The organism is Pedobacter sp. UYP30 (assembly GCF_040547165.1).
Classification (GTDB): Bacteria; Bacteroidota; Bacteroidia; order Sphingobacteriales; family Sphingobacteriaceae; genus Pedobacter.
On sequence record NZ_JBEPPD010000006.1, the window covers coordinates 1 to 115,343 of the forward strand.

At 37.6% G+C, this 115,343-nt stretch carries 100 protein-coding genes and 2 pseudogenes (1 of these 102 running past the window's edge); 52 read left to right on the top strand and 50 right to left on the bottom strand.

Annotated features, from left to right (window positions below):
- The 6 genes from ABIB40_RS08585 to ABIB40_RS08610 form a co-directional block, all read left to right on the top strand.
- On the top strand, positions 1–517 hold a 517-nt coding region (locus ABIB40_RS08585), incomplete at its 5' end, for an IS630 family transposase (protein ID WP_354358024.1).
- A 42-nt stretch (positions 518–559) separates the two neighbouring features.
- Positions 560–1,003: a hypothetical protein gene (locus tag ABIB40_RS08590; RefSeq protein WP_354358026.1), complete on the top strand. Its 444-nt coding sequence runs from the start codon at positions 560–562 to the stop codon at positions 1,001–1,003.
- 242 nt (positions 1,004–1,245) lie between these two features.
- On the top strand, positions 1,246–1,521 hold the full coding sequence (locus ABIB40_RS08595) for a hypothetical protein (RefSeq protein ID WP_354358028.1): 276 nt from the start codon (positions 1,246–1,248) through the stop codon (positions 1,519–1,521).
- Between the two features lie 83 nt (positions 1,522–1,604).
- Positions 1,605–2,132 (top strand): hemerythrin domain-containing protein, encoded by a 528-nt coding sequence (locus ABIB40_RS08600; RefSeq protein WP_354358030.1) that lies wholly within the window; start codon positions 1,605–1,607, stop codon positions 2,130–2,132.
- A 298-nt stretch (positions 2,133–2,430) separates the two neighbouring features.
- Positions 2,431–3,318, top strand: a complete 888-nt coding sequence (locus ABIB40_RS08605; RefSeq protein WP_354358032.1) for a hypothetical protein — start codon at positions 2,431–2,433, stop codon at positions 3,316–3,318.
- Positions 3,319–3,601: 283 nt separating this feature from the next.
- Positions 3,602–5,413, top strand: a complete 1,812-nt coding sequence (locus ABIB40_RS08610; protein WP_354358034.1) for a peptide MFS transporter — start codon at positions 3,602–3,604, stop codon at positions 5,411–5,413.
- A gap of 989 nt (positions 5,414–6,402) precedes the next feature.
- Here the strand turns inward: ABIB40_RS08610 and ABIB40_RS08615 are convergent.
- The 4 genes from ABIB40_RS08615 to ABIB40_RS08630 form a co-directional block, all read right to left on the bottom strand.
- Positions 6,403–7,755, bottom strand: a complete 1,353-nt coding sequence (locus ABIB40_RS08615; protein ID WP_354358036.1) for a sensor histidine kinase — start codon at positions 7,753–7,755, stop codon at positions 6,403–6,405.
- A gap of 166 nt (positions 7,756–7,921) precedes the next feature.
- Positions 7,922–9,277 (bottom strand): sigma-54-dependent transcriptional regulator, encoded by a 1,356-nt coding sequence (locus ABIB40_RS08620; protein WP_354358038.1) that lies wholly within the window; start codon positions 9,275–9,277, stop codon positions 7,922–7,924.
- Between the two features lie 180 nt (positions 9,278–9,457).
- Positions 9,458–9,622: a hypothetical protein gene (locus ABIB40_RS08625; protein WP_354358040.1), complete on the bottom strand. Its 165-nt coding sequence runs from the start codon at positions 9,620–9,622 to the stop codon at positions 9,458–9,460.
- On the bottom strand, positions 9,606–10,073 hold the full coding sequence (locus tag ABIB40_RS08630) for a PIN domain-containing protein (RefSeq protein WP_354358042.1): 468 nt from the start codon (positions 10,071–10,073) through the stop codon (positions 9,606–9,608). The genes ABIB40_RS08625 and ABIB40_RS08630 overlap by 17 nt, the downstream gene beginning before the upstream one ends.
- A gap of 364 nt (positions 10,074–10,437) precedes the next feature.
- Here ABIB40_RS08630 and ABIB40_RS08635 point away from each other — a divergent pair, with 364 nt between their 5' ends.
- Complete coding sequence (locus tag ABIB40_RS08635) at positions 10,438–11,691, top strand: efflux RND transporter periplasmic adaptor subunit (RefSeq protein ID WP_354358044.1); 1,254 nt, start codon at positions 10,438–10,440, stop codon at positions 11,689–11,691.
- A gap of 59 nt (positions 11,692–11,750) precedes the next feature.
- Here the strand turns inward: ABIB40_RS08635 and ABIB40_RS08640 are convergent, their stop codons facing one another.
- Positions 11,751–12,107 (bottom strand): four helix bundle protein, encoded by a 357-nt coding sequence (locus ABIB40_RS08640; RefSeq protein WP_354358046.1) that lies wholly within the window; start codon positions 12,105–12,107, stop codon positions 11,751–11,753.
- Positions 12,108–12,235: 128 nt separating this feature from the next.
- Here ABIB40_RS08640 and ABIB40_RS08645 point away from each other — a divergent pair, with 128 nt between their 5' ends.
- The 4 genes from ABIB40_RS08645 to ABIB40_RS08660 all read left to right on the top strand — a co-directional run bounded on the left by ABIB40_RS08645 (position 12,236) and on the right by ABIB40_RS08660 (position 20,854).
- A complete protein-coding gene (locus ABIB40_RS08645) occupies positions 12,236–12,913 on the top strand; it encodes an ABC transporter ATP-binding protein (protein ID WP_354358048.1) in 678 nt (225 codons plus the stop codon).
- A 99-nt stretch (positions 12,914–13,012) separates the two neighbouring features.
- Positions 13,013–15,430, top strand: a complete 2,418-nt coding sequence (locus tag ABIB40_RS08650; RefSeq protein ID WP_354358050.1) for an ABC transporter permease — start codon at positions 13,013–13,015, stop codon at positions 15,428–15,430.
- Between the two features lie 282 nt (positions 15,431–15,712).
- Positions 15,713–18,175: an ABC transporter permease gene (locus tag ABIB40_RS08655; RefSeq protein WP_354358052.1), complete on the top strand. Its 2,463-nt coding sequence runs from the start codon at positions 15,713–15,715 to the stop codon at positions 18,173–18,175.
- Positions 18,176–18,481: 306 nt separating this feature from the next.
- A complete protein-coding gene (locus ABIB40_RS08660; RefSeq protein WP_354358054.1) occupies positions 18,482–20,854 on the top strand; it encodes an ABC transporter permease in 2,373 nt (790 codons plus the stop codon).
- 278 nt (positions 20,855–21,132) lie between these two features.
- Here the strand turns inward: ABIB40_RS08660 and ABIB40_RS08665 are convergent, their stop codons facing one another.
- Positions 21,133–21,537, bottom strand: coding sequence for a PIN domain-containing protein (locus ABIB40_RS08665; protein WP_354358056.1), 405 nt, complete (start codon positions 21,535–21,537; stop codon positions 21,133–21,135).
- A complete protein-coding gene (locus tag ABIB40_RS08670; RefSeq protein WP_354358058.1) occupies positions 21,527–21,739 on the bottom strand; it encodes a hypothetical protein in 213 nt (70 codons plus the stop codon). The genes ABIB40_RS08665 and ABIB40_RS08670 overlap by 11 nt, the downstream gene beginning before the upstream one ends.
- Positions 21,740–21,880: 141 nt before the next feature.
- Here ABIB40_RS08670 and ABIB40_RS08675 point away from each other — a divergent pair, with 141 nt between their 5' ends.
- The 5 genes from ABIB40_RS08675 (at position 21,881) to ABIB40_RS08695 (ending at position 34,777) form a co-directional block, all read left to right on the top strand.
- Positions 21,881–24,298 carry an ABC transporter permease gene (locus tag ABIB40_RS08675; RefSeq protein WP_354358060.1) on the top strand — a complete coding sequence of 806 codons (2,418 nt, stop codon included), beginning with the start codon at positions 21,881–21,883 and terminating at the stop codon, positions 24,296–24,298.
- A gap of 184 nt (positions 24,299–24,482) precedes the next feature.
- Positions 24,483–26,849 (top strand): ABC transporter permease, encoded by a 2,367-nt coding sequence (locus ABIB40_RS08680; RefSeq protein ID WP_354358062.1) that lies wholly within the window; start codon positions 24,483–24,485, stop codon positions 26,847–26,849.
- Between the two features lie 135 nt (positions 26,850–26,984).
- Positions 26,985–29,411, top strand: a complete 2,427-nt coding sequence (locus tag ABIB40_RS08685) for an ABC transporter permease (RefSeq protein WP_354358064.1) — start codon at positions 26,985–26,987, stop codon at positions 29,409–29,411.
- A 263-nt stretch (positions 29,412–29,674) separates the two neighbouring features.
- A complete protein-coding gene (locus tag ABIB40_RS08690) occupies positions 29,675–32,125 on the top strand; it encodes an ABC transporter permease (protein WP_354358066.1) in 2,451 nt (816 codons plus the stop codon).
- A 270-nt stretch (positions 32,126–32,395) separates the two neighbouring features.
- Positions 32,396–34,777 (top strand): ABC transporter permease, encoded by a 2,382-nt coding sequence (locus ABIB40_RS08695; protein ID WP_354358068.1) that lies wholly within the window; start codon positions 32,396–32,398, stop codon positions 34,775–34,777.
- Positions 34,778–34,903: 126 nt separating this feature from the next.
- On the opposite strand, the gene ABIB40_RS08700 is transcribed toward ABIB40_RS08695, so the two are convergent.
- Together ABIB40_RS08700 and ABIB40_RS08705 are read right to left on the bottom strand one after the other, a co-directional pair.
- Complete coding sequence (locus tag ABIB40_RS08700; RefSeq protein WP_354358070.1) at positions 34,904–35,326, bottom strand: putative toxin-antitoxin system toxin component, PIN family; 423 nt, start codon at positions 35,324–35,326, stop codon at positions 34,904–34,906.
- Complete coding sequence (locus tag ABIB40_RS08705; RefSeq protein WP_354358072.1) at positions 35,313–35,543, bottom strand: hypothetical protein; 231 nt, start codon at positions 35,541–35,543, stop codon at positions 35,313–35,315. Before ABIB40_RS08705 ends, ABIB40_RS08700 begins: the two co-directional genes overlap by 14 nt.
- A 110-nt stretch (positions 35,544–35,653) precedes the next feature.
- On the opposite strand from ABIB40_RS08705, the gene ABIB40_RS08710 reads away from it, so the two are divergent.
- The 3 genes from ABIB40_RS08710 to ABIB40_RS08720 all read left to right on the top strand — a co-directional run bounded on the left by ABIB40_RS08710 (position 35,654) and on the right by ABIB40_RS08720 (position 38,725).
- Complete coding sequence (locus ABIB40_RS08710; protein WP_354358074.1) at positions 35,654–36,319, top strand: ABC transporter ATP-binding protein; 666 nt, start codon at positions 35,654–35,656, stop codon at positions 36,317–36,319.
- A gap of 104 nt (positions 36,320–36,423) precedes the next feature.
- On the top strand, positions 36,424–37,179 hold the full coding sequence (locus ABIB40_RS08715) for a polyprenol monophosphomannose synthase (RefSeq protein WP_354358076.1): 756 nt from the start codon (positions 36,424–36,426) through the stop codon (positions 37,177–37,179).
- A 157-nt stretch (positions 37,180–37,336) separates the two neighbouring features.
- A complete protein-coding gene (locus ABIB40_RS08720; RefSeq protein WP_354358078.1) occupies positions 37,337–38,725 on the top strand; it encodes an arginine decarboxylase in 1,389 nt (462 codons plus the stop codon).
- A gap of 74 nt (positions 38,726–38,799) precedes the next feature.
- Here the strand turns inward: ABIB40_RS08720 and ABIB40_RS08725 are convergent, their stop codons facing one another.
- A complete protein-coding gene (locus ABIB40_RS08725) occupies positions 38,800–39,573 on the bottom strand; it encodes a hypothetical protein (protein ID WP_354358080.1) in 774 nt (257 codons plus the stop codon).
- A gap of 252 nt (positions 39,574–39,825) precedes the next feature.
- Here ABIB40_RS08725 and ABIB40_RS08730 point away from each other — a divergent pair, with 252 nt between their 5' ends.
- The 7 genes and pseudogenes from ABIB40_RS08730 (at position 39,826) to ABIB40_RS08760 (ending at position 46,124) form a co-directional block, all read left to right on the top strand.
- Positions 39,826–40,056 carry a DUF433 domain-containing protein gene (locus ABIB40_RS08730; protein ID WP_354358082.1) on the top strand — a complete coding sequence of 77 codons (231 nt, stop codon included), beginning with the start codon at positions 39,826–39,828 and terminating at the stop codon, positions 40,054–40,056.
- A 97-nt stretch (positions 40,057–40,153) separates the two neighbouring features.
- Complete coding sequence (locus ABIB40_RS08735; protein ID WP_354358084.1) at positions 40,154–40,402, top strand: DUF5615 family PIN-like protein; 249 nt, start codon at positions 40,154–40,156, stop codon at positions 40,400–40,402.
- A gap of 7 nt (positions 40,403–40,409) precedes the next feature.
- Entirely contained in the window at positions 40,410–41,288 is an 879-nt protein-coding gene (locus ABIB40_RS08740; RefSeq protein WP_354358086.1) for a DUF72 domain-containing protein, read from the top strand.
- A gap of 56 nt (positions 41,289–41,344) precedes the next feature.
- Positions 41,345–42,058: a 3'-5' exonuclease gene (locus tag ABIB40_RS08745; protein ID WP_354358088.1), complete on the top strand. Its 714-nt coding sequence runs from the start codon at positions 41,345–41,347 to the stop codon at positions 42,056–42,058.
- A pseudogene (locus tag ABIB40_RS08750) lies at positions 42,058–42,834 on the top strand (ATP-binding cassette domain-containing protein). Before ABIB40_RS08745 ends, ABIB40_RS08750 begins: the two are co-directional and overlap by 1 nt.
- A gap of 157 nt (positions 42,835–42,991) precedes the next feature.
- A complete protein-coding gene (gene rnr, locus ABIB40_RS08755; protein ID WP_354358090.1) occupies positions 42,992–45,124 on the top strand; it encodes a ribonuclease R in 2,133 nt (710 codons plus the stop codon).
- A gap of 25 nt (positions 45,125–45,149) precedes the next feature.
- Entirely contained in the window at positions 45,150–46,124 is a 975-nt protein-coding gene (locus ABIB40_RS08760; protein ID WP_354358092.1) for a polyprenyl synthetase family protein, read from the top strand.
- Between the two features lie 190 nt (positions 46,125–46,314).
- Here the strand turns inward: ABIB40_RS08760 and rpmA are convergent, their stop codons facing one another.
- From rpmA to ABIB40_RS08780, 4 genes are all read right to left on the bottom strand, one after another.
- Positions 46,315–46,962 carry a 50S ribosomal protein L27 gene (gene rpmA, locus ABIB40_RS08765; protein ID WP_354358094.1) on the bottom strand — a complete coding sequence of 216 codons (648 nt, stop codon included), beginning with the start codon at positions 46,960–46,962 and terminating at the stop codon, positions 46,315–46,317.
- Positions 46,963–47,013: 51 nt separating this feature from the next.
- Positions 47,014–47,325, bottom strand: a complete 312-nt coding sequence (gene rplU / locus ABIB40_RS08770) for a 50S ribosomal protein L21 (protein ID WP_354358096.1) — start codon at positions 47,323–47,325, stop codon at positions 47,014–47,016.
- Between the two features lie 652 nt (positions 47,326–47,977).
- On the bottom strand, positions 47,978–48,478 hold the full coding sequence (locus ABIB40_RS08775; protein ID WP_354358098.1) for a hypothetical protein: 501 nt from the start codon (positions 48,476–48,478) through the stop codon (positions 47,978–47,980).
- On the bottom strand, positions 48,468–50,057 hold the full coding sequence (locus tag ABIB40_RS08780) for a dicarboxylate/amino acid:cation symporter (RefSeq protein WP_354358100.1): 1,590 nt from the start codon (positions 50,055–50,057) through the stop codon (positions 48,468–48,470). Before ABIB40_RS08780 ends, ABIB40_RS08775 begins: the two co-directional genes overlap by 11 nt.
- 121 nt (positions 50,058–50,178) lie before the next feature.
- On the opposite strand from ABIB40_RS08780, the gene ABIB40_RS08785 reads away from it, so the two are divergent.
- The 4 genes from ABIB40_RS08785 to ABIB40_RS08800 all read left to right on the top strand — a co-directional run bounded on the left by ABIB40_RS08785 (position 50,179) and on the right by ABIB40_RS08800 (position 53,354).
- The gene (locus ABIB40_RS08785) at positions 50,179–50,676 is read left to right on the top strand and encodes an RNA polymerase sigma factor (RefSeq protein WP_354358102.1); all 498 of its coding nucleotides are present in this window, start codon (positions 50,179–50,181) and stop codon (positions 50,674–50,676) included.
- Positions 50,663–51,259, top strand: coding sequence for a hypothetical protein (locus tag ABIB40_RS08790; RefSeq protein ID WP_354358104.1), 597 nt, complete (start codon positions 50,663–50,665; stop codon positions 51,257–51,259). Before ABIB40_RS08785 ends, ABIB40_RS08790 begins: the two co-directional genes overlap by 14 nt.
- 29 nt (positions 51,260–51,288) lie before the next feature.
- Positions 51,289–51,837: a DUF922 domain-containing protein gene (locus tag ABIB40_RS08795; RefSeq protein WP_354358106.1), complete on the top strand. Its 549-nt coding sequence runs from the start codon at positions 51,289–51,291 to the stop codon at positions 51,835–51,837.
- A gap of 503 nt (positions 51,838–52,340) precedes the next feature.
- A complete protein-coding gene (locus ABIB40_RS08800; protein WP_354358108.1) occupies positions 52,341–53,354 on the top strand; it encodes a hypothetical protein in 1,014 nt (337 codons plus the stop codon).
- Between the two features lie 140 nt (positions 53,355–53,494).
- Here the strand turns inward: ABIB40_RS08800 and ABIB40_RS08805 are convergent, their stop codons facing one another.
- The 10 genes and pseudogenes from ABIB40_RS08805 to ABIB40_RS08850 all read right to left on the bottom strand — a co-directional run bounded on the left by ABIB40_RS08805 (position 53,495) and on the right by ABIB40_RS08850 (position 65,641).
- Positions 53,495–53,863, bottom strand: a complete 369-nt coding sequence (locus ABIB40_RS08805) for a diacylglycerol kinase (protein WP_354358110.1) — start codon at positions 53,861–53,863, stop codon at positions 53,495–53,497.
- Positions 53,864–53,892: 29 nt separating this feature from the next.
- Positions 53,893–55,791 carry a beta-N-acetylhexosaminidase gene (locus ABIB40_RS08810; RefSeq protein WP_354358112.1) on the bottom strand — a complete coding sequence of 633 codons (1,899 nt, stop codon included), beginning with the start codon at positions 55,789–55,791 and terminating at the stop codon, positions 53,893–53,895.
- Positions 55,792–55,932: 141 nt separating this feature from the next.
- Positions 55,933–56,889, bottom strand: a complete 957-nt coding sequence (trxB, locus tag ABIB40_RS08815; protein WP_354358114.1) for a thioredoxin-disulfide reductase — start codon at positions 56,887–56,889, stop codon at positions 55,933–55,935.
- A gap of 127 nt (positions 56,890–57,016) precedes the next feature.
- Positions 57,017–57,688: pseudogene (locus tag ABIB40_RS08820) on the bottom strand (putative polyvalent protein kinase domain-containing protein).
- Positions 57,689–58,003: 315 nt separating this feature from the next.
- Positions 58,004–59,632 carry an acyl-CoA carboxylase subunit beta gene (locus tag ABIB40_RS08825; protein WP_354358116.1) on the bottom strand — a complete coding sequence of 543 codons (1,629 nt, stop codon included), beginning with the start codon at positions 59,630–59,632 and terminating at the stop codon, positions 58,004–58,006.
- Positions 59,633–59,698: 66 nt separating this feature from the next.
- Complete coding sequence (locus ABIB40_RS08830) at positions 59,699–60,163, bottom strand: MaoC family dehydratase (RefSeq protein ID WP_354358118.1); 465 nt, start codon at positions 60,161–60,163, stop codon at positions 59,699–59,701.
- A gap of 55 nt (positions 60,164–60,218) precedes the next feature.
- Complete coding sequence (locus tag ABIB40_RS08835; RefSeq protein WP_354358120.1) at positions 60,219–60,812, bottom strand: LOG family protein; 594 nt, start codon at positions 60,810–60,812, stop codon at positions 60,219–60,221.
- A gap of 134 nt (positions 60,813–60,946) precedes the next feature.
- Positions 60,947–62,416 carry an IMP dehydrogenase gene (gene guaB / locus ABIB40_RS08840; RefSeq protein ID WP_354358122.1) on the bottom strand — a complete coding sequence of 490 codons (1,470 nt, stop codon included), beginning with the start codon at positions 62,414–62,416 and terminating at the stop codon, positions 60,947–60,949.
- A 681-nt stretch (positions 62,417–63,097) separates the two neighbouring features.
- Positions 63,098–64,369: a M16 family metallopeptidase gene (locus ABIB40_RS08845; protein WP_354358125.1), complete on the bottom strand. Its 1,272-nt coding sequence runs from the start codon at positions 64,367–64,369 to the stop codon at positions 63,098–63,100.
- A gap of 12 nt (positions 64,370–64,381) precedes the next feature.
- Positions 64,382–65,641: a M16 family metallopeptidase gene (locus tag ABIB40_RS08850; protein WP_354358127.1), complete on the bottom strand. Its 1,260-nt coding sequence runs from the start codon at positions 65,639–65,641 to the stop codon at positions 64,382–64,384.
- 461 nt (positions 65,642–66,102) lie between these two features.
- On the opposite strand from ABIB40_RS08850, the gene mqnC reads away from it, so the two are divergent.
- Positions 66,103–67,227: a cyclic dehypoxanthinyl futalosine synthase gene (gene mqnC, locus ABIB40_RS08855; protein ID WP_354358129.1), complete on the top strand. Its 1,125-nt coding sequence runs from the start codon at positions 66,103–66,105 to the stop codon at positions 67,225–67,227.
- Positions 67,228–67,658: 431 nt separating this feature from the next.
- Here mqnC and ABIB40_RS08860 read toward each other — a convergent pair whose 3' ends face one another.
- A complete protein-coding gene (locus ABIB40_RS08860; RefSeq protein WP_354358131.1) occupies positions 67,659–68,513 on the bottom strand; it encodes a ferritin-like domain-containing protein in 855 nt (284 codons plus the stop codon).
- 19 nt (positions 68,514–68,532) lie between these two features.
- Entirely contained in the window at positions 68,533–69,255 is a 723-nt protein-coding gene (locus ABIB40_RS08865; RefSeq protein ID WP_354358133.1) for a ferritin-like domain-containing protein, read from the bottom strand.
- A gap of 129 nt (positions 69,256–69,384) precedes the next feature.
- Here ABIB40_RS08865 and ABIB40_RS08870 point away from each other — a divergent pair, with 129 nt between their 5' ends.
- The 5 genes from ABIB40_RS08870 (at position 69,385) to ABIB40_RS08890 (ending at position 75,462) form a co-directional block, all read left to right on the top strand.
- Positions 69,385–70,158 (top strand): LytR/AlgR family response regulator transcription factor, encoded by a 774-nt coding sequence (locus ABIB40_RS08870; protein WP_354358135.1) that lies wholly within the window; start codon positions 69,385–69,387, stop codon positions 70,156–70,158.
- A gap of 25 nt (positions 70,159–70,183) precedes the next feature.
- A complete protein-coding gene (locus tag ABIB40_RS08875; protein WP_354358137.1) occupies positions 70,184–73,150 on the top strand; it encodes a sensor histidine kinase in 2,967 nt (988 codons plus the stop codon).
- Between the two features lie 255 nt (positions 73,151–73,405).
- On the top strand, positions 73,406–73,972 hold the full coding sequence (gene scpB / locus ABIB40_RS08880; RefSeq protein ID WP_354358139.1) for an SMC-Scp complex subunit ScpB: 567 nt from the start codon (positions 73,406–73,408) through the stop codon (positions 73,970–73,972).
- An 83-nt stretch (positions 73,973–74,055) separates the two neighbouring features.
- A complete protein-coding gene (locus ABIB40_RS08885; protein ID WP_354358141.1) occupies positions 74,056–74,271 on the top strand; it encodes a hypothetical protein in 216 nt (71 codons plus the stop codon).
- Between the two features lie 72 nt (positions 74,272–74,343).
- Positions 74,344–75,462 carry a GNAT family N-acetyltransferase gene (locus ABIB40_RS08890; RefSeq protein WP_354358143.1) on the top strand — a complete coding sequence of 373 codons (1,119 nt, stop codon included), beginning with the start codon at positions 74,344–74,346 and terminating at the stop codon, positions 75,460–75,462.
- A gap of 611 nt (positions 75,463–76,073) precedes the next feature.
- Here the strand turns inward: ABIB40_RS08890 and ABIB40_RS08895 are convergent.
- From ABIB40_RS08895 to ABIB40_RS08910, 4 genes are all read right to left on the bottom strand, one after another.
- On the bottom strand, positions 76,074–76,418 hold the full coding sequence (locus tag ABIB40_RS08895) for a hypothetical protein (protein ID WP_354358145.1): 345 nt from the start codon (positions 76,416–76,418) through the stop codon (positions 76,074–76,076).
- A gap of 29 nt (positions 76,419–76,447) precedes the next feature.
- A complete protein-coding gene (locus ABIB40_RS08900; RefSeq protein ID WP_354358147.1) occupies positions 76,448–76,615 on the bottom strand; it encodes a type II toxin-antitoxin system HicA family toxin in 168 nt (55 codons plus the stop codon).
- A gap of 142 nt (positions 76,616–76,757) precedes the next feature.
- Positions 76,758–79,127 (bottom strand): endonuclease MutS2, encoded by a 2,370-nt coding sequence (locus ABIB40_RS08905; protein ID WP_354358149.1) that lies wholly within the window; start codon positions 79,125–79,127, stop codon positions 76,758–76,760.
- Between the two features lie 6 nt (positions 79,128–79,133).
- Positions 79,134–79,667, bottom strand: a complete 534-nt coding sequence (locus ABIB40_RS08910) for a DUF4296 domain-containing protein (RefSeq protein ID WP_354358151.1) — start codon at positions 79,665–79,667, stop codon at positions 79,134–79,136.
- A gap of 69 nt (positions 79,668–79,736) precedes the next feature.
- Here ABIB40_RS08910 and ABIB40_RS08915 point away from each other — a divergent pair, with 69 nt between their 5' ends.
- The 4 genes from ABIB40_RS08915 to ABIB40_RS08930 are packed head-to-tail and all read left to right on the top strand — an operon-like array spanning position 79,737 to position 83,364.
- Entirely contained in the window at positions 79,737–80,414 is a 678-nt protein-coding gene (locus ABIB40_RS08915; RefSeq protein WP_354358153.1) for a YggS family pyridoxal phosphate-dependent enzyme, read from the top strand.
- Between the two features lie 16 nt (positions 80,415–80,430).
- Entirely contained in the window at positions 80,431–80,898 is a 468-nt protein-coding gene (locus ABIB40_RS08920; protein ID WP_354358155.1) for a GNAT family N-acetyltransferase, read from the top strand.
- 2 nt (positions 80,899–80,900) lie between these two features.
- Positions 80,901–82,172, top strand: coding sequence for an aspartate kinase (locus tag ABIB40_RS08925; protein WP_354358157.1), 1,272 nt, complete (start codon positions 80,901–80,903; stop codon positions 82,170–82,172).
- A 7-nt stretch (positions 82,173–82,179) separates the two neighbouring features.
- A complete protein-coding gene (locus ABIB40_RS08930) occupies positions 82,180–83,364 on the top strand; it encodes a THUMP-like domain-containing protein (protein ID WP_354358159.1) in 1,185 nt (394 codons plus the stop codon).
- A gap of 119 nt (positions 83,365–83,483) precedes the next feature.
- Here the strand turns inward: ABIB40_RS08930 and ABIB40_RS08935 are convergent, their stop codons facing one another.
- From ABIB40_RS08935 to ABIB40_RS08945, 3 genes are all read right to left on the bottom strand, one after another.
- Positions 83,484–84,119 (bottom strand): peroxiredoxin, encoded by a 636-nt coding sequence (locus ABIB40_RS08935; protein ID WP_354358161.1) that lies wholly within the window; start codon positions 84,117–84,119, stop codon positions 83,484–83,486.
- Between the two features lie 206 nt (positions 84,120–84,325).
- On the bottom strand, positions 84,326–85,423 hold the full coding sequence (locus ABIB40_RS08940; RefSeq protein WP_354358163.1) for a S1C family serine protease: 1,098 nt from the start codon (positions 85,421–85,423) through the stop codon (positions 84,326–84,328).
- Positions 85,424–85,996 carry an RNA polymerase sigma factor gene (locus ABIB40_RS08945; RefSeq protein WP_354358165.1) on the bottom strand — a complete coding sequence of 191 codons (573 nt, stop codon included), beginning with the start codon at positions 85,994–85,996 and terminating at the stop codon, positions 85,424–85,426.
- A gap of 288 nt (positions 85,997–86,284) precedes the next feature.
- On the opposite strand from ABIB40_RS08945, the gene ABIB40_RS08950 reads away from it, so the two are divergent.
- The 5 genes from ABIB40_RS08950 to ABIB40_RS08970 all read left to right on the top strand — a co-directional run bounded on the left by ABIB40_RS08950 (position 86,285) and on the right by ABIB40_RS08970 (position 89,226).
- Positions 86,285–86,485 carry a hypothetical protein gene (locus tag ABIB40_RS08950; protein ID WP_354358167.1) on the top strand — a complete coding sequence of 67 codons (201 nt, stop codon included), beginning with the start codon at positions 86,285–86,287 and terminating at the stop codon, positions 86,483–86,485.
- 96 nt (positions 86,486–86,581) lie between these two features.
- Positions 86,582–86,800, top strand: a complete 219-nt coding sequence (locus tag ABIB40_RS08955; protein ID WP_354358169.1) for a hypothetical protein — start codon at positions 86,582–86,584, stop codon at positions 86,798–86,800.
- A 135-nt stretch (positions 86,801–86,935) separates the two neighbouring features.
- Positions 86,936–87,118, top strand: coding sequence for a hypothetical protein (locus ABIB40_RS08960; RefSeq protein WP_354358171.1), 183 nt, complete (start codon positions 86,936–86,938; stop codon positions 87,116–87,118).
- A gap of 136 nt (positions 87,119–87,254) precedes the next feature.
- Positions 87,255–88,601, top strand: coding sequence for an adenylosuccinate lyase (purB, locus tag ABIB40_RS08965; RefSeq protein WP_354358173.1), 1,347 nt, complete (start codon positions 87,255–87,257; stop codon positions 88,599–88,601).
- A 73-nt stretch (positions 88,602–88,674) separates the two neighbouring features.
- Entirely contained in the window at positions 88,675–89,226 is a 552-nt protein-coding gene (locus tag ABIB40_RS08970) for a NifU family protein (RefSeq protein ID WP_354358437.1), read from the top strand.
- A 143-nt stretch (positions 89,227–89,369) separates the two neighbouring features.
- Here ABIB40_RS08970 and ABIB40_RS08975 read toward each other — a convergent pair whose 3' ends face one another.
- The 7 genes from ABIB40_RS08975 to ABIB40_RS09005 all read right to left on the bottom strand — a co-directional run bounded on the left by ABIB40_RS08975 (position 89,370) and on the right by ABIB40_RS09005 (position 94,747).
- A complete protein-coding gene (locus ABIB40_RS08975; RefSeq protein WP_354358175.1) occupies positions 89,370–90,092 on the bottom strand; it encodes a LytR/AlgR family response regulator transcription factor in 723 nt (240 codons plus the stop codon).
- A 65-nt stretch (positions 90,093–90,157) separates the two neighbouring features.
- Positions 90,158–90,658 carry a hypothetical protein gene (locus ABIB40_RS08980; protein WP_354358177.1) on the bottom strand — a complete coding sequence of 167 codons (501 nt, stop codon included), beginning with the start codon at positions 90,656–90,658 and terminating at the stop codon, positions 90,158–90,160.
- Positions 90,659–90,776: 118 nt separating this feature from the next.
- Positions 90,777–91,442 carry a hypothetical protein gene (locus ABIB40_RS08985; RefSeq protein WP_354358179.1) on the bottom strand — a complete coding sequence of 222 codons (666 nt, stop codon included), beginning with the start codon at positions 91,440–91,442 and terminating at the stop codon, positions 90,777–90,779.
- 152 nt (positions 91,443–91,594) lie between these two features.
- On the bottom strand, positions 91,595–92,647 hold the full coding sequence (locus ABIB40_RS08990) for a cellulase family glycosylhydrolase (protein WP_354358181.1): 1,053 nt from the start codon (positions 92,645–92,647) through the stop codon (positions 91,595–91,597).
- 22 nt (positions 92,648–92,669) lie between these two features.
- Positions 92,670–93,419, bottom strand: coding sequence for a hypothetical protein (locus ABIB40_RS08995; RefSeq protein ID WP_354358183.1), 750 nt, complete (start codon positions 93,417–93,419; stop codon positions 92,670–92,672).
- Positions 93,420–93,444: 25 nt separating this feature from the next.
- A complete protein-coding gene (locus ABIB40_RS09000; RefSeq protein WP_354358185.1) occupies positions 93,445–93,924 on the bottom strand; it encodes a hypothetical protein in 480 nt (159 codons plus the stop codon).
- Between the two features lie 49 nt (positions 93,925–93,973).
- Entirely contained in the window at positions 93,974–94,747 is a 774-nt protein-coding gene (locus tag ABIB40_RS09005; RefSeq protein ID WP_354358187.1) for a hypothetical protein, read from the bottom strand.
- A gap of 567 nt (positions 94,748–95,314) precedes the next feature.
- Between ABIB40_RS09005 and ABIB40_RS09010 the strand changes: the two genes are divergently transcribed.
- Both ABIB40_RS09010 and ABIB40_RS09015 read left to right on the top strand, forming a co-directional pair.
- Positions 95,315–95,617, top strand: a complete 303-nt coding sequence (locus ABIB40_RS09010; RefSeq protein ID WP_354358189.1) for a hypothetical protein — start codon at positions 95,315–95,317, stop codon at positions 95,615–95,617.
- Between the two features lie 2 nt (positions 95,618–95,619).
- Complete coding sequence (locus tag ABIB40_RS09015; RefSeq protein ID WP_354358191.1) at positions 95,620–97,419, top strand: tetratricopeptide repeat-containing sensor histidine kinase; 1,800 nt, start codon at positions 95,620–95,622, stop codon at positions 97,417–97,419.
- A 212-nt stretch (positions 97,420–97,631) separates the two neighbouring features.
- On the opposite strand, the gene ABIB40_RS09020 is transcribed toward ABIB40_RS09015, so the two are convergent.
- Positions 97,632–98,420 (bottom strand): inositol monophosphatase family protein, encoded by a 789-nt coding sequence (locus ABIB40_RS09020; protein ID WP_354358193.1) that lies wholly within the window; start codon positions 98,418–98,420, stop codon positions 97,632–97,634.
- A gap of 55 nt (positions 98,421–98,475) precedes the next feature.
- Complete coding sequence (locus ABIB40_RS09025) at positions 98,476–99,624, bottom strand: prolipoprotein diacylglyceryl transferase (protein WP_354358195.1); 1,149 nt, start codon at positions 99,622–99,624, stop codon at positions 98,476–98,478.
- A gap of 523 nt (positions 99,625–100,147) precedes the next feature.
- Here ABIB40_RS09025 and ABIB40_RS09030 point away from each other — a divergent pair.
- Positions 100,148–102,385, top strand: a complete 2,238-nt coding sequence (locus ABIB40_RS09030) for a S41 family peptidase (RefSeq protein ID WP_354358197.1) — start codon at positions 100,148–100,150, stop codon at positions 102,383–102,385.
- Positions 102,386–102,751: 366 nt separating this feature from the next.
- Here the strand turns inward: ABIB40_RS09030 and mtaB are convergent, their stop codons facing one another.
- From mtaB to ABIB40_RS09045, 3 genes are all read right to left on the bottom strand, one after another.
- Complete coding sequence (gene mtaB / locus ABIB40_RS09035) at positions 102,752–104,071, bottom strand: tRNA (N(6)-L-threonylcarbamoyladenosine(37)-C(2))-methylthiotransferase MtaB (protein WP_354358199.1); 1,320 nt, start codon at positions 104,069–104,071, stop codon at positions 102,752–102,754.
- Between the two features lie 73 nt (positions 104,072–104,144).
- On the bottom strand, positions 104,145–104,708 hold the full coding sequence (locus ABIB40_RS09040; protein ID WP_354358201.1) for a UbiX family flavin prenyltransferase: 564 nt from the start codon (positions 104,706–104,708) through the stop codon (positions 104,145–104,147).
- Between the two features lie 357 nt (positions 104,709–105,065).
- Positions 105,066–105,932, bottom strand: coding sequence for an OmpA/MotB family protein (locus ABIB40_RS09045; protein WP_354358202.1), 867 nt, complete (start codon positions 105,930–105,932; stop codon positions 105,066–105,068).
- A 165-nt stretch (positions 105,933–106,097) separates the two neighbouring features.
- Between ABIB40_RS09045 and ABIB40_RS09050 the strand changes: the two genes are divergently transcribed.
- A complete protein-coding gene (locus tag ABIB40_RS09050) occupies positions 106,098–106,970 on the top strand; it encodes a ChaN family lipoprotein (protein ID WP_354358203.1) in 873 nt (290 codons plus the stop codon).
- Between the two features lie 96 nt (positions 106,971–107,066).
- On the opposite strand, the gene mscL is transcribed toward ABIB40_RS09050, so the two are convergent.
- A complete protein-coding gene (gene mscL / locus ABIB40_RS09055) occupies positions 107,067–107,504 on the bottom strand; it encodes a large conductance mechanosensitive channel protein MscL (protein WP_354358205.1) in 438 nt (145 codons plus the stop codon).
- Between the two features lie 210 nt (positions 107,505–107,714).
- Between mscL and rpoN the strand changes: the two genes are divergently transcribed.
- A complete protein-coding gene (rpoN, locus tag ABIB40_RS09060; protein ID WP_354358207.1) occupies positions 107,715–109,184 on the top strand; it encodes an RNA polymerase factor sigma-54 in 1,470 nt (489 codons plus the stop codon).
- Between the two features lie 175 nt (positions 109,185–109,359).
- Here rpoN and ABIB40_RS09065 read toward each other — a convergent pair whose 3' ends face one another.
- The 4 genes from ABIB40_RS09065 to ABIB40_RS09080 all read right to left on the bottom strand — a co-directional run bounded on the left by ABIB40_RS09065 (position 109,360) and on the right by ABIB40_RS09080 (position 114,392).
- The gene (locus tag ABIB40_RS09065; RefSeq protein WP_354358209.1) at positions 109,360–110,370 is read right to left on the bottom strand and encodes a PorP/SprF family type IX secretion system membrane protein; all 1,011 of its coding nucleotides are present in this window, start codon (positions 110,368–110,370) and stop codon (positions 109,360–109,362) included.
- A 4-nt stretch (positions 110,371–110,374) separates the two neighbouring features.
- Positions 110,375–113,881, bottom strand: coding sequence for a PKD domain-containing protein (locus ABIB40_RS09070; RefSeq protein WP_354358211.1), 3,507 nt, complete (start codon positions 113,879–113,881; stop codon positions 110,375–110,377).
- A gap of 142 nt (positions 113,882–114,023) precedes the next feature.
- Positions 114,024–114,212 (bottom strand): hypothetical protein, encoded by a 189-nt coding sequence (locus tag ABIB40_RS09075; RefSeq protein ID WP_354358213.1) that lies wholly within the window; start codon positions 114,210–114,212, stop codon positions 114,024–114,026.
- Between the two features lie 45 nt (positions 114,213–114,257).
- Positions 114,258–114,392, bottom strand: a complete 135-nt coding sequence (locus ABIB40_RS09080; RefSeq protein WP_354358216.1) for a Sec-independent protein translocase subunit TatA/TatB — start codon at positions 114,390–114,392, stop codon at positions 114,258–114,260.
- A 173-nt stretch (positions 114,393–114,565) separates the two neighbouring features.
- On the opposite strand from ABIB40_RS09080, the gene ABIB40_RS09085 reads away from it, so the two are divergent.
- Positions 114,566–115,219, top strand: a complete 654-nt coding sequence (locus ABIB40_RS09085) for a TetR family transcriptional regulator C-terminal domain-containing protein (protein WP_354358218.1) — start codon at positions 114,566–114,568, stop codon at positions 115,217–115,219.
- A gap of 5 nt (positions 115,220–115,224) precedes the next feature.
- Positions 115,225–115,343, top strand: partial view of an ABC1 kinase family protein gene (locus tag ABIB40_RS09090; protein ID WP_354358220.1) — the beginning only. Its footprint extends 1,183 nt past the window's final position; only the first 119 of its 1,302 coding nucleotides appear in the window; the start codon lies at positions 115,225–115,227; its stop codon lies off the right edge, out of view.

The following is a 115,343-nucleotide window of genomic DNA, read 5'->3' on the forward strand; positions in this document are numbered from 1 at the left end:
GAAGGATCTGGAAAACAACGGATATATCGACCTGTATTTTGGAGATCAAAGCCATTTCGGGCTCACGCCAAACGTGCCTTATGCATGGCAGACAAAAGAAAGCCCCATATTATTGCCTGCCTCTAAAGGCAGGTATCTGAATGTGGTCGGAATGATGACCCGTAAGAACAAGTTTTATTTTGAGGTACTTGAGACGACCTTCGATGCTGACAGGGCCATCTGTTTTATGGATCGTTTTGTAGAACAGACCGTTAAAAGAACAGTTGTGGTCCTTGATAACTCCCCGATACATAGATCAAAGAAATTCATGGCCAAAATCGAACAATGGAGGGAGAAAGATGTACTGATCTATTTTTTGCCTACGTACTCTCCCGAACTAAACCTCATAGAAATACTATGGAGAAGGATAAAATATCAATGGCTGGATTTCGATGCCTATAAGTCATTCCACGACCTAAAGGAAAGCTTGAACCGTATACTCAATAGTTTTGGAACAAAATACGACATTAAATTTTAGACACTACTTAAATAAAGGACTAAACAAAATAAAAATAAATAAATGAAAATATTTTTATCCGCCATTACATCAACGTTCTGCTTTTTTATAGGACTGATGGCTATTGCTTGGGCAACTTCAATGGTATTTCAACTGCTCCCAAATTGGGCAGCAATCGTCTTATTTATTGTTTTTACATTAAGTAGTATTGTTGGGGTAACAAAGTTATGTCTGTTTAACATTCCTTTTTTATGGTTTAAAACTAGAGTATGGCTCCCATCTTTAGTTTCTGGAGCATCTGTGATATTATTTTCGATATTTAATCTTTGGAATTACAACGAATTAAATACTTTTTACTTCCCAAACTGGGCATTTATCGTTCTATATTCTGCAATAGCAATTAGCACAATATCTTCATTATTGAATACGCCTAAAGCCATTTTGTTAATGAGAAAAGTAGACTACGAAACAATCAGAAATAAAATATTAAGAAACGAAAATCCGTAATAAACAGCCCATGGATAAAGAAAAGTGTCTATACATCAATATTTTAGCACATCATTCATTATTTTGGTAATCAGCAAACAATTTTTGTTTTTCGGGATAAAATAGAGAAGGTCATATTCGTTTCTCCGTAAAAAAATGGCAAGACTTAATCAATCATTCGGGATTGATATTCTTGACTCAAACGCAAATGACACAGAAGTTGAAAATTATTATCCGGAAAACCATATCCCTTCAAACGAAGAATGACAATCAACTTAAAATCATCCAAACTTACAAAATTTACAAGTTTTGATGATCTAGATCATATCTTTACCTCTCCGACTGGCGATATTGAATATTATCAAGTAGCGGGGCAAATGACAAGTGAAAGTACGGTAGAAACTGAATTTGGTGCATTAGAAAAAACCAAGGACAACTATCCGAAATATTTACTCACAACAGATTCGTTTACCCGAAACCGAAGCGGGGTAAAACACCTGAACGTTTTTAATTGGTTACTAGATGCAAATGAAAAATAATGATACAGACTTGAACCCACCGAAGATGTGAAAAATGTTTACAACAAAATAATCACACTTCCACGCTAAAAAATAAGTGCAGAATGAACAAACCTTTACATCAATTTTTTACAGAAGACCACCAGCGCATTGATCAGTTGTTGGATAAGGCTACCGCGAACCCAGATCAAATCGAACTGGACTACTATCACCGATTTAGAACCCAGTTATTGCGTCATATTAAAATGGAAGAGAAAATCCTTTTTTCGGCAGCAAGAAAAGCGGATTTAGCGGTAGCGCAAAACCTAATACCGCGGTACCGACTGGAACATGGCGCAATAACGGCGCTAATGGTTTCGCCACCTACGCCATTATTGTTAGGAGTAATTAGACACCTTTTAGAAATACACGATACCGCAGAGGAAGAACCGGGAGGATTATATGATGTTTGCGAGGCACTAACCCAGGGCCAGACAGAAGAACTTTTGGCGCAATTAAGAGCTACAGAAGAAGTCCCGGTGCACCCACAAAATCCAGCACCGATTGCAATAGAATCTGCCATAAGAGCCTTGTCCAGAGCTGGTTATGATTTTTATGAGATTATTAATAGTATTAATTTACAAAATAGCTGATGTCCTTAGTTCAATATCAATTTCTTAAAAAAACCACCCCTCCTTGCAGGTGCAATAAAAAACATGATGGGAAATTCCCCTCTTTCAGAGGGATGATCGCACACCAGGGTGTTCGATCAAGAAACAAATAAAACCATTGTAGAGTCAATGCTATTAATGGTTGGCAACCTAACGGAAAAATGATTTTGGCCGCTGATAAACAAAAATTCGAGAAAGAATAAACCAATGAATTGATTAATTATCTTTGTTTTTAAAGACACCTTTGCACACCGTCTTCATCAAGGCTGAATTAATCCCCATGAAACACCAATTTTTTAATACATTAGTTTTAGTTTTTCTAATGGGATTTTCTGCAAAAGCCCAACAAACTCCCACCAATCTACTTTCGCTGCAAGACAGTTTAAATAAAATATCTGGCCGGGTTTTATCCGCGCAAAGCGATGAGCAAAAATTTGCCCAAAACGGGCTATTTGTAAAAACCTTGGTAGATGCGCTAAAAGCCCCAAACTCATATACATTTGGATTCGATTCTTTAAGAACAGTTTCCATTGTAAAATCTTCAGACAGGGTTTTTAAGCTATTAACCTGGTATGTACAGCTAATAGACGGCACTTATCGATTTTTTGGGGCTATACAAATGAACACATCCAATGGCGCTTTAAAGTTAATTCCGCTGATAGACCAAACTGAAAACTTAATAGACCCAAACATCATCACCAACAATAAAAATTGGTTTGGTGCAAAATATTACGAAATAATTCCTGTCACCTCATCTGCAAGATTGCCTTACTATATTTTATTGGGATGGAAGGGAAATAATGAAAGATCTACCAAGCGGGTTATAGAAATAGTTAGCTTCGATAAAGGCGAAGTAGCTTTTGGCGCACCGGTTTTTGATGGCAAAGATTTACAAGGCAAAAACCGCTTGGTCTTCGAATACAACAAGCAAAATGCAATGACTTTAAAATCTGATTTGAAAGCAGGGATGATTGTATTTGATCATTTATCGCCATTTAATACAGATATGGAAGGAAAATTCGAATATTATGGTTCGGATGGCCACATAAATGGGCTGAAAATTATTGGCGGACGCTTAAAATTACAGGAAAACGTAAACTTGGTAAACGATGCCAACGGCAACGACGAATTTTACATCGACCCAAAAAAGAAAAAAGTAGAAAATTAGCTTTATAAGGGGCTAAAAACTATCTTTTTTACCTCCCAACGCAATTATTTTTTATGCAAAAGCAAGCCTTGAAAAACTTCCACCTTTTGGTCGAACAATCTGAAAACTTAATCGACATCTTTTAAAACAGTCTGGTAATTTTTATGCTACTTTTAGAACGATAAGGTTTGCTGAGCCGTAAAAATTTGTGAGTTTAAGTTAAGCTAACTATATTGCAATTGCTAGAATAGACAAAACACAAAAACTAATTTCGAAACCGAACTTTATAACCAACTAAAATTTTATGCAGGCAACACTTAATAGCCAAGACGACTTTTTTAAAGACAAAGTGTTAGGGCATCCAGCAGGGCTATTTGTACTTTTTTTTACCGAAATGTGGGAACGATTTTCTTACTATGGCATGCGTGCCTTATTGGTAATATTTTTAACATCTGCACTTATTGGCCAAAATCCTGGTTGGGGATGGCCACGCGAATACGCACTCGCAATTTATGGCTCTTACACCTCTTTGGCATACCTTACTCCTATTTTGGGAGGTTATATTGCCGATAAATTAATTGGCTATAGATGGGCGGTGATTATTGGCGCTTTTATTATGACGCTCGGTCACCTTTCTATGGCCTTTGAAGCGAATCACGCTTTTTTATACATCGGGCTATGTTTATTGGTAATTGGTAACGGCTTTTTTAAACCAAACATGACCTCCATCTTATCGCACATGTACAAAAAACATGAAAAAAAGAAAGATGGCGCGTACACCATTTTTTATATGGGCGTAAACGCAGGGGCATTTTTAGGAATGCTGCTTTGCGGTTATTTGGGAGAAAATAAAGATTGGGGATGGAGCTACGGTTTTGGCCTTGCTGGCATTTTTATGTTTGTGGGCATGCTGCAATTCTATTTTACAAAAAATATTTTCGGTTCTATTGGTTTAAAACCTACCAAAGAAAATCATGAAGACGAGGAAGAATCACAAGAAGTAGCGGGCATACAAATGGTAGAAGCAGGAAAAGAAACGCAACAATCTGCAAAGAAAAACCCTTTTTCTACCTTCGATTTAATCATTATTGCCATTATAGCTATTGTTGGTTTAGTTTGGGTAGTAAACGATCCTGTCTCCAAAATTACTGGCACTGGCATATTCAACTTTACCGTAGGCAGTTTAACGGGAAGCAATTTCGCCATTTTGGTAGCGTTGGCGCTTTTCATTTTTATCCTTATAAAACGGATTACCCAATATGGCTTTCTACTTCGCGATCGGATGACGGTGGTTGTTATTTTAGCTATTATACAAATTTTCTTTTGGGCTTCGTTTGAACAAGCTGGCGGTTCTATGTCTATTTTTGCGAAAGATTATACCGCCAGAATATTGCAGGGCGATGCAAAAATTATCTTCAATGTGGCCAATACCCTAATAACTGTTGTGCCATTAATATTAATTACTTATGTGTTGCTCAGCTTATTTAGAAGAACATTTAAAAATTATGCAATCGGCAATATCATTTTAGGATTAGGGTTTTTGCTTATTTGGGTATTGGTAATTTATATGTTAAAAAACCAATATACCGAAGTAAAGGCAGAGGTGCCTGCAACATGGTTTGGCGTGTTAAACTCTTTGTTTATCATTACATTTGCCCCATTAGTCTCCAAGCTTTGGGAGAGTAAATACAATCCAAGCGCAACCATGAAAAATGCTTTCGGAATGATTTTGCTCGGTATCGGCTTTGCCGCCTTGGCTTACGGCTCTAGTTCAATCCCATCGGGCGCTAAAGTAGCTTCCGTAAGTATGATGTGGCTGGTTCTCGCTTATTTTTTCCATACCATGGGCGAATTGTTTATCTCTCCGGTAGGCTTGTCTTACGTTTCTAAATTGGTACCAGGCCGCATGATTGGGATTATGTTCGGGATTTGGTATTTGGCCATCGCCATTGGAAACAAGATTGCCGGTAGCATGGGTGGGCAGATTGACAAAATTACCGCCGAGTACTCCATGTCTACTTTCTTTTTAATTTTCACCCTGATCCCTATTGGCATAGGTCTACTGATCATGTTGCTAAACCCATTGGTAAAAAGATTGATGCATGGCGTTCATTAATCTATTGAACTAAAAATCGCCAACTATGGATTTAACAGAATCTACCGCCATCTTTGGAAAATCAGAAATATCAGATGTTTGAGATTGCACTGCGGGCAATCTCAAACATCTGCTTAACTAAATGCAATCCGGATAAAACGGCTTATATGTTTTATCTTCGCAGATTCGGAAATCAGCTTCCTTTAAACTTCGAGTTGGAAAAAGGTAACGTCTCGAGGAACATGTTACGGAGAAACAAAAAAGACCCGAAAGAATACAATCGAATTTTCCGTGAAACTTTTTGTTGGTGCTGAAATAACATTAAATACTAATTAATTAGTAAAAATTTGGAACTCAAGGTGATTTTTGAAAACGTTACTAAACGTTTTAGTTCAGAAGAATTGTTTTTTGGTTTAACAGCTATTACTGCTGTTCTTATTGATTATAATTCCATTGTTCCAGCAATTTGTACACTTCTACTGCTTGCTTTTTATTATCTTTTCTTTGGTTAGTTTTTATTTCGGGATGAAAGAAAGATGAATTTTTTATTCTCAGTAATCTCGGGCATTACCTATTCGATTTGCTTGGTATGTATTGTTATCATTATAATTGGCGATTTTTATAGTATGTTTTTTTACACCATGCAATTTGTTATATTGAGTATTTATCCCTTGTATCTAAAAAATATTAAAAACTTAGACATGTATAAGACAAATCACTACATTCGAATAGCAATTATATTGTTCTTAAATATTTTTATATCCATCTTTAAATGAGGCTTCGCTGTTCAACATCTTCCGCAGGGCGATGTCGAACGTCTGATAAAACTAGATTTGCAATCCCGATAGGCTATTTTTTTACCTTTCTTTGCAGATTCAAAAATCCGCCTTATTTATATTTAGAGATGCGCAAAGAAAACCTTTCGAAGAGCTACATTGAAACTACCCCTTACTCCACTCCCTGAAAAAAATGAGGGGAGTTTGAACACCCAATCTTTGTTCTTTGCTCCTTTATCTCTGCTCCAAACTCCTCCCAAAAACCAACATAAAAGCTGTGCCCACTCCTATTTCGCTTTTTACCTGGATGCTACCTTTGTGCAGGAGCATAATCTGTTTGCTTAGGCTTAAACCAATACCGCTCCCAGTTTTTCGTGTGCTAAAAAATGGGATAAAAATCTGCTCCAATATTTCTGATGGAATACCCGCGCCATTGTCACTTACCTTAACCACGGTTTTATTCCCTTCGTGATAGGCAGAAAAAGCAATTTTAGGGCTTGCGACTTCTTTAACAGCTTCTACTGCGTTTACTAAAAGATTAATCAGCACCTGCTCAATTAAATGGCTATCGGCATCAATCACGATTTGCGGATCTTTTAAAATAATATCCAGTTCGATGGCTTTTTGCTGAAAAGTTGGCTCCATCAATTCCTGTAAGTTCTCGAAAAGATCTAGCACCCGAATTCTTTTTGTATTCGGCTCGGTTATCTTGTTCAGATTTCTGTAAGTTTCGGCGAATTTGAGCAGACCATTGCTTCTTCGCTCAATGGTTTCAATCCCAACTTCTAAGTCTTCCAATTTTCCATCAATGCCCCGCTTATTAATCGAAGCTTCTTGAATGGTATGCTTTAAAGTAGAGGCTAGTGACGAAATCGGCGCGATGGAGTTCATGATCTCATGCGTCATCACACTCAGCAGCTTTTGCCAGGCATTCGCTTCTGTTTCCTCCAACGCTTCATTTACATTCTGAAACGCGATTAATTTAAAAACCTCCCCATCTGTTTGAAAAGCAGTTGCTGCAATAACCACTTTAACGGTCGAAGATTCTTTATTTATGCTAATAATTTGATGTTCGCCAGTTTTTATGGCGATGCATGCATCAAAAATAGCTGGTGCTCTTTTCTGCAAGGAAGAAATGGTTTTGAGGTAAGGAACGCCCAATAGATTTTTTAAGGTTTCATTCAACCAAACCACTTCGCCAGTACTTATCTTATATGATAAAATTCCTGTATCTACCAATTCTAATATTTTCTGCAGATACACAAATTGTGTTTCTCGTTCTCTACTTATTACTTTAAACGTACTGTTTATCTCATTAAAACCTTTTCTAAGCGGTTGCAGTTCAGACGGTGCTTGTTTCACGTTAAAATACCTAGAAAAATCTCTGTAATGTACACTTTCTACAAATTGCTCTACCTCTCGCTGTGCGTTCAAATGAAATTTAAAAATATCTATCAATTGAAATATAAGCACAGGAAAAACCAAGATTATGTAAATGTATCGGCCTGTTACCAATAAAAAAGAAAGTACGCAAAGCGTAAGCAATTGTAAAATTACCCGTATTAATATGCGCCATTGGTAGTTCATTAGGTAAGAGGTGTTAGGTTATGGGTTAAAGGTTACGGGTTAAAGGTTAAAGGTTAGGGGTTAAAAGTTAGGAGTTAAAGGTTGCGTGGCTTGTGCGATACTGGTAACTCACAACTCGTAACTGATAACTGATTTCTGACTTCCGACTACATTTTCGTACGAGTTTCTACAAATCATATTTACTGAGCCTTCTATACAGGGCGGTTCGGGTTAGGCCCAGTTCTTTTGCGGCTTGGGTAATGTTTCCTTGATGTTTTTCTATGGCGTTGATGATGGTAATTTTCTCGACATTACTTAGCTTCATCATGCCAGAAGCAGCAATTTCTTCTTTCTTTTCAATAGGCGAGAAAATCAAATCATCGGCCGCCAACCTACTATCGTCTGCCATAATTACGGCCCTTTCTATAATATATTGCAGCTCGCGCACATTGCCCGGAAAACCATGTGCCATTAACTTGTCTTCTGCACTTTTGCCAAAACTTAGTTTAGATTTTAAATATTTTTTTCCATAAACGGCTGCATAATAATTGCTTAACAACATAATATCTTGCTTACGATTTCGCAACGGAGGCACCATAAGTTCTACAGTATTTATCCTATAAATCAAATCTTTACGAAACTTAGACTCGTCAGCCAACTCTTGCAAAGGCATGTTTGTTGCACAAATAAGCCGAATATCTATCGGAACCTGTTCATTGCTCCCCAATTTCATTACTTGCCTGTTTTGCAAAACCGAAAGAAGCTTAGCCTGCTGTTGGAGTGAAATGTTCCCAATTTCGTCTAAAAAGATCGTTCCCCCGTTTGCGGCCTCGAAACGCCCCACGCGATCTGCCCGAGCGTCTGTAAATGCCCCCTTTTTATGTCCGAACAACTCGCTCTCAAATAACGATTCTGTTAGCGCACCGGCATCTACTTTTACAAAAGGCTTGTCTTTTCTAAGCGATTTATGATGAATGGCTTGTGCTATTAAATCCTTTCCGGTACCATTTTCGCCCAAAATTAACACATTGGCATCTGTTGGCGCAATTTTTTCAATCTTCAAAAAAACATCTTTCATGGCGTCGCTGTCTCCCAGCAACTGTTGTCCACCTTGATTTTTTACTTGCCCAGTATTTTTATTTTCGGCCGACATTTTCTTACCAGAAAGTGCTTCGCTTATCACTTCTAGCAACTTCTGGTTATTCCATGGTTTAATCATAAAATCAGCAGCTTCTTCTTTCAATGATCGCACCGCAAGGTCTATATCGCCATAAGCGGTAATCATCACTACCGCAGTGGTTGGTTTGGTCGACTTAATTTTTTTCAGCCAAAAAAGGCCTTCGTTCCCTGTGTTAATGCTGCTGTTAAAATTCATATCTAACAGTACCAAATCAAAATGAGTTCTGCTAAGCAACTGCAACATATTTTCTGGATTCTTCTCCGTAACAACTTCCTTTACCTCAGTTTTTAACAATAACCTAACTGCCGTTAAAACATCGGTATCATCGTCTACTACTAGAATTTTGGCGTTTTTTAAGGTCATGTGATGGGGTAATAGGTTTTAGGCGTTAGGTGAAAGGCATGTAAAATGCTGTACAAGTTTAAGTAGTTGCTGAATTTATCACATAGTTTTTGTCAAACTAAAAACCAGATTGATTCGCATCACAAACACACATTGCATTTTGCCCGGTAAAATTTAAGTTTTACCGGGAATTGTAGGGAATTATTTCGGTATTTGCTTTTCTCCTTTTGATAGGATTTTGTCTAAATAGGCTCGTTCTTCCTCATACGTCATATTCATGATCTCAAGACTCAACTTATCTCTTATTTCACGCATAGTCTTTATGGCATCAAATTTCATTTCAACTTTTTTAATCGTCGTTTCCATATCTAGTTATTTCTTTCGGGGTTCTTATTTCAATCATCCTATATCCGTTTTGATAGTTGATTCCATTGTAGCCTCTTATTCTGTCGAGATTTACAATGTGCTTAAAGTTCCAACTTACCAAAACATCTGCATTTGATAGGGTCGCTATTGCTATGTGCTGACAATCGGCTCTGCTCGTTTTACCAACAACTTTAGCTTCAATGTATTTGTCGGCAAGTGCTGAGGCTTCTGGCGACAGTCTGGCAAATTCTTTAAATTCTTCTGGAATATCTGCAAGAAGTTCTCTTGTAAATTCAGGAGCTCTAAAAAGCTCTGCTTGAAGAATGTCAGAAACTATTATTATCAATTCCCCGTTTTTTGCGCGTTCAAAAAATGGAACTGTTTCTTGTGAAAATTCCTTATCAAAATAGCCGCCGACAACAGAAGTGTCAATGTAAACCCTTTGTTTCATTTCTTCTCTAAGTTCGGATTAATTTACGAATAAAATTTAAAGATTTTAAAGTCCTTAAATTTAATAGAAGCTTTTTGCTGTCGTGTAATGAGTTCTCAAATCGTTTAATAGAGAATAGACACTAGATAGGGGTAATAAGCTAGGTCTCAAATCCCACGTCTCACATCTCAAATCTATTAAATTCTGTATCATTACCGAACGCAAGTTGTATCATAACCGAACACCTCGGCGAAAGCCTACTCAGTTAAAAAACTATTAAACAATTAGTTACACCAATGGCACAATATTGACATATCCCTACAAGATTTTACAAGCAAACAGAAAACTCCTAAAAAACGAGGATTGTGCCTCAGATTTAGATTATATGGATAGACAGTTAGAAAAGAAAAAATGGAGTCGCAAAAGAATTTTAACTATTGGCGGAATTACTGCGCTGGTATTATTGGTGTCTGGAAGCATCTACTTTACCTCGGGCAAATCGAAACTTAACGTAGATACAGAGCGCCTTACCATAAGCGAGATCAAAAAAGGAAGTTTTCAAGAATTTATTCCCGTTAACGGGATTGTAATGCCTCAAACCACCATTTACTTAGACGCCATGGAAGGCGGTAGAGTTGAACAAAAATTTGTAGAAGACGGTGCTATGATGACAAAGGGACAGCCAATTTTAAGACTCTCAAATACCGATCTCGAGCTTCAATTGGCAAACCAAGAAACGCAGGTTTTTAATGTGCTTACACAAATGCAAATTAGCAAAAACAATTCCGAACAAAACTCCATCAGCCGTCAAAATCAAAATGCCGACGTTGATGTGGCGCTTAAAGAAGCAACAAGGGTATATAACATGAACAAAAAATTATATGCCCAAAAAGTAATTAGCACCCAAGAATTTAACAGCAGCAAAAACCAATACGATTACCAGGTAAAGCGTAAGCAACTTACCAAAGATGTTATGAAAACGGATGCCACATCGATGGCGCTACAGGCAACACAGATGGGCGAGTCTTATAGTCAGATGAAAAAAACCTTGGCCTTAATGCGTAAAAAAGTGGGCGATTTAGTGGTGAGGGCGCCTGTAGACGGTCAGCTTACTTCTTTAGATGCAGAGATTGGCGAGAGCAAAAATAAAGGTCAGCGGTTGGGGCAATTAGACGTAATTAGCGGCTTTAAAGTTCGCGTAGATGTTGATGAACACTACATCAGCAGAATTTTTAATGGCCTTAAGGGCGATGCAGACGTTGCTGGAAAAAATTATCCGTTAGTGATAAAAAAGGTTTATACCCAGGTTACAAATGGTCGCTTTCAGGTAGATATGGAGTTTGTAGGGAAAACACCAGCAAACATTCGCCGCGGACAAACATTGCAAATTCATCTTACTTTAAGCGATGAAACACAAGCCATTTTGTTGCCAAAAGGTGGATTTTATCAGCAAACCGGCGGTAATTGGATATTTAAAGTTGGCGAAAACGGTTCTGTAGCCTACAAGGTAGACATTCAGTTAGGTCGACAAAACCCTGATTATTATGAAGTATTACAAGGTTTAAAGCCCGGAGATAAAGTAATTACGAATAGTTATGAAAATTATGGAGAGATGCAGGAGTTGGTGTTGAAAAAGTAGTCGTTGGGAGATAGGCGTTAGGGTATAGGTGTTAGGGAATAGGTGATAGATGTTGGGTGTTAGGTTTTGGGCATGGCTTTTATGAAAGCGGAAATCATCTTTCGGATTTCTATCGTAAGAAAGGAAAGTTCTTTGTAGAGAAGTTCATCTACATAGCCTAAATCTTTTGATAAAACCAATTGATATTCCAACTCGGAAGCCGAACCTGACGCTATGATTAGAAACCGTCGCATCTCTGGATTGCTATCTCGGCCACAACCCTCGGCTATGTTTGTTGGTACGGAAGAGGAAGAGCGCCGCATTTGAGAAACCATTCCATAAGCTTCCTCTTTGGGAAAAAGCTTAGTGGCAGCATAAATTTTTAGCGTAAGTTGATGGCTTTTTTGCCAAATGCCTAAATCGTAAAAATTGCGCATAATGAAATATTAGAGTGAAAATAATAAATATAATGAAAACAACAAATAAAACCTGAATTAGAAATTGACTATAAATTTTAATACACCACGCACCTATACCCTAGCACCTATTACCTAATCCCTCCCCTATGATTAAAATTACCAACCTAGAAAAAAACTACCGCACCGAAGAAGTGGAAACGGTAGCCTTAAATAAACTCTCGTTTTCCGTGCGTGAAGGCGAATTTGTAGCCGTAATGGGTCCATCCGGTTGCGGAAAATCTACCCTATTAAATATCGTCGGGCTTTTGGACGATCCCGATGGTGGCAGTTTTCTTTTTAACGGCGAAGAAGTGGCCGGTTACAACGAGCGACAGCGAGCAAATTTGCGTAAACACAACATCGGCTTCGTGTTTCAGAGCTTTAACCTGATTGATGAATTGACCGTTTTCGAAAACGTAGAGTTACCATTGATCTACACCAAAGTTCCAGCAGCAGAACGTAAAAAACGTGTGGAAGAGGTGCTCGATAAGATGCAGATTATGCACCGTAGAAATCACTTTCCGCAGCAGCTAAGCGGTGGGCAGCAACAGCGTGTTGCCGTTGCAAGAGCTGTCGTAAATCATCCAAAATTAATCCTCGCCGATGAGCCAACGGGAAACTTGGACAGCAGCAACGGAAACGAAGTGATGCAAATGCTAACCGACCTAAACGAACAAGGTACCACCGTAATTATGGTAACGCACAGCGAGCACGATGCAAAATACAGCCATCGAATTATTAGAATGCTTGATGGGCAGAGTGTAACGGAGAATATTTTGGTTTAGAGTCGAGCCGTCAGTTATCAGCAATCAGAAGTCAGCTATTAGTAAATCTCTAACACCTATACCCTATTGCCTCACACCTAGCACCTAGCACGTACCAGAATGTTAAAAAACTATATAAAAATCGCTTGGCGGAACTTAATAAAGCACAAAACCTTTTCTGTCATTAACATTTCAGGATTGGCTATCGGCATGTCTGTCTGTTTTATAATTTTGTTATATGTGCAAAACGAGTTAAGCTATGATCGCTTTAACAAAAATGCAGACAGCATTGTTAGAGTTGCATTTCAGGCCGAAATTAATGGGGGCAAAATTTTCGAAACTAATGTAATGCCACCTGTTGCCAGCGCCTTAAAAAACGATTACGCTGAAGTTCAGGATGCCACCAGACTTCAGATTGCAGGTATTAGAAAGGTCACGTACAAAGAAAAAAGTTTTAAAGACGATCAACTAGCTTTTGTTGATGCAAATTTCTTCAATATATTTACGCTCCCCTTTATTGCTGGAGACGGGAAAACCGCGCTGCTAGAACCAAACACCGTTGTCGTTACAAAAGCGCTTGCACAAAAGTATTTTGGCAATGAAAACCCTATAGGCAAAACACTTACGCTACCGAATGACAATGCGCAATTTAAAGTAACAGGCATCATAGACAAAGTTCCCGTTAATGCTCATTTTCACTTCGATATGTTTGCATCCATGGGTAGCTTGCCAAGCGCCAAATCTGACTCTTGGATGGCCTCTAATTTTTTTACGTATTTACTGTTAAAACCTGGTTATGATTATAAAAAATTAGAGTCAAAGCTACCAAGCATGGTAAGAAAATATATGGGGCCACAGATCCAGCAGAGTATGGGCATTAGTTTGGAGCAATTTATAACTAAAGGTAATAAAATGGGCTTTGTTTTACAGCCCCTAACTTCTATCCATTTACATTCTCATGCTAATTACGAACTAGATGTACCTGGAAATGCCATGTACGTGTATGTGTTTGGCGTTATTGCTGTTTTTATTTTATTAATCGCCTGCATAAATTTCATTAATCTTTCTACAGCAAGCGCAACAAAAAGAGCAAAAGAAGTTGGCGTAAGAAAGGTAATTGGCTCTGGAAGAACTCAACTCATCAAACAATTTTTAGTGGAATCGGCATTGCTTGTCTTTATCGCACTAATCATCTCATTTATTCTAATTCAGCTTACATTACCCGTATTTAATAGCATTTCTGATAAGAATTTAAATTTCGGTTTCAACATAAAAATAATTGCAAGTTTTATTGGCTTGGGGATATTGGTTAGCGTCGCTGCTGGCATTTATCCAGCATTTTTCTTAGCGTCGTTTAAGCCAATTACGGTATTAAAAGGTCAACTTAAATCTTCAAATAAAGCATTTGGAGTGCGAAGTGGTTTGGTGGTATTTCAGTTTTTTATCTCCGTGGGATTAATCATTGGTACTGTTGTGGTTCAGCAACAAATGCAATACATCCAAAATAAAAATTTAGGGTACGATAAAGAACAAATACTTTCTATTCCCAACTCTTACGCCTTGAGGGAAAATGAGCAGGTATTTAAAACGGATATGCTGCGCGATCCACGTATTATAAGTGCAACGGTATCCTCATACAAACCCGCCGGACCAAGCAGCGGAAGTAATGCGCTTTCCTTTTTAGAAGGACATGAAAATCAAATTATGAAAACCCAAGAGTATCATGTGGATGAAGAATACATCCCAACTTTTGGAATGAAGATGGCGTCTGGTAGAAATTTCTCTACAGCATTTACAACAGACTCAACCGCAATGATAATAAATGAAACCGCAGCAAAAGCGTATGGATGGAACAACCTAACTGCAGTGGGCAAAACAATCATTCGGCAAAATAGCGATAGAGGAGATAACGTTCCCTATCACGTAATTGGAGTGGTAAAAGATTTTAATTTCCAGTCGTTGCACGAACCCATCACATCTCTTCTAATGACACTTCACCCTGACCAAGGGTTGATATTTAAAGTTAAAACAGCAGACATTCAAGGCTTACTTTCAACCATGAAAAAGCAGTGGAGCGAGTTTAATACAGACGAACCGTTTACCTACACTTTTATGGATGACCTTTATAATAAAACCTACGCTGCAGAACAAAAAACAGGGGCTGTTCTTAACATATTCGCTGTATTCACTATTCTAGTTGCCTGCCTTGGGTTATTTGGGTTGATAACTTACACCGCAGAACAGCGCACCAAAGAAATTGGGATTCGCAAAGTGTTAGGTGCTAGTGCAACTCAGGTTGTTCAAATGCTTTCAAAAGATTTCGTAAAACTCGTGCTTGTTGCTTGTGTTTTTGCCTTCCCTAGTTCATATTGGATCATGGGCAAATGGCTGCAAAGTTTTGCATTTAGAATTAACATCAGCTGGTGGATGTTTGTTGGTGCTGGGTTATCGGCTTTGCTTATTGCGCTCATAACCGTGAGTTTTCAGGCCTTTAAAGCAGCGTTGGCGAATCCAGTTAAAAGTTTAAGAACGGAATGAAGGTTAGAGGTTAGAGGTTAGAGGTTAGAGGTTAGCTGGTAAGTCGGCTAGATGTTAGTTGGTTAAACACTAAAGTCTTAGCTCAGCTTTAAATAGAAATTAAATAAAGATAAAATGAAAAAGAAGTCGGAAGTCAGCAGTCAGTTTTCAGCAATCGTAAATCCAACTCCCCTCCTTGTTTTAAGGAGTGGCTGGGGGTGGTTGAGCAAGCACCATATCTTTAATCTTTGTTCCTTGTTCCCTTATCCTAACACCTATACCCTATCACCTAACCCCTAAAAAATGTTAAAAAACTACATCAAAATCGCTTGGCGAAACCTGTTAAGAGGCAAAGTTTTCAATCTCATCAACATTGTTGGCTTAAGTGTCGCCACGGCTTGTTCGGTGCTTCTTCTTTTAACGGTAAGTTTCGAATTCTCTTTCGATGATTTTAACCCGAACCTAAAAAACATCTATCGGGTTTATTTTACCCGGAATTTAGCGAATGGAACCACAAAAGATACGCCAATGCCAGAGCCGCTTACACCTGCACTTAGGGCAGAGTATCCGTCGATTAAACGCATTTCTAGGATTGGCAATGGCGGCGGTTTAATACAATATAAAGAGAAGAAAATTGAACGTTCCATAAAGTTTGTGGATCAGGACTTTCCGAAGATATTTGCCTTAAAACCTTTGCAGGGCAACTTACAAACGATGCTGCACGACCAGCACGATGTTGTGCTGAATCTACCTACGGCAAAAGCTATTTTTGGTGATGAAAATCCAATCGGCAAAACCATCCAAATGGATTTTAAAGGCCAAGGCTTCGAAAATTTTACGGTAAGTGCCGTTACCGAAGAAATGCCCGATAATTCTAGTTTGCAGCTTGACGTATTCATCCGTTTTGAAAATTATCGAGGCTATGAGTCGAATCTTGATAAATGGGACCGCGGGAATCATTCTGTCTATATACAGTTGAATGAAGGTACAAATACGCTAGCTTTGGAGAAAAACTTCATCCCGTTTGCCAATAATCATTTCAAAAAAGAAATTGAAGATTTAAAGCGTGACGGCGCGCGCGCGGATAAAAGCGGACAAGTTTTTACTATAAATTTACTTCCTTTGCAGGCCATACACTTCGACACAGAAATTGGCGGATTGGACTTTCCAGCAGTTAGTAAATCCTATATCCTCATCTTGCTGGCAATTAGTGTTTTCATCTTGTTGATTGCAAGCATCAATTTTATAAATCTAAATATTGCTAAGGCCTTTAGCCGCGCTCGAGAAATTGGCGTGCGCAAAACCCTTGGTGCAGGCAACGTTCAGTTAATAATGCAGTTTTGTTTAGAAACGGCATTAATTTGTTTAATTGCCCTGCTGTTTGGATTGATTTTTTCTTCCTTCCTATTGCCGATTTTTAAGCAAACTTTTAGTAGTCACATCGAACTGAAAACTTTGTTACAACCAAGCAAATTTTTTATTGCAGCTGCTATCTTTATCGGCATCACATTTATTTCTGGGTTTTACCCAGCTTGGCTAATGTTGCGCTACAAAACAGTACAGGTTTTAAAAGGAAAGGTAAACGCCACAAAACCGGGCGAGGTAAGGAATATTTTATTGGTAATTCAGTTTTCACTATCAACCCTACTGATTGTCTGCACACTGATTACTTGGCAACAAATGCGGTATTTGCAAAACACACCCTTGGGTTTTAATCGCACAGAAGTAATAAGTATACCGATACCTGCAGAAGCGATGGTGGCTGGAGCTAACGAAAAAAACGGTATGGTTGCCGGTCATCGAGCCTTGCAATTGTTGCGAGATAAGTTGGGCAGCCAATCGGGTATTGTGGGTATTACGGGCGCACACAACAATTTTGGCTTAGGCAACGATGGAAGTACTTCATCTCACTTTATGACTTTTGATTATAAGGGGCACAGCATCGGCACAAACGTGGAACAGGTGGATTACGACTTTTTAAAAACACTAGATATCAAGTTGCTTCAAGGCCGCGATTTTGGACGATCTTTTTCAACCGATACCAATGCAATAATCATCAACGAGCAAATGGCCAAACAGTTGGGTAACGGGAATGTGCTGGGCGAGTTTTTGCCATTCGATGAAAATGAGACGCCAATGCAGGTAGTAGGAATTATAAAAAACTACAATTATAGATCGCTAAAAGAAAATATTGAACCACTAAGTTTGGTACTGGGTACACACAAACCGATTGAATATATTTTTGTGAGAGTAAAATCTAACAACCTGAGTCGAAGTTTTGAGCAGGTAAAAACCGCATGGAAACAGCTCTACCCAAATGCAGAGTTTATGGGTTCTTGGATAAGCGAAAATACCGAGCGTCAATATGTTAGTGAGCAACGTTTATCCAATATGTTTATTGGCGGAGCTATCATTGCAATTTTAATTTCTTGCATTGGTTTACTGGCCATCGCGATAATCGTGATGGTGCAACGCACCAAAGAAATCGGCGTGCGTAAAGTATTGGGTGCCAGTATTTTTGGAATTGTTTTTTTGGTTTCCAAAGATTTCATCAAACTCGTGTTACTTGCCAGCGTATTGGCTTTTCCAGTTGCTTGGTGGATAATGCATAATTGGCTGCAGGGTTTTGCTTACCGAATTGAAATAAATTGGTGGATCTTTGCACTTTCTATGCTCATTGCCATTACCATCGCTCTGGCAACGGTTAGTTTTCAGGCAATTAAAGCAGCGTTCGCAAATCCGGTTAAGAGCTTGAGGACGGAATGAAGGTTAGAGGTTAGAGGTTAGAGTTTAGAGTTTAGCTGGTAAGTCGTTCAGTCGGCTAGATGTTTAGTTAGTTAGACACTAAAGTCTTAAATCAGATTAAAATAGAAATTAAATAAAGAAGAAAATGGAAAAGAAGACGGAAGTCAGCGGTCAGTTTGCAGCAATCGTAAATCCAAGTCCCCTCCTTATTTCAAGGAGGGGCCAGGGGTGGTTAAGAAAGTACAATCTTTACTCCTTGTTCTTTACTCCTAGTACCTATACCCTATTACCTCGTACCTAATCCCTAATCCCTAATCGCTAAAAAAAATGTTAAAAAACTACTTCAAAACCGCATGGCGAAACATTGTAAGAACATTTGGCTACAGTGCTTTGAATATCTTGGGACTGGCTACAGGCATGGCCGTTGCATTATTAATTGGGCTTTGGGTACACTATCAATATAGTTATGATAAATTCCTTCCTAACCATGAATCTGTTTATCGCGTACAGCGCAATTTTAACAGCAATGGCGATACCCTTACTTTTCAAACAACATCCTTAAAGCTTGCCAATGTTCTAAGAAATCAAATTCCAGAAATAGAATATGTAGCCCAATCTGACTGGATGGCTGAACACTGTTTAATGGTGGGAGAAAAGAAATTTTACAAAAGTGGCGTAATAGCTGGAACCGATTTTTTCAAAATATTTCAACATCCATTTATCAAAGGAAACCCAAACTCCGCTTTTAAAGACGCCTATTCCATTGTGCTTACACAAGCTATGGCAAAGGCACTTTTTGGAGATGAAGAACCGATAAACAAAATGGTTCGTTTTGATAACACGAACAATTTAAAAGTAACCGGAGTAATAAAAGATATTCCCGAGAACTCGACTCTCAATTTTAATTTTGTGGTCCCTGCTACTTATGGCGAACAGGTTAATCCGCAAGCAAAAATAAACGGAGAGCAAACCTTTGGTATCAACAATCTCCAGATTTTCGTAAAACTAAAACCTGGGATTTCCAATGCCCAACTGGCTTCTAAAATCAGAGATATCGAGCATACCGAGACAGATAATATTAACGCAATGAGTTCTTATGTTACACTACAACCTATGGAGCGCTGGCATTTATATTCCAATTATATAAATGGAAAAGACACCGCTGGCTTTTTAACCTACGTAAATATGTTCTCGATTATCGGGATATTTGTTTTGATAATTGCCTGTATCAATTTCATCAACCTTACCACAGCTAGATCAGAAAAACGAGCGAAAGAAGTTGGTGTTAGAAAAGCGATTGGTTCTCAGCGCGTAGATTTAATCATTCAATTCCTCGCCGAAGCATTACTGCTTACCTTAATTGCCTTTGGCTTTTCACTAATTCTTGTTCAACTGGCATTGCCATGGTTCAATACCCTTACAGAAACACACTTAACCATTCCCTATTCAAGCGGTATCTTTTGGTTATCGATGCTTGGCTGTGTTTTAGTTACAGCGCTGCTTGCTGGAAGCAAACCTGCCTTTTATCTTTCTTCTTTCAATGCGGTAAAAGTTTTAAAAGGAGTTAGGCAAACTGGAAAGTCGTCTTCGCTTTCTAGGCAGATTCTAGTAGTTATCCAATTTAGTTGCTCCATTGCATTAATTATAAGCACTGTAATCATTTATCAGCAAATAAATTATGCAAAAGATAGGCCACTAGGTTATAATTTAAATCGGTTACTGTCAACAAATATGAATGAAGGTCTTTCTAAAAACTATTCCGCACTTAAAAACGAGTTGTTAGAAAAGGGGATTATTACATCGGCAACCACAGCATCTACACCAGCAACAGATGTAAATGGGCATACAGATATTGATTATTGGCCTGGAAAAAAAGCTGGAGAAACGGTAGAGATGGGAGGAGTTTATGTGTCTGAAGATTATTTTAAAACCATTGGAATGATTATGAAGGAAGGCAGAGATTTTTCTGGTAGTTATGATTCTACAAGTGTAGTCTTTAACGAGGCTGCAATTAGCAGGTTGCGGATAAAAAACCCAATAAATCAGAAAATAAAATTTCGAGGTAGAGACTTTACCATTACTGGCGTGGTAAAAGATGCTTTAATGATTTCTCCATTTAAATCTCCCGATCCCACTATGTTTTATTCCAGTTCTGAACCACAAGAAGTTATGCTATATAAGCTTGCGTTAAGTATTAAGACACAAGATGCCATAAGCCAGCTCACTTCGATTTTTAATAAATACGACGCTGCTTTTCCATACGATTATTCATTTGCTGATGAAAATTACGCCGCAAAATTTAAACTGGAAACACTCATTGGAAAACTTTCCGGATTATTTGCTGGGCTCGCCATATTTATTTCTTGCTTGGGTCTTTTTGGATTAGCAGCCTACGTGGCAGAGCAACGCAAAAAGGAAATTGGCATTCGGAAAGTATTAGGTGCCTCGGTTTCGCAAGTTTGGTTCTTATTATCAAAAGATTTTATCGTGCTTGTTTTTTTAAGCTGCCTTCTTGCATCTCCTATTGCCTATTATTTTTTACATGGTTGGTTAATGAATTACAACTATCGCATAAAAATTGGTGTGGATGTCTTTGTATTATCGGCACTACTTGCAATTTTTATAACAGTAATAACAGTAAGTTTCCAAGCCATAAAAGCCGCCTTGGCTAATCCAGTTAAAAGTTTGAGGAGTGAGTAGAGGTTAGAGTTTAGCTGGTAAGTCGTTTAGTCGTTCGTTTAAATAGCTAAAGTCTTAACTCAGATTAAAAAAGAAACTAAATAAAGAAGAAAATGGAAAAGAAGTCGAAAATGGAAGTAAGAGGTCGGAAGTCAGTTATCAGCGGTCAGTTTGCAGCAATCGTAAATCCAAGTCCCCTCCTTATTTCAAGGAGGGGCCAGGGGTGGTTGAGCAAGCACTATATCTTTAATCTTTGTTCCTCAAACCCAACAGCTAATACCTAAAAAATTGCAAATCAGTTATGTAAGAAAAGGATTGACAATAGTAAGGCTTTCGTTGATAACCTGATTATGTTGAAGATCTTCAGAGTAAAGTTTTCTGCATCTATTTTGGATTGCAGATGAAATAATTAAACTATCCCAATAAGAAAACTGATATCGAATGGAAATATCAAAAGCTAAATTAATTGTACCCGCATCTATTAAAACTAACGAGCAAATGCTCATTAAATGTGCACCGTGCTCAAAGGAAATTTCTTTGCTAAATTTAAATTTTTTAAGGCAAATGTTAACGCTTTCTAAAACTACCTGGGTACTTATAATGGGTCTGGTTTCAAGCAAGGCCAATGCTACCTTATTTTTTAAACTGCCATGGTCGAAAGCATATAAAGCAACGTTAGAATCGAGAAAAATACTATCGCTCATTGGCTTCAGAACGATTAAATTTAAAATTGCTCATATCAATACTATTCGCTTTCCAAAAATCGAGCGCATTATTTCTATTTATTACCTCTCTAATTTTCTCCTCTACAGGAAAAGCTATTATTTCAATTTGCCTCCCCACAAATTCTTCTGGAAATTGTATAGTCTGTTTTGTGGCACTAGGTATGATGATTTCGTGATACATAATTCAAATATAGTCAATGTTTTACTTATTAAAAACCAGTTCTAAGATGGAAAAGAAATTGGAGGTCAGAAATCGGATGAGTACGAGACATTAACCATTGACACTTAATCATTAATAATTAATCCTCAACAGTTAAACACGATGTTAAAAAACTACATAAAAATTGCCTGGCGAAATTTGTGGAAACAGAAGTCTCTTACACTCATTAATGTAATCGGCCTTTCTGTTGCTTTTGGCATAGCACTTTTGCTGTGCATGACCGCACTTTTTGACCTTTCTTTAGATAAATTCCACGGTAACAGCGCTAATATTTATCAATTATACACCACAAAACAAACAAAAAAAGCGGGGCCTGAGGCATCTAATAGCTTTCCAGTTCCTTTTGCGCCGGCGCTTAAAACAGAACTACCAGCTGTAAAAAACATTACTCGATTTTTTCAATCGGGCATCTTGGCTTTGTACAAAAACAAAGAGTTAAACCTAGATATGGTAAGTGTAGACCCAGACTTTTTTTCCATCTTTTCATTTCCTGTTACTGAGGGAAATCATAACATGTTGCTTAAAGGAAAAAATGATGTTATACTAAGTGCCAAAGCAGCAAAAAAACTTTTCGGAAAAGAGAATGCAATCGGCAAGACTGTAAAGTTGAACCTAAATAAACAAGAGCAACCTTTTATAGTTACGGCGGTATTAGATGCTTTCAACCCAGAAAGCAGCATCAATTTTGACATCGCTATAAGGTTTGACAATAAGCCAGACTATGCCGAAAATCTGGACAAATGGAACAATAAAAACCATGCAGTTTATGTACAGTTAAATCCCGAAACGACGGTCGAAAAATTTGAGCGAAGTTCTAGGGCTTTTCTTAACCTACACTATCTGCAAGATATAAAAGATGGAAAGGACATGGGCATAAAGCCTGATGAAAATGGCCAGCTTCAGCAACTACATTTAATCAGTTTTGCAGATGCACACTTTGCTAAATATGAAAACGGCAAAGCAGTTATCATTAAATTTTATCCGTATTTAATTCTAGGGGTCGCATTTCTTATTCTGTTTATTGCGTGCATTAATTTCATTAATATGAGCATAGGCACTAGTGTAAATCGGTTAAAAGAGATAGGAATGAGAAAAACACTAGGCGCAAATAGAACACAGCTTTTCTTTCAATTTTGGGGAGAAAGCTTAATGGTTTTTACCATCGCAATGGCAATAGGTTTTTTACTTAGCAACACCCTTTTAAACCAATTTAAAACACTGTTTAATACCCAAGCTTCTTTCGCCGCAATCTTGTCTCTCAAAGTGGACATCTTCTTTTTAGTAGGCTTTTTAACAATTACACTTATTGCCGGTGGCTATCCTGCTTTAGTATTAAGCCGGTTAGGAACTTTGCAAACTTTAAAAGGTAAGGTGGCCATTAGTGGAAGAAACAATTTGAGGAGTGTGCTAATCGTGATTCAATTTTGTTTCGCCATTTTATTGATCAGCGGAACGATGATTCTCTGGAGCCAGCTAAACTTTATGAGGAACAAAAATCTTGGTTTCAATAAAACCGAAGTTTTTTCATTCCCGCTAAACGGCAGAGAAAATAATCGCCTAGATGTTCAGCGGTTGAGAAATGAGTTGCGAGGAAATGCAAGTATAGAAAGCATTAGCGCAGCCGATAATAATTTGGGCAGAGGAAAAGATGGCAGCATGAGTACTAGCGTATTAGGTGTTGATTATAAAGGATTTAATCTTAAAACAAATATGTTAATTGTAGATTACGATTACCTACAAACACTCGATGTAAAGCTTATAAAAGGGAGAACATTTAGCCGGAATTTTGGCAGCGACAGCCTAAGCGTTGTGGTAAACGAAACCATGGCCAAACAATTGGAGGAGAAAAATCCCTTAGATGCAAGTTTTATGATGGACGACTCTGTAAAATATTCGGTTATCGGCGTTATAAAAGACTACAATTTTCAAGGTTTGGATAACCAAATTGCACCCATCACCCTGTTTATGAAAAGCGATTGGGATTTGGAATATGTTTATATAAAAGCCAAACCTCAACAATTGGCAAATGCTTTTGAGGCTGTGCAAAATACATGGAAAAAGATTGAGCCCGGCGCAGAATTTCAAGGTTCTTTTTTAGATGAAAATATAGATAGAACATTTAAAAGAGAACGGGTAATGACCACCATTATAAGCAGCGGTGCAGTAATTGCCATTGTGCTTAGTTGCATTGGGCTATTTGCTTTATCCTTATTAATTGTACGGCAGCGAACCAAAGAAATTGGCGTTAGAAAAGTAGTTGGAGCAAGCGTAGCGTCTATTGTATTTTTGTTGAGCAAAGATTTTATAAAGCTGGTGCTAATTTCCCTACTTATCGCCACCCCTGTAGCATGGTGGATGATGAACAATTGGTTAAACGATTACGCCTATCACATTCACTTAAACGCATGGTTTTTCGTCGCGGCTGGAATAGTTACGATTGCGATTGCGCTCGCTACAGTAAGTTTCCAAGCCATAAAAGCTGCGCTGGCAAATCCAGTTAAGAGTTTGAGAAGTGAGTAGAGGTTAGGGTTTAGACGGTTAGACGTTAAGTCGGGCAGTTGTTTAGTCGGTTAGTCGTTCATTCGTTGAGATAGATAAAGCCTTAACTAAGAAATTAATAAAGAATAAAATGGAAAAGAGGTCGGAAATCAGTTATCAGAAGTCAGAGAAGAGTAATGCACAAACACACTAAATCCGAAAAAAAATGCTAAAAAACTACATAAAAATCGCATGGCGAAACTTAGTGAAAAATAAGTTTTATTCGTCCATTAACATCGCAGGATTAACCTTGGGTTTAACTGTTGGAATTATAATTTTCTTATGGATACAAGATGAACATAGCTACGACAGCTTCAATAAGAATGCCCCGAACATTATTAAGATAGAGAATATGGTTGCCACTGGTGCAAATAGGCAGTTGTGGACTCATACAGCTGCACCTATCGGCGTTATGGCGAAACAACAAATACCAGGCATCAAAGATGTTGTGCGTATAACGGGAAATCAATTCTATGCGCTATATAAGTACAACGACAAGTCTTTTAGTGATGAGAGAAATTTCTTTACCGATGCCTCATTTTTTTCAGTATTTGATTTTCCTATCATTAAAGGAAATGCATCAAAGCCTTTTTTTGACAGTCATTCTGTTATAATTACAGAAACTACTGCACACAAATTTTTCGGCAATGATGATGCAATTGGCAAAATTATTATTGCAGATAATAGCACAAATTTTAAAGTTACCGGTATTGTTAAAGACTTTCCGAAGAATTCTAGCATACAAGGCGACATGATTTTCCCCATGAGCTTACTCGCCGAGAAAAGATATGAAGGCAATACAGATGGTCAAAATCTTTCGAATGATTTTAAGCAGTTTGATTTCGACACCTATTTGCAACTACAGCCGGGTTTTTCGTTTAAAGGGTTTGCAAAAAAATTACGCGACATCCATTTAAGCGTTAAGCCCGACGATACCGATGTCGGCTATGTTTGGCTTCCGCTCAGCAAAGTTCATCTTTACCGCAGCGATGGAAGTGAAGGTGGAGCAAGTACGGTAAATATGTTTATGATTATTTCCATTCTCATCTTAATTATTGCGTGCATTAATTATGTAAACCTCTCAACAGCGCGCTCAATGATGCGAGCAAAAGAAGTAAGCCTACGAAAGATTATTGGAGCAGAAAGATGGCAATTATTTTTACAATTTATAATTGAGACAACGCTGCTCTTCGTTCTTGCAGTAATTATTTCGTTGGTATTGGTTTATCTTTTATTGCCTTTGTTCAACCAGATTTCAGGTAAAGATATCGTCATCAATTTTGAAAATGTTCAAGTTTGGTTTATGCTCGTTTCATGCATCGTAGGCACATTAATTATTTCTAGCATTTATCCTGCCATTTTACTTTCGTCTTTCGAACCAATAAAAGCATTAAAAGGAAAGATATCTGCAAACGTAAATACGGCATTATTTAGAAAAGCTTTAGTAATTATTCAATTTACCTGTTCAATTGTTTTGATAACAGGTGCAATTGTTATTGGCAATCAACTCAAATACATTCAATCTAAACAATTGGGTTATGATAAACAGAATGTATTAACAATGCCAATGAGAAATATGGCGCCACATCTCCAAGCAATTCGCACCGATTTATTAAAGCAGCCAGGTGTTACAAATATTAGTTGGGCGAGTGGTGACATCATTAACCTTGGGCAACAAACCGGAGACAATGCTTGGGACGGCAAACAAAATGGAGAAACGGTGATGTTGAACACCATAAATGTTGATGAAAACTTTATTCCTTTTTTCAAAATGAAACTGTCGGACGGCGAAAATTTTAAAGGTGGTATATCAGATTCGACTCATTTTATTTTAAACGAAACAGCAGTTGCAGCAATGCGATTAAAGAACCCTATTGGAAAGCGCATAAGGCTTTGGCAAACAACAGGAACAATTACAGGCGTGGTAAAAGATTTCACTTTTGAATCGATGCGCAGTAAAATAAAGCCAGTTATTTTTTATAATCATCAAAAAAAATATGGACAGATTTACATTAAAACAGTAGGAAAAGATTTGCCTAAAGTAATTGCAGCAGCAAAAGGAAATTGGAATAACTATAATGCAGATTTTTCCTTTCAGTATAACTTTTTGGATGATAAATTCGACAGCTTGTATAAAAGCGAACAACGCACTGGATTACTGTTCAACATATTTGCCGGCATTACCATCTTTATTTCTTGTTTAGGGTTATTTGGCCTATCAACATATACTGCACAAGTACGAACAAAAGAAATTGGTGTTAGAAAAGCATTGGGAATAAGTGTAGAAGGGGTTGTAAAGCTCCTAGCGAAAGACTTCGTAAAACTTATTCTGCTGGCCATCTTAATTGCTACACCAGTTGCTTGGTATATTATGAATGCTTGGCTGGAAAACTTCGCATACAAAGTAACATTAACATGGAGTGTATTTGCAATAGCTGGTTCCTTTGCAATACTTATCTCGTTAATTACCATAAGTTTCCAGGCGATTAAAGCGGCGTTGGCAAATCCAGTTAAGAGTTTGAGAAGTGAGTAGAGATTAGAATTTAGAACAATATGGAAAAGAAGTTGGAGGTCAGAAATCGGTTATCAGTTATCAGAAATTAATAAGGAGCTTACAAACTAAACCCTAAACTTCTAACCCCTAACCATAACCTAAAACCTAGCAAAAATGTTAAAAAACTACATAAAAATCGCGTTTAGAAACCTTTGGAAAAATAAGGGTTACGCTGCTATCAACATCTTCGGATTGGCAATTGGTTTAGCAACTTGCCTCATGATTACTTTGTTTGTTTTGGATGAGTTGAGTTACGATAAATTTAATACGAAAGCTGATCGAATTTATCGGATCAACACAGACATTCGTTTGAATGGGAGCGAATTCAAACATCATGTAACGCCAGCGCCTATGGCAAACGTTTTAATGAACGATTATCCAGCGATTGAAAAAGCAGTTCGTATCAGGGGCGGCGGCGATATGCTGGTGCAAAAAGACAATCAAACACTGGTTGAGCATAATGCTTTCTTCGCGGATCTAAATATCTTCAGCGTTTTTACTTTACCAATGATTTCTGGAAATCCAAAAACCGCTCTGAACCAGCCGAATACCATGGTAATTTCAGAATCCATTGCAAAAAAATACTTTAACAGTACCGATGTTGTTGGCAAAACGCTTAAGGTTAACAATACCACGCCTTACCTCATTACTGGCGTAATTAAAAACACGCCTGCCCAATCTCATTTGCATTTTAATTTTATCAGATCTTTTGTTGGTGATGAGGACGGTCGTTCAGACTTTTGGCTAAACAATAATTACTCAACTTATGTGCTTGTTAGTTCTGGAACAAATCAGCGAACGCTTGATGGTTATTTAAAAGAGGTAGCAAAAAAATATGCAGAACCGGAACTTCAAAACACTTTTCACAGCAATTTTAACGACCTCGAAAAAAAAGGAGATTTTTTCAAATACAGTTCTATTCCCCTAGCTAGAATTCATTTACACTCTACTTTAACGAACGAAATAGAACCATCTGGAAGCAGTCAGTACGTCTATATTTTTGTTGTTATCGCTATTTTTATCCTGTTGATTGCCTGTGTAAATTTCATGAATCTTTCTACTGCCCGCTCTGCAGGCCGTTCTAAGGAAGTTGGGATTAGAAAAGTTTTAGGCTCAGGCCGTTACAGCTTGGTGATGCAGTTCTTAACAGAATCTGTTTTAACCAGTTTTATAGCGTTGATTGTGTCCTTGTTAATTACCGAACTGTTTTTACCCTACTTTAATCAGTTGGCAGGAAAAGAAATTGTGCTAGGTTTATTTTCTAAAAAATTCCTATTGCCTTCCCTTCTGCTCATCACGACTGTTGTGGGCATTTTGGCCGGACTCTATCCTGCTTTTTTCCTTTCTTCTTTTGAACCAATAAAGGTGCTAAAAGGAAAACTATCTACGGGGTTTAAAGGCAGTTGGCTAAGAAATAGTTTAGTGGTTTTTCAATTTACAACTGCAATTATATTAATTGTAAGTACCCTCGTAATCTACAATCAATTAAATTTCATTCGAAATAAAAACCTCGGCTATAATAGAGAACAGGTTTTGGTTTTAAAAAACGTGTATTCGATGGGCAATCATGCACAAACATTTAAAAATGAAGTGCTACAAATTCCTGGAGTTATAGCCGGAACTCGAACCAATACTTTACCAACATCAGCTGCAGTTGAAAACTCAGATGCTTTTTCTAAAGATGCCTCCATGAATGCAAGTCAAACCGTAACGATAGCAGAATGGAATGTGGATGCAGACTATATTTCGACTTTAGGAATGACGATGGCGCAAGGAAGAAATTTTTCGACCCAGTTGCCTACCGATTCCGGAGCGATCTTGATTAATGAAGCTGCAGCCAAAATGTTGGGTTTTAATCATCCTCTGAAAGAAAAACTGTACGATTCTGATCAGGGTAAAAACATAAAAGCCCTACCAATTATAGGTGTAATAAAAGATTTTAATGCAGGGTCGATGCAACATAAAACTGCTCCTATTGTGTTCCGTCTGTCCAAATACGGAGATCGGTTTGCTTTTCGTATCAAGAGTAATAATATATCAAATGTGGTTAGCCAAATAGAAAGCAAATACCATGCGGTAGAACTTATGGCGGGTCAGCCTTTCATCTATTCTTTTATGGATGAAGATTTTAACCATCTTTATCAATCAGAACAACAAACGGGTAAGATTTTTATCACCTTCGCTTTTTTTGCGATTTTAATAGCCTGTTTAGGTTTGTTTGGATTGATTACTTATGCTGCCGAACAACGCACCAAAGAAATCGGCATCCGCAAAGTTTTGGGCGCAACCGTAACAAATGTTACCGCACTACTCTCCGCAGATTTCGTCAAACTGGTATTGCTCTCTATTGTAATCGCCACACCAATTGCATGGTTTGCCATGCAAAAATGGCTGCAAGGTTTTGCCTATCGTACTAATTTAAGTTGGTGGATTTTTGCCTTAGCCGGAATAATCGCTTTACTCATAGCATTGGCAACCGTAAGTTTCCAAGCCATAAAAGCCGCATTGGCAAATCCGGTTGAAAGTTTGAGAAGTGAGTAGAAGTTAGGGTTTAGGCGGTTAGGCGATAAGTTGTTCAGACGTTGAGGCGGTTAGACATTAAATCGTCTAGTTGCTCATTCATTTAGATAGAAATTAAATAAAGATAAAATGAAAAAGAGATCGGAGGTCAGAAATCAGTTGTCAGTTATGAGTGATAAGCAGTCAGTTGTTAGGCATGCAGTCATTGGTCTTTGCTCCTTATTCCTTGCTCCTAATACCTATAATCCTAATTCCTATTACCTAACACCTAACACCTAACAAAAATGTTCAAAAACTATATAAAAATCGCTTGGCGAAACATTTGGAAAAACAGATTATTCTCTCTCATCAGCATCATTAGTCTTTCTATCGGGGTTAGTGCTACGATGATCATTGGTATGATGATTTATTTCGAAAGCACCTTTGATACTTTTCATAAAGACGGAGACCTTATTTATCGCATTACCACTAATTATACAACCAAGGGGCAAGTAGATTATAATCGAGGAGTAGCGTTGCCGCTTACAAAACCGGTTGAAGACGGCATGACCGGAGTGGAAACGGCCAGCACATTTTTTCTAGCTGAGCCCAATAAAGTGGAGAACAAAATCGCTGAAACCACTTTCAAAAATCCTGAATTTGTAATCTATGCCGATGGCAATTATTTTAAATTAATTCATTATCAATGGCTAGCGGGAAACCCAACTTCTTCTTTAGAAAATCCGAATGAAGTGGTTTTAACCGCCAGCAGGGCCGAAAAATACTTTCCAAAACTAAATCCCACCCAAATAATTGGCAAAACATTAATTTACAATGACTCTGTGACCACCAAAGTGGTAGGAATTGTTGCAGACCTTACGCAAAGGACCGATTTTAATTGTAAAGAATTTATCTCTTTAAAAACTGGCTTGCAGACCGAATTTAAACAAGATTTTACGAGCGACAACTGGAATAGCACTAACTCCTCAACACAACTGTTCATAAAATTAAATAACAAAAATAGCAAGGCAAGTGTACAGAAGCAATTTCAGGCTTTAGCAAAAAAACATCAATCTGCGGACGCAAAAAAATATGGCTCAACAAGAAATTTCCATTTGCAGCCCTTAAGCGATATGCATTTTGACGCTAACTACGGCACATTTGATTTTAACCAATCACAAGCCAGCAAAAAAGTATTAACGAGCCTAATTCTTGCAGCAGCTTTTCTGTTGCTCTTAGGTTGCATCAATTTTATCAACCTTAACACAGCTCAAGCAACGCAAAGGGCAAAAGAAATTGGTGTTCGCAAAACGTTAGGAAGTTCTAAAAAACAGCTAATGTTCCAATTTATGGGAGAAACGTTTTTTCTGACTCTCTTAGCAGCATTATTTTCTTTGTTACTGGTGGCGTTTCTACTCAAAGTATTTGCAGATTTCCTTCCTGAAGGATTAACTTTTGGCCTACTGTTAAATCCGGTAGTTGCGTTGTATGTAATGCTATTGGTTCTTGTAGTCTCTATCCCGGGATTATATCCATCGGTTGTCCTCACTCGATTTAAGCCAATCTCCGTATTAAAAGGTCAAGCAATTCCAGGGGAGGGAAAATCCAGAGTTAGGCAATCTTTAACAGTTTTTCAATTTGTAATTGCTCAGGTCTTCATCATGGCAACGCTTTTGGTAGGAAAGCAAATTCATTACTTATTGCACAAAGACATGGGATTTAAAACCGACGCGATTGCGTATGTGAGAACTCCTTGGGCAGACAAAGACCTCAACAAAAGAGAACTTTTACTACAAAAAATAAAAGCCATTCCGCAAGTTTCCATAGCAAGTTTAGGAGGAAATGCGCCCGCATCTGGAAATATTCATTCCACCGATATCGACTTTGCAGATGGTAAAAAAGAAATCCATACAGAATTACAGTTTCTCTACGGAGATACAAGCTATCTTAACCTTTATCAACTTAAGCTTTTGGCAGGCAGAAATCTAATTTCTGATACGACCAAAGAGTTTGTGATTAACGAGGCTGCGATGCGCACTTTAGGTTTTAAAAATCCACAAGATGCTATCGGAAAAACGATTTTTGATGGAAATAGCAATCAGCATAATCCCATAGTCGGCGTTGTTGCAGATTTTAACCAACGCTCATTACGTTCGGGTATAGAACCAATGGCCTTGATTGGTGACTGGAGTAGACAACGGTTTAGCCAATTTCAGTTCATCCACTTTGCGCTGCAAAAAGACCATCCCGAAAATTGGGCCGAGACCATTGCAAAAGTAAATGCGGCTTGGAAAGAAGTTTATCCAACTGAAGATTTTGAGCCCACTTTTTTAGATAACGCCGTTAAAAAGTTCTATAAAAGCGAAACGAGTATGGCGATGCTCTTAAATTGGGCAACCGGATTATCCATCGTTATAAGTTGTTTGGGATTATTGGGATTGGTAATTTACACTACAGAAAAAAGAACCAAAGAAATTGGAATAAGAAAAGTTTTGGGAGCATCGGTAATCCAACTGGCTAAACTGCTTTGTATAGATTTTTTGGCCTTGGTAGGATTGGCTTTCATCATTGCTTTACCCATAGCTTGGTGGGGCGTTAACCAATGGATTTCTGACTTTACTTACCGAACGGAGCTTAGCTGGTGGCTATTTTTAATAAGTGGTGTTGGGATGATTTTGATTGCCTTGCTTACCATGAGTTTTAAAACTATAAAAACAGCAAATGAAAATCCGGTAAAAAGTCTGCGAAGTGAGTAAAATTTAGAGGTTAAGTCGATTAGTTGCTAAGTCGTTCATTCGTTTAAATAGCTAAAACCTTAACGCAGATAAAAACAGAAGTTAATAAAGAAAAAATGGAAAAGAAGTCGGAAGTGAGTTATCAGAAGTGAGTTATCAGAAGTCAGTTGTCAGCAGTCAGTTATCAGTTATCAGAAATTCATCTTCTTTGCTCTTTGTTCCTTAGTCCTTGTTCCTATTACCTCAAACCTAACCCCTACAACCTAACACCTATTACCTAATTCCCAACCAATGAACAAATTAGATTTTAAAATAGCAATACGCAGTTTTCTAAAGGGTAAATGGTACAACCTTTTGAATATTCTCGGCCTCGCGTTAGGTTTGGCCGCGTTTATTTTTGTTGCCCTGTATGTAAATCATGAAAAGAATTATGATCAATCGAACAAAAATATTAATCGAATCTTTTTGGTTGAAAGAGAGATGCCCAATGGAACATCTCCCTACACGCCCGCCCTGTTGGCCGCAGCCATAAAAAGCCAATGTGCAGAAGTGGAGGAAGTGGGCAGAATGAATACTGCACTATTTCAGATTCCTTTTTACACGCCGTCTGGAAAGTTTTTAATCAAGAAATGGACTGGCGCAGATTACTCGATCGCTAAAATTTTAAACATTCAGCCAAAAGGATTCAAGTTGAACCCAAACAGCTCTACTCCTACTGTTTTGCTATCAAAAAAAACCGCCAAAGCACTTTTCCCAAAAGACAGCATTATTGTTAATAAAACGGCAAACATGATGGCAAGATCTGGAATGCCAATTACTGTGGCCGGAGTGGTAAGAGACAAATCAGGCAATACAAACTTGAAGTTCGATTGCATCGGTTTCTCCGCCGACCTCGCTTCTGGAAAAGACCAAAGCTATGCCACTCAAATTTATCAAACCTTTTTATTGGTAAAACCTAATGCGGATATACCGCTCCTTTCAAAGAAGATTGACATGATATATCGTGAAGCGGCAGAAGCAGACACTAGTAATGTCGCAAAACAATTACTTAAACAAACCACAACTTCTACAATTTTTTTAGACCCCTTAAACAATCTTCATCTTAAACCGCATTATGGCTCTTCTGTAAATAATCAAATTGTGCAGAGCTTAAGCTTGCTGGCAATTATTATTTTGGTCATCACTGGCATCAATTTCACGAATCTTTATATTTCTCAGGCCAATAAACGAGCAAAAGAAGTTGGTGTTAAAAAAGTAAACGGCGTCGGCAAAAAACAAATCATCTCACAATTTATGTTAGAGATTTTTGCGCAGTGCTTTGTGGCCTTAATTCTCGCCGGTATTTTAGTAGTTGCGGCACTCCCTTTTCTCAATCAATTATTACAAGTTAATTTGTTAATTTCTGGCATCAACACTCAAATCATTTTTCAGGTATTGCTAACGCTGATATTATTGACCGCCTTAGCGGGCATCTATCCATCGCTTGTTATGGCAGGTTTTAAACCTGCTGAAGTATTGAGAGGAGACCAGTTTTCTATAGGCGGAAAGCTTTCTTTGCTCAAAAAATCGATAACGGTACTACAGTTTACCTGCGCGATTGTTTTTGCAATCACATTGATGGTGATTAATCAACAGGTAACATATATGAAAACAGAAAACCCTGGCTTTTCAGCCAAACAGGTTATTTACATAGATAATCTTGCGCTATACAACAACCCGAAAACTTTTGTGTCTCTTCGAAATAGGATTGAAGCGATGCCAGGTGTGAAAGTCGTTACTGTTGCCTCGAACGTACCAGGTGGAATTTTTCCTGCTTCGCATGAATATAATTTTCGAGAAAGAGCATTTTCAATGAACACAATTACCGTTGACTACGGATATTTTAAAACATTAGACATTGGTTTAAAGGAAGGTCATGTATTTAATTCAACATTACCCGGAGATTCTACCAATGCGATCATAAACGAAGCAGCGGCAAAGGCGATAAATTTAACCCAGCCCATCGGAAACACCATAAATGGATGTGGAGGAGCGTATAAAATTATCGGCGTAATAAAAGATGTAAAAGCCAATGGGTTTGAAGAAAACGTTAAGCCTACTATTTATCTGATGAATGATCATTGCGGACTTGCGAAAACACAAATTATGATTAGTGCAGAAAATAACGCCATCCCCACGATTTTAAAAACTTTAAACCGCGAGTGGAGAGACATCAACAAGCTAGATGGCGAAAATTTCAACTATCATTTCCTCGATGAATTATACGGGCAACTCTTTGTAAAACAGGAGCAATTGAAAGCAGTAGTCGGTTTTTTTACCGGACTTGCAATTTTTATTTCCGCATTAGGCTTCTTTTCTCTAGCAGCTCAGTCCATAAAATTAAGGATGAAAGAAATTGCGATTAGAAAAGTGTTTGGTGCAGATAAAGGCCAGTTAATGATAATTTTAAGCAAACCTTTTTTCTACATTGTTTTAATTGCGAATATTATTGCTTGGCCTGTTGCCCTTGTTCTTGTAAATAAATGGCTCCAAACCTTCGCTTATCGAGTCGACTTATCTGTTGTGCCGTTTGTAATGGCGCTATTGCTTTCGTTTATTATAGTTGCACTTACAGTCTGTTTGCAAATATTTAGAGCAATTGGATTTAAGCCTGCGGAGAAATTGAAGGAGTAGAAATGGGGAATCAGTTGTCAGCAGTCAGTTATCAGTTATCAGACATTAATAAGGAGCTTACAAACTGAACCCTAAACTTCTAACCCCTAACCATTACCTAACACCTATAAACTAATAACCCATCACCTAAACCCTAAACTTATCAATGAAATCTGCAGCGTTTAAAATAGCAATATCCCGAAAAGGATTTAAAACTAAGAGGTCTTGGTCGCCTGTAATGAGGCAGGATGCGTTAGAGGCAACAGCTAGTTCTAAAAATTTATTGTCTTTTGGATCGCGACAATCGGTAATAGAAATAGTTGGCACAAAAACTTTAGAATTAAGTTCAATCCTAGACACCGCTTTCCATCTCTCTTCGTCATCGACAAAATATTTATCAAACTTTTTTCGAAATAAAACTTCTGCCAACTCTGTTAAAGTTGAAATTGAAACAGCAATTTTTCCACTATTAATTGCTAAGACGATCGCTTCATTGCTAATTGTGTTCTCTATAAGTGCGGCACTGATAATAGTATTTGTATCGAAAACAAAGAAATCATTCTGCATCATTAAGAATATCATTAAGAATCTCTTCCGTAAGTCCCCTTTTTTTCATCTTACCGGCAAGGTCACTCAAAAAAAGTTTAAATTCCTCTTTAGAATCTGCCATCAGCTCTTTAGCTATCCTAACATTTATTTCTTGAGAAACTTTATCTTTCATTTGGCGCGACGACAAGTTCCATCTTTTAGCAACTTCATCTTCAACTTCAATAACAATACGTTCCATTTTACAAAACTTAATTCAAATCAAATATACAAATTAGCAATCGGAATTCAGCAGTCAGTTATCAGCAATCAGCCAATTCGTAATTCGTAAATCAAAAATCGTAAATCAATATGTTACTAGAACTAAGCAACATCTTTAAATGGGTAAACTCTGGCGGAAATAGGATTTTCCTCTTAAAAGACATCAACCTTAAAATAGAAGAAGGAGAATTTATCTCTATTATGGGGCCGTCTGGTTCGGGAAAATCCACCCTGCTGCACGTGATTGGTATGCTCGATAATTTTAATGAGGGAGAATATCATTTCCTCCATGAAAACGTCAATCGACTAAAAGAAAAGCAGCGCACCCGGCTATACAAACAATATATAGGTTTCGTTTTTCAAGCGTACCATCTTATAGACGAACTTACCGTTTATGAAAACATAGAAACGCCATTGCTTTACCAAGATGTAAAAAGTAGCGAGCGCAAAGCAATGGTTGCTGATATGTTAGATCGCTTTAACATTGTGGGCAAAAAAGACCTCTTCCCTGCACAATTAAGCGGCGGGCAGCAACAGATTGTTGGCATTGCCAGGGCGTTGATCAGTAAACCTAAACTTATTTTGGCCGATGAGCCGACGGGCAATTTGAACAGCAAGCAGGGAGAAGAGATTATGCAGTTGTTTAAACAACTTAATGAAGAAGGCGTTACCGTAATCCAGGTTACGCATTCTGAGAAAAATGCAGAATACGGTTCCAGAATTATCAACCTAATGGATGGGAAAATAGAATTTTAGCGATGCATGGGCAAAGGTTTTATGATGGACGACAAAATCCCATGGACTGGCAAATTAAAATTTCTTATTAAATTTTCATATTTTCGTGGCAAAATTTCCCTAACGTGTCAGATAGCTTAGTCATTATTCCAACCTACAACGAGAAAGAAAACATAGAGAAGATTATTAGGAAAGTATTTTCCTTAGCGCAGTCTTTTCATGTGCTCATTATCGATGACGGCTCGCCAGATGGTACGGCCAATATTGTAAAGCAGCTGCAAAATGAATATGATGGACATCTATTTTTAGAAGAACGTACCGGGAAACAGGGTTTGGGTACAGCTTACATCCATGGTTTTAAATGGGCTTTAAAGCGAGCTTACGCTTATATTTTCGAAATGGATGCCGATTTCTCTCACAACCCAGATGACCTTTTGCGCTTGCGCGAAGCTTGTTTACCTAAAACCGAAAACGGAGAACCGGGTGCAGATTTGGCCATTGGATCTAGGTATGTAAAAGGCGTAAATGTGGTTAACTGGCCAATGGGCAGGGTGCTGATGTCTTATTTCGCATCGATGTATGTACGCACTATTACTAGAATTAACATTCAAGATGCCACGGCGGGTTTTAAATGCTATCGTAGAATTGTGTTGGAAACCATTCCGTTAAACAAAATAAAATTTGTGGGCTATGCTTTTCAAATTGAAATGAAATATACCGTCATAAAATATGGTTTTAAGGTGATAGAAGTGCCCATTATCTTTACCGATAGAACAGAGGGAACGTCAAAAATGAGCACGGGTATTTTTAGAGAAGCGTTTATGGGAGTAATCCAAATGAAAGTGAACAGCTGGTTTAGAAACTACGATCGAAAAAAATAAATACCTCCATAATTTTTAGGTACGTCATTTAATTTTCTTTGAAAAAACAATTAAGTTTTAAATCGTTACCTGCTAGCAATTTTACCGTAAATTTAACCGAAAATTAAACCATATCTCAATTTTAAATTACACTTTTGCAAAAAATTTATAACAATACATGCAGAGTTACTCAGAATTTCTCGATCTAAGCGTTGGTTTTCCACAAGAAGGCTTCGACGTTATCGATGATGAACTTTATTTTCAGGATTTAAACCTGATGGAAATGATAGAAACCTACGGTACTCCCCTACGTTTTACCTATCTGCCCATGATTACCAAGAAAATTCAGCAAGCTAAAATTCTTTTCCAAACCGCAATTTTAAAAAACAATTATCGCGGCGATTATAAATATTGCTATTGCACCAAAAGCTCGCATTTTAAGCACATTGTAGAAGAAGCCTTAAAAAACGACATCCATCTGGAAACTTCTTCGGCTTTTGATATGCCGATGATTGACGCGCTAGAGAAAAAAGGTAAGTTGACAAAGGATACCACCATCATTTGTAACGGTTTTAAAACCTACCAATACAAAACGTATATTATTGATATGTTGCATGATGGGTTTAAAAACATAATCCCCGTTTTGGATAACAAAGAGGAATTTAACCTTTTTGATGATGAAGTGGAAATGGACACACCATGCAACCTAGGTATTCGCATTGCAGCAGAAGAACAACCAGATTCTCAGTTCTATACTTCTCGCTTGGGTGTTAGGATGGAAGACATTATAGATTTTTACAACAATAAAATTCTTCCCAATCCAAATTTCAAGGTTAAATTATTACACTTTTTTATCAACTCTGGTATTTCTGATACTCCTTATTATTGGAACGAGTTAGAGAAATACGTTACGCTTTATTGCAAGTTCAAAAAAATAAATCCAGATTTAGATACGCTAGATATTGGCGGCGGCATGCCTTTTAAAGATTCTTTGGTCTTCGATTTCGATTACGAATACATGGTACACGAAATTGTAAAACGTATTAAAGAAATTTGTGCCATCCACGAAGTGATAGAACCAAACATCATTACAGAGTTTGGAAAGTACACGGTTGCCGAAGCATCTGGTATTTTGTACAAAGTATTAGGTAGAAAGCAACAAAACGACCGCGAAAAATGGTTGATGTTGGATGGATCTTTCATTACCAATCTGCCAGATGTTTGGGCATTAAATCAAAAATACATTTTGCTGCCCATAAACAATTGGGACTCAGAATATGAGCGCGTTAACCTTGGTGGCATTACCTGCGACGGACAGGATTACTACAATCAAGAAGCGCACATGAACAGTGTATTTATGCCAAAAACACGCAAAGTGCAATACCTTGGCTTTTTTAACACCGGTGCTTACCAAGAAGTTTTAAGCGGTTATGGCGGCATCCACCATTGCTTGTTGCCTAGTCCAAAGCACGTCATTATCCGTAGAAATAGAGACGAAAGTTTTAACTTCGAAGTGTTTGGAGAAGAGCAGAATAGCAAACAAGTGTTGAAGATATTGGGTTATTAATTCCCCAAAATTCAGTCATAAAAAAAAGCGAAATCGTAATGATTTCGCTTTTTTCGTTTAATAATTCTCGTTGCTTATGGTGCGAAAGAACCATTAGCAACATGCAATTTATAAAAAGTTATAGTTTGATAAAAACCGTCGGTAACCCTATACTTTTTTCCTGATTCATCGTAAAGATTCAGTTCAAATTTCGCTTGCACAAGCAAATATTTATCATTTATTTTTTCTGACTTGATAACTTCAAATTTAGAATCCTTTTGTATGTAAGCTGTGCCCAGATTAACTTTACGTAAAATGGAACCACCAGGCACATAAGAAGTCAATCCAACCGGATAGTTTCTAGTCCAAAAATCCATCACTATGCCATCAGTATTTTGTTCTATCGTATAATCCGTTGCGAATCTCTTCATGCCTGTAGAAAATAAGCTTGCATTGTCAGGGTAAGCCCAGACCGGATTACTATATAATGTTAATTCATTTTGATTGAATTTTTTTGCAAAAGTGATCTTTACCGAACCAGGGCTAAGATTTAGCTCCTTGTAAACGGAGTACATTAAAGAATCCGGCTCGCCATATAGGTGTGAATTCCCTATAGATCCCCAAGAGCGCCTACCAACTAATTCTTTATCATAAGGCTTTACGTCTACTCCACTATTACCAATCCCATTTCCACCAAGTTCCGTACTTACAAAACTAACACCGTCTAATTTAAAAGATATGCTGTCTTTTAAATAGGGAGTTACTTTTTCGATTGTGGGTTTTTCTACTACTGGAGCTGTAGGTTTTTCCTTCTTACAGGAGAAGACAAGTGGGATTAAGCCCACGAGAACATAATTTAAATTTTTCATAAACTTTGATTTCAAAATGTGTGTGTCCACGAAGATAAAAAAATTAATTTCCTAATTTTTATTAACCTTTACATTTCCCAAGCGTATCTATATTTTCTCACTAAACTTCAATAGAACATAGTATCCTATTCATTTCTTTAGAAAAGGAATGATAATGATAGGTATTTAAAGCCTTGTATTATTAATTTGTTTCTTTATAGTGTACAGAATATTTCAACTTTTTAAGCCGGGGTATTTTTTTTATATTTGATTATGGAACGATACGAAATATTCGACAGAATTATGGTTACCGATGGGCTGATGCGTGGAAGGCCCACCATACGTGGGTTGCGATTTCTAGTGTCTGATGTACTCGAACTGTTGGCAAGTGGAATGAGCGAAGCACAAATCTTGGAGGAGCATCCAATCCTTGAAAGGGAAGATATTAAGGCAGCGTTACTGTACAGCGCACAAAAAGTTGACGATGATTTAGTCGATGATTGAATGGGAAATTTGGATTGACGCAAACATTTCTCCCATTATTGCAAAATGGATTTCCGAATATACGGGCGTAAAAACATAGTCATGCTTCAGTTTAAATTTGCATTTTGTAGAAGACAAAATGATTTATGAATTGGCTCAGGTTTATGGACATGTAATTATAATATCAAAAGATTCAGATTTCATCGAGCTAATAGATTGGTATGGTTCTCCTCCAAAACTTATTTTGATAAAATTTGGAAACTGTTCAAATAAAGTATTTTGGAAAAAGTTGAAACCAAGAATTAATTCAGCTTTAGAACTTCTTCTGAATGAAAAAAACGAAGTTAGTATGATTAGTATAACATAAAAAAAATATGAATTTCGGCAAAGTAGAAGACCCATCTCTAATAGATTTTACACTTCCGGCAGATGCCGAGGAAACATCAGCCATTTTAAAAGCAAATAAAAAAAATCAATCTTTCGAGGCTTATGTAGGTTGTGCAAAATGGAATAAGGCCGATTTGAAAGGCTTTTATCCCAAGGGAACAAAAGATGAGTTGACTTATTATGCTACACAATTTAATTCTATTGAGCTAAATGCCACGTTTTATGGCATGCCTAGCATAGACCAAGTAAAGACATGGCGAGAAAAAACACCAGCAAATTTTAAGTTTTTTCCAAAATTAACCAACAGCATTAGTCATTTTAAAAGATTGATTGATGTGAAAGAGCCAATTCAAGTATATTGCGACTCGATAGCCAACTTTGAGGATAAGCTGGGCATGGCATTTTTGCAACTGCACGATAATTTTAAACCGAAAGATTTTGATCGGTTGGAAAAAGCAATAGAGGGTTTTCCGAAAGTAATTCCGCTAGCGGTAGAACTTAGAAACGAAGAATGGTTCTCAAACCCAGATATTTTAAATAAAACCACCAACCTTTTCGAGGAAAACAACATCGCCAACATTATTGTAGATACCGCGGGCAGACGAGATATGCTGCACATGCACCTAACTTCGCCTACCGCTTTTATTCGTTTTGTTGGGGCAAATGACGATGAAATTGATAAAAAGCGTTTAGATGATTGGATAGAAAGAATATCGACTTGGAAAAAAGAAGGTTTACAGAATTTGTACTTCTTTGTCCATCAAAACATAGAACTTTCCTCGCCTTTACTATCTGCATACTTCATCAAAAAATTAAACAAAGAACTAGGTTTAGAACTTAAAATTCCAGAAATGTCGCCTAATTAATCGTTGCAAACTACATTCATGTTGTAAAAAGAAAACTAATTTCTTACCTTAGGTTTATGCTAGATGAGCTCAACCTGCGCAAAATAATGGTAATAGACATTGAAACTGTTCCGCAATATAGCGCTTACAGCGAAGTGCCAGAAAATTTACAATCGCTTTGGGAAGCTAAAACAAAGTTTCAACGGAAACCAGAGCAAACGCCTGATGAATTTTATGAGCGTGCAGGTATTTTGGCAGAATTTGGAAAAATCATCTGCATCAGTATGGGGATTTTCCAGAAAGAGGATGAAGTTTTTAAGTTACGCATCAAATCTTTATATGGCGATAATGAAACTGATTTGCTGACTTCATTTATAGCGCTACTAAAAAAATACAACACCGATCTAACATTTTGCGCCCACAACGGCAAAGAATTCGACTATCCGTATCTGTGCAGGCGCATGGTGGTTAATGGGTTAAATATTCCACGGCAATTAAGCATTGCGGGAAAGAAACCCTGGGAAAACCCCCATTTAGATACCATGGAGCTTTGGAAGTTTGGCGATTACAAACACTACACCTCTTTAAATCTTTTAGCCACGATATTAAACATCGACACTCCAAAAGACGACATCAGCGGAAGCGATGTAAGAAAAGTGTATTATGAAGACAACGACTTGGCAAGAATTGTAACTTATTGCCAAAAAGATGTGATCACAACTGCCCAAATCTTATTAAAGTTTAAGGGTATGAAGACCATCGACAAAGAAAACATTACCATTGTAAGCTAATGCTCAGCGTAAATAATTTAAGCATAAGCTTTTATAACAATGATGAAAAAACGTGGAGTTCTGCCATAAACGATGTTAGTTTCCAGGTACAGGCAGGTTCTGTTTTGGGCATTGTAGGCGAATCTGGCTGTGGCAAAACTACTTTAGGACGTAGTATTTTAAGACTTATTGAGCCCACTTCTGGCAAAATTTTGTTCGATAAACAAGATATTTTAGAGTTAGGAAAATCCAAATTACGTAAGCTCAGAAAAGACATTCAAATCATCTTTCAAGATCCTTATGCGGCGCTAAATCCTAAGCTTACCGTTGGCCAGTCTATTCTAGAACCGATGCAAGTGCAAAGTGTGTTTGCTAACAATTTAGAATGAAAGGCCGAGGTAATAAAGCTACTATTGCAAGTAGGTTTGCAAGAAAATCACTTTAACCGTTATCCACACCAGTTTAGTGGAGGCCAAAGACAGCGCGTTGTAATTGCCCGAGCATTGGCTTTGAAGCCCAAATTTATCATTTGTGATGAAGCTGTCTCGGCATTAGATGTTTCTGTACAAGCGCAAATCTTAAATCTACTAAAAGATTTACAAAAAGAATTTGGCCCTACTTATGTCTTTATTTCGCATGATCTGGCCGTGGTTAAACATATTTCGGATCGTATTTTAGTAATGAACAAAGGTAAGGTTGAGGAGGAAGGATTTTCTGAGGAACTTTTCTATCACCCAAAATCACTATACACTAAAAAATTGATAGATGCCATTCCCGGAAAATTTCTCCATTCGTAACCAATTACTTTTAAATTGTCTTTTTAAATTAACCTACTACCAAAACCAAAAAGGTGGTTTTCTGTTAATATAGCAATAAACTTATAACCTAAATCTTACAACACGTAAACCATCCCTTTTTAACTTTTTACGTATCTTCGGTAAATAATGTTCCTTTATGGCAAAAAACAAAGCGTCTAATATAAAAGCTGTGCTAAACCAATTGGTTAGCGATATTTTCGAGAAAAATGGCAACCAGCTACTTAATTATAAGCAAGTATCTGCTAAACTGAACCTAAACGACGAGGAATCTAAAAAAACCATTTTAGAAATTTTAAAAGAAGGTAAAACTTCTGGTGCATTTTTAGAACCAAGTCCGGGGAAGTTTAAAATTAAAGACTTAAAAAACTTTCTTATTGGTCGTGTAGACATGACGGCAGATGGCTCGGCCTACATTGTTCCCGATGATGAATTTGAGAAAGATGTATTCGTTGCGCCAAGAAAACTTCGAAATGCTTTGCATGGAGATACTGTTAAAGTTTACGTATTTGCTAAAAAGAACGGCCGTAAAAACGAAGGTGAGGTTGTAGAAATCATCAAAAGGGCAAAATCAGACTTTACAGGCGTAATTAAACTGTCGGATAAATTTGCGTTCGTAATGGCCGATGATAAGAAGATGATGCACGATATATTTGTGCCGTTATCAGAAATAGGTGAGGCTAAAAATGGACAAAAGGTTTTGGTAACCTTAACCGATTGGCCAGAAGGCGCTAAAAACCCGATAGGTACCATAAAACACGTATTAGGCGACCAGGGAGACAATGAAACTGAAATGAATGCCATATTGGCTCAGTACGGTTTTCCGTTATCTTTCCCAAAAGAGGTTGAAGCAGAAGCCAACGCCATTTCTGCTAAAATTACAGATACAGAAATCGAAAAACGTAAAGATTTTCGGGAAGCGTTAACCTTTACCATAGATCCGGCAGATGCTAAAGATTTTGACGATGCCATCTCCTACCAACAACTTCCTAACGGAAATCATCAAATTGGAGTGCACATTGCAGATGTTTCTCATTATGTAATAGAAGGCACAGAATTGGATAAAGAAGCTTATGCAAGAGCCACTTCTGTGTATTTGGTAGATCGTGTAATACCTATGTTGCCAGAAAGCTTAAGTAACAATTTGTGTTCACTTAGGCCAAAAGAAGATAAATTATGTTTCTCTGCGGTGTTCGAGTTAGATAACGAAGCTAACGTTAAAGAAGAATGGTTTGGCAGAACTGTAATCCATTCTGACAGAAGATTTGCTTATGAAGAGGCCCAAGAAGTGTTAGAAAACAAGGCTGGCGATTGTGTTGAAGCATTGCTTAAATTAAACGAATTAGCCTATATTTTACGCGACAGGAAATTTAAAAACGGCGCCATCAGTTTCGAAAGTACCGAAGTAAAGTTTCAACTAGACGATAACGGAAAACCTATTGGCGTTTTTGTAAAAGAAAGAAAAGATGCGCATAAGCTAATTGAGGATTATATGCTTTTGGCCAATAGAAAAGTTGCCGAATTCATCGCAAAAAAAGGAAAGGGAAATAAAAAGTTAACCTTTGTTTACAGAGTGCACGATTCTCCAAAGTTAGAAAGCTTAGAGGCTTTTGCCACGTTTGCATCTAGATTTGGCTATAAAATCAATACAAAAACAGATAAGGAAATTGCCAAGTCTTTAAATTATTTGATGGCCGATGTTGAAGGTAAAAAGGAACAAAACATCCTCACCTCACTAGCTATTAGATCTATGGCCAAAGCCATTTACACTACTAAGAAAACAAGCCATTATGGTTTGGCTTTCGATTATTACACCCATTTTACCTCGCCCATACGCCGTTATCCAGATGTAATGGCGCACCGCTTGTTGCAGAGTTATCTTGATGACAAAAAATCGGCAGACGCAGAACTTTATGAAGCCGCTTGTGCACACTCATCTTCTATGGAAAAAAGAGCCGCGGAGGCAGAGCGTGCTTCGATAAAATACAAGCAAGCAGAATATTTAGAAAACAACATTGGCACCGCTTACAAAGGCATTATTTCTGGAGTTACAGAATGGGGTATGTATGTAGAGATTGAAGAGAACAAATGCGAAGGCATGATTCGTTTACGAGACATAGCTGATGATTTTTACGTGCTCGACGAGAAAAATTACTGTATTATTGGCCAACGAAAGCATAAAAAATACCAACTGGGCGACGAAGTGATGATTAGGGTTAAAAAAGTAGACCTATCCAAACGCCAAATAGACTTTACGTTAATTCCCGATTAATCATTTAAATTACCATTCCGTGTCGATGCCGCCAATAGAAGAACTTCAGCAATTATTAGAAAAATCAATAAAAAACTTAGCATTTCCAGCTGCTCCTAACCGTTTATATGACCCTATAAAATACATTTTAAGTTTAGGCGGTAAACGGATTAGACCACTTTTGGTTCTTATGTCGACCGAGCTTTTTGGCAAAGATGCCGCAGAAAGTATTCATGCAGCTATGGCCGTAGAAATCTTCCATAACTTTACTTTAGTTCACGATGACATTATGGACAATGCGCCTTTGCGTAGAGGAAAGGAAACTATACATAAGAAATGGGACGTAAACACGGCCATTTTAAGTGGTGATGTAATGATGGTAGAAGCCAATAAACACATAGCAAAAGTTAACACCAGCTATCTTAAAGAAGCATTAGACACCTTTAATAATACCGCCCAGGGTGTTTGTGAAGGACAGCAGTTGGATATGGACTTTGAGGCCCGCAACGATGTAAGTATTGATGAATACCTGAACATGATTAGGCTAAAAACCGCTGTATTATTAGGTGGCGCACTAAAATTGGGGGCAGTCCTAGCGGGCGCATCCAAACAAGATGCAAACCTTATTTATCAATTTGGTGAAAATATCGGCATCGCTTTTCAACTGCACGACGATATTCTGGATGTATACGCCGACCCCAAAAAATTTGGCAAACAGGTTGGTGGCGATATCATTGCAAATAAAAAAACTTATCTGTTGTTAAAGGCAATTGAGTTGGCAAAGGGAGAGCAAAAAGAAACGCTAGATAAATGGATGGCTACAAAATATGTAGACATCAAAGAAAAGCTTGCTCAAGTAAAACGAATTTACGATGAGTTGGAAATTGACAAAATTGCTAAAGAACAAATGGATTTTTATCTTCAGAAAGCCCTTCACATTTTCGACGAAATAAACGTAAGTGACGACCGGAAGGCTGGTTTATTGATTCTTACCAACCAGCTTATTACTAGAGATTATTGAGGAATTGAAAGGAAGTCGAAGGTTGGTGGTCGGAGGTCGGAGGTCGGACCAACGCTAGCGTACGCGTGTCGCGTGTGAAACATAAAGAACTTGACCTCTCGAGCGATTTACATCGCAACTCTTAAACTAAATGCATAAAAAAAGCCCTTTCGAAAAAATCGAAAGGGCTTTTAAATATATTTTTGAAAGATTAATCTACTTTCTTTCCACCGTCTAACTCGTCCTTAAGTTTCTGCAACTCATCAAATTTACCGTCGGCAGCCAACTTTGCCTGTTGAGGCCAAGTAGCAGGTACAGCGGTATTGTAGTTGCTACCAGCTTCTGCAAGTAACTCTTCTATCTTCGCAACCTTAGCTTTTGCTAAGTCAGCAAATGTAACAATGCCATGGCTTACTAAAATTTCCGCAATTTTAGGTTCAACTCCTTCTACCAAAGTCAAATCATCAGCCTTTGCTTCAGCTTTCTCTTTTTTTGCAGGTGCTTTTTTGGCTGGTGCTTCAACAGCAATTTTAACTTCTTTAGCTACAACTTCTTTTTTGGCAGCTGGTGCTTTTTTTACTGGCTCGGCAACCACTTCACCCTCTACAAACGGAAGAATAGAAACATAAGACTTGTTGTCAGCTTTCTTTCTAAAAATTACCGTACCATCAATCAATGCAAATAAAGTATGATCTTTACCCAAGCCAACATTCTTATCAGGATTGTGTTTTGTACCACGCTGACGAACTAAAATATTTCCAGCTATCGCTACCTGTCCGCCAAAAATCTTGATACCCAAACGCTTGCTATGCGATTCGCGACCGTTTCTGGAACTACCGGCTCCTTTTTTGTGTGCCATGTTTTATATTTTTTTTTACCCGCTAAAAGCGAATAGGAGTTAAAAATTTAATTATAGAGTAATGTCTCCAATTTGTATTTTGGTGAACTGTTGGCGGTGGCCATTTTTCTTTTTGTATCCTTTTCTACGTTTTTTGTGGAAAATGATCACTTTATCACCTTTTAAATGAGACACGATCTTAGCCGAAATCTTAGCGCCCTTTACTGCAGGTGTACCCACAGTAATTGCTCCACCGTTATCAACCAACAATACATTGTCAAATTCAATACTAGCGCCTTCATCTCCTTGCAACCTGTGTACAAAAAGATGCTGGTCTTTGGCAACCTTAAATTGCTGTCCTGCTATATTTACTATTGCGTACATTGTTTTAAAAATTAATTTTCTGTTTTTATTTAATGAGGTGCAAATATAGCACAAATACATCTTAAACACAAACGGTTATCAAAGATATTTTTTAGAGCAATTAAGGCAGGGAACGTGAGACTTGAGTTGTGTGAAACGACTGTTTTTCTTTTATTTCGCTTTAATCTTTTGGCTTTCAGCTTTGGTCTTTCAGCTTCAATCTTTTGGCTTTGATCTTTGGTCTTTCAGCTTTAAGGTTGATCTTTCAACTTTGCTCCTTGTTATTTCTCTGGGCGTGCTCCAAGCTGCGCAAGGGTCAGGCTATTCACTCCAAATCCTCGCTCGTTCCTCGCTGTGGGTTTTCCGCTGCTATCCTTCACGCAAAAAGAAATCAGCTGTCAAGAAATCAGCAATTAAATAAGCGCCCAACTGTTTACAAAGGGATGTTTTGCGTTAGGTAGAAGGGGCTTGGTGCCAATATCTTTTTTATTGGCACGGTAGCGAAGCGAACACCCGGATAGCCCGACCCGAGAGATGGGCAAAAGCGAAGCCGAGGGTAACGCCCACCGAGTTAGGATTTCAGATTTACGAGTTACGATTTTAAAGTTACGATTGCAGGGCGGAAAACACACCTTCAACCTCAGTCTCACCCTCAACCTTATCATTCTCAACCTTATTTCCCGCTTCGTCTTTCGGCCATGTTAATGGTTTCTTCTATCGCTTTGCGCACACCTACGGCCGCACCAACCAATTTTGGGTTACCATCAAAGTTGGCATAAATTACCACGCGTTTACTCTTTTCCTTATAGTTAAACACAATTACATAGCGCGGAATTTGTTTCGATGTTGGGCTTTTCTCGCCAAGCGTATCTGGAAAGTTCCACAAACCCAGCTCTCTCGCCTTGCTATGCAAATAAATGATGTTATCGTGGTTTAACAAAACTTTTTTCCTAACCATCGAATCACGGCTATTGATGTACTGATACTCGCCGGTAACAGAATTATAATGATTTTCCAAAGAATCATTTACGCCCCAGCTGTATTGTACCGAAACAAAATCGTTTAACCGAAAAGGGGCATTCCTAAAAATAGGAATGTAATATGCCACACAATAGATGATAAATGGCACGATAACCGTTAAGGCCAAAAAAATCTTTTTTGCTTTATTGCTCATAATTTATTTTTGCTACTTCTATTCTGTTTGGATCAAACTCTCCCTCCCACTTGGCAATTACTACCGATGCCAAACAATTGCCTATTACATTTACCGATGTTCTTGCCATATCCATGAGTTCATCTATTCCTAGAATAATAAAAATAGGCCAAGTGGGCAAACCAAACGACGCTGCTGTTCCCAGTAAAATAACCAAAGATGCCCTCGGAACGCCCGCAACGCCTTTGCTTGTAAGCATTAACGTAAACACAATGACCAACTCATGCCCAAATGTTAACGGTATGTTGGCCGCTTGCGCCACAAAAACTGCGGCAAGCGACAAATATAAGGTTGTTCCATCTAAATTGAAACTATAACCAGTTGGCATAACAAAAGCCACAATTTTGCGCGGCACGCCAATGCCAACCATGGCCTTCATAGCGCGTGGCAATGCTGCTTCAGAACTTGTGGTGGCAAATGCAATAGATACTGGTTCTGCAATGGCTTTTATAAATGTTTTTATGGGCAATTTAATAATAAGCGCTATGGGCAACAACACTAACAACATAAACGCTACCAGCGCTGCATAAAGTGTAATGAGCAAATGAAATAAGTTTACCAAAACGCCCAAGCCCATGTGGCCAACCGTATAGGCCATAGCTGCGCCCACCCCTATCGGGGCAAACAGCATAACCACGTTGGTAAACTTAAACATGGTTTCTGAAAGACTCTCTGTGAATTTTATCATGGGCTCTCGCTGAGCCATTGGCACCATGATTAAGGCTATGCCAAAAAGTACGCTAAAAATTACAATCTGTAACACATCTCCCTCTGCCATAGATTTTACTATGCTATCTGGAAAAACGTGTAAAACAACTTCTTTGGCTGTTTGCGGAACTACCTTAGGTATTTCATGCGTTATGGCATCTGCCTGCCTAATGCCTACACCAGCTTTACTTATATTTATAGCTGCAAGGCCAATAAAAAGGGCAAAAGTAGTAACTACTTCAAAATACAGTAGCGACTTCCAACCCATTCTTCCCACCTGCTTTATGTCTGAGTGGCCAGCTATGCCATATACCAAGGTGGCAAAAATAAGTGGTGCGATAATTACTTTTATAAGTTTAAGGAAGATCTGACTAAGGATCTGGAGACTTTGCCCGAAAAAAGGAAAATCATGCCCGATGGATATGCCCACAAAAAGGGAAACCATAATCCAAAAAGTAAGCGTTTTTTTTATAAAGCCGTAAAAGAAGATGAAACCAAGTACCAACCAGCGCAAAACGAAAAAGACCACATGGGTTTGCTCGCTCAACACAATGTTCCATCCAAGTCCATCGGTTAAAAATATAAACGCGCTATAGCTTAAAAAGGCTACAACACCAGTAATAAAAAGCCAAAAAGATGTTTTTTTAGGTAAAAAATAAAACAACAGACCTGCTGCCGTTAACGCATATAGCGGCAAATAGTCTCTGTAAGTAATTAAGTCGGTGCTTTTCTCTCCAGCTGATATAACCTCTATGTATCCTAAAACTTGTACAACAATAGCCAATAAAAAAACGCAAATTGTTGCTATTAAAACAGATTTATTTCTCTTCATAGTTTTGGCTTACCAACAAAAGTAATTATTTGCAAGTACTAAGCAAACAATTATTAATTTTGCCCAGAAGGGTGTAACTTTAAGAACCGGTTCTTATCTAAAACTAAATCGCATTTTTTTAATGGAGCAAAAAGACAAGTTATTTAAAGAAATATTCGCGGCAAATTCCAAGAAGATATTCCACTTGTGCTATGGCTATACAGGCGATGCCGATTCGGCAAATGACTTGCTACAAGAAACTTTTTTAAAAGTATGGCAGAATTTAGATAAGTTTCGAAACAAATCGCTCATCTCTACCTGGATCTATAGAATTGCAGTAAACACCTGCTTAACCTACCTTAGGTCAGAAAAAAGACAAGCAAAAGACGAGCTGACAGAGAACATCATCGAGACGCAAACAGAAGAATTCTCGGAGAAAAACGAACAGGTGGCGCTCCTTTACACCTGCATTTCTAAATTAGAGGAAAATGATCGTTTACTTATTACCATGGTGTTAGATGAATTGCCCTACCCAGAAATAGCAGAAGTAGTTGGAATTAGCGAGGGCAATTTAAGGGTAAAAATACACCGCATTAAACAGAAATTAACCGACTTATATAAGCAATATGCAAGCGTTTGATGAACTACAAGAATTGTGGCAAAAACACGATGTGGAAATTAAGTTTTCTGCAGAAGAAATGTTGCTACAAGCAAAAAAAGAAGTAAATGCCATCCGCAGCAAATCTTTGCTAAATATCTTGGGAATGGCATTTTCATTCTTCGCCTTCGCTTTTGCGTGGGTGTATTATAGCTATGAAAGATGGACCACCCATGTAGGGTTTGCCTTTATTTTAATAGCCATTTTCGTATCTACCATAATGCTGATAAGAGATTACCGACTCCTTGCAAAAAAGGATTTCACCATTAATCCTACCCTATTTTTAGGAAAACTGCAACGCTACCAAAAGAGTAGATTTAAGCTCTACAACCAAATGTATTGGCTTTATACCGTGGTATTTACATTAGGTTTTGTACTTGCTTTTCTAGAGACTTTGGAGCAGTTAACAGACTTCGAAAAAATTATTACTTTAGGTTTTAGCTTTCTTTGGATTGTTTTTTGCGCTACGGTTTTAAGAAAAATTGTATTAAGAGCAGAAAAGGAACGGATTGCCTTGTTGATTGAAAAATTTGAGCGAATTGGCAATCAGTTGAAAGGAAGTTAATTGCCTTTTGGCTCTTCTTTTAAAAAAGTATGAAGCCACTAGTATTCTTTATTTCCTTATTTATTTGGAGCCATATAGCATTTGCTCAGTTTCCTTCTTCGCCCATTATAATAAATTTTGAGCGTGATTTTAAAGGTAAACCCGACAAAAATTCCCCTTTTGTAGCTTTAACCGTGCTTACGTGGGAATATTCCTATCAAACTGAAATCCGTCGAGATCATTTGACAATCACCTTTCAACACGAATATAAAATAGAAAAAGGCTTATCTTGGGTTAAATTAGAAAGGCTTAAAGATCCAGCACTAAAAGCGAGGGTTTTGCACCACGAACAGGGGCATGTAAACATTAGTTTTATCATGGTTAAAGAAGCTGATCGAGTACTGTCTAGCCGTACCTATTCTAAAAAGGATTATAGATCAGAGATTGGGATGCTCGCATCTAGCATAAGTGAGTTTTTCGACACCATGCAGAAAAATTATGATGACGAGACCGAGCATGGAAGCAATTATAAAATGCAGCAGCGCTGGGATAAAATCATCCAAGAAAAAATGGAAGAGGTAACGGGAGAAAAAGTTTGAGATTGAGGTTGAGGGCTAGCTAAAACTCTTGAAAATTTAGACGGAAATAAAATTCTTTAAGTTCCCCCTTGGAAAGCAACTCGTTTTTATTTGTTGCATGATGAAACTGCTATCGCCTATTTTAATTCATCCATTTTTATCGAACCATTTGCGATTTCGGATTTTCTTAGAGAATATTCTGAAGATTTAAATCAATGGATAATTTGCTTATCAAGATTGTTTTTTGAGCTACCATTTTGCTGAATTCAAGGACTATCACAACACATATTTTCAATCTGAATAAATTGCAGATTAGATTTTAGGGAATTTTCAAAATCTAGATATAAAAGTAACACAAATTGGAAAACTAGGTTTAAAGATACTTTTACGATAACGAAGTTTTGTTAAAAGACTGGCGATTATATTTTCTTATTTTTAGCAGAAATTGTTAAACTCACCTTCTTTTTCGTCAAAAAGAAAGTAACTTTATCGAGCCTATTTTTTGTCTCAACTGCTATAGTTATATGAATTCTTTAAAAGCGCTTACTAAGACCAGATGGAAGATTGAACCAAATAAGGTTACAATTTACCCATTTGGAATGATTTTGGTTATCGGAGTAGCGTTGGCAGCAGTTTTTTCATTAATTCTTTTGTCCTTTATTTTTTTAATGCCGAGCCTTGCTGGCAATTTATCCATCTATTTGTTTATCATCCTAATGTTTCTACCTTGTCTTATTTTCGGCACCACAAATATTCAGTTCGATAATGAAACCGGGGTTATGCGTAAGAAACTTTCTGGTATTTTACCGATTTCTATCATAAGGTTTAATAAATTGTTTGGGATTAACGTAGTTAATAATTTAAGTGGAGGATACATATACCGCATTTATCGCAACGATAACAGATATGGAAAAGGCATTGCGGTTTCTTGCAACTATGGAAAAAAAGAAGACTTGAATGCCATATTGTTTGTCCGCGAAGTAATCCCGTTGATACACGCCTTCTTAGATAAGCACGCACCGTTAGAAAAATCAACCGAACGCATTAAAAATTTTAAATATTTTGTACAACAACAAGGAAATTATATTGTTAAAAATAACAAAGTTCTACCGTTTATCTTCTCCCCAATTCTTTTTTTTATCGGCGCACACGAAATTAGCCCCTTTGCGTGGGTCGGCTTTGAAAGCGACTTCACAAAATTATTAGTATCATTTGCGCTCATGGTCATAGGAATAGCTGTTTTTTTGGCAACTTTTACAAAGATATCTATAGATTCGACTTCTGGTATTGTAGGTAGAAAAGGGATATTCAACAGAGTAAACAAGGTTTACAATTTAAAGGACTTTGAGGGCGTTAGAACGGTTAGAAAAAGCGTAAATTTTGTTTATTCGGGGACGGATATATACATAAGTTTCAGGAATGAAAACCAGAATAAACAAGAAAGTCTTTTAATGAGAACGCTTAATAAAAGCAAAAACATAACCAGGTTTATTGCAGAGCTAAATCAGATAGTTGCGGAAAACAATACAGCTTCGTGATATTGACTATAAGATTTTCAGCCTTTTATATTAGCGAGAGAAATCTTAGATTGTCTCTTTAAAGCGAATTTTTCACTGTACGTTGTATGGCGCATTTGCCATAATCTCATATCAACAAGAAAACAACTAACTGAACGACCTTAAAACATTTTTGGAAAGAAAATAACTCCAAAAACTATTACGGCAAAAATAGCTGCCACCAACACAGCGGCGGCGGCCATATCTTTAATGCGGGCTATATTTTTATTTTGTTCTTGCGATACCACATCTGCCAGTTTTTCAATCGAAGAATTAACAAGCTCGGCAACAAAAACCATTGCAATTGCACCCAAAACCGCTAGCCACTCTACGCTAGATATCTTTAACACCCTAGAAAGAACCAAAACCAATAAAGCTGCCACCGCGTGGATACGCGCATTATGCTCGAAAACAAATAGCAACTTGAGCCCGTTCCAAGCATACTTAAAACTTCTTATCCTTGCTTTAAAAGAAAACTTTTCCTCTTTCAATGTTAATCGATATTATTATTTCCTACTTGTTATTTGTCGTCGGGAGCACCATTGTTTAACACCGTAAGCTTTGTTACGCTCCTTCTTCCGCTTGGCGCGATGACAATGGTGGTTAAATATCGTTTTTCGCCCTGCGGCACTGTAATCTCAAACGGCTTGGTGTATAAAAAAGAAATTTCTGATGGCCTAGATTGATCAATGGTGTAATATATTCTTCCACCACTAATTGGCACTTTAAAATCAATGTTAAACTGCTCTCCTTTTAACGTATCTGCGTCTTGCCCAATCGGTGTTGGCACCCAAAAATCTATTTTTTCTCTGTCTAGCTTAGCCAATTGTTTTGGCAAGCGCTCATTTGTAAAGTTATCTAAGTTTTTTCTATTTAGGGGAGTCCAAGCAATTTCGGCCAAAGCCAACAAGCGGGGAAAAGCATGGTATTCTATTTTACCAGTAGTTCTAATATATTCTGTCCAAAGATTTGCCTGCACCCCAATTACATGTTTCTTTTGCGCTGGTGTAAGCACTTCTGGAACCGGATCGTAAGCATAAATTTTGCTGTAAGGAGAAAACCCACCAATGGTAACTGGCTCATCTGGCGAATTAGATTGGCTATGGTCGATGTATAAACCCATAGAACCAGGAGTCATAATCACATCATGATTTTGCTGTGCCGCTGCAATACCACCATCTTCACCTCTCCAGCTCATAACCGTTGCATTTGGAGCTAAACCTCCCTCTAAAATTTCGTCCCATCCTATAATTTTTCGTCCTTTGCCATTTAGATATTCTTCAATTCTTTGAATGAAGTAACTTTGCAATCCGTGCTCATCTTTCAGACCTTTTTCTTTGATCAGGTTTTGGCAAAATGCAGATTCTTTCCAATAAGTTTTAGGCGCTTCATCTCCACCAATGTGGATGTATTTTGACGGAAAAATAGTCATTACCTCATCCAACACATTTTCTAAAAATTTAAAGGTATTGTCTGATGGAACAAAAACATCATCAAAAACGCCAAACGTTTGTTGCACCAGCTTGCCTTTTCTAGTGCCAGCCCAAGGTGTTTTAGTGTCTATAAAGGTATCCCTATCGGGGAAACAACTCAACTCTGGATAGGCCGCTATCGCCGCGCTGGCATGTCCTGGCATTTCTATTTCTGGAATAACAGTTATAAACCTATCGGCTGCATATTTAACAATTTCTCTAGCCTCGTTTTGAGTGTAAAAACCGCCAGTAGGAATCAAATCGTTTCCTTTGCCTGGATAGTGCCCAATAATCGTTCCGGCTCTAAACCCGCCAACAGTTGTAAGTTTTGGATATTTGTTGATCTGTAAACGCCATCCTTGATCGTCTGTTAAATGCCAATGGAAAGTATTTATCTTATATTCTGCCAATAAGTCGATGTACTTTTTAATAAAGGATATAGGTACAAAATTCCGGCATACATCTAACATCGTACCTCGATATGAAAACCTAGGAAAATCATTTATCGTAACTGCGGGCAACATAATTTTGCCGTTTACCTTCTCTGGCATCATTTGCATAAACGACTGCACCGCATAAAATAAACCCGCTCCCTTTCCTGTTAACGTAATTTTATTAGGCGTTATTTTAATGGTGTAACCTTCCTTCGGTAGCTTATCTGCCCCAAAACTGGTTAACACTATCATTTTAGGATTTCCGGTTTGCTTTTTCAATTGCCTTAACGCAAAGCCACCTCTCTGTACAATAAATGCATTAAGCAGGTCTTCGATTCTCGCCGATTCGGGATTATCTTCATGAAAAATGGCCGTAGTTTTATCTAAGACAAAATTACCAGCATTTTTTTGTACAGACACAGGTGCCGGTACAATGCCATAGTTCGGGTCAGATTGCGCAAAACCTGCGGTTGCAGCTAGCATACAAATAAAAAGAATTGGTAGGTTTCTCATAAAGTAGTTTGCTTTTGTAAACTCCACCAATATAGGAGTTTTATAGCGAACTAGGCTAACGCAGCTACCTAATCGTTAAAATAAAAATGGCCACGTTTAGATGCGTGGCCAAGAGTTGATGTGTAAAAATTTAGAAGAACTTTAAACCTCTACAGGATGCTCTTTGGCAGCAAGGTAACGCTCTGCATCTAATGCCGCCATACATCCAGATCCCGCAGCCGTTACCGCTTGGCGGTAATACATATCTTGCACATCGCCGCAGGCAAAAACGCCCTCTATATTAGTTAAGGTATAACCAGGCTTGGTTTGTAAATAGCCGGTAGCGTCCATATCTAATTGATCTCTAAAAATATCGGTGTTTGGCTTGTGCCCAATGGCAACAAAAAACCCTTCTACAGCAATTTCCTGCTCTTCTTGGGTAAGGTTATTAACCACTTTTACGCCTGTTACGTTCTTTCCGTTACCAATAATTTCTTGGGTTTCCGTGTTATACAGCACCTCTATATTTGCTGTGGCATTAACTCTAGCAATCATGGTTTTTGATGCCCTAAACTCATCCTTTCGCACAAGCATGTACACTTTCTTACATAGTTTAGCCAAATAGGTAGCTTCTTCTGCAGCTGTATCTCCGGCGCCTACAATGGCTACATCTTGGCCTTTAAAAAAGAAACCATCGCACACGGCACAGGCAGAAACACCAAAGCCATTGTATTTTTGCTCGCTCGGCAAACCCAACCATTTTGCTGTTGCCCCGGTTGCGATAATTACCGTATCGGCGGTAATGGTCTTTATCTCATCTACCACGACTTTGTGCGGAAGCGAAGAAAAATCTACGGAGCTTACGTAACCAAATCTAATGTCAGTACCAAAACGCTCTGCTTGTTTACGAAAATCTTCCATCATTTCTGGCCCCATTATCCCTCGCGGATAGCCAGGGAAATTTTCAACATCGGTGGTGTTGGTTAATTGGCCTCCGGCTTGTAAACCGGTGTACATTACTGGCTTTAAATCTGCTCGTGCAGCATAAATTGCGGCCGTGTACCCTGCAGGGCCAGAACCTATAATTAAACATTGTATGTGTTCGTTTTCTTCTTGCATTTGTTTTAAAGCTTTGTTAACGATTTTACAAAAATAGGTTTTTTAGCAAATCTCGCCAAGTGTCCATTGTCAACATAATCTACTTATTAACACGACCGAGGTAGAATGCGCACGAAGATAAGAGGAATTAATAAAAAAATTTTGTTAGGTAAAAGATAGTGTCTACAAAATAAATTATCCCCTTGTTTGTGAGCACGTTTTCATCGTGTAAATCTTAGAAAATAATTCCTAGCTTGTGGTTAATGTAGTCGTTATTTCTATTGTTCTCAAAATTATTAAACAACAAAAACCTTTTTACCGCACTTAGGTTAGTTGGCTCGTTTGCCTTAATAAACTTCTGCTTCACTACTGCAAAAAGATGGTGATTTACAAGTGTTAATCCTAAAAAAGTATAGGCAGTAGAATGGAAAAAATAGTTATGTATTAAAAGACTATTAAAATAATCTAACCAACATTCGTAAAAAATAGCGTCGTTTAATTTGAAGACATGAAAGTCATCATACCGATAAACTCTCTGTTCGGCCCCTGCGCTAATGAAGTCTTGCTCTGATATCTCCCCTTGATAAAAAAGATTTTCTTTTTCAGCGAAAGCAATTAAACTGACTTCCTCTTTACTTTTGAAATGCTCTTTCTTTTCAGCTCTGCCGCTTGCTGTCTCATTTCTTCTAAGGAAGTTTTGTGTTTTTTTGAGTTGGCCTGCATTGCCATTTGATCCATCTCCGACAATGATATTTCGTAATTCATCCTTAATATTTTTCAAAAAATTTATGTTTAAAGATAGTAAATTTATTTCTCTCAAGAAAATGCGACCAAACCTAGACGATAATTAAGATAGCGTTTGATACACTAAAATCTTATTTCTAAAAACCCTCTAAGGAGTTGTTTCGTTCCTACTCTCACAAAATTCCGTAAGCTATTGATTATTAAACTAGATGTTTTGTTTTCCACACCCTCTTCCTTGCGCTGTGCTATCCGGACGGGAAACCTACTTTTTTTTTGATGAAAAAGTACCCTTTCTTGTCATTTCACTTCCAAGATTTTTTCCAACTTTTAAAACTCAAAATGACCACCCACCGCTTTAAGCTCTCAGCTTTAGTCTTCCAACTTTGTTCCTTTAAGTTTGAATAACCCCCACGTTAAACTTCTTGGTTATTGGCGCTTGGTTGGCGGCTTCTATTCCCATAGAAATTATCTTTCTGGTTTCTAATGGATCTATAATTCCATCTACCCATAGCCGGGCCGCAGCATAATAGGCTGAAGTTTGTGTATCATACCTTTCGGTAATTTCTTTTAACAAGGCGTTTTCTTTTTCTGAAGAAATTTCTTCGCCTGTTTTTTTTAATGAACCTTTCTGTATCTGCAATAAAGTCTTAGCCGCTTGAGAACCGCCCATTACAGCCATTTTTGCACTTGGCCAAGCAAAAATAAACCTCGGATCATAAGCTTTTCCGCACATGGCATAATTGCCCGCGCCGTAAGAATTTCCCAGAACAAATGTAAATTTTGGAACCACGCTGTTTGCTACCGAGTTTACCATTTTTGCTCCGTCTTTAATTATCCCACCCTGTTCTGATCTACTTCCAACCATAAAACCTGTAACATCTTGTAGAAACACCAATGGAATTTTCTTTTGATTGCAGTTCATGATAAATCTTGTGGCTTTATCGGCACTGTCTGAGTAGATTACTCCTCCAAATTGCATCTCGCCTTTTTTTGATTTCACTACCGTTCGCTGATTTGCAACAATACCAACAGCCCAGCCTTCTACCCTAGCCAAGCCACAAATAATACTCTGACCGTAACCTTTTTTATATTCCTCAAAATCAGATTGGTCAACCAAGCGCTCAATAATCTCCATCATATTGTATGGCTTTTCTCTGCCTTTTGGAAACAAGCCATAGATTTCTTCTTCGTTCTTTTTTGGTGGAGCAGCCGTTATCCTATCAAATCCGGCATTCTGCGGCGCGCCCAACATGCTCATAATATTCTTAATACTGTCTAGGCAGGCTTGGTCATTCGGTTGTTTATAATCGGTTACGCCACTAATTTCGCAGTGCGTAGTGGCGCCGCCTAGGGTTTCATTGTCCACGTCTTCGCCAATGGCCGATTTTACAAGGTAAGAGCCAGCCAAAAAAACGGAACCAGTTCCTTCTACAATCATCGCCTCATCACTCATTATTGGAAGGTATGCTCCACCCGCAACGCAAGAGCCCATAATGGCAGAAATCTGTACAATTCCCTCTGCCGACATGATGGCGTTATTTCTAAAAATCCGACCAAAATGTTCCTTATCTGGAAAAATATCTTCTTGCATCGGCAAATAAACACCAGCACTATCTACCAAATAAATGATCGGCAAACGGTTTTCCATTGCTATTTCTTGCGCCCGAAGATTTTTTTTTGCGGTCATTGGAAACCAAGCGCCTGCCTTTACCGTGGCGTCGTTGGCTACAATCATACACTGTCTGCCGCTTACATAACCAATACCGCAAACCACTCCGGCAGACGGACATCCGCCTTCTGCCTCGTACATTCCATCTGCAGCGAGAGCGCCTATTTCTAAAAAATAACTGTCGTCATCAATTAAATACTCAACTCTCTCTCGAGCCAACAGTTTCCCTTTTGCTTTTTGCTTGGCAGCATTTTTCTCGCCTCCACCTTTGTAAACTTCGGCTAATTTTGTTTGCAGTAGATAAACCAACTGTTTATTAACATCTTCGTTTTTGTTGAATGAGATATCCATAGAAAGCAAGTTAAATTTAATTTTCAAAAAACTGGCTTATTTCCCGGCGCTTCAACAAAAATTCAATTAAGCGGGCAAGAAATGATATAAAAAGACAACGTCTCCAGTAAAAGCTGGCTTCTTTTGGTCTTGTATTTCCATTTCAGCAGACATGGTTACTTTAGTAATTCCACGTAAGTTTAAAATAGAGGCCAAACTAACTTTTAACCTAACCTTACTATTTACCACCACAGCTTGTGCGAAACGCAAATTTTCTATTCCGTAGTTGATCTCCATCTTCAAGTTTTTTACCTCTACAATTTGTTTCCAGAGATATGGGATCATAGAGAGTGTAAGATAACCATGTGCAATGGTGGCATTGAATGGCCCTTCTGCCTTGGCTTTCTCTTCATCAACATGTATCCATTGATGATCTAAGGTTGCATCGGCAAATTTTTGGATTTGTTGCTGATCAATGTTATGCCAGTCAGAAACACCCAACTCCTTTCCAAGCTGCTTTTCAAAATCGTTGTGTGAAGTAATTGTTTGCATATATTTGTTTTTTCTTTATTCAAAAAGCAAAATTTGGGTAACAACAAAGCTAATTTTAACTTAAATTTCTATCCTTAAACCAAACTTCATCTGGCAGAGCAGAAAAACGATCCATTTTTTGGATTAATATACCCGGATCAGATTCGTTAAAAACCAAATCTCTGTTTGCCGATTTTAAAAACTTATGTTGCACCATAATTTCCATTTGTGCAAAAAGTGGGTCATAAAAGCCGTTTACATTTAATACGCCAATGGGTTTGTTGTGCAACCCGAGTTGCAACCAGGTAAGTACCTCAAAAAATTCTTCTAGCGTACCAAAACCTCCTGGCAAAATCATAAAACCATCGCTCAGATCTGCCATTTTTTGCTTACGCTGATGCATGTTCTCGGTAACAATCATTTCGGTTAAACCGGTATGCCCAACTTCCTTGTCCATCAAAAATTGAGGAATAACACCCGTTACCGTTCCGTTAAGCGCCAATACATCACTAGCTAAAACACCCATAATACCAACGCTACCGCCACCATAAATCAAGTTAATCTGCTCTTTAACAAGTATCTCTGCCAATTTTTTAATGGCAATTCTCACGGTTGAGTCGCCGTTAAAATTAGAGCCGCAGTACACGCAGAGCGATTTTAATTTGTTCATTTGATTGATGGTGAGATGTTTAGTCGTTTATTCGTTAAGGTATTTGGGCGTTAAATAGTTGGGCGTTTAAGCGTTTAGCATTGGGCGTTAAATCTTGAAGGTGTAAATCATCAATCTAAAGTCGTAACTCAATTTTATCTGGTATAGTTTGGTGCTTCTTTGGTAATGGTAATGTCGTGTGGGTGGCTTTCGCGAATACCCGAGGCGGTAATTTGAACAAACTGTGCATTCTGCAAAGTTGCTATGTCTGGAGAACCGGTATAACCCATGCTTGCTCTTAAGCCACCTACGTATTGATACATCACCTCGGCCAAAGTACCCTTAAATGGCACACGACCAACAATGCCTTCTGGAACAAGTTTTTTAATATCGTCCTCTACATCTTGGAAGTAGCGGTCTTTAGAACCTTGCTCCATTGCTTCTATAGACCCCATACCGCGGTAAGATTTAAACTTTCTGCCTTCGTAAATAATGGTTTCGCCAGGCGATTCTTCAACCCCAGCAAATAAAGATCCGGCCATTACCGCATTTGCTCCTGCTGCCAAAGCCTTTGCAATGTCTCCGGTATGTTTTATACCGCCATCTGCAATAACTGGAATTCCAGTACCTTCTAGGGCTTTTGCACATTCATAAACAGCATAGAGTTGAGGAACCCCAACACCGGCAATAATCCGGGTGGTACAAATAGAACCGGGACCTATACCCACTTTTACAGCATCTGCACCAGCATCTGCCAAATATTTTGCTCCAGCGCCTGTGGCAACATTGCCCACAATAACCTGCAAATCTGGGTATTTTGCCTTAACCTCTTTTAATTTTTCTACCACAAATATAGAATGGCCGTGCGCTGTATCTATTGTTATCACATCTACCCCGGCATGTACTAATGCGTCTACGCGAGCTAGTGTATCACGCGTTACGCCAACGGCGGCACCGACCCGTAATCTTCCATGTTCGTCTTTACAGGCAGCAGGATAGTTTTTAACTTTTTGAATGTCTTTAAACGTAATCAAACCACTTAAAAAACCTTCCTTATTTACTACAGGTAGTTTTTCGATCTTGTAGTTTTGAAGAATTTCTTCTGCTTGAACAAGCGTGGTGCCTTCTGGAGCGGTTATTAAATTTTCTTTGGTCATCACATCGGCAATAGGTCTTGCCATGTCTTTTTGAAAGCGAAGATCTCTATTGGTGATGATTCCAACCAATTTATTGTCTTTATCCACCACCGGAATTCCTCCAATTCTGTGTTCTCGCATAATGGTAAATGCGTCTGCTACCTTTGCATCTACAAACAAGGTAACTGGATCTTGAATCATTCCGCTTTCTGATCGTTTAACTTTACGAACTTCTTCTGCCTGGCGCTCAATGCTCATGTTTTTGTGCAACATGCCCAAACCTCCGTTTTGCGCAATTGCGATGGCAAGCGCAGATTCTGTAACCGTGTCCATGGCTGCAGAAATTAACGGTACGTTAAGTCTAATTGTTTTTGTTAACTGAGAAGCGGTACTTACGTTACGTGGCAACACAGCAGAATATGCAGGCAACAATAAAACGTCGTCGTAAGTTAAACCAGTGGCTATAAATTTGTGGGAATCGGGTTGCATGGCAAATAAATTAGTGGTTATTATTTGCAGGGCAAAGGTACGTAAGATTTTGGATTTTTAAAACAAATTATTTAAAATAGGTACAATAAAGTGTTTTTCTTTTATGCTGACGAATAAACCGAGCATTTGTGCGAGTTAATGAATGCGAAAAGCAAATATACACTAACGAATAACCGAGCATTTAGCGAACTCATGAATGGAAATGAAACAATAAACACTAATGAATAAATCAAGGCTGGCACCCCTTTGGGTAAAAATTCGCCAAGCTGTTTAATATCGATGATTCGAGGCCTTTTCCCAACCATCCCCAACCCCTCCTAAAAGAAGGAGGGGAGCTTGATTTACGATGACTTTGTCTGATTTCCGACCTCCGACTTCTGATTTCCCTCTGCGTTTTTTCCTCCAAACTGCTACTAGGCCGGATCTAGCGCGATGGCTAAGCAACGCAGCTATAACGAGAAAAATTTTGATTTGGATGATAAATAACTGATTTCTGACAGCTGAATTCTGATTTTCCTCTGAGCGTTTTTCCCTTCAAATTACCACTAGGCCAAGCCCATTTGGTTGCTATAGCGAGCGCCGAACACAGTGTAACTTAGCGATTTGCCCAAAACCCGATGCCTAGCGCCTAATACCTTTATTTTCATTTCCACACACCCAACATCAGAAAAAACCAAATTTCTATCTTTTCCCAACTACCACCTCGGTAAACTGATCTAGCATTAAATACTTTTGCGCAAGTTGTTGCACCTCATCGGCAGTAATTGTTTTTACAGTAGAAATATATTTATCATAATAACTGTAATCTAAACCAGAAAAATGGATGTTTTTAAATTTATCAGCATGCGAGAAAATATTTTCTAAACTACCGAGCGTAGATCCCAACATAAAATTCTTGACCAACTCTAATTCACCCTCGCCCACGCGTTCATCGCGAAGCAAATTAATTTCTTTGTAAACCTCCTTTAAAGCATCTGCACAAACATCTACACCAACTTCTGTGGCAATAGAAATATAGCCCGCATGTTGCAAAGAAGATAAACTAGAACCAATGCCGTAAGTATATCCTTTATCTTCCCTAATGTTATTCATCAAGCGAGAGCCAAAATAGCCACCCAAAATACAATTTACTACTTGTAGCCCTGCAAAATCTGCATGTGTTCTGTTAACGGCCAGCAAACCAATCCGCACCGCCGACTGTAAACTATCTGGTTTTTCTATAAAGATATCCTTCTTTTCAGCATCGCCAAAAACAAAACTATTTTTTCTTGCATCGTTCTTTTCCCAAGCGCGGCCAAATTGCTCATTCAGCAGGCCGAAGGCTTCATCATCAAATTTACCAGCAACAATTACCGTACAATTGTTTGGTGTATATGCTACTTTGTGGTAGGCAACCAAATCAGGTTGATTCAAATCTTTATAATGCTCCAGTCTAATGTCTACCCCGTAAGCTGTCTCGCCAAACGTAGCGTGTGCAAATTCCTTTCTTGCCAAGAAACTGTTTTTCTCTAGGCTAACCAGCAATCTTTGTTTCTGGTTTCTTACATAAGTATCTAGTTCGCTTTGCGGAAATTGGGCGTTCACCAAAACATCTTGCACAATTGGCAGCACCAAGGGCAAATATTTACTCAACGTGTAAAGCGTAACAGTAGCATGATCTTGCGTGTAGGCAGTCTGCAAAAATGCCCCATAAAAGTCTATACGTTCTGCAATTTGCTTGGCAGAAAACTGGTGTGTTCCGCCCGTTAATAAAGCATTTGCAGCAATGGCCTGCAATGGCTTAGAGACATCCCAATTTACATTATCAAAAATAAATTCTATCCTAACAAGATCTTGTTCTCCAGAAAAGACCGAATAAACGGGCAATCCATTATCTAAAGTTCTTAAGGCTGGGTGAATAAAATTTATATCAGAAACCTGTTTAAACTCAGGCGCTATAGTTCTATTAAGCATTCTTTATGAGGATTAGGCTGTTTGAGCAGCTTGTTTTTCTTCTTTAAAATAATTGAGCGTTGACGATTTTTTTCTGTCGAAAATATTGTTCGCAACCCGTTTAATATCAGCAGCTGTAATTTTCTGTATCTCTTCTCCTTCTTGGTTTAACAAATCTGCATCGCCCAGTAATTCATAATAGGCCAAATTTGTTGCTTTATCCAATAAACTCATTTCAGAAAAAACCAACAAAGATTCAGCGCGATTTTTGACCTTATTAAGTTCAATATCTGGCACTTCTTCGTCTTTCATCTTTTCTAATTCTGTCCAAATTGCTTTTTCTGCGGTCTCCATAGCTATTCCATCGGTAAGTTTTCCTTCCACAATAAACAAACCCGGATCAATGTTACCGGTATGATAAGCATTGATTTCGCTAAACAATTCTTGTTCCTTTAATAAACTTAAATAAAGCCTTGAAGATTTTCCGCTAGATAAAATATCTGACAAAAGATCGTAGGCATGATAATCTTTGTCCATTCTGCCCGGAACTTTAAAAGCTATATAAATAGCATTTAAAGGAACATCGGCAGTAACAGTTAACTGTCTGGGCTCTTCTTGCGATTCTTCTTGCACCAAATTTCGGTTATATTTTTCGCCAGCGGGAATCTGTCCAAACCATTTCTCTGCCAATTTCTTTACTTCATCGGTTTTTACGTTTCCACCTACTACCAATATCGCGTTCTGTGGATTGTAATGCTTATGAAAAAATGCTTTCACATCATCCATTTTAGCATCGGCTATGTGGGCAAGTTCTTTGCCAATGGTTGCCCAACTGTAGGCATGTGTTTTGTAAGCAAGCGGCCTTAGCTTTAGCCATACATCGCCATAAGGCTGATTAAGGTAGTTTTGCTTAAACTCCTCGCTTACCACGCTAATCTGTGTTTCGAGACTTTTCTCAGAAAATGCCAAACTGAGCATCCTATCGCTTTCTAGCCAAAACCCAGTTTCTATGTTTATGGCCGGAAGCGTGAGGTAATAATTGGTTACATCGTTGGTGGTGTATGCGTTATTCTCTCCGCCAACTCGCTGCAAAGGCTCATCGTAACTAGGGATGTTAACAGACCCGCCGAACATTAAGTGCTCAAATAAATGTGCAAAACCAGTTTTGTTCAGGTCCTCGTCTCTCGCACCAACATCATAAATAACATTTAAAACGGCCATTGGCGTTGTAGCATCTTCGTGCACAAGCACCCTTAAGCCATTGTTTAATGTAAAACGATTAAAGTCTACCATAGTTGGCAAAGATAATTGAATTGTTGAATTGCTAAATCGCTAATTGTTGGAAGATTGTAAAGATGATTAGCTGGATATTAGGAATCGTGAACAGCACATAGCACTATTTACATAATTAATCTATCCATAAAAAGACAGCAACAATCATAAGGGCAAATGTTATACTTCATTGCTGTTTAATTGCAGAATTGACTCAATTAGAAACGAACCCGATGGATGGGCTCACTAGCCTGTTTTTTAAAAATTTATCACAACATACACAAACCTCGTCTTGAATACATATCATGTAATGGCAATTTGGGCATTACATTTCTTGGCGTTAGCTTACTTAAATAAAAAGTCTACAACACAGCGCGGATATTAATAGCCCAGATGATAAAAAGTTTAAAGAATTAGTAAACTTATTACCGCAATTTACAGATGTAAGACTTTTAACTTTATACTTTTATTTACATTTGTACATGCACACAGCAGAACTATTAAAAAGAGCAGCTAATTTCGAATTTTTAAGTAAGGAGGAAGGGGTTTACCTTTACCACAATGCGCCTACAGCCGCGCTGATGGCGGTAGCAAACGAATTGAGAAAAATCCAAGTGCCAAGTGGAAAAGTAACTTGGCAGATAGATAGGAATGTAAACACCACAAATGTGTGCATTGCCAACTGTAAATTCTGCAACTTTTTTAGGCGGCCTGGGCACGAAGACAGTTATATTACCAATATTGAAACTTATAAAGTTAAAATAGAAGAAACCTTTAGGTTGGGCGGAGATCAGCTGCTTTTACAAGGCGGCCATCACCCAGATTTGGGATTGGAATTTTATACAACGTTGTTTAGGCAGTTAAAAGAACTTTATCCAAATTTAAAACTACACGCACTGGGCCCGCCAGAAATAGCGCACGTAGCCAAGTTAGAAGGATTAAGCCACACAGAAGTATTAAGCGCATTAAAAGAGGCCGGCATGGATTCTTTACCAGGTGCCGGTGCAGAGATTTTAAATGATAGGGTTAGAAGGTTAATCTCTAAAGGAAAATGTGGTGGAAAAGAATGGTTGGATGTAATGCGGGCAGCGCATCAGTTAGACATTACTACCTCTGCCACCATGATGTTTGGTCACGTAGAAACAATAGAAGAACGTTTTGAACACTTGGTGTGGATTAGGGAAGTGCAAAGCGAAAAACCCGCAGATGCAAACGGATTCTTAGCCTTTATTCCATGGCCTTTCCAAGACGATGGTACGCTTTTGAAAAGATTACGAGGCATTAGCAACACCATTACCGCCGATGAATATGTTAGAATGATTGCATTAAGCCGCATTATGTTGCCAAATATTAAAAACATACAAGCGAGTTGGCTAACCGTTGGAAAAGCTACCGCGCAGCTTTGTTTACATGCCGGAGCAAATGATTTCGGCTCGATTATGATTGAAGAAAATGTAGTTTCTGCAGCTGGAGCGCCGCACCGTTTTACCGCAAATGGTATCCAAGATTCTATTAGAAATGCAGGTTTCGAGCCGCAGCTTCGCGGACAGCAATATAATTACAGAGAGATGCCAGAGCATTTGGAAGAACAGGTGATAGATTATTAATGGTCAATTGTTAATGATTAATGGTTAGAGTTGTTAGAGAAATTCTTTTAGAAAGTTCCGTAGGAACGGCCGAGTTAATAGCGGTGGGTTTCAACCCACGGCATATTTTGAATTGTAAAGTGGGCTTTATGTCTTCTGCGCAATACGTGATGCCCAACTTTTTTTCGGCATCTTTTTATTCACTATAATTTTTCTACGTAATTACAGACCTTGAAACAAACTCAGGATGACTCGTCTGTATCGAGTTTATACTGAACGCTAGTTAACTTGCCGTGCCGAACTCGTTTCGGCATCTTTATTTTTGACCAGTATACCGGCAGATCCTGAAACAAGTTTAGGATGAAGGGCATAAAAAAAGGGAGACAGAACCTCCGTTCTATCTCCCTACCTTAAACTAAACATTACCTAAAAAATGTTTTACCTTAATATTTTTATGATAATTTCTTACCTGGCTTAATAAACCCATTGGCAATTTCTATAACTTGTGCTTTAGTTAAAGCCTCATCGAAACACTCGACCGCTTTCGCTTTAGTAATTCCGTTTATGCCCGAAATACCTGTTATTTTTATTCCCAATTGTGTCTCATTGTCTTCTCCTGCATAAGTCATATTCGCTGCTGCAACACCAGTATCATTGCTCTCTCCGTTTGGACCTAAAGAAATCCATGGAGCCAATGGTGCACCTTTAGCTGCTAACATTCCGCGAATGTGTGCCGCATGACGAGCTTCTACAGCATGTATTTGTAAAGCGTACGTTAAATTGGGATCTTTTAATAAGTTTGGTGCTTGTCCCTTATATGCCCTTACTCCTGTATCTTCAAAAGCCAAAGCAACCTTTAAAAAAGTCAAATAATTTGAATCAACATCTGAGAAAGTACCCCCAGCGGTAAAATCAAAATCAGCATACACATATTGGTCAGGTCCGGTAATTTTTAGAGCTCCTTTTAGAAAATCAACGTGCATACGTTCGTGATCTCGGATAACTTTAATTGCTGCCATGCCATCACTTTCTATCAAACCTGGTAATTTTTCAACGGCATGGTTATAATAATTCCATTCCAAATATTCTAACGCGAGAGCGAAACCCAACACATCTTTTACCTGGGCTGGAGTTGTTTGACCATAAGCCTTGGTAAACATAGAGCCTAAAGCCAACGGAACTGCTGCCATAGCTACTTTTTTACCCACGCCATAAAAGTCTTTCATGGCTTTACGTCTCGGGTTCAGTCTTTCATAGATTTCTCCGTCAACTTTTTCTACTTCTTCTAATATATTTAAGATATTCATGTTTTCTGAGTTTTAGGGATTATAAATTGATTACGGTAATTTTGGTCTTGATAAACTTGCCAGCCATTGCCAACACTTTATCCGGAGTTAAAGCGCCATCCAAAGCATTTGCAGAATCTGCGCCTAATGCAGTTAATGTACTTAGGTTAGCAAAACTACCCGGGCTAACCAAATCACGTATATAAGATGCATGACGTGCTTCAACCGAAACTATTTTTCCAGCAACAGTTAAATATTTAGGATCATTAATGCGTACACCGGCACCATTATATGCAGATACACCTAAATCTTCAAATCCTTGTGCAGCAGCTAATACACTTGTTCTATCATTAAATTTAATTGTCGAAAAGTCGACTTCTAAATCTGGTATCCTGGCAGTATCCAAAGCTTTTTTAAAAAATTCTCTGTGCGCCAATTCATGAAATTGAATGTCTTGAAAATAAGCTTTTTCAGCTGCCGAAAATCCAGATGGCGGATTCGCAGCTACCTGAACATAGAATGCTGCTTCCAACTGCTCTAATGCATACGCATAATTCAATACGCCAAAATCATCCTTAAAATCTAAGGTTGCACCAGTAGAAATCGGCGGGAAATTACGGTCTTTTCTACAACCTGCTGCAACTAAGGCAAGGCCTGCTGCACTTGCTCCGGCAAATTGAAGAAATGATCTTCTGCCAAGAGCCGATTTCATTAAGCTACTATCTAGCAACTCATTTTCTTTTTCTAGTTCTTTAACTTTCATAATACTTTAAGTTTATACTAAGGTTTTTGATTCGTTTGCTGTTATATACGTCAACAGTGGCCCAATAGTTTTTAGTTTTTCGGTTTTTTTTTATAAATCCTTTTTAATACATTCACAAACACATAAATTATGAAACCTTTAAAAACCATTATTGTCGACGACGAAGAGTTTGCGCGATCATCTTTATTTTTCCTTCTACAACAGAACTGCCCGCAGATAGAAATTATCGGCATAGCCAAATCTGTTGCAGAAGCAAAAGAACTATTGGAGCGCAACCATGTAGACGTTATTTTTTTAGATATAGCTATGCCGGGCACCAATGGGTTTGAGCTTATCCCAGCGGCAACAAAACAGCAGGCTGCTGTTATATTTACAACTGCTTATGATCAGTATGCAATAAGGGCAATTAAAGCAAACGCGTTAGACTACCTGCTTAAACCAATTGATATTGATGAGTTGAAAGAAGCAGTGGATAAAGTAGAAGGCTATTTAGAGCGTATGGCCAAGCAGGGCGAACAAGATGACCGAATGATTAATTTGGGCAATGCACTTGCAAAAGATGCCGAGATCAGTAAAATTACGCTACCATTTGGCCAGGGATTTAAAATGATAAGCGTAAATGATATCCTTTACATAGAAGCAGATAGCAATTACTCCGTAGTCCATTTAAATAGCGAAGAGAAAATTACCGTATCTAAGGTATTGAGAGAATTCGAAGAACTATTGCCATCAGCACAATTTTTAAGGGTACATAAATCTACGTTGGTTAACTTAGATTATCTTGTAGAATACAACAACAAAAACGGATTGCAGATTTTATTAAAAAACGGCGTCTCTTTAAATGTATCGCGACGTAGAGCAACCGAATTTTTCGAAAAGATAAAATCCCTCACAAAACCATAACCTACTATTAAAAGCTTTCTACACCATGAAAACTAGCATACAATCTCCACTTGCCAAGTTTATGTTCCATGTAGTTATGGTTATGGTCGTCCTGTCTATTTATTTGCCATCGGCAATTGGCCAAACTACTTATTTACCCCATTATAGCACAAAGAGTGGATTGGCGAGCAACACTTGTTATTTTATTCATCAAGATAAAAAAGGCTTTTTATGGATTGCCACCAGCAATGGCGTAAGTAGGTTCGATGGCACCAATTTTCAGAATTTTGGAATAGAAGATGGATTACCCGACACGCAGATACTACAAATTGCCGAAGACAGACAAGAACGCTTGTGGTTTTTTGCGCTAAATGGGCAAGTTAGTTTTTTAAAAGATGGGAAATTTTACAACGCCAGCAACAATAAAGTACTTGCAAAAATACATCCGGGCGCGGTAGTGGTTTCTTTTTTACAAGATAAAGCTGGTAGAATTTGGCTCGGCACCAACTCAAACCTTATTTTATGCATAGATGGAACTGCGGTAAAAACATACAGCTCTGCCAACAAAAAATATAATTTTTTCAACGCTTTTTTGCATCAGGATAAAAAAGGAAATATTTATGCGCTAAGTGACGGCTGTGTACACCGTTTTGATGGAAACAACTTTGAATTGATTAATGTGGATTTAAGTCCGCTTTCTTTTATGAATGCCACCAATACCGGAAACAATGCGCTTGTATTTTTAAATAGCCAAGGGCTAACAAGCTATAAGAATGGCCAGCTGAGCAACATAATATCCATACCGAATAACCTGTTAAAAAACAGCTCTGGTTATTTTTATTACGATCAGCCAAAACAAAGAGCTTGGTTGGCTACGCTTAGTGGCGCAATTGCTATAGACAGCGCTATGAAAACGGTTAAATATTTACAAGACATTGCGATAAACCAAGTGGTTAAAGACAAAGCCGCTAACATTTGGTTTGCAACCAATTCTGGTTTGTATATGCTGCCCAAAGAAAGTTCTAGGCTTTCTATTATAGATGCGGAAGACGGATTGAGTAGCAACATTATAAAAAGCATTGCCAAAGACAACAAAAACAGACTTTGGTTGGGCACAGACGATGCCGTGATAGATATCCTAAATACAAGCACCTTTAAAACCGATGAAGTTGGGCTTGATGATTTTAAGAAATTTAGAACCATTAAACAATTGGTGTTCGACTCTACAACCAATTCGATCTACTTTTCTTCAGAATTTGGACTTGGCGTTTTTAAACAGGTAGACAAAAACACCTCGAATGTAAAATACCTTAGCGAAACAAATAATTCTTTGTTTGTTATTAAAAACTTCGGGCTTAACAAAACGAACAATAAACTTGCCTTGGCGTTATCATCTGGCGTTATAAACTTAGAAGATTGCCAAAACAACCTTAATTTTAATGCAACAAATTTAATAGGCGATAAAAACTTTATAAAAGGAAGAGCTTACCATGTGTATTACGATAAAAAAGGTAGCCTATGGTTCTCTAATGTAAATGGACTTGGAGAATTTAAGAACGGCAAAATTATAAAGCATTATAGAAATAATATACTACTTACCAAACGCATCAACGACATTTACGAGTTAAATGACGGAACACTTTTACTTGCAACCGATGGCTATGGTCTACTTTTTTACAAGAACAATAAAATAATTAAACAGTTAAAGCAAAGCGATGGGCTAACGAATAACATCTGTTTAAAAATATTTGTAAAAAATAAAGAGATATGGGTATTAAATAGCGCAGGGGTAAATAAAATTTCCAACTATCCGGCGAAGCCGCAAATTGCCAACTTCGATTATGGCAAAGATTTGCTCACAGATGATGTAAACGATTTGTTCATCGACGATAGCACGGCATATTTCGCCACCAATCGCGGGCTCATATTATTTAACTACGTAAAAAACAGAAGCAATACCAATGGTCCGCCGGTGTACATTACCTCTATAAAGAAAGACCGAGAAAGATTATCGTTAAACACTGGCCACTTTAATTTTACCAGCGGCAACAATAGTATTTTCTTAATGTTTAGCGCTATTGATTTTTCTACCAGCGATATTACCTACAGATATAGGCTTAATCCAAACATACCGTTTATAGAAACAAAAACCCGAAGATTAGATTTTTCGTCTTTACAACCGGGCGATTATAACTTCGAAGTGAGTGCCAAAAGCCAGAATTCTAACTGGGGCAACTCTGCTGCCATATCTTTTTCTATCGCCAAGCAGTTTTGGCAAACATGGTGGTTTTTGGCTTGTGTATTGCTTACTGCAGGTGTTCTCTTTTTTAAATTAGCAGCCTATTTGATTAAAAAGCAAAAGAATAAAGAACAAAATGATTTGAAGTTGAGAAACAGGGTTTTAATGCTAGAACAACAGGCGTTACAAGCCATGATGAACCCACACTTTGTATTTAATGTAATGAATGCCATACAGCACTACATCAATACACAGAACACGGCATCTGCAAACAAGGTGCTTACTGGCTTTGCCCGGCTGATTAGAAAAAATCTGGAGATATGTACAAAAGGCTCTATCTCACTACACGAGGAAATAGAATATCTAAAGCTTTACCTCAATTTAGAAAAAAACAGATTTGGCGATAAATTGACCTATCACTTCAACATAGATGAAACGTTAGACCTTGAAGAAACATTTATACCGTCGATGCTGTTACAGCCGTACGTAGAAAATGCGATTTGGCACGGCATTATGCCAAAAGAAGCTGGTGGGCGGATAGAGATACATATATTGTTAAAAGCAGGAGACATATTAGAGATAGAAATTATTGATGATGGTGTTGGAATAGACAATTCTCTGCGAACAAAAAAAGGCACCCACCTCAGCAAAGGAATGCAGCTTACCGCAGAAAGATTAAAACTTTTGGCAGAGATTGGCTCAAAAAACATACAGTTAAAAATCAAACAAAATACACTAAATGGCACAACGGTATCCATTTCGATGCCGATTTAACGCCGGTTTTACCGTTTACTCAATTTTTAATACCACTTACTAATTAGATACGACGAATGCAAGGCTTTAGCCTTAAACTTGTTCTATAGATAAACGATATATGATTTATCAAAAGTTCTTATAGGATTGATATAGCTAATTTAATAACCTAACTTAAACTATATCTTAATTCAGGTTTCATTTGTGTGTTAAAAAGCGGTCTTGTTTGAAAAAAGCGAGACCGCTTTTTGTTATTCGAAATAGTTACTTTTGTACATGCTTCCAGCAAACCTTTCTCAGCACATAGAGGCGCTCATCTTTTCATCAGCACAGAGCATTACCGCCGAAGAGATTATGCAAGCATTGAGTTCGGCATTTGAAGAATCTTTTTCTGCAACAACTATTTTAGACCATTTAACTGCTATCGAGCAAAAATATTTGGCCGACGATTGTATTTTAGAAATTGTTTATTTAAATGGCGGCTATCAATTTTTAACAAAAAAAGACTATTACGAAACGGTTAATCAACTTCAAATAGTTAGGTCTAAAAAGAAATTAAGCCAGGCTGCTATGGAAACTTTGGCCATTATTGCCTACCGACAGCCCATAACCAAATTAGAAATAGAACAGATAAGAGGTGTAAACTCTGATTATTCTGTGCAACGCCTGTTAGAAAAAGACTTGATAGCCATAGAGGGCAAAGCCGATGGACCCGGAAGACCTTTATTATACCAAACCAGCGGAAGTTTTATGGACTATTTCGGTTTAAAAAACATTAAAGATTTACCCCAATTAAACGACTTTGCCAAACCAGAAAACAGCGTTGGCGACGAAATAGAATAAATGCAAAAAATTATAGTACTTGTTTTGCAAAAAAACTTATTTTTATCCTTTCAAGTTATTAAACCAATTTTTATTTTTGTGTAATGAAAACGCCAAAAAAACATTCTGAGAAACCATCTACTAAAAAAGCTGAAGTGGATGACAACGATCTTGACGAGGACGATTCCGACGTGCAACGTGCCAAATCGACTAAAAAAAAATATGACGACGATGAGGACGACTATGACGCGCCTTTAGACGATCCAGATAATTTTGGCGACTTTGATAACGATGATGATGATGACGACGACGATTATTAAACTTTAAAAAATATTCCATTTAAAAAGCATCTTATTTAATGTAGGATGCTTTTTAAATTTCACACTCTTTCCATGCAAATTATTCAGGTAAGCCAGCCAGCTTTGGTAAAAGATTTTTTAGAAACCCCAAAAACACTTTACAAAAGCGACCCATACTACATCAGTCCGTTAGACGAAATGGTAGAAAAAGTGTTCGATGCTAAAAGAAACCCATTCTTTTTACATGGCAAATGCACTAGGTGGGTACTAAAAAACGATGGTGGGCAATTGATAGGTAGAATTGCGGCTTTTATAAACGACAAAAAGGCGTATCAATCTGAACAGCCTACCGGCGGCATTGGCTTTTTTGAATGTATAGAAGACCAAACTGCTGCCAATTTATTGTTCGATACGGCAAAAGCTTGGTTGGAGGAAAATGGAATGAAAGCCATGGACGGCCCAATCAATTTTGGCGAAAACGATAGTTTTTGGGGCTTGCTTGTGGAAGGTTTTACTGCGCCATCTTACGGCATGAACTATAATTTCCCCTATTATGAAAAGCTTTTCGAAAATTACGGCTTTAAAACTGAATATAAACAACTTACCAACCATGTAAACCTAACCATACCGTTCCCCGAGCGGTTTACCAAGATTGCAAACTGGGTGGCGAAAAAGCCTGGCTATACATTTGAGCATTTCGAAAAGAAAAATGCTTCAAAATATATCTCAGATCTAATGGAGATTTATAACAATGGCTGGCAAGATTTCGAAACCTTCGCTCCGATAAAGGAAGATACCTTGGTAGAAAGCTTTAAGAGCATGGAACCCATTATGGATGAAAACCTTATTTGGTTTGCGTATTGCAATGGCGAACCTGCCGCATTCGTAGTTATTATCCCCGATGCGAATCAAATGATTAAGGGATTTAACGGAAAATTAGGCCTGTTAGAAAAAGTAAAATTTGCTTATCGCAGATGGCTTGGAGTAACCCGCATGAGGGCGGTGGTAATGGGCACAAAAAAAGCATTTCAAAAGCATGGATTAGAATCGGCATTATTTATTAAACTTGGCGAATATGTATTGCCCAAAAAGCAATATAAGGAATTAGAATTAAGTTGGGTTGGAGATTTTAATGATAAGATGATTGCCATACACGAAGCTACCGGAGCCACGATGGGCAAAAAACATTTGACTATGAGGAAAGTTTTTTAACACCATTAAAGTATCGTCATCAAGATAAACCCGCTCTTCGAGATGTTAAGCCTGCGCATCTCGAAGCGAGGATAAGGTGGATTTCCGAATCCACAAAAGCAAAAGGCATGAAAGCATTTGTTTTAGGGATTGCAAATCCCTGTTCATCAATAGTTCGGCATGACCCTGCGGAACATGTCGAACAGCAGTAATTCTGCTTATCAATTTTTACACATCGCAGAGTGGCGCAAACAGAACGACGGTGTCTTAAACAGCTCGCGACCCCATTGGGGTCTAATGTTTATAGAAAACCATTCCGCCTTGCCATTCGACCCCGTCCGGGTCGTACCATAGCGCAGCAAAAGTCTACAAACATTTAATCCCTTGGGGATTATAAATCTGGCGTTGGGAAACATTAAGTCCGACATCTCAAGAGGTTTAGACAAGATGGATTTCCGAATCTACAAAAGCAAAAGGCATGAAAGTATTCGTTTCAGGGATTGCTCAAAAGGAGCTACTTTGCAGCAAATCCCTGTTTATCGATAGTTCAAGAGATGGCCTTGCGGAACATGTCGAAAAGCAGGCATACTCATTACGCATACACTAAAATTTTCCCCATCTCATCAGCAAGTTTATGAAATTGTTTGCTCAATTTTTTGAGCTTGCTTCGCAGAGGGGCATTTTACCTGGCTTGCATACTGCCTCAGCAGCCCGGCATTAATTCCGGCACGGTCCGCAACCTTCCCAATATTAAGGAAGTCAAATTGATTAAATAAAGCATACACGTCATAAAGATGTTCAAATTCGACACTTTCGGGTTTAACATTTTCAAATTCAAATAAAAGCAGTTTTAATTTCTCTTCAAGGTCATTAACATTATCAGCGTTTTCTACAATTAGGTTATCATTGATAGTAACGCGACCTGTTAGATTGTCTTCACCTCGTTCTACAATCATCTCTAATTTTAATTTCTTCATTTTAAATGCGATAAAATATACATCAAAGGTTATTTAAGCCCAGCTTGTTTCAAAATTGAATTCAGCGTACCTTTCGGTATGTCGCTGCCATGTGCCGGCAAGGCAACTTTACCCAACTTAGAAGGATGAACTAACTGAACATGACTACCTTTTTGGGATTTTTCTTCCCAACCATCTTGCTTTAGCAGCTTAAGCAATCCTTAAACTTCATAGCGTAAAGGTAGCAATTTAGCTACTTAATTTAAACAAATAATTTAAACTTGAGGTGTATACTTTGCTCCCTGCGGAACATGTCGAACAGCAGATGTTTCGATTGATAAATCCTGTTTGCTGAGGCCGTTATTTTAGGTAAACATAAGTGATGCCGTCTCCACCCCTATCTTGGTGTTCGTCTTCCATTCTATCTACCTGACTGTATGTTTTCAAACTTGCTCTAATCAGCTTTCTTAAAATCCCATCGCCTTTTCCATGAATTATTTTAATGGATGGGAAACCAAGCATTATGGCTTTATCTAAATACTTCTCTACCTCGAATAAAGCTTCCTCTCCCCGCAATCCGCGCAAATCTAATTCTGCTCTAAAGTCTGCTACTGCATCTGTCATTCGACCTGCAAAAGACTGCTGAACCACTTTTTTAGCTTCCTTATTGCTTATTTTATGTACCCTATTTTGCTTTACAACCGAACGTAAATCACCTATGGCCAACACCAAATTATTTCGGTTCACTTCCAAAACTTGGCCCATCGCATCGTTATCTGTTAACTTAACCCAATCTCCCACCTCAATATTTTCATTTTTAACCTCCATTTTGGGCTGTGGCTTCTCTTTGGGAACACGCACCCGTTCTAACTCGGTTTGCAGGTTTTGTCGCAGCGTTTTGGTAACGATTTTATCTGCCTCGTTAGCTCTAATTTCAAAAATTGTTTGCTCAATAAGCTTATTGGCGTTTTTGATAATGTTCTGAGCTTCTTGTTTTGCCTCCTTTATAAGGATTTTTTTATTTTCAGATAAAAAGTCCCTTAATTTTTCGTTCTCGGCAATCAAATTTTTAGCCTTATTTTGTTGGTTCGCCAACGCAACTTTACTGTCGTAAATTTGCTTTTTATCGCGCTCCAAATCAATCAATAGGCTATCTAGTCTATTCTCGTTCTTACCCGATTTTTGCTTCGCTAACCTAACCACCTCTTCTGGTAAGCCAATATTTTGGGCAATCTCAAAAGCATAAGAACTGCCCGGCTTTCCTGTTTCTAAAATATACAACGGCTTCATCAACCTATTATCAAAAAGCATCGACGCATTTTCTAGGCCTTCTGTGTTCCCGGCAAACAATTTGAGGTTAGAATAGTGGGTGGTTATTACGCCGCGCACATTTTTGTTGTTCAGCACTTCTAATACCGCTTCGGCCATTGGCCCACCAAATTGCGGATCAGTACCCGTACCAAACTCATCTATCAGCACAAGAGTTTTAGAAGTTGAGCGTTCTACAAAAAACCGCATTTTTGTAAGGTGGGCGCTATAAGTACTCAAATCGCTCTCTATAGATTGGTCATCGCCAATATCTGCAAAAATATTCTCAAACAAACCAACTTCGCTATTAGGGTCGGCAGAAATAAGCAAGCCACTTTGCAGCATAAGTTGCAACAGCCCAACTGTTTTCATACAAACCGATTTACCTCCAGCATTTGGGCCAGATACCACAACTACTCGCGTCTTCGCATCAATATGGATATTTAACGGCGTAACCGTTTTCTTCTCTAATTTAAAGGAACGCAGCAACAGCGGATGCACCGCATTAACCAGCTTTGTTTCTGGTGTTTTTAATATTTTAGGCATTTCTGCGCCAATTTCGATGGCAAACAGTGCCTTTGCCCGCACAAAATCTAACTTGGTTAAAAAGCCATGGTAAGAGAGCAGCAAACTAGAATATGGCCGCAACTGATCTGTTAAGGTTATTAATATTTTAACGATTTCCCTGCGCTTATCAAATTCTAGATCGCGCAGTTTATTGTTTAAATTAAAAACTTCTTCGGGTTCGATGTAAACCGTTTGCCCACTCGCCGATTCATCATGTACAAAACCTTTTAACTTGCGCTTGTTTTCGGCTAAAATTGGGATACACATCCTACCATCTCTCATGGTTAAACTGCCGTCGGCAACCCAATTACTTGCAAGTGCATGCTTGTAAACAGAATCCATGCGCTTGCGGATATCTTGTTCGGCTTGACTAATTGAGGAGGTTATTGCCAACAATTCTTTAGATGCGTTTGGTTTAATTTTTCCATTTGCATCAATCACAGCCTCTATGCTCCTAAGAATGCCTTTCTCTATCGGCAAATACTCAAACAGTGCTTCTAAAGTGGGATAAACTTCTGGTCGTGATGCAAAAAAATGCAGCACACTAAAAACAGTTTGCAAAGAAGTGTAAACCTTGAACCACTCTTCTTCTAACAGGTAAGAACCTTCTACCCTAATTTTCTCGATTAAAGATTTAATATCGAAAAACGCAGTAATTTGTAATGGTTCTTGGTTTTGGATAATACTCTTAAACTCGTTGGTTTGCTTTAAAAACTTATCTATTTGGTCAAATCGGGTAATTACCTGCATCTTCTGCACCATCGTTTGCCCCATAGGGCTTAAACAATATTTTGCAATGAGGTGCTTTATTTCTCCAAAACCTAACCTTTCTTCACAATTTTCGGGGTACAACATAAAATCTTAAAAACGCTCCTGTTTTTTAGGTGTAATCTTCTTCTTTTTAACTTTCTTTTTAAATAAAGTCGATTTTTTCTTCAGCTTTATTTTTTTCGCTAAACTGTCTGCCTTCAATTTCTTCGCTATCGCTATCGAATCTTTCTCCTTTTTCGCCTTTAATTTGATAGAATCTTGTTTCAGAACTTTCTTCAATTCAATGGAATCGCGTTTTTCCATATATTTTTTTTGAGCGTTTAACTTAGCCGATATGTGCTTGTACATTGCCTCTAGCACTAATGGCTTTTTTGAATAGTAGGCCAAACTCTGCGTAAACTGAGCTGAATCGGTATCGAATTTTTTATAAATTCCTTTATAATAGGCAGACGCCACTTTTTTGGCAGAATCTTCTGGATAAATCATAGAAACATAGCCATCTACAACATGTACATCGTAAATAACATTTTCCATTTTGTCTGGCTTAATAATGCCTTTGGGTACGCTGTTGCCGCACGCAAACAAAAAAATACATAAAATTACACTCAAAAATGTTTTTCTCATTCAGAATTAAAGCAGTAATTGTTGCCAAAATTTCGGCAAGGTTGTTAATTTTACCAAAAATAGGCATAAATGAGCATAGCTGAGAACATAAAGAAATATAAAAATGAGGTTGAGGGCGAAGGCGTAACGCTAATTGCAGTTTCTAAAACCAAACCAAAGGAAGACATTTTAGAGGCATACGAGGCCGGGCAACGCATCTTTGGCGAGAACCAAGTACAAGAGATGTGCGAAAAACAAACGGAATTGCCAAAAGACATTCGTTGGCACCTTATTGGGCACTTACAAAGCAATAAGGTAAAGTACATTGCCCCTTTTGTAGAACTGATACATGGGGTAGACAGCTTAAAGCTTCTGCAAGAAATTAACAAGCAGGCGGCAAAAAACAATCGGATTATAGATTGCTTATTGCAGGTTTATATTGCCGATGAAGAAACAAAATTTGGGCTAGATTTTGATGAAGTGATAGAGTTGTTAAGGTCTGAAGAGTATCTCTCACTTAAAAACGTTAAAATAACAGGATTGATGGGCATAGCCACCAACACAAAAAACGAAAAACAACTTAGTATAGAGTTTAACGAAATGAAAGTGTTCTTTGATGGGATTAAGTTGAGTTTTTTTAGAAAAGAAGAAACATTTAAAGAACTTTCTATGGGCATGAGTGCCGATTATAAAATTGCCATAGAAGAAGGCAGTACTATGGTACGGATTGGAAGCAGTATTTTTGGTGGTAGACCAGCAAAAGTTTAAAAAACCAACAATAAACATGAACTTAAACATTAGAAAAGCAACAGCAGAAGATTGCGAAGCCATGTTGACTTTGATACACGAACTTGCGCTTTATGAACGAGCGCCTGAAGAGGTAACCGTAAACTTGGCGCATTTTAGAGACGCCGGCTTTGGCAAGCACAAAACTTGGGATGCTTTTATAGCAGAAGTTGATGGTAAAGCCGTAGGTTTTGCACTCTACTATACACGTTACTCTACATGGAAAGGCTGTAGGTTATATTTAGAAGATTTTATCGTTACCGAAGATTATAGAGGAAAAGGAATTGGAAAACTGCTTTTCGAAAAAGTTATAGATGTTGCCAAAGGCGAGAATTATAATGGAATGGTTTGGCAAGTACTAGATTGGAACGAGCCAGCATTAAATTTCTATCGAAAATACAACGCAGACATAGAAACTGGGTGGTTAAATGCATCATTCAGCACAGAACAGGTTAAAGAATTTTAAACATGGAGGTATTTAAATTTGGTGGTGCTTCTGTAAAAGATGCGGCAGGCGTGAGAAATCTTGCCAATATTGTTAAGGATTACAAAGTGGCCGAACTGTTAATTGTGGTTTCTGCTATGGGTAAAATGACCAATCGATTAGAAGATTTAACCCAAGCCTATTTAAGTAAAACTGAAAATTTAAACGTTATTTTTGAAGAGGTTAAAAACTTTCATTTTAACCTAATTGATGAGTTGTTTGAAGGCAACCACCATGCTGTTTATGATGATGTGGCTAATACTTTTGTAGAGATTGATTGGTTGCTGGAAGATGCGCCAGATGGAAATGACGCCTATATTTATGATCAAATTGTTTCTATTGGAGAAATTGTTTCTACAAAAATTATAGCTGCCTGGCTTAACCATTGTGGCCAAAAAACCTTATGGGCAGATGCCAGAAGTTATATCCAAACCGATAATACCCATCGAGAAGGGAAAGTAAACTGGGATAAAACAGAAAAAATTATTCAAGAAGATTTACTGCCTGTGCTCAGCCAAAACATTGTGGTAACTCAAGGTTTTATTGGCGGAACCACAGAAAATTACACCACCACTTTAGGGCGAGAAGGTTCAGATTATTCTGCCGCTATATTTGCCTATTGTTTAAATGCAAACGCAGTAACCATTTGGAAAGATGTGCCTGGAGTATTAAATGCCGACCCAAAATGGTTTGATGTGACCGAAAAAATAGACCAGATGAGCTATTACGACGCCATCGAACTCACCTACTATGGTGCTACGGTTATCCATCCAAAAACCATTAAACCACTACAAAATAAAGATATTCCTTTGTATGTGAGGTCTTTTTTACAGCCTGCAGAGAAAGGAACAATAATAGCTAACACAAGCAATCCATTACCAATTCCCTCTTTTATTTTCAAAATAAACCAAGCCTTAATTTCTATTTTTCCAAAAGATTACTCCTTTATTATAGAAGAAAATTTAAGCAAAATCTTTGACCTTTTCCATAAGCATAATGTTAAAATAAACACCATGTTAAACTCTGCAATGAGTTTTTCTGTGAGTGTAGACGACAACGAAGAGACGGTTAAAAAGCTGTTAGAAGTGTTATCGACGGATTTTATGGTTAAGTATAATCGAGACTTAGAATTGGTTACAATAAGGTATTACGACGAGCAGACAATTGCGAGAACAATCGTTAACAAAGAAATATTGCTTGAGGTAAAAAGTCGCCATACCTGCCAAATGGTGATGAAAAACCTAGCCAATAGTTAACCCCGCAATGAATAAAGCAATTTTACAACCGGATGTACAAGATTTTATCACTAAAAATCTAACTGCTGATGCTGCTAAAATTGCACTTGCAAAGAGCCCATTTCTTAATGCTTCTTCTGCAGAGCTGGCCGCGCAGATTTTGGCAAAAAAGAAATCAGAAAAAAAACTCTTCACATGGTTTAACACGCCCAATATTTATTATCCAACTTCATTGTGTATAGAACAAACTTCGTCTGAAGTTACGGCGAAACATAAGGCCAAAATTGCGCCAGGCGAAACACTTTTAGACATTACTGGCGGATTTGGGGTAGACGCTTACTATTTTTCGCAACAGAATAAAAAAGTTGTTCATTGCGAAATGATTGAGGATTTGTCGAGCATTGCCAGCCATAATGCCAAGCAACTCGGAGCTTACAACATTGTCTTTTTAAACACTGATGGCTTAGTGTTTCTAAAACAAGAATCAACCCGATGGGATACAATTTATGCCGATCCTGCCCGCAGGGGAAATACCGGAAAGGTTTTTAAGCTAGCAGATTGCACACCAAACATTCCCTTAAATCTTGAAACTTTATTGGCAAAAGCCAACCGCGTAATGCTAAAAACCTCTCCGTTGTTAGATATTGATGCCGGATTGGGAGAATTGAAACATGTAAAAGAGGTACACGTAATTAGTATAAAAAACGAATGTAAGGAGCTGCTGTGGATACTTGAACCTGGTTTTAGCGGCGAATTGAAAATCACAGCCACTACTCTTAACGATCAGACAAAAAGCTTTTCTTTTTACAAAGCCGATTTAAAGCACGTCAATACTTTTGCGGAAAACGTGTTTACTGGTTTGTTTCTTTACGAACCAGATACCGCAATACTAAAAGCTGGTGCACAAGATTCAATCGCTTTGCGCTTCAACCTGACTAAACTACATGCAAACACTCAATTATTCGTTTCTGAAAAAAGAGAAGCCGATTTTCCGGGGAGAATTTTCGAGATTACAAAAGTGATGGATACCAAAGAAATAAAAAAGAAACCAGATCTGCGGGGAAACGTGGTGGTTAGAAATTATCCCGCTAAGGCAAAAGAGTTGGTTAAAAAATATGTGATAAAGCCCGTTAAAGAGCAATTTCTAATATTCTGCAAAACCTCAGATGAAAAAAACATCGTCATCGAGGCAAAAATTATCCAATATTACTGATGAGCATCTTTATAAACCGGGCCTGCAATTAAACAAATAAACCCTATCAAACATAAAGTTTATTAGGGTTTATTTGTTCAGCACAACATAGCCAACTTAATAGCTCGCTGTATCCAAGCCTATTTGTTAGGTTGTGGAGTTGTCCTTAAATAAGGTTTTATAATTTTATGTCCTTTTGGGAATTTAGCAGGAATGTCTTCTGTTTTAATAGCTCCAGAAACAATTACGTCTTGTCCATCTTCCCAATCGGCTGGCGTAGCTACGCTGTAATTAGCCGTTAGTTGTAATGAATCTATCACCCTTATTACTTCATTAAAATTTCTTCCTGTAGAAGCGGGATAAACAATCATCAATTTGACTTTCTTATCAGGACTGATTACAAACAAAGATCTTACTGTCAAGGTTTCTGAAGCATTTGGATGAATCATGTCATACAAATTTGCAACTTTTTTATTGGGATCTGCAATGATTGGAAACTCTACATTTGTATTTTGAGTTTCGTTAATGTCGCCGATCCAGCCTTTATGAGACTCTACTGTATCTACGCTTAACGCCAATACTTTTACATTTCGCTTTTCAAACTCGTCTTTTAAAGCCGCGGTTCTACCAAGTTCTGTGGTACAAACGGGTGTATAGTCTGCAGGGTGAGAGAACAGAACACCCCAACTATCGCCTAAAAATTCGTAAAAATCTATTTTTCCGATTGAGGTATCTGCCTGAAAGTTTGGCGCGGTATCGCCTATTCTAATACTCATAATTTTTATGTTTTAATGTTAACTAAACAAACCTACAAAAAAGTATACTAAAATAGTAGTTTTTATTTGAGCAATAAAAAAAATGGCTGTAAAAAAACATTTTTTTTTCTAAATAAACCTTAGTCACTCCGAAAATTAGCCGAGCCTTATAAATAAAAAAGCCTCATAAATATATGCGGCTTTTAATTTTATCTTTTTAGCGATAACTAGTTGTAAACCTTTATCATAAACACATAATCTTGCAGTTTTTCGATCTGTTTGGTTCGTTTTAGGCCAAAAAGGGCGCTTTTACGATTTACAGAGGGCTTTTTACCTAGCGAATCTGATGGTATTGCATTTATAGCATCTAAAATATAGGTAGATTTAATAGCGAATGCAGCGCCATCTGCTTGGCTCTCTTTACCACTAATTATACCAACCAAGTTACCAGCATTATCTAGTAGCGGCCCGCCACTATTGCCGGGATTTACAGGAATAGAAACTTGGTATTGTGTAGTATCGCCTACAAATCCATTTTTAGAACTTACGTAACCTTCGCCCAAAACAGCATCATCTTTTGGATAACCCAAGGTGTACACATTTTCGCCGATGCCTGCGCTATTTTTATTAATCGTGTAAGGAACAGCCGATAAGTTCTTAAATCTATTGTCATCTATTTTCAAAATAGCCATATCATATAATGGATCAGTATGTACTACCTTTACTTTAAAAGATTCACCTTTGCTGTTTTGAATATAGATCGAATCTGCATCTTGCACCACATGTAAATTGGTAACAATATAACCATTGGTAGATACTGCAAAACCTGTACCTCCATAATTCCCTGGGCTAAGTGCCTTAGGATGGCTAGTTTCGGCATTCGTCTTGATGTTTCTGATCAAATTGTTTTGACTTTTTATGGCCTTTACCACATCTTTACGCATCTGCAAATAGCTGTCTGCTTGCTTACTATTGTGTTGAATGGAATAAATAGAAATTAAAGAAAGCACGACAAAAGATGCAGCGATGCCAATTAGCGCCTTATTTTTACGCCAAATTGCAATAATTTTAGAAGAGTGAGGCCTAAACTCGTTTGCCAATGTTTCTACATCTATTTGACTGTGTATTTCATTTAGCTGATTATTTATTTGCAATCTCGAAGCATAATTGCTCATCGATTCTAAAAAAAACCTATGCGTAACAACTTGTTGGTCTATTGCGGGGTCGTTTTTTCGCAACAAATCGAATGATTTAGATTCCTCCTCTGTAAGGTTACCGAGAAGATAATCTTCTATAATTGCTTCTAGCTCTAACTCGTTTCTCATCTAATTTTTTGTCTTAAAAAACAATTTCTTCAATCTTTGCAAACATTTATACTTCTGCGTTTTAGCATTGTCTGAGTTTGTATATCCGAATTTATCACAGATGTCATTCATAGATAAATCGTGCAGGTAAAAATCTTGAATGATGGTTTTACAAGGTTCGCCCAAATTTATCAGGGCCAAATGCATTTTATCAAAATGTTGCTCCTTCTGCTCAAAATCTTCTACATCTTCATCAACCTCCAAAAACTCTTCATAGTCTGTAATGCTCCCCACCTTCTTGCTCTGTGTGGCAAGCCTCTTCAACCAAATCCTTCTGCTAACAGAATAAATATAAGTCTTTAATTTACTGGTCAGCTCAAAACCACCTTGCTTTACCTTATCATGCAGTACAATAATGGCTTCTTGATAAACGTCTTTAGCGTCGTCTTCGCTACCGTTGTTATTTAAAACCAATTGCAACACCATGGCAAAATAAGCCTTGTACAATCTATTAAGTACTTCTTCAGAATTATTTAAAATTCCTAAAATTACTTCTCTATCTGTTGGAACGGATTCTCTTAAACTAAACTTCACCAGTTAATACATTTTCTGTTAAAAAGTAACCCAATAATAGGTAAAAAATTGTGTTGCCGCCAAGTCCATCGATTAAAAACATCTCCAGCACCTCGTATGTAAGCAAGTATCAAAACGCTGTTTTCCGCCCATAACTACATACAACGTGGTTTTATACTTGTAAAAAAAGAATCTACCAGATTAAACCTTGGTGTAAACGATTGTCCAAAAACAACCAACGTAGATTAATTTTTAAATTATTAGGATTTATTAAAAATTGGCATACCTTTGCGGCCTTGATTTTAATACATGAAAAACACTTTAAAAATTACCTTTTTAGCATTTGCACTTTCCTTGGGCATGGTTGCTTGCAGCTCAGAAAAGAAAGCTACTTCAACTGATACAACTATGGTAGATACTAAAAATGTTGATACGATGGCAAAAGATACTACAGTGAAAGATACTGCTGTAAAAATCACTACTGAGAAGACAGAAATCAAGAAAAACTAGTTTTTGAAAAATATTTAAAAAAATAAAAAAATTACGGGTTACCTTTTGTCGGAACCCGTATTAACCTTCAAATTACATTACTTAAAAAAGAAAAAAATGAAAAACGCATTTAAATTCGGCTTTATAGCTTTAGCATTATCTTTATCAGTAGCTGCTTGTAACTCAGAAAAAAAAGCTGCTGGTGCAGATACTACAATGACTGATACTTCTATGAAGATGACTGACACTACTGGTGTTGACACTATGGTTAAAGATTCTACAGTTAAAGATACTTCTGTTAAAGTCGAAACTAAAACCACTGAAGTTAAAAAATAATTTTTAACTCCCATTTAAGATAAAGGTCAAGGAAAATTTTTCTTGACCTTTATTTTTTTTAAAAAAACGGGTTACCTTTTTTATTATTGGGTATTAAAGAGCGTAATCAATTATTAAAACTTAAAACAAGAAAAAATGAAAAATGCATTTAAATTAGGTTTCGTTGCCTTAGCTTTATCTTTATCTTTTGCTGCATGTAATTCTGAGAAAAAAGCAGATACAACTTCGGATACTTCGATGATGTCTTCTGACACTTCTATGAAAGACACCACAATGATGGATACTACCAAGATGGATACTACAATGAACAAAATGTAATTTTGTTTCCATCTAATCTCACTATATGGGCTTCAGAAACTTTCTGAGGCCTTTTTTTATTTGCGAACTAAGGGCATTTTAATTTAAAAAACCCGTCAAATGTGCTAAATTTGTGCTTTCATTTAAAAAAACAGGCATGAATTTAACCACTTTGCGAGCGATTTCTCCGATAGACGGACGTTATAGAAAAATCTCAGAACAATTAGCAGACTATTTTTCTGAAGCAGCGCTCATTAAGTATCGCGTTTACGTAGAAATAGAATACTTTATTTCATTAGCGGATTTAAAATTACCTGGATTAGAAGGATTCGACTCAAATTTACTTCCAAAACTTAGGAGTATCTATACTGACTTTTCAGAATCTGATGCAGAAGAAATTAAAGCGACCGAAAAGATAACCAACCACGACGTAAAAGCGGTAGAATATTTTATCAAATCCAAGTTCGATAGTCTTTCTCTCCAAAACTATAAGGAATTTATACACTTTGGCCTTACGTCTCAGGACATTAATAATACCGCTATCCCTTACTCAATCAAACTAGCCTTAAATGAGAGTTATTATCCAGCAATAACAACGTTAATTGAAAAGCTGAACACTTTAGCGACCAATTGGGCCAATATACCTATGCTGGCACACACTCATGGACAACCGGCTTCGCCCACAAAATTAGGCAAGGAGTTTTTGGTGTTTGCAGAGCGACTTGCAATTCAGCTTAAAAATCTACAACAAATATCTAATAGCGCAAAGTTTGGTGGTGCAACGGGCAACTTTAATGCACACCATATCGCTTATCCTAAAATAGATTGGGTTAAGTTTTCAAATCATTTTGTAAATGAAGTACTGGGCCTTGAAAGAGCGCAACATACCACTCAAATAGAACATTATGATCAATTTGCAGCCCAGTGCGATGCAATGAAACGCATCAACAACATCATTATAGATTTAGATAGAGATATCTGGACCTACATCTCTAAAAACTATTTCAAACAAAAGATAAAGGAAGGCGAGATTGGGTCTTCGGCCATGCCACATAAAGTAAACCCAATAGATTTTGAGAATGCAGAAGGAAATGCCGGCATCGCAAATGCACTTTTTGAGTTTTTTGCGGCAAAACTACCTATTTCTAGGCTACAACGAGATTTAACAGACTCTACAGTTCTAAGAAATGTTGGTGTACCATTTGCACATAGCTTAATTGCCATAAGCGCCACCATGCGTGGTTTAGATAAAATAATATTAAACGAAGACGCGCTGAATGCAGATTTAGAAAACAATTGGGCAGTAGTTGCAGAAGCCATACAAACGGTATTACGGAGAGAAAAATTTCCGAACCCTTATGAAGCACTTAAGGATTTAACCAGAACAAATACTAAAATAGACGCAAAAAGCATTTCGAACTTTATAGATGGCCTAGCTATCTCAGAAACGGTAAAAGCAGAACTGAGAACCATTACTCCTTTTACCTATACGGGAATTTTTTAGATTTTTAAATTTACGCTCGCACGACAGGAAAAGCACTCAAAATCCCTAATTTTGAATGATTAAAAATAAAGACATGACCATTAACGTATATACAGAGCAAACTCCTAATCCGGCTACCATGAAATTTATGGTAAACAAGCTTCTTATCAATGGGAGTGAAGATTTTGCGACCAAGGAAAGTGCAGAACATTCGCCTTTTGCTAAAGAACTCTACAAATTTAATTTTGTGTCGGGCGTGTTTTTTGCAAGTAATTTTGTTACCGTAACCAAAACGCCAGATGCAGAATGGGCAGATATTGAGGCTATTTTAAAAGAATTTGTAAAAGGTGCGGTAGAAGCCGAATTGAAAATAAAAGAAGCAACTGCAGAGGAGAACCCAAATTTCGAAGGATCAGAAACTGAGATAAAAATTCAACAAATTTTGCACGATTACGTTAGGCCTGCGGTTGAGCAAGACGGAGGCGCAATTACCTACAAATCTTTTGACGAGGGAGTTGTGACCGTAGAGCTCCGAGGTTCTTGTAGTGGATGTCCCTCTTCCACCATCACTTTAAAATCGGGCATTCAAAGCTTATTGCAGCGTATGGTGCCAGAAGTTACCGAAGTTGTTTCTGAAGCTTTGTAAAGAAACAAATTTTTTGAAGAGAAAAGGCTAAACTTAAATTTAGCCTTTTTTTTTGTTTTAGCTAGTTCGTATTTGAGTAAATACAACTAACGTGAAAGACAAAAACTCCAAATGCCAGTAAAGTATCGTTGGAAGACAAAAAACTAAAATATTTTTTGCAATAGAAGTTCTTTTCTTTGAGGCGAAACCTCAATCTCGGTACCATCTGCGAGCTCTAAAGTACCACCATCGCCTTTTTTGTACTTAACAACGTAGTTTAAATTAACGATTACCGACCGATTTACGCGCATAAAATGTTCGTCGTTCAACGTGGTCTCATATTCTTTTAAGGTTTTAGAAACAACAATTTTTCTATGATCCACAAGGATGAATACACTATAATTGCTCATTGCCTCAACCCTTAAAATAGCTACCTTATCTATAATGTAAACCCCTTCTGCTGTTGGTAAAGCCAATTTCCTATTTTGCTTTATAACTATTTTTTGCTCTTTATAGCTAGATTTCTCTTCTACTCTTTTCTTTAGTCTTGCTATGGCTAACTTTAAATCATCTTCATCAACGGGTTTTAAAAGGTAATCGACAGCACTTATTCTCAGCGCTTCTATGGTATAGCTGTCGTAAGCAGTTGTAAAAATTACCTCAAAATTAAATGTTCCCAACCGCTCCAGTACCTGAAACCCGTTTAGACCAGGCATTTCTACGTCAAGAAACAAAACATCTATCACTAAATCACCGATAAGATCTACCGCTTTTTCTGAACTATTTAAAACGGCAACGACTTCCAACTCATTTTCAAAAACTTCTAATTTATGAGCAAGTAACTTGCTACCTCTAATCTCATCATCTAATATTGCGGCTTTTAGCATGGCTTTTTTATCTTTAAATCTCTGTTGTTAATTTAAACTCACAATTATTCCGTTAATCAAAGTCTTCAATTTACTTGCTGAGTATGACTGGGCTTAAAATCCTTAAGGTAAAGATTAATTTCGTTTCCAAAATCTTTTTCTTTTGTGATAATACTCATTTCTACTTTCTCACCTTTTTTCCCAAACACTCTTTTAAAGGGGTGGAGACCAATAAATGAGTTCCCCATACTGTTTGCCGAAATTTCTATAGAACCTGGCTCGCTAAATTTAACTTCGGCAATCAAATAATGAACCATTCCGTTACGATCTAGCAATAATAAGCCACCTGTATATTCTACCGGAAATTTTTTAGACATCACCCAATTAGATGGCCCTTTTTCCCAACCGCCATCATCATGTAGAAGCGGTGCCTGGGGAAATGGTATTTTTATTACATCCATGCCGTCTATTACGTTTCGGTAATTTCCTGTAGATTTGGGGGTGACCAAAACATGTTTTTGGGTTTGAAACTGTGCAAATGATAGTTTTGCTAAACAAACGAATATTAAAACACATATAACTTTCATAGCTTTAATTTACTGATATTTTGGTTTAAATTTTAAGAGATTGGTTAATGAAGTTTGATTCAAAACATAGTAACTTCATCCTTAATGTCGTACGTTTCCTTTGGATTTTTAAAGCACATCAAAAAGTATATTTGATTCCAACGCCTCCATTTTCTGCTGAAAAACCTATGTTGTTGCTTATAACATAACCGGGTAGCCAATCTGCACTAATCGCAATGGGCAACTTTGCAAACTTATACTCTAAGCCTGCAACTGCAGAAACACCATAAGTCGTCACAGACGGGGCATCAATGTCTTTCCAGCTGAAATAATTTGCGAAAGCACCTCCGCCAATGTACCATCTCAGGCCATCTACACCCTTTATATCACCATGATATTCGTACAGCGCCGTTAGTGCAATATTGCTCCCGAATCCCCCAGCGCCATTGTACCTCACAATTGCTTCAATTGCTGCATCATCTTTAATAAAAAATTTTCCGGTTAACGAAACCCCATAGATAAATTTTAAACCCACTGCTGTTTTATAACCATTTTTGGCGGGAGTAGACTTGGTTTGCTTTCCAGAACTAGCAAACGCATTGGGTTTCGTGTCTACCACCGGTGATACCGGTGTCTTAACAATTTTAGATGGCGAAGTCGATGTATTTGACTTGCGAATTGGCTTTTTTGTGGTATGAATTGTTTTGGTTGTCTTAGCTTTCTTAACCGGCTTCTTAGTTTGGGCATATAGCGAAGAGCCTGTAATGGTGAGTAAACTAACGAGTATAATAAATAAATTTTTCATGTTTTTTTTTGTTTTTTTAAAGGTTTATAATTTCTTTTAAAACTGGTCATCAAAATGAATCCCATCTTAGAATCCAATAATAAGATTGACTAACTAATTCTTAACTAAATGTTTTGTGGCTGAATGATTTCTTTTTGGTAAAACTTCTGGAGTTATTTACAAACTCTCTTAGAAGTATTTTTGATTGAGTTTGGATCATCAACAGCTATTGTTTTGCCGCCATCCTGCAAACCGTTAAAAAGACCATCATTTGTCATACTCAGTAAGTTATTTGCGCCGGGATTGTTATTAAAGCCCCACCACCATGCCAAGTAGCCAAACTCATTTTCTTGGCAAAGACTCATTAACAGTTTGTAATTAATCTTATAAGAAACCGCATTTTGAATGTCTGCCACAGCCAACTCGCCAAAAACAACTGGTAGCCCAGATTGCTTTAGCGCCTTAAAATTATCAGTTATTTGTGCGTCAGAATAATTTCCATATAAGCCAACGGTTGGCCAGTATGCGTGGACACTAAACAATAAATCGTGCAAGGGATCGGCCTCCAATATAGCTTTACCCTGACTTATAAAAATTGTATGATCTTTTCCGTAGCCAGAAGCATCTAGCATGATAGGACAATTATATCCTGCATCTCTTAAAGTTTTAATCGCACGTATATTTACATCTCTGTAGGTAGCTGCAGATGCGTTACCGTTATCCGGTTCGTTAGCTACATTTATGATGATAGACTTGTTGTATCTCAGAAGTAGCGTCTTGATTTCACCCGTTATCCACCATTGGGTCGCTTTCGGTAAATCTGCGGAGATATCTGCGGATCCGGTATAATCATGTAATTCTAGTACCGGTATCATACCTTTTTCGATACAAGACTTTATTAATGGTTCTATTTTTTCTGCGGTTAGTGCAGTAACTACGCCCCCTTTACTATAATCTTTGTACTGTTTTTCTAAGACGATGCGAACAGCATTAGCACCTGTTTTTTCGATTTCTTCTAACTCTTTTAAGCCGAAGTTTACTGCATAGATATTGCCCATATTTACTCCCCGCAAGATAATCTTGTTGTCACATTTGTCTGCAAGATATTTGCCGTCTTTAACATGTAGTCCGAACGACAGATCGCCATCTTGAATTTCTTTCTTCTTACACCCAAATATTGTAATAGAAATAGCAAATAAAAGACAAATTATTCTCGAATTTTTCATGATTATTTCTTTTAAATTTGATTTATTGTTTAACAGCTTTTAATACGGAGGCGCCAGCTTTTTCGACCAGCATTACAGGGTTGTTTGTACCCAACCACGCTGGTACGGTTAGCCCAATCATTTGGCTGTTATTAGTTTTAAAACCAAAATTAACGAGCGCATAATAAGGCAACTTTTCGGCAGGGCCAGTGAGATAGATAGGTGTTACCAGATGTAGAGGTGGTGGGCCAGTTTTTGTTCCCACTATTCTTTTTTGAATATCCCACTCTACATTCGTATTGTTGATTTTAAAAAGTAGCTCACCGGCCTTAAAACTTGAGTTCTCTATCGCAAATGCATCTGTTTTTTTAACCAGAAGCGCATAAGCAATATCTGTTCCTCCATTAAAACTGTACTCTTTTAATTTAATCGTTCCGTTCGCATCTTTTTCTAAGGTGTAAGAATAAGTTCCGAAGCCTTCTGTATCAAAACTAAAAACGGAATTAGTAGCCGCGACTTCTTTGATTCTTAAGAAACCTACACCATGTACGCTCGCTTTTGTCACATTTCCTTCGTTTGTAAAAGTCATGAGGGTCAGTTTTGTGTTTCCGGTTTTTCGCTCGGTAACTAGATAATAATCAACCAATTCATTCATACCTATACCTTTTACCTCTATTGGTTCTTTGCCAACAGGATCATCACCGGTAGGTTTCACAGCATTCTTTTTACAGCTTACCAAAACAAATAATAGGATTATTGGAAGCATCTTATAGCAATTATTTAAGTTTTTCATGATTAAAATTTTTTAAAAGTTTAAATTATATTTTCTTCAATTCTCCATTGAAATTGGCGGTTACTTTTCCTTTGGCAGTAATACCGATTAACGTTATCACATAGTTATTGGCATTTTTGGTAACGGTTACAGTTCCGGTTCTAAATTCATCAGCAACATTGTTGATGATAACTTGAGCGCCTTTTAAATTATTATTTGGCAAAATGGGCATAGCGTAATTAAGATTTACATAATCTGCTTTTCCTTCGGGTATTACATAGTCTGCGAGACCTCCGAAACGAATTTGTACCGTGTTGAAGTCGCTAGATGATAAACAAATCCAGGCTCCTTCGCCATTACCACTTCGATAATCTGCATCTGTAATGGCCATTGTTTTATCCTCGTAAGTGAAACTACCAGAGCTTGCGGCTACATTGTTAACTGGGTTTTTCTTACATGAGGCTGCGGCGCATACCACAGTAAAGGCCAATAAAATACTTGCGAGGTTACTTTTTACTTTTGTCATGATTTTAGGGTTTAAAAATTGAGTTACATAAAGTTTGAGTTTAAAAAGTTTATTGCAGCCAAGCAGCAGTTTTTAGAAACATTTTATCTGTCCAGTTTCCATTGCAATGCCCTAAACTATTTGGGTCGCTGAAACCTTCGCTTTTAGCTTTTATAGGAGAATTTGCCGCAATTTTATTATACAAACTTACACCCGCGTAATTGCTATTTTGTGGATTGGCTTGATCTACATAGCCTTCGAATTCGTCTTTGCCACTTAGGCTTAGAACGGGAATCTTAAATTTGCTAATCTTGTCTATATCAGTTGCTCCACAGGCAGCTAAAAGGCCTTTGCAATAATTTAGGTTATTATTGTAAGCAATATTTGTGAGCAATAAATAACTGCTATAGGAAAATCCACCAACAACCGATTTACTCTTATCTATGTTGTATTTTCCAGCAATTGCTACGATGCATTTATCATAATCTTCTCCAATCATTCTCGCACTAGTATTCCAGTCTGCGGTGCCAGGTGTTTTGCGATATTTAACTATTGCTGCCGCATATCCATTTGAAGCAGCTTTTTCGCATAACGCTGTTTCAGAGGCGCCATCAACAGAGCCTTCGGATGGATTGTTCTCATCATTTCCACTTCCAACTACCAATATTCCTCTAAAAGAAATGCTATTCTTATCGGTGAATATTTTGTAAGTGATACCATTAACACTTTCTACAACTTGTTTTACAGCTCCATTAATATGCTCTTGACCTTCGCCAGATTTGTGCTTTTTACAAGAAACAGCTACGATTAAAATGCAAGCGGATACGACTAATAATTTTTTCATGGTCTTATTTTTTTTCTTGAACAAACTTATAAGCTTAGCAAATACGATTTAAAGAAAATGATTGGAGCAGACTTTTTAATGAGTGAGAAGTACTTTTAAATGAGTGGAGGGAATCGGTTGATTATTAAACCAAATGCTAAAAAAAGCGATACATCATTAACAAGTGTTTACAGAACACAACCAGGTATAATATGGTAAACAACCAGCTAATCAGAACTAGCGAATTGTAGAATTAAATCAACATATTTCCTTTAAAACGAGCGGCTTGAGTGAACTGGGTTTTCTAATGAGTGAAACGGGAGTTTGAATTAGTATACTTTAGAAAAATCCATTATATTTATTTATTACTTTGAATATCAAATAGAAAACTATTTAATCATTAGCTAAAAGTGGTATCTATGTCAATAATTCTGCATTATATAAAAGTTGGTAACTTCAGAATTGTAGTGCGGTTCACAATTGCTCTTTCCACTGGCTTAAGAATCTTTAATGTTTTCTGTGTTGAAAATAAATCCAAAAATAGCATCTTATATTTTGATAAATTTTAAAACAACTAATCATACTATTATGAAAAAACCAACCAACGAAATGGACGTGGCAACAAAAAAAAACGTTATACTGCCTAAAAATGCAGGTATTGAGAAGCTTAAAAAAATAAATTTTAAAGCGTCTAAAGATTTAAGTTTCGCAGATTTAGAAATTAGGATTACCGTGAAAGGTCATGGTGTGGTAGCAAAATTTTACAACAAGGGCGTCTTAGAGGCAAAACAAGTTGTAATAATTAAGCCAAAACCATCTCCACCCCCAGTAGATCATGAAATCATCAACGCGCTTAAGCAGCTTCAGTTCAATCTGATTGTCAAAAAATAAAGATGAATTTTTTAAGATTTGCAACAATCGCCGGATTATGGCTTATCTATAGTCCGGCATTTTCGCAATTAAACTACAAATCACTTTTAAGATTAGCTCAAGATAGCACAAAACATCAAAAATATAATGTTGCAATTAAGTTGCTATTTAAAGCAAAATCACTAAAAGGCAAGGATACCGGTTACTCAGACAAAGTAAATATGTATCTGGGTAATAATTACGAAGCGCTTAACAAGATAGATTCTAGTATTTTCTATTATGGAGAAGCTGTAAAATTTTGCGAGCAAAAAAAAGACTTTGCTGCGCTATCTTTTTTATATAGCCGTTTGGGCAACTTAGAATCGAGTGTTAGCGGAAGACAAAAAAATGCCATCAATTACTTTAAAAAACAGTTGATCTACGACAAATTATTAAAGGATAGTACAAATCTCTTTGATTGTCTAAATAATATTGGAGTAAGTTACAAAGAACTTAACATCCCCGACAGCGCAATTTTCTACTTCGATAAGGTAATTTCAAATCAGTCTAGCTATAACAATGCAAAAAATAATGCCTTATTGTTTACGGCAGATACCTATTCCTTGCAACATAGATATAAAAGCGCATTAATTTTTTACGATAAAGCATTAAGAAATTTAACCTTAGCTAACGACACTACAGGATTGTTTGCCGCGTATGCTAATAAAGGAGATTGTTTAATGCAACAAAACAAGTTTAACGAAAGCATAATATGTTTAAACAAAGCAAATCAATTTATTAACCCAAACATTACAGACACGTATAAAGCGGTATTATACCACAACTTTGCTTTTGTATATAGTAAGTTAAAGCTATTTGAGAAAGCCTTTAAGTTTAAAAACTTAGAGAATATTACCAAGGATAATATCAATACAGAAAATATTGGCGATGCAATTATTGAGATGGCTGCAAAATACGAGCTTAGAAAAAAACAAGATAGCATTTATATTAGTAAACAGGCCTTGGTATTGGCAGATGCGAAAACAAATGAAAAACAAAGGAATTTTATCATTTTGGTTGTGGTTTCTGTTGCCATTATTTTATTTTTTATAAGCATATACCGCTTTAAGCAGCTTAAATATAAAAACTCACTTCAACGGAAGGAGGCCGAACAAAACGCACTAAAGTTAAATTATCAATACAAGTTAACCGAGAGCGAGCTAAAAGCAATCCGCTCGCAGATGAATCCGCATTTTATTTTTAATGTGCTAAACTCCATAGAGGCGTATATTATGGAGAACGATAAAAAAACTGCTTCTAGACTTTTACAAAAATTTGCTGCATTAAGCCGCCTTATATTAGAAAACTCTACCAAAAGTTTGGTAATTGCAGATAAGGAGCTAAAGGCGCTAATGCTTTATACAGAATTGGAGGCTATGCGATACGACAATTCTTTTAAATATAACTTTATTGTTGATGATGAAATAAATCTAAAAAGACTTTTCTTACCTCCAATGCTCATTCAACCGCTAATTGAGAATGCAATTTTACATGGGCTAATTACGGCTCAAAATCCTGATGCAAATTTAAAAGTGCAATTTAGTCTAGTGCAAAATGGAATATGTATCACGATAGAGGACAATGGGTACGGTATAGAAAAACAGTGCGCCCTCGACACAAAAAGTATTATTAAAGAAAAATCTATGGGATTGGCCTCCATCATAGAAAGGATTGAAATCATAAATAAGCAGGAATCTAGTTATAAAGCTTCTTTTAACATCGCTCCAAGATTAGGGGGCGGTACAATTGCCACAATTTGCCTTCCATTATTTACTGAACAATAATATTTGTTAAAACACAATCCTGTAGATTCAAATCTTTAAATAACTTTAGAGCTAAATCAACAGATTGCATACTTCGTAAAGATAGCAAACGGTTTTTCTATCCGGAGATGCACTTTATATGTTACAAGGAGCGATACATTACACTTCAATTTTAGCCTAGTCTATTAAGATTTATTTGCAGATATTTAAAAAATCCAAAATGTATTTTATTACTAAAAATACCTTCTCACAGCTTCTAATAGTTCTGTAGTTACCTTTCTGTTCGTAGCAATAACCTGTCTTTTTTCTAAGAAATCAGCACCGCCAGCAAAATCTAAGACCTCGCCACCTGCCTGCTGTACAATAAAACAACCTGCGGCTATATCCCAAGCTTGGATGTTAAACTCAAAATAAGCTTCAAACCTACCGCAAGCAACGTAGATTAAATCTGTAGCGGCCGAGCCGATGCGCCTTAACCCGTGGGTTTTCTGCATCACTTCTGTAAGCAGCTTCATGTATTGTGGTAGTTCATCAAATTCGTAATACGGAAATCCAGTAGCTAATAGGCTAGATTTTAGATCTGGATTACTCGATACTCGAATTTCTTTTTTGTTTAAAAATGCCCCTCCACCTTTATAGGCATAAAACATTTCTCCACGGTTAAGCTCATACACTACGCCCAAAACCGCTTCTCCATCTTGGTAAAGCGCCACACTTACGGCATAGGTAGGTATTCCATGGATAAAGTTAGTGGTTCCATCTAAGGGATCTATAATCCAAGTAAAGCTTTTGCCCGTTCGGTTTATGGTTTTTTCTTCGGTCAAAAACCCAGCATCAGGAATTAACTTGTCGAGATTTTTAACTAATTTTTCTTCCGCAGTTTTATCAACGTAAGAAACCATATCATTTAAACCCTTATATTCTATTTTATCCGCATCAAATTGTAAAGCCTCTTTCCGAATAAAATTACCCGTAAGTTTAACTATATTAACAACTTTGGTACACAGTAATTCGTAATTCATATTTTCTTTTCTGTAGCGCTTTGTGTGGTTTTAAAACTCAAACCACAAGTAAAATTTAGCTTAATTTGTTTCCATTTCTAAGCGCATAAATACATAGCCCAATACCACCAAACACCAAAAATGTCGAAATCATTTCGGCCTGCGTAAAGGCGAGACCAAAAGCATGGTATTTAGAGTTTACCCTAATAAGCTCTATTAAGAAACGCTCTACCCCTGCCAAAATCATGTAAATTCCAAACATTAGTCCCGGCGACTTAATTTTCTTTCTAATGCTCCATAAAAAAGCAAAAAGCAGCAAGCACATAATTACCTCATACAATGGTGTGGGGTAAACCCCTTCTGCCAGCTGATGACAAAATCTGCCCACGCAACCGTCTATTGGCACTCCTTCTCCAATTACATTATGTGGATATTTATAAGACCACAACCAATCTGGCACCCAAGTAAAAGGTTTCGGATGCAGATTCGCAATTCCCCAATCGCCATCGCCGGCCATGTGGCAGCCAATTCTTCCAACGCCGTAGGCCAGCATCATGCCCGGACCGCCAACATCTAACATGTGTAACGGTTTAATTCCATTTCTTTTGGCAATAAGGAGCACCGCAGCACCGCCACAAATAAGACCGCCATAAAACGTCAATCCGCTAAAAGACAACAGCCTCTCAACTGGATGCGCCACAAAATCATCCCAGTATTCTAAATTATCGAAAAACTTAGCGCCAAGAAAACCCCAAATAGCAGCCCAAACCACCATATTACTCATAAGTTGATAAGGATGTATGGTAACCGTTGTGCTTTTTGGCTTGTCTAATTTAAACTTGGCTTTTTCTTTATAATCCCAATAGGCAAAAAGTGCCGCAAAGGCAATTCCACCCAAAATATTTCCTTTTAAAGAAAGTAGAACTGTTTGGGCATCGTTTACAAAACGCGAGTAATTTAACAGCGCAAAAACAAGTTTATAGCCAATTAAAAAACCAAATAAGGCGTTTAAAAAAAGCTCTAACGGAGTTGCAGGCTCGCCTACAACCACCGTTTTTGTAAACGGATGCAAAATCCCTAGCCCCTCTTTGCGTTTCAACTCTTCTGAAAAAGCCCAGTAGCCAGCAATGAAAGCAAATGCAACAAAAACCCCGAAAGTATTAAACGGCATTGGAATGTTTACCCCAAATAAATACTCTATAAAATGCGAAACAGTAGGAAACATAAAAATTATTTGTTGCGAAGATAACAAACAAAGATGAAAGCCTAAAGTACCAACTATAAAAGGTTAAGGTTAAAGCATGGCCAAAACTTCGTGCAGCGATTTTTGTAAGCCGTTATGCTAAATAAAGTTCTAATAATTTTTAGAAAACGCAATGTCAGTAGTTTTCAGGCCAGTGCAGCCCCGTTTTCCGCTTTACTCCGTTGTAATTGCTGCATCTTGGTCAGCATACGTCTGCAGATTTAGATTCCGAACTTGGCAACTCACCCTTACATATCCGTATCATAAAAACGTATTTAAGTAAATACGTGAAACATAGTTTAATGAGACGTATTTTTGAGACACCAAAGGAAGGAAAATATTGATTTATTTGACCTGAGCTCGGATTCTCAATATACCGGGGTTTAATGAGAAGGTTGTTTTCCAGCTAAGAAACTGCTAAATTTATTTTGGAAGCTATTTTAGATAAGAGCACAGTTTGAAAGATAATACCTATAAGCTGTATATTTGAAAATTATTGCTAATCATGAAAGCTATTATACCAGGTCTCCTTTTTTTTCTAATCGTACTATCCGGCCTGATTGAAGCCCCGGATTACAACAGTGGATTTGAGTCTGTCAATGAAACTAAAACACTTCCTACCGGATGGTCGTTTCAGGCACCAAATTACAGTAATATTAAATTAGATTCGGTCACTAAATATGAAGGAAAATATAGCTTGTCGATCGAGAATTCGATTGATTTTAATACCCCGCAAGAAGTCGGGAACTATTTTAACATAGAGGAAGTTGGTACTTCGAGCAAGGATGGTGATTCGATTGAATTGAGGGGGTTTATGAAAATGGACGAAGTTCGAGGTGGGTATGCTGCAATATGGTTAAGAGTTGACGGAGTCGATGAACTCGGCGAATTAGTTGACAAAAAATACGATGGCACACATGATTGGGATGAGTATAGTGTCAAACTGCCCTACACTAAGAAAATAAAGAATATAGCTTATGGAGGGATTCTAGATGGAGTTGGCAAAGTCTGGTTCGATAATTTCCAAATTTACAAGGACGGCAAACCCCTAAATAGCTTAAGGCGAATTCCGCCAAAGAAAGCCCAGCTAGATACTTCCTATCGGACTGGTTCAAGAATAAAGAATGTCACGATAAATGCCAAAAACATAACCAATCTGGCTATAGCTGGACAGGTCTGGGGTTTTTTAAAGTATCACCACCCATATGCTGGAAGCGGGGACGTAAACTGGGACGCCGAGTTATTTAAAATATTAGCCAAGACACTTAAATGCAAGAATGTTACCGAACTAAGCGATTCTTTAGAGGTTTACTTAGACTCCCTCCCGAAGGTAAAAGAGTGTGACGACTGTAAAATCCCACCGACCCCAAATGTGTTATTATCTCCAGATTATGGAGATTTGTTTACAGGAAAAATAATAACAAAAAGCTTAACCAACAAACTTCGGTATATCCAGCAAAACAAATCCAGTAAACAAAACTATTGGGTTAAAAAAGAGCCAAGCCTTGGTTACCCCCAATTTGTCAATGAAAAAAGCTACGATGAGATGGTATTTCCCGATACGGGGTATAGGTTACTTGCGTTGTTTCGATATTGGTCTATAATAAATTACTATTCACCATACAGAAACATTACAGAATACGACTGGAACCAAGCTCTCAAAAACTTTATACCTCAATTTTTAGCTGCCAAGGAAGCCAAGGAATATACCCTTACAACGTTAAGGTTGATAGCGACAATTAAGGATACGCATGCAAACATCTCGAATTATAACCCCATCTTAGAATCAATCAAGGGTAAATATCGCGTCCCCTTTCGCGCCGATTTTGTAGAAGATCAGTTGATCGTAAGCGGATTTCGTAGTGATACCCTGAATATACAGAACAAGGTTAAAATAGGAGATATTATTGTTTCGATCAACGGCGTTAGCATTGAAAAACTTGTTAAAAAATATTTGCCCATAACGTCTGCATCCAATTATGAGACACAATTAAGAGACTTGCCTTGGAACTATCTTATGAGAAGTAATGACGACGAATTGCAATTTGTCCTTAAAAGAAACGGCAGGGTAATCAAATTAAATATCCAAATGTTAAAGGGTAAATCTCATTACTTAGACCCAGAGTATAAGGATAAAGAGGCTTATCATTTGATAGGCCATAAAATCGGCTATGTCAACGCGGGTAAATATCAGAATTCGGAGTCACCGGAGATGAAAAAGATGTTTGCAAAAACGAAGGGTATAATTGTAGACCTAAGAGAATATCCGTCTGACTTTATGTTTTTCACTTTTGCAAAGTACATTAAATCATCTAAAAGTTTATTTGTAAAGTTGTCTACTGTAGATTATTTAAACCCAGGCACTTTCGTCATCACTGATTCAACATACAACGGATCTGATAAGGTAGGCGATTCGTATAATGGGAAGGTGATTGTAATCGTCAACTCTGACACGCAGAGCCGGGGTGAGTTCACCACAATGGCACTCCAGAGTTCACCAAATGTCAGTGTTATTGGCAGTCAGACTGCTGGTGCAGATGGAGAAGTTACTGCTATTGTTCTTCCTGGAGGCATTTTAACTATGATATCCAGTAGAGGTACATTCTATCCAGACAATTCTCCAACACAAGGGGTTGGTGTAAAAATCGATGTTGTTGTAAAACCAACAATACAGGGGATAATTAACAAAAAAGACGAATTGCTTGAAAAAGCTGTAAACATTTTGAATTCGCCGGTCAATTAATTTTCTTTTTATTTCAATAAAACTTTGAAACGTACGTAATTTTAAATGCAAATTTACTCTAAAAACTGAAGTGTGAAAAATATGATATTCTCAAAAAACGGTCGTTTTTTAAGAAAAATAATTTAGACTTTACCAAGGAAGAATCTGCATTGCGAGCCAACCTAAATGATGAATTTCAAAAACAAGTCTAGGTCTTGCCGGTTTACGTTTGCGTGGTTTCGCTAAATTTATCTCTTATATTAGAACGAGTCCAATAGGCCTATGCGAGTAGCTTTAGGCATTTTTTCCTCCTAACAGTTCCTAGGCTGACCCCACCGAGTTGGCTATAGCTATTTTTATGCGGCCGAAGTTTAAACGCGCTCTAAGTTAATGCGCAAAAACCGAATCCAACTCCTCTACATCTACTTCACCATTGGCAGCAAGTGCCACCAACTTCACTGCTTTTAAGGCATTAATATTCAATGGATCGTACTTAGCCCTTACTTTTACATAATTTTTTGTAAAACCATGCATGTAGCCTTCTTTATGATCAGCCTCAAAAAGCACCTCGGCGTTGCTTCCAATTTGAGACTGGTAAAAGCTCCTGCGTTTTTTTTCTGATAAAATATGAAGCATTTTATTCCTGTCGTTCCGTTCTGAACCAACCACAACACCTTTCATGTCCGCAGCCTCTGTTTCGGCACGCTCAGAGTAACTAAAAACGTGCAGATAAGAAATATCCAACTCGTTTAAAAACTTATATGTTTCTAAAAAATCTTCTCTGGTTTCTCCTGGAAAGCCAACAATTACATCGACACCAATACAACAATGTGGCATAATCGATTTTATTTTACCGACCCTTTCTGTATATAGATTAGTGCGATAGCGCCTTTTCATCAAGCCTAAAATCTTATCGGATCCAGACTGCAAGGGAATGTGGAAATGAGGGACAAATTTTTTGGAGTTTGCAACAAACTCTATAATTTCATTGCTCAGTAGATTAGGTTCTATAGATGAAATACGTATGCGTTCAATTCCATCTACTTGATCTAACGCCTTAACCAAATCTATAAATTGGTTTTTACGATTGCCATCAATAATGCCAAAATCGCCAAGGTTAACACCGGTTAACACTATTTCTTTAATACCAGTTTCGGCAACCATTTTTGCACGATTAACCACATTTTCTATGGTGTCGCTACGGCTGGCGCCGCGAGCAAGCGGAATGGTGCAATACGTGCAAGGGTAATCACAACCATCTTGAACTTTTAAAAACGTGCGCGTTCTGTCTCCAATAGAATAAGAAGCAATAAAATTATGGTTAACTTTTTCTATACTTTGTTGGTGGATAACAGCTTTATCTTTTTTCGTAAGATCCGTGATGTATTCTACAATCCTAAATTTTTCTGCCGCGCCCAACACCATATCTACTCCCTCTATCTCGGCTATTTCGGCGGGCTTTAGCTGCGCATAACACCCCACAACGGTTATATACGCATTAGGTGAGTTTTTTAAGGCTTCTTTTACCACCTTTCGGCATTTTCTATCGGCGTGATCGGTAACAGAACAGGTGTTTATAACATAAACGTCTGCTTGCTCGTAAAAATTTACTACCGCATAACCTGCATCGGTAAAAAGCCTCCCGATGGTAGAGGTTTCAGAAAAATTAAGCTTACAGCCTAAGGTATAAAAAGCAACTTTTTTCATTAGCCTGCAAAGATAAGAATTTTGTAGTCAGTAGCCAATTTGAGCATTTAGGAAAACGTAAAAAAATCGGTCGTTAATTTTCATTCCACCTGTAAGTATCTAGCTCAAATCCAGCCAGATCTAACACACGGGTAATCACCGTGGCAGCAACCTCTTCTATTGTTTTTGGCAAACTATAAAAAGACGGATTCGCAGGACAGATAATGCCGCCGGCCTCGGTAATGGTTTTCATATTGTTAATGTGAATTAAACTAAAAGGCGTATCTCTTACCACCGTAATTAATCTTCTGCGCTCTTTTAAAACTACGTCTGCAGCCCTAGAAATTAGGTCGTTTGACACACCACCTGCAATTCTACCAAGCGTGCCCATGCTACAGGGCGCAATAATCATGGTATCGTATTTTGCAGAACCGGATGCAAAAGGTGCATTAAAATCATTTTTTTGATAAAAATCGAAGTCGTATTTGGTATACTCGCTGTTGCCCAGCTCAAATTGCCAAACTTCTTTTGCATTATCGCTCATAACTACCCCGACAGCAATGAGTTGATCCTGTAGTTTTTTTAAATAATCTAACAACACTTTCGCATAAACGGAACCACTTGCACCGGTAATTGCAACAATTACTTTCTTTTTCATCAAAATAAGTTAGCATTAAAAAGGAGAAGTAGAAAAAAGGGTCAGAAACAAGTTTCTGACCCCACATCTACCTATGAAAAACATACCCTAGAAGGGCAAGAACAAATATAAAACTTTTTTTTATAATACCCAATCTATGTAAAAATACTTAAAATAACAGATCGAAGTTTTAATACAACGTTGCGTTAAAGACTGCTATAAAGTCTTTTGGCATGCGCTTTTCGGCTGCCAAATATTCCGCAGGTGCGGGATTAAAGCACTCGAAACGTGCTCAATTCCCTTTGTTATGATGAAACGATAAGCCAATAAAAAAAGCCCCCTAAAAATTAGGAGGCTTTTACTTATTTCATACTTCAATTATGGTTTTTGCGCTTCATCTGGCGCCTTGCCTATCAATTCCATAAACTGATCTAACTTAGGAGTAATGATAATTTGCGTTCTCCTATTTTTAGACTTTCCATCTGGCGTACTGTTATCGGCAACTGGGTTGTATTCTCCCCTACCGCCGGCTGTTAATCTTTTAGGATCTACACCGTATTTGTTCTGCAAAGCCTGAACTACAGACGAAGCACGTAGTGTACTCAAATCCCAGTTGTTTCTAATGTTCTTTTGAGAAATCGGCACGTTATCCGTGTTACCTTCTATTAAAACATCATAATCTTTATAATCGTTAATTATTTTTGCAATTTTATTTAATGTCTCATCGGCCATGTCAGAAACTTCATAACTTCCCGATTTGTAGAGCATGTTATCAGATAGCGAGATATATACCACACCTTTTAATACTTGCACATCTACACCTTGCATTTCTTCTCTACTTAAAGACCTGGTTAGGTTATTTGTTAAAACAAGGTTAAGTGAATCGCTTTTATTCTTAGCATTTACCAATTGCTTAATGTATTTGTTAGAGCTATTTATTTCATCAACTAATTTAGAAACGTTTACACTTCCCTGATTAGTAGAGGTTAGGCATTTATCTAATGCCGCCTGCAAACCTGCGCTGTTTGCCTTTTCAGACTTGATTTGATCCTCTAAACTGGTTACCCTACTGGTTGAACCTGTTAATTCTCTTTGGCTGTCTTGGTACTTGTTGCTAAGTTCTTGATTTCGATCTTTCAGTTTCGAATAATCTGACTGGAGTTCGGTAAATTTCTTATTGCTTACACAACCGCTAATCATTCCTACAGCGAGGAGAATTATCGGGATTGTTTTTATAGCTCTCATAAATTTCTATTTTTGTTATGTGCCTTACCGAACAAATACCTTACCAAAAAGTTTCTGCAAGATTTACATCTCCAAAATATCCGGTAAATATTGCTCTTTTTTAGAGTGTCTTTGCGTTTTAAAGCATTATATTTCCACCTTGCTTACCACTTTAATTAACCGCAGATGAAAATAATTCTTTTTCTTTTCACAGTGTTCACTCACAACTTGTTGTTTGCGCAAACAGCAGACAGTTTATATAAAATTTATGATGTAAAACAGCAAAAAGAAATTTCTTTGGATGATCTTGTTGCCAATGCGGATAAAGCGAATGTGGTTTTTTTTGGAGAAGACCATAACGATTCTGTCTGTCATGTAGTAGAATTTCTTATCATAAAAAAACTTTCAGGAATATATCCTGCTCATATAGCCATTAGTATGGAGATGTTTCATACTGATCTGCAACCCGTACTTAACGAATACCTAGACGGTTTAATTTCTGAACGAAATTTTTTAAAAGAAGGAAATCCTTGGCCTAATTATACCGACTATAAACCCATTATAGAATATGCAAAGCGGCACAAACTGCCTATTATTGCTGCAAACGTGGCCACTAGGTACAGCAACGCGGTTACCATAAATGGCTTATCTGTCTTGAAGAAATTTCCAAAATCTTCCAGGTTATTTTTACCTCCCCTCCCTATCGATACTGCATTGGGTCTTTACTATACCAAATTTAACCAAGTATCGGGAGGACACGGTATGGGCGATATGAAAATTTATCAAACACAAAACCTTTGGGATGCAAGCATGGCTTGGTCTATTGCCAGCTATTTAAGAAAACATCCAAGCACTAAAATCTTGCAGATAAATGGCCGCTTTCACAGCGATGAAAAATTGGGCGCTGTTGCCAAATTAAAAGAATACCGTCGGACGGTTAAAACGCTCACTATTTCGTCGTTTTCTGGTGCAGACTTCAATCACCCAAAATGGAAAAACTATGCAAATCTTGCCGACTATATTGTTTTGACCAACCCAAATATACCTAGAACATATTAGTGAAGTTACACATGCTGTAAATTTCAGACTCTATTTTAGCAAAAAAATTACAAAAAACTGTGTTCGTTGTAATCGGTATTTGTTAGGGTATTTAGATTAAGGTCTTGTTTTTAACAGATCTCTAATTTCAGTAAGTAAGCTTTCTTCTTTAGATAATACTGCCGGCGCTGGTGCTTGCTCAGCTTCTTTCTTGCGTTTTAAACTGTTAATTCCTTTAACCATCATAAACACTACAACAGCCAATAACAAGAAGTTAATGGCTACAGTAATAAAATTTCCGTAAGCAAAAATAGCCGCGCCGGCTACTTTTTGAGCCTCAACCAACGGTGTGCCCGCTGGTACATCTCCACGCAATACCACGTACAAATTGCTAAAATCTGGCTGCCCGATTATTGCAGCTACAATCGGCATTATTAAATCTTTAACAATACTGTCTATGATTTTGCCGAAAGCCGCGCCTATAATCACGCCGACAGCCAAATCCATTGCGTTGCCTTTAATGGCGAACTCTTTAAATTCTTTTACAATGCTCATTTATAATTGCTATCTAATTGTCTAACAAACTTAAGCATTATTTAGAAAAACACTAATTTAAAGGAAAAATAACAACTTGGCTGTTGCGTTTTAAACACTAAAAGCGTTTTACAATCATTTTATCTGGATTAGCATCGCGCTTAGGTTTTTACCAGAAAACAAATTATTGGATTGATTTCTGTATTTTTGAACAATTCTTTTTGATACTATATGTTAAAGCAACACCTACAACAAAGGCTACTACAAAAACTATCTCCTCAGCAAATACAATTTATCAAGTTGTTGCAAGTGCCAACTGTTTCTTTGGATGCCAGGATAAAGGAAGAATTAGAGGATAATCCGGCGTTAGAAGACCCGAGCTTAATGGTGCAAGAAGAACCTAAGAGCGAGTACGAAGATCTAAATGAGAGCGATGACGACTTCGAAAAAAACTCAGAAGATAACTCTGATGAGTTTAATGTAGATGAGTACCTACAAGATGATGATGTAAACGAATACGGCAACAGCTATAATAACTCAGACGATGACGAAGAGCAAAAGGAAAGACCCATCGCAATTGAAAGTACATTTTTCGAAAAACTCCAGTCTCAACTAGACCTAATTCCACTTTCTGATAAAGATTTTATTATAGGTAAACAAATTGTAGGCAGCTTAGACGATGATGGATATTTACGGCGACCGCTTAATTCTATGATAGACGATCTTGCTTTTTCTCAAAATGTATTTGTAGAAGAAGAAGAGGTTTTAGATATGTTAAAAATCATTCAAACGTTCGATCCATCTGGCATAGCGGCGAGAGACCTAAGAGAATGTTTGCTTATCCAACTTAGAAAAAAAGACAACAGCAACCCGGTAATTGTAGAGGCCATTAAGGTGGTAGAAGATTATTTGGATGAATTTACGCGCAAACATTACGATAAACTAGAAAAAAGTTTAGGTATAGATAGCGAAGAACTTAAGGAGATTGTTAACGAGATTTTAAGGTTAAACCCAAAACCTGGAGACTCTAACCAGGTAACAACCAAGCAAATGCAAATTATTCCTGATTTTCACATCAGCAATAATGACAGCGTTTTAAATTTAACCTTAAACTCCAAAAATGCACCAGAGCTAAAGGTTAGCAAATCTTATCAAGAAATGTTCGATCATTACGATAAAACATCGGCCAGAGACAAAAAACTGAAGGAAGCCGTGCAATTTGTTAAGCAAAAGCTAGATTCTGCCAAGTGGTTTATAGACGCCATTAAACAGCGCCAACAAACACTCTTAAAAACCATGAATGCTATTATGCATTATCAATACGATTATTTTCTAACTGGCGATGAAAGGAAAATGCGCCCAATGATTTTAAAAGATATTGCAGATAGAATTGATATGGATATTTCAACCGTATCTAGGGTGGCCAATTCTAAATATGTACAAACCGAATTTGGCACTTATTTGCTAAAATCTTTTTTTTCAGAAGCCATCCAAACAGAGAGCGGCGAAGAGGTTTCTAACAAGGAGGTTAAGAAAATATTAGAGGATTGTATAGGAAAAGAAGACAAACGCAAGCCATTGGCAGACGAAAAGCTTACCGATATTTTGAAAGAAAAAGGCTACAACATAGCACGGCGCACTGTTGCCAAATACAGGGAGCAAATGAACATTCCTGTGGCGAGGCTGAGGAAGGAACTTTAAAAAAGGTTAGGGGTTAGAGGTTTAGACGTTGAGTTGTTTAGCCACTGAGTTGTTTAGAGTTTGGTCGGTCAGACCAAATCGAAAAACCCTTATTGCGTTTTCTACGAGGCGAAAAGCGTAAATCTAAAATCGCAAACTTCCAGCCTAAATACCGTGCATCAAGCGTGGGCTACAGCTACCAAATCTTTATCCTAGATGGTACGTTGTAAATATTGTTGAGCAACAAACCCAACACAATTTCATGGCTTCCATTACTTACTTGGTTTAAAGCTGAAGTAGTAAAGTCGTAGCTGTACGTTAAGTTTACCAATTTGGAAATGTTAAATCCCGCCATAGCAGAAAAAGAGTCGTCTTTTCGATAACTGCCCCCAAACCAAATACGGTCTTTAAAAGCTACTTTTAGATTTAAATCTATAGAAGCCGGCGCTGGATCAGTATATTTTACCATAAAAGATGGGATGGCTGCAATATCTTCGTTAAGGACAAGCTTGTAGCCTGCTGTAACGAAATAATGGGGTGCCAACTTTCCTTGGGTTGATTTATTTACATCGCTAAAACTTAATCCTTGACCTAAAATTTGTTGTACAGATACTCCTGCAAAAAGCCTTGCGCCATAAAGCCAAACACCAATGCTTAAATCTGGCTTGGTTTGGTTTGTTATGGCTCTTCCTACAGCTGGGTCGTTGGCTTCCTCAAAACTAAGCGCATTAACGTCTAAAGAAATGTTAGAAACGCCAGCTGCAACACCAGCTGATAAATTAAATTTATCGTTTAGTTGCAAATGGTAGGCATAAGTTAAATCTGCATCTAATCTAGAAATTGGGCCAGCCTTATCTTGCACGGCCGTTATTCCTACCCCGTGATGTGCAGGCGATGAGGTATAATTCTGCGTATAATTTCTATCCATTGGGTCGCCGGTTTGCTCTGGAAAAGATGTGAGCGCATTGCTCCATAAGTAATTATCGCCCAAGGCCCAATTAGCCGAAACAAAAGAAGTTTGTGGAGAGCCGTTTAAACCAGTCCATTGTTTGCGATAACCGGCTTTAAAATCTACATAATTCTCTATGCCAGACAATGCTGGGTTTAGCAAATACTGGTTGAAGATGTACTGGGTATATTGGGGTCTTTGCTGGGCAAAAACCTCATTAGAAATCAGTAGTACAAGAAAAACAAAATATTTTTTCAATTTTTTATCTAATTATTGTTAAAGGTCCGGTCACTAATTTTTGCCCATTTTTAGGGTTGATAATATAATAATAAACGCCTATAGGCAAAGGTAAATTCTTGTAAGTTCCATCGAAAGGTTTTTCATAACCTTTGCTAAAAAATACCCTGCTGCCATTTCTATTAAAAACTTCTACCGTTGCATCTGGATAGCTGTATAAATATTTAATTATCCAAACATCGTTAATTCCATCGCCATTTGGCGAAAAAGCATTAGAAACTTCTAAACTTTCCAATATTTTAACTTTAACCGTTGCGGTTGCGGAACATCCGTCGGCACTGCTTATCACTAAAGTATAATTAATATTGGCTGTGGGAGAGACCAATGGCATAAGTACATCATCGTGATCTAGAAAAGTTGATGGGAACCATTTGTAAGTTAAATTATCGCCCGTGGCAGATGCAGGAATCAGAAGCTGTCCACCCGACAGGACGTAAACAGTTTCTACAAGCGCTATTGTGGGCGAAGCATATACGCTAACCGTTTGCTCAATGGTTTTGCTACAGCCATTTTTACCACTAAAGGTGTAGGTAAGTCTATGTTGCCCAACGCCCGCAACTTTAGGGTTAAAATTTCCATCTGCATCTATTCCAACTCCACTAAAAACGCCTAAGCCTTGTAGGCCTGAGGTTTCCTTTGCTTCATCTATCAATACAAAGCCTTGGTCGGTGCATATTTTTGGTATTGCATTAAAAACCAATTGCGGCGAAGGGTTTATTGTTACCTGCTTGGTAACTTCTTTAAAGCAATTTTGCCCCGAGTAGGCCACCAAACGTATGTTATATGTTTTAGAAACATTGCCCCCAAAACTAGCATAGCTTAAAATAATATCATCGGCAGTAAGGCGCGGAACTGTTATTTTATCGGCAGGATTACCTATATAATCTTTAAACACATCAATCTTAATAATTTTGCCAACGGCGATGGTAGATGTGTTGTTAATGATCACATCTGTGCCGCTGCACACATTTCCTTTATTTTGGATTGTAAAATCGGCATTATCTACCACACTATTTACCGTAAATGTTTTGCTGGTAGAAATCTCGCAACCTATCCCATTAGCAATTGATAACCTAACTTGATAATTTCCTGGTGCTGGAAACGCATATTGTCCATCTTTTTGGGTGGAAGTTGCCGCAGGATTGGCAGCATCAAATTTCCAAGTGTAAGTGAGGCCATCTTCTGTACCATCAATATTTTTAGAGGCGTTTGTAAAAATAGCGGCGCCATCGTTTATGCAATAATCGGGCAATAGAAAATCTACAACTGGGCCATTAAAAATACTTATCGTTTTAGAGAACTGTATGCTTCCGCAGTTATTATTTGAGGTAACCGACAGAGTGACTGCATAATCTCCGGTTTTTGTAAACTTATGTGTAAACGGATTGCCGTCAGGCCTGTCTTCTGCTGTCGTACCATCGCCAAAATCCCAGTGCCAATTTTTAATAGACGAATCAGAAAAAACAGCCTTGCCTACAACCGAGTTATCCGTAAACAAAACCGCGGCATTGGTGCAAGATTTATCAAAGGCTTGGAAGTTTGCAACTGGAACGGGATAAATAGTTACAGGATGCTGTACCACATCAGAGAAACAGCCCGTGCCAGATTTCACAACGAGTTTCACATCAAAAATACCTTCCTTTAAATATTTATGCTGAGGGGTTTGTTCGGAATTTTCGAGAGCATCAGGGTCAGATCCATCCCCAAAATCCCATTTCCATTCTGTAATGCCAAAACCTAGGTTGTTAGAGCTACTGCTATCAGAAAATTGAATGTTAGAATTTTCGCAGCCCGAAATGTTTGAGTCGAAACCTGCAGTAGGCAAATTGTAAATATTAAAGGTGTAATTTGTGGTAATGTTACCCGTAAAACAAGGGCCGGCATCGGCTACCACCACATCTGCCCGCAGCAAATGCTTAGAGGCAGTTGGAAAAGTTTTTTTATAGGGCGACTGGTAAATGTAGGTTATGTCTCCATTATTATTTTTTGTTTCGATTAGTTTCGGTGTCGTTTCATATTTTGGGTCGGCCCCGTCTAACAACCAGCCGACAGACTGCGCCTTGTATGGCAAAGCAATATTTAATTGAGATTCTACGCCAACACAACCGTCTGGATTGGTTTGTTTGGTAGAGGTATTTACAACACTCAAATAATTGTTTGATGCCAAGTTTGTGCCGGCAGAATATGCGTAAGATTCTGCATTGCCAAAACCATAAGCTATGGCGTTAAAACCATCGTCTGCAGACAAAGTTAGGCTAGTTTGATATACTTCTATCTGCGCAAACGCATAAGTTGCATCGCCGTTTAATGCTTGCCAAATAACGTTTGGTTTTACCCCGTTTATTTTAAAAGAAGACGATTGATTGTATTTAATTAAAATGTTTAGATACCTAGTATTGATTCTCTCCTTATCTGACGAAAATACCGTTATACCTTTGATGTTAAATTCAATCGGATTTAGAATTACCATATCCGGATCACCTTCGATCCTGCCACCAGTTGTAGACGAGCAATTTTGAGTAAGCGCATATTGCGCTACACTTATTAATTTATCTGCAGTTACCAAAGTAGATTGCGTAAGTTGATCGCTCTCTATAAATTCGCCTTTATTAATTATTTGGGTTCTGCCATTAAACTTAACACTAGTATTATCATCTTGCGCAACAATCCTCAAGATATACCTTCTATCTTTAAAGGGGACCACGCCATAATTTTTTCCCCAACTGGCGGTTGGGTAGAGTTGCTGATAAAGTGGGTCTTGAGAAGACATGGGATCAACACTACATGAACCCAGAGATAAAGCTGAAGATCCAGAGAAAGCCGCAAATTTCTTACAGGAAGACGTAGCAGGGTCTGTAGTTGCAAAAACACCGGTCAAATCGCTTCCGCCTTCTATATATTCATAAACATCGCCCACATTCTCGAGCTTAATAAGCACTATAGAACCATTTTTTTTGTGTAACAACAAGTCGGTTTTAGATTCTACCGCAACTAAGGTTAAAAAATTATCCCCCGACCCTACTTGGGTGTAATTCATCGAATAATAATTTTGACCTAAGGTTTCGAAAGGCAAAATAAGGGATGCGGCAGAGCGAAAACCCGCGTAGATGTGGGCATAAGCCGAAACTTTAGGCTGCCCAGCGGTTACTTGAATATGTATGCCGCGATTAATTAAAATGGTGTTTTTTTCAGAAAAATCTACATAAGACGCCGCACGAGAAACGTGAAATTCTATAGCAGTATTTGCGGGAATTGCTTTTGTTTCGCTATAACTAGCACCACAACTTACTGTAACTTCGCTATCAAACTTTGAGGTAACAAAAACCACAATATTTGCGCTACTGGCGCCACTAGGTACATGTGTTGGAAAGACCGTCCAAAAGTCCGTTCCTTCGTTACTTGTATTTTGCCCAAACGTTTTACCAACGCACATCAAAAACCCAAATAACAAGAGCAGAAAAACTCTTTTCATTTAAAAATCAAATTAATTTCTAAAAATTTACGCAAAAAATCCCTTAATAAAAACACTAAGTCATGCGGTTTTAACTATTTATTGGGACTTTGATTAGGGCTATTTATCTGCTTAGAAACATAGCTTTTTCATCTATTAGATGTTATTTTAGCTTTTCATTCTTCTCAAAAAAATCTTTGGACTTTTCATCTGCCAACGGATCGCTATCTTTTTCGGTTTCCAAATTCTCATCCAAACGATCATTCCATTCATCTAAACCATCTTTTTTGACAGGAAAGTTTGCGTCTCTTTCTGGCAATTCATTACTTTTAGTTTCTTTATTAGCAGACATACGAAAATTTATTTTAATACAACATCAGTTTTAACATCAATAAAATTATTTGGTGGCTGAGGGATTGTCTTTTCCGTCTTTAAATTCTTTAACACTCTTACCCAACCCCCGCATCAATTCCGGTAATTTTTTACCTCCAAAAAGCAATACAATGACTACCACTATTAAAACGTATTCCATTTATTTAAAGTTTTTAGTTTTACAAGGTACATAAAATTATTTTAGGCATCCCTGCTAAGTCTCGAAGGTTTTAAATAATACTGTAATCTGTTGAATATTACAAATCGTTGATTTTACAGCTGTAAAAATCAAAACTATCTCTATCCAATACATGTTATAATACTAAAAAAAACATGGCTACTGCTGATCAAATAAAAGATGCTTATATAGATTATGTGCTTACGCACGATGAAGAACCCAAGTCTGTTTATGCATTTGCAAAGAAACTAAAAATTACCGAGGCATCATTTTATGATCATTTTACTTCCTTTGCAAGTATAGAAAAAAATATTTGGGTAAAACTGACATCAGAAACTATAGCTAAAATTAAGGATCAAGGAGTTTGGACAGAATTTTCCTCGAGGGAAAAGTTGTTGTCTTTCTTCTACAGTTATTTGGAGAATCTAAAGAGCGCGCGAAGTTTTATCATTTTTAGTCTGAAAAAAAAAGAAGCAAAATTTTCTACACCTACAGCGTTGGGTGGGGCTAAGCCTATATTTGAGCTCTTTGCAGAAGAAGTAATAAACGAGGGCTTAGAAACTGGCGAGCTTGCAGACAGAAAGTTTTTTGCTAAAAGGTATAAGGATGCCCTTTGGATACAGTTTGTCTTCATTTTGAATTTTTGGGTAAACGATACGTCAGAAGGATTTGAGAAAACTGATGAAGCCATTGAGAAAGGAATCAACGTAACCTTTGATCTTTTCCAAAGATCACCAATCGACAATTTATTAGAATACGGAAAATTTTTGTCGAGAAACGGCAAATTTTCAGAAAAGATGAGGCAATAACTTACATGAAACCACAAGAAAGCATTCCAACCACAAAAGTTCAACGTTCGGCTAAATTTGTAAAAACTGGTTTTCAGGTTGGCGGAAACTATATAAAACATTATTCTAAAAAGCTTTTCAATCC

Coding starts and splice junctions, on each gene's coding strand:
- ABIB40_RS08790 (WP_354358104.1), top strand. CDS start 50,663: ATGCAAGCGTTTGATGAACTACAAGAATTGTGGCAAAAACACGATGTG.
- ABIB40_RS08760 (WP_354358092.1), top strand. CDS start 45,150: ATGCCGCCAATAGAAGAACTTCAGCAATTATTAGAAAAATCAATAAAA.
- ABIB40_RS08830 (WP_354358118.1), bottom strand. CDS start 60,163: ATGCAAACAATTACTTCACACAACGATTTTGAAAAGCAGCTTGGAAAG.
- ABIB40_RS08915 (WP_354358153.1), top strand. CDS start 79,737: ATGAGCATAGCTGAGAACATAAAGAAATATAAAAATGAGGTTGAGGGC.
- mscL (WP_354358205.1), bottom strand. CDS start 107,504: ATGAGCATTGTAAAAGAATTTAAAGAGTTCGCCATTAAAGGCAACGCA.
- ABIB40_RS08730 (WP_354358082.1), top strand. CDS start 39,826: ATGGAACGATACGAAATATTCGACAGAATTATGGTTACCGATGGGCTG.
- ABIB40_RS08705 (WP_354358072.1), bottom strand. CDS start 35,543: ATGGAACGTATTGTTATTGAAGTTGAAGATGAAGTTGCTAAAAGATGG.
- purB (WP_354358173.1), top strand. CDS start 87,255: ATGAATTTAACCACTTTGCGAGCGATTTCTCCGATAGACGGACGTTAT.
- ABIB40_RS08695 (WP_354358068.1), top strand. CDS start 32,396: ATGAACAAATTAGATTTTAAAATAGCAATACGCAGTTTTCTAAAGGGT.
- ABIB40_RS09020 (WP_354358193.1), bottom strand. CDS start 98,420: ATGAATTACGAATTACTGTGTACCAAAGTTGTTAATATAGTTAAACTT.
- ABIB40_RS08845 (WP_354358125.1), bottom strand. CDS start 64,369: ATGCTTAATAGAACTATAGCGCCTGAGTTTAAACAGGTTTCTGATATA.
- ABIB40_RS09010 (WP_354358189.1), top strand. CDS start 95,315: ATGAAAAAACCAACCAACGAAATGGACGTGGCAACAAAAAAAAACGTT.
- ABIB40_RS08985 (WP_354358179.1), bottom strand. CDS start 91,442: ATGAAAAATTTATTTATTATACTCGTTAGTTTACTCACCATTACAGGC.
- ABIB40_RS08720 (WP_354358078.1), top strand. CDS start 37,337: ATGCAGAGTTACTCAGAATTTCTCGATCTAAGCGTTGGTTTTCCACAA.
- ABIB40_RS08870 (WP_354358135.1), top strand. CDS start 69,385: ATGAAACCTTTAAAAACCATTATTGTCGACGACGAAGAGTTTGCGCGA.
- ABIB40_RS08625 (WP_354358040.1), bottom strand. CDS start 9,622: ATGGAAACGACGATTAAAAAAGTTGAAATGAAATTTGATGCCATAAAG.
- ABIB40_RS08685 (WP_354358064.1), top strand. CDS start 26,985: ATGTTAAAAAACTACATAAAAATCGCGTTTAGAAACCTTTGGAAAAAT.
- ABIB40_RS08620 (WP_354358038.1), bottom strand. CDS start 9,277: ATGACCTTAAAAAACGCCAAAATTCTAGTAGTAGACGATGATACCGAT.
- ABIB40_RS08635 (WP_354358044.1), top strand. CDS start 10,438: ATGGATAGACAGTTAGAAAAGAAAAAATGGAGTCGCAAAAGAATTTTA.
- ABIB40_RS08835 (WP_354358120.1), bottom strand. CDS start 60,812: ATGAACAAATTAAAATCGCTCTGCGTGTACTGCGGCTCTAATTTTAAC.
- ABIB40_RS08650 (WP_354358050.1), top strand. CDS start 13,013: ATGTTAAAAAACTATATAAAAATCGCTTGGCGGAACTTAATAAAGCAC.
- rnr (WP_354358090.1), top strand. CDS start 42,992: ATGGCAAAAAACAAAGCGTCTAATATAAAAGCTGTGCTAAACCAATTG.
- ABIB40_RS08675 (WP_354358060.1), top strand. CDS start 21,881: ATGTTAAAAAACTACATAAAAATTGCCTGGCGAAATTTGTGGAAACAG.
- ABIB40_RS08935 (WP_354358161.1), bottom strand. CDS start 84,119: ATGAGTATTAGAATAGGCGATACCGCGCCAAACTTTCAGGCAGATACC.
- ABIB40_RS08890 (WP_354358143.1), top strand. CDS start 74,344: ATGCAAATTATTCAGGTAAGCCAGCCAGCTTTGGTAAAAGATTTTTTA.
- ABIB40_RS08980 (WP_354358177.1), bottom strand. CDS start 90,658: ATGAAAGTTATATGTGTTTTAATATTCGTTTGTTTAGCAAAACTATCA.
- ABIB40_RS08995 (WP_354358183.1), bottom strand. CDS start 93,419: ATGAAAAACTTAAATAATTGCTATAAGATGCTTCCAATAATCCTATTA.
- ABIB40_RS08895 (WP_354358145.1), bottom strand. CDS start 76,418: ATGAAGAAATTAAAATTAGAGATGATTGTAGAACGAGGTGAAGACAAT.
- ABIB40_RS08640 (WP_354358046.1), bottom strand. CDS start 12,107: ATGCGCAATTTTTACGATTTAGGCATTTGGCAAAAAAGCCATCAACTT.
- ABIB40_RS08875 (WP_354358137.1), top strand. CDS start 70,184: ATGAAAACTAGCATACAATCTCCACTTGCCAAGTTTATGTTCCATGTA.
- ABIB40_RS09015 (WP_354358191.1), top strand. CDS start 95,620: ATGAATTTTTTAAGATTTGCAACAATCGCCGGATTATGGCTTATCTAT.
- ABIB40_RS09040 (WP_354358201.1), bottom strand. CDS start 104,708: ATGAAAAAGAAAGTAATTGTTGCAATTACCGGTGCAAGTGGTTCCGTT.
- ABIB40_RS08975 (WP_354358175.1), bottom strand. CDS start 90,092: ATGCTAAAAGCCGCAATATTAGATGATGAGATTAGAGGTAGCAAGTTA.
- ABIB40_RS09085 (WP_354358218.1), top strand. CDS start 114,566: ATGGCTACTGCTGATCAAATAAAAGATGCTTATATAGATTATGTGCTT.
- ABIB40_RS09030 (WP_354358197.1), top strand. CDS start 100,148: ATGAAAGCTATTATACCAGGTCTCCTTTTTTTTCTAATCGTACTATCC.
- trxB (WP_354358114.1), bottom strand. CDS start 56,889: ATGCAAGAAGAAAACGAACACATACAATGTTTAATTATAGGTTCTGGC.
- ABIB40_RS08825 (WP_354358116.1), bottom strand. CDS start 59,632: ATGGATATCTCATTCAACAAAAACGAAGATGTTAATAAACAGTTGGTT.
- ABIB40_RS08670 (WP_354358058.1), bottom strand. CDS start 21,739: ATGTATCACGAAATCATCATACCTAGTGCCACAAAACAGACTATACAA.
- ABIB40_RS08745 (WP_354358088.1), top strand. CDS start 41,345: ATGCTAGATGAGCTCAACCTGCGCAAAATAATGGTAATAGACATTGAA.
- mtaB (WP_354358199.1), bottom strand. CDS start 104,071: ATGAAAAAAGTTGCTTTTTATACCTTAGGCTGTAAGCTTAATTTTTCT.
- ABIB40_RS09025 (WP_354358195.1), bottom strand. CDS start 99,624: ATGTTTCCTACTGTTTCGCATTTTATAGAGTATTTATTTGGGGTAAAC.
- ABIB40_RS08600 (WP_354358030.1), top strand. CDS start 1,605: ATGAACAAACCTTTACATCAATTTTTTACAGAAGACCACCAGCGCATT.
- ABIB40_RS08885 (WP_354358141.1), top strand. CDS start 74,056: ATGAAAACGCCAAAAAAACATTCTGAGAAACCATCTACTAAAAAAGCT.
- ABIB40_RS08655 (WP_354358052.1), top strand. CDS start 15,713: ATGTTAAAAAACTACATCAAAATCGCTTGGCGAAACCTGTTAAGAGGC.
- ABIB40_RS08955 (WP_354358169.1), top strand. CDS start 86,582: ATGAAAAACGCATTTAAATTCGGCTTTATAGCTTTAGCATTATCTTTA.
- ABIB40_RS08930 (WP_354358159.1), top strand. CDS start 82,180: ATGAATAAAGCAATTTTACAACCGGATGTACAAGATTTTATCACTAAA.
- ABIB40_RS08925 (WP_354358157.1), top strand. CDS start 80,901: ATGGAGGTATTTAAATTTGGTGGTGCTTCTGTAAAAGATGCGGCAGGC.
- guaB (WP_354358122.1), bottom strand. CDS start 62,416: ATGCAACCCGATTCCCACAAATTTATAGCCACTGGTTTAACTTACGAC.
- ABIB40_RS08610 (WP_354358034.1), top strand. CDS start 3,602: ATGCAGGCAACACTTAATAGCCAAGACGACTTTTTTAAAGACAAAGTG.
- ABIB40_RS08990 (WP_354358181.1), bottom strand. CDS start 92,647: ATGAAAAATTCGAGAATAATTTGTCTTTTATTTGCTATTTCTATTACA.
- ABIB40_RS08795 (WP_354358106.1), top strand. CDS start 51,289: ATGAAGCCACTAGTATTCTTTATTTCCTTATTTATTTGGAGCCATATA.
- ABIB40_RS09005 (WP_354358187.1), bottom strand. CDS start 94,747: ATGAAAAAATTATTAGTCGTATCCGCTTGCATTTTAATCGTAGCTGTT.
- ABIB40_RS08590 (WP_354358026.1), top strand. CDS start 560: ATGAAAATATTTTTATCCGCCATTACATCAACGTTCTGCTTTTTTATA.
- ABIB40_RS09050 (WP_354358203.1), top strand. CDS start 106,098: ATGAAAATAATTCTTTTTCTTTTCACAGTGTTCACTCACAACTTGTTG.
- ABIB40_RS08665 (WP_354358056.1), bottom strand. CDS start 21,537: ATGAGCGATAGTATTTTTCTCGATTCTAACGTTGCTTTATATGCTTTC.
- ABIB40_RS09080 (WP_354358216.1), bottom strand. CDS start 114,392: ATGGAATACGTTTTAATAGTGGTAGTCATTGTATTGCTTTTTGGAGGT.
- ABIB40_RS08970 (WP_354358437.1), top strand. CDS start 88,675: ATGACCATTAACGTATATACAGAGCAAACTCCTAATCCGGCTACCATG.
- ABIB40_RS08725 (WP_354358080.1), bottom strand. CDS start 39,573: ATGAAAAATTTAAATTATGTTCTCGTGGGCTTAATCCCACTTGTCTTC.
- ABIB40_RS08860 (WP_354358131.1), bottom strand. CDS start 68,513: ATGAATATCTTAAATATATTAGAAGAAGTAGAAAAAGTTGACGGAGAA.
- ABIB40_RS08910 (WP_354358151.1), bottom strand. CDS start 79,667: ATGAGAAAAACATTTTTGAGTGTAATTTTATGTATTTTTTTGTTTGCG.
- ABIB40_RS08940 (WP_354358163.1), bottom strand. CDS start 85,423: ATGAGAAACGAGTTAGAGCTAGAAGCAATTATAGAAGATTATCTTCTC.
- ABIB40_RS09045 (WP_354358202.1), bottom strand. CDS start 105,932: ATGAGAGCTATAAAAACAATCCCGATAATTCTCCTCGCTGTAGGAATG.
- ABIB40_RS08630 (WP_354358042.1), bottom strand. CDS start 10,073: ATGAAACAAAGGGTTTACATTGACACTTCTGTTGTCGGCGGCTATTTT.
- ABIB40_RS08595 (WP_354358028.1), top strand. CDS start 1,246: ATGACAATCAACTTAAAATCATCCAAACTTACAAAATTTACAAGTTTT.
- ABIB40_RS08660 (WP_354358054.1), top strand. CDS start 18,482: ATGTTAAAAAACTACTTCAAAACCGCATGGCGAAACATTGTAAGAACA.
- rpoN (WP_354358207.1), top strand. CDS start 107,715: ATGTTAAAGCAACACCTACAACAAAGGCTACTACAAAAACTATCTCCT.
- ABIB40_RS08615 (WP_354358036.1), bottom strand. CDS start 7,755: ATGAACTACCAATGGCGCATATTAATACGGGTAATTTTACAATTGCTT.
- ABIB40_RS08865 (WP_354358133.1), bottom strand. CDS start 69,255: ATGAAAGTTAAAGAACTAGAAAAAGAAAATGAGTTGCTAGATAGTAGC.
- ABIB40_RS08690 (WP_354358066.1), top strand. CDS start 29,675: ATGTTCAAAAACTATATAAAAATCGCTTGGCGAAACATTTGGAAAAAC.
- ABIB40_RS09070 (WP_354358211.1), bottom strand. CDS start 113,881: ATGAAAAGAGTTTTTCTGCTCTTGTTATTTGGGTTTTTGATGTGCGTT.
- ABIB40_RS08680 (WP_354358062.1), top strand. CDS start 24,483: ATGCTAAAAAACTACATAAAAATCGCATGGCGAAACTTAGTGAAAAAT.
- rplU (WP_354358096.1), bottom strand. CDS start 47,325: ATGTACGCAATAGTAAATATAGCAGGACAGCAATTTAAGGTTGCCAAA.
- ABIB40_RS09075 (WP_354358213.1), bottom strand. CDS start 114,212: ATGTCTGCTAATAAAGAAACTAAAAGTAATGAATTGCCAGAAAGAGAC.
- ABIB40_RS08645 (WP_354358048.1), top strand. CDS start 12,236: ATGATTAAAATTACCAACCTAGAAAAAAACTACCGCACCGAAGAAGTG.
- rpmA (WP_354358094.1), bottom strand. CDS start 46,962: ATGGCACACAAAAAAGGAGCCGGTAGTTCCAGAAACGGTCGCGAATCG.
- ABIB40_RS08850 (WP_354358127.1), bottom strand. CDS start 65,641: ATGGTAGACTTTAATCGTTTTACATTAAACAATGGCTTAAGGGTGCTT.
- ABIB40_RS08920 (WP_354358155.1), top strand. CDS start 80,431: ATGAACTTAAACATTAGAAAAGCAACAGCAGAAGATTGCGAAGCCATG.
- ABIB40_RS08905 (WP_354358149.1), bottom strand. CDS start 79,127: ATGTTGTACCCCGAAAATTGTGAAGAAAGGTTAGGTTTTGGAGAAATA.
- scpB (WP_354358139.1), top strand. CDS start 73,406: ATGCTTCCAGCAAACCTTTCTCAGCACATAGAGGCGCTCATCTTTTCA.
- ABIB40_RS08605 (WP_354358032.1), top strand. CDS start 2,431: ATGAAACACCAATTTTTTAATACATTAGTTTTAGTTTTTCTAATGGGA.
- ABIB40_RS08740 (WP_354358086.1), top strand. CDS start 40,410: ATGAATTTCGGCAAAGTAGAAGACCCATCTCTAATAGATTTTACACTT.
- ABIB40_RS08785 (WP_354358102.1), top strand. CDS start 50,179: ATGGAGCAAAAAGACAAGTTATTTAAAGAAATATTCGCGGCAAATTCC.
- ABIB40_RS08950 (WP_354358167.1), top strand. CDS start 86,285: ATGAAAAACACTTTAAAAATTACCTTTTTAGCATTTGCACTTTCCTTG.
- ABIB40_RS08775 (WP_354358098.1), bottom strand. CDS start 48,478: ATGAGCAATAAAGCAAAAAAGATTTTTTTGGCCTTAACGGTTATCGTG.
- ABIB40_RS08710 (WP_354358074.1), top strand. CDS start 35,654: ATGTTACTAGAACTAAGCAACATCTTTAAATGGGTAAACTCTGGCGGA.
- ABIB40_RS08810 (WP_354358112.1), bottom strand. CDS start 55,791: ATGAGAAACCTACCAATTCTTTTTATTTGTATGCTAGCTGCAACCGCA.
- ABIB40_RS08960 (WP_354358171.1), top strand. CDS start 86,936: ATGAAAAATGCATTTAAATTAGGTTTCGTTGCCTTAGCTTTATCTTTA.
- ABIB40_RS09000 (WP_354358185.1), bottom strand. CDS start 93,924: ATGACAAAAGTAAAAAGTAACCTCGCAAGTATTTTATTGGCCTTTACT.
- ABIB40_RS08780 (WP_354358100.1), bottom strand. CDS start 50,057: ATGAAGAGAAATAAATCTGTTTTAATAGCAACAATTTGCGTTTTTTTA.
- ABIB40_RS08700 (WP_354358070.1), bottom strand. CDS start 35,326: ATGATGCAGAATGATTTCTTTGTTTTCGATACAAATACTATTATCAGT.
- mqnC (WP_354358129.1), top strand. CDS start 66,103: ATGCACACAGCAGAACTATTAAAAAGAGCAGCTAATTTCGAATTTTTA.
- ABIB40_RS08800 (WP_354358108.1), top strand. CDS start 52,341: ATGAATTCTTTAAAAGCGCTTACTAAGACCAGATGGAAGATTGAACCA.